Below are 115,343 nucleotides of genomic sequence, written 5' to 3' on the forward strand. Positions count from 1 at the left end.
GCTTTTAAAGACAGTACCTTTCCATTATATTCCGGTGAATTTTCGATAAAGATAAATTAATCGAATACCGAAATGCCATTTCAATCAGGGCTAGGTAGCCAGGGCACCTTACGAAATCTCAATGGGCTGAGCCTGGCAGGATTTCGTAAGTACTAGGTGGGGAAAAGAAGCGTATTAGAATTTCAGAAACTTCCGACTTACGAAGTTATTCATCCGCTCCTTCCCTTTCTAAACTTCGTAAGTCATCACATTATTCTGCGTTAACGATGGAAACGGCATCCTTTTTGGCTGGCACCCTGAGCGTAGTCGAAGGCCAGCCAAAAGATACAGTGTACAGCGTGTTAAAACGCCCAAATAATTATGCACTGATCACTAGTCTTGATCCAAAAATTAATATTACGCCGATTTTATGCGGCCCCATAAGGAGACTTTAGACTAACGACTCACGACTGAGGACTTCTTTAATCTTCTCATAACTGATCTGCTCATCAGGTTCGATTAGAATGCCCTTTACTCCTGCCCCATTTGCAGCTTCAACATCTCTTGGCTTATCGCCGATCATAATAGATTGTGCCGGGTCGATATTGTACATATCAATTGCATCCAAAATCATTCCCGAAGCAGGTTTTCTACACTTGCATTCGCCGCCAACAGTTGGATGATGCGGGCAATAATAAAAACCTGCAATATCGGCTCCTTGAGCAACAAAAGCATTGCGGAGCATTTGATGCATAATGGCCAGCTCTTGTTCGGTATAACGTTTTAAAGCAATACCGCCCTGATTGGTAATTACAATTAAAAGATAACCTTCATCGAATAGTTTTTTTAATACTGGAATTTGGTAATCCAGGATTTTAAAATCTTCAACACGGCAGATGTAATCATATATTTCGTGATTGAGTACACCATCACGATCAAGAAAAATAGCTTTATTCATTATTGAGATATGAGTATTGTGATTTGAGACGGTATCATAAATATAGAATTGTCATCCTGAGCCTGTCGAAGGACCTGTTTAAATGCCTCTCAGCGTTTCGACAAGCTCAACGTGACAAAATTCGAATGGAATTAATTATAACAAATGGTACACCCTCTTTATAATTCGCCAAAATAACTGAAAATTAAGGAGAAAAGAAAGCCCAATCTAATTAAAGACCGGGCTTAATCATAAAATTTATTTGGTTTTGGTTATTTCAGATTCAATCCTGCTTTATGGCCTTTTATAGCAAAATACAGAATGTATAAGTAACAAGGTAGTACAGTTAAAAGATAGGCCAACTGAAAGTTAACATGTAATTTTTCATTTAAGAAAGCATATAATAATGGCATTAAAGCACCACCTGCAATACCCATAATCATAATTGCAGAACCGATTTTGGTAAATTTACCCAAGTGGCTAATGCCCAGTGGGAAAATTGCCGGCCACATTAATGAATTGGCTAAACCCAATAGGGCTACAAAAATTACGGCAAACCAGCTGGAAATAGCAAAAGATAAAATGGTAAATATGATGCCTAAAATAGCACAAATTCTAAGGGCCTTTTGCTGAGAGATATATTTTGGAATGGTAACGATACCAATAATATAACCGATTAACATACTGAAAAGCGTAATAGAGGTTAACTTTCCGCTAATCTCTGCGCTAATGCCTAACTCGCGGCCGTAAATACCGATAATATCGCCAGCCATAACCTCTGCGCCAACATATACAAAAATACAAAGTGCACCCAGGAACAAGTGTGGGAACTGAAAAATACTTGTATGTTTTACCACTTCTCCTTTGCTTTCGTCGATCACATCTTCTTCTACTTCAACTTCTGGAAGGTTGGTGAATTTAATAAAAACGGCAAAAAGGCAGAAAACGATTGCTAAAACAATGTAGGGCATATTTACACGTCCTAAAACATCATTTAATAACTGCTCGTGCACAGCGCCGGTAGCAGCTTTGATCTGTTTCTCCACTTCTGAAGCATTTTTCAAAAACAGACTGCCCATAATCAAAGGCACAATCATTCCGGCAAACTTATTACAGATACCCGCAATACTGATCCGTTTTGCAGCACTTTCTATTGGGCCGATAATGGTTAAGTAGGGGTTTGATGCGGTTTGCAACAAAGCCAATGCCGCACCCTGAACAAAAATCCCGGTTAAAAACAAACCAAACGTTCTGGTTTGGGCCGCAGGTATAAATATCAAAGAACCCAGGCCTAAAATAACCAAGCCTAAAACAATGCCATTTTTAAAGCCAACTTTTTTAAGTATCCACGATGATGGCAGCGCTAAAAAGAAGTAAGCCATGTACGATGCAAAGGTTACGAAGAATGCCTGTAAGTTTGATAATCCGAAAGATAATTTAAAGAAAGGAATTAATGTTCCGTTTGCCCAGGTTACAAAGCCAAAAATAAAGAATAGGGCACAAATGATAATAAGCGGTTTTGGCCCTTGCGTTTGACCTGATTTAGTTGTTTGTTGCATAAAGTTTTGGTTCGGTTTAATTTGTTTGGGCCAAACTAAACAATAATATTTAATAAAATAAGGATCAAACGTTTGCGTAATTTTAACTTTAACAGAAAAGGGCTTTAGTTAGTGCTCACGCACCTAAAACCAGTATGCTCTAAGCCTGTATCAAAAGAAGTTTTCATTCTCGATGTTACCCGGTAACCTTTACAATAAGAGGCGTTGCACATAAAAGAACCACCCCTTACCACTCTTTTAGGTATAGTCGGCTCCATCGGGTCGTAGCTATCTGAAGGGCCTTTAGGATTGGTGCTCAACCCTGAAAGCTTGCTATAATAATCAGGCCGGTACCAATCGCTGCACCACTCCCATACGTTGCCCGCCATATCATAAAGTCCATAACCATTCGGCTTAAATTTTTTCACTGCAGCTAGACCATTAAAACCATCCCAATTGGTGTTTTTAACAGGAAAGCTCCCCTGCCAGGTATTGGCTTTTACTTTACCTTTTTCTATATCTTCATTCCCCCATGGGTATTTTTCATTTTTCAAAGCACCTCTTGCGGCATACTCCCACTCTGCCTCTGTTGGTAAACGTTTACCCGACCATTTACAATAGGCCATGGCATCATCCCAGGATACATGTACAACCGGAAAATTTTCTTTTCCTTTAATATTGCTGTTAGGACCATGAGGATGTTTCCAATTGGCGTCTTTAACCCAACGCCACCATTGCGAGGCATCATTTAAAGAGGTAACACTTCTAGGCTGATAGAAGACCAAAGACGCTGCAACAAAAACACTGTCGGGCGGTTTTGGCGTACCTGCCGGAAGCTGTTTTTTCATTTCTTCCCAATCTGGTTTACGCTCGGCCGTAGTAAGATACCCGGTAGCATCAACAAACTTTTTAAAACTGGCATTGGTTACTTCGGTAGCATCAATCCAGAAGGAAGAGACTTTAACCTGATGTTGCGGGTATTCATCATCTCTACCCTCTTTATCAGAAGCGCCCATGGCAAATTCGCCAGCTGGAATTAAAACCATGCCTTCATGACTTACTTTATTATTGGAAGCGAAACTTGAAGAATCTTTTACCGCTCCAAAACGGCTTGGCATATTTTTTTCGCATGAGGCTAAAGAATCTTGCTTGTGTTTAGCCTTTTCTTCTTCTTTAGCGTGTTTAGATTGACAGGAAAATATAAAGAGAAGCGGCAAAAAAAACAAAGCAGAAAGAAATCTATGCATGATTGATATTAAATTAGGAGCGCTAAAAATATCAATTAAGTTTAAAAAAGAGAAGCTAAATAATTAATTCGCCTATAAATCAATACACTAACGCATTTGGCAATTTTTTATTTGCAAGAAATGCTTCATAACCCTATATTTGCACCACTTTAAAGGAAACGGATAACGTTTTAAGCAAAGTAGATTCCGTAGCTCAGCTGGTAGAGCATTACACTTTTAATGTAGTGGTCCTGGGTTCGAATCCCAGCGGGATCACAGAAAATAGTATCAAAACTACGTAAAAGCTTGCAAATCACATGATTGCAAGCTTTTTTGTTTTAGTGGAAAATCTAAAATACTCACCGATTCTCATATTAAAAGTGTGTAATTCGGTGAGTAATTTAGGTACTAAAAGAACTCACCGAATTATATATAACCACTTGTTTAACAAGTCGTTAGAGCATCGAACATCTTGACGTTTTCAGACTGCAGGGCTAATTTTGTTAACCTTAATTCAGTTTATATGAAAACTAATTTTAGCTTGCTTTTTTATCTTAAAAAGCAGAAAAACTATCGTGGCGGCCATGTGCCAGTTTATTTAAGAATAACTGTTGCTGGAAAAAGGGCAGAAATGACCAGCGGGCTTGAATGCGATCCTGTAAAGTGGAATACTGAATCTGGTAGACAGGATGGGAAAAAAGAAGATGTAAGAAGCTTTAATGCTTACCTGGATAATCTCCAGGCAATGATCAACCAGGTTTACAGGGATCTTTTTGATGCAGGTGAAATTATCACCTCCGAAAGAATTAAGTGCAAATTTCTTGGGCGGGAAGTCCGGAAGCATACCTTGATGGAAGGGGTCAAAATACACAACGAGAAGATGGAAGCCCTAGTTGGACGTGAATACGCCATTGGTACTTTGAAGCGCTTTCAGGTCCTGGAAAGGCATCTTGTCGCTTTCATGAATGAAAAATACAAGATAACAGATATCAACATCAAAAATATTAACCATGCGTTTATAAGAGATTTTGATTTTTTCTTGAGGTCAGTAAACGGTTGTGCCAACAATACCACAGTTAGGTATCTGAAAAGTCTTGGTAAAATCCTACGCATTTCTTTGAGCTTAAAATGGATAGACAGCGATCCAATGTTTGGATACAAACTAAAGAGTAAAAACGTGGAGCGTTCATTTCTTACAGAGGATGAATTAACTAAAATTTCAGAAAAGCAGTTCTTAACCGAGCGGTTAAGTCAGGTACGTGATGTCTTTATCTTCTGCTGTTTCACAGGACTTGCTTATTCTGACATAGAAAAGCTGAGCTTATCTAATATTAAAGCAGGTTTAGATGGCAAAAAATGGGTTTATATAAACAGAACCAAGACGGGAACGCGTTCTGCTGTTCCCCTACTGACTCCTGCAATCGCAGTATTGGAAAAATATATCGATCATCCCTATTGCATCACCAAAGACAGAGCATTGCCAGTCTCGAGCAACCAGAAGATGAATGAGTATCTAAAAGAAATTGCTACTGTGTGCCAAATTGATAAACCCTTAAGCTCACATATTGCAAGGCATACATTCGCTACTACTGTTACCCTTCTTAATGGGGTGCCAATGGAAAGCGTATCGAAGATGCTTGGACATACCAATATCAGGACTACCCAGATATATGCAAAGGTCTTGGATATAAAGGTAAGTGCAGATATGGCGATTCTAAATGATAAATATTAATAAGATAGATAAACAACTGACAAATATTTAAAAATATTAGGCATTAATTCCTGTTTTAGTTAGATTTGTAGGATGTTAAAGGAATTGAACAAAAGAGTAATCGTTGTGCACTGGAAAAGATTTGCCAGTACGGATATTGATGTGTTTTCAAGTCTGAAAGGATTTTGCGACAGCTACCCAACCTATAACTATCATACATTGAACAACTATCTTTCGAAAAAGAAGATTCCGTTCGAAAACGATGAAATCAAGATTGAAAGACAGCCACTGATACAAAAGATCAGGAGACCAGACCTTCCAAAGGTACTGTTCTGGGATTTCGATTTCGAAAAATTGGATTGGAACAGGAGTTACAAAACCGTTATTGAACGGGTGCTTGATAAAGGCAATACAATGGATTGGGAGGAGATGATCAGGTTTTATGGTAGAGAAAACGTAATAAGAGCCCTCAAAGAAGACATCACCTATCTTTCTGATATGACCATGGAGGCCGTTTGCAAATATTTTCAGTTGAGCAAAGAAAAACTCAGATGTTACACAAAGAAACAGTTACACCAGGGACACTGGATCTAATCCAGACACTGATGCAAGACCATCAGCTTAACTCCTTTTACCTTGTTGGAGGTACCGCACTATCTTTAAGGATCGGACACAGGGAATCCATAGATATCGACCTGTTCAGCTCTTCGGACTTTGATGGTGATGGACTCGCCGTACACTTAAGGAACAGCTATGGCGCAGATGTAAAACGCCACAAGGGCAACTATGTAAGTGGTAGTATTGGCGAAGTTGATTTTGATTTTATTTCGCATAAATACCCGTCTATCAAACCAGTAGAAACAATCGAAGGCATAAGGATGATGTCCAATCAGGATATATCGGCCATGAAGATCAATGCAATTGTGAATAGCGGACAACGGATCAAGGATTTTATCGATATGCATTACCTGTTAATGGAAATGCCTTTGGATGAAATATTGGATTACTACTGCCAGAAATACCCAAATGTCGATCCCAACACCGCTAAGTCATCCCTAATGTACTATAACGATATCGACTTTAATGTTCCCGTAAAACTGATGGACACAAAGCTAAAATGGCAGGATGTTCAGAAAAGTATTTCAAAGGCGGCAAGTGAATATACCCGTTTATTAGAAAGCAGGGAATTGTACAGTAAGCTTCAGGAAACAAAAAACAGCCTAAAAAATGACCGTGATAGAGGGATGAGTCGCTAGGTTTTCAAAAATAATTGGGATTGGTTATCACAATTCGTGATAACCAATCTTAGTTTAAGGTACCAAATTGGCACCTTAAAATTTGGGTAATCTAATCTCACATAATCTTCTTTTCAACTGACATACTTATCCAGTAAATTCCCATTTGTCCCCTGTGATCCATTGTGCCTTTTGGCAACTGATTTTTAGGACAGCTTAAAATTGATGTATCTACCCCTTTTACAAATGCCGTTAAAGTTTCAAGTTTATTTTCTGAAAATTGAAGTATCGTATAGTCCCAACTGGAATAAAAAGACAACATCCACTTAAATTCTGCATCGATCTTTCTGTCGATTAAATATTGATCTAAAATGGAATACGATGCAAAAACGGTTGTATTGTCAAGATCTTCAATTCCTGTATAACAACTGGGCTCCACCTGAGCATACCAATTTAAAAATATCAGCCGCTTTAAGATTTCAAGCTTTGCTGCTTCGTCATCAATGCGAAGATAAAGTTCAAGATAAGATTTATGGATATTCCGATATTGGTCAAATATTCCTTCCGCGGAAAGTTTTTCGGTTACAAAGTCCATCGTTCCATTTTGAGACTCGGCATAATCCCAAATTTCTACTTCTCTGTCAGATAAAATGTCGATTTCTGTTTTCATAATTTACTCCAACCCGTGCTTTTTAGATAAACAGGGCTGTGCATAATCGGTTAAGCATTTTGGTTAAACATATCTATTATCCTGCAGCCACCCAATTGCTTTTTTAGTTACAAATTCTTTTATATTATCTTTTGTTGCTTCTGGTACATAATGTTGATAGGCTTCACCATAGTCTAAATCGCACCATGCCCAATAAAGAAGATAAAAATCAAAGATTGGTTTTTCATAGTCAAAAGCTAGTCCTGTTGAATATAAAGCTTTTAGATTGCTCTTAACATCTATCGCTTTAGCCATTTTTTCAATGAAAGTTCTACAGTATCCAACAATTGCTTCGTGTTTTTCTGGCAACACAATAACAAGCTCATTAAATGAAGAGAGTAGATGTTTTTCTGCTTCAAAAAAGTTAGCTGGTTTGGAAATACCTGCTAAAATCATTAAAGAAGGTGTTTCGTAACCAAGCGACAACATTTCGACAGCCCAATCGATAGACTGATCGATATCGAAATCTTTAAGATATCGATATGCAAGCATCTTGCTAGTCAAATCACTTGTACGCATTCGTAGTTGACTTATAGTTGAGCATTCTGTCTCAATGAATTATAAAGTCGTTCTACAATCCAATCAAGTTCTGCTTGTTCACATGCATATTCGCTAATCTGTCCGTAAACTGCATATGGCGAAATATTAAACCCATCTTCTATATCGTTATAAAAAATTACTGTATTTCCGAAAACAGCAACAACCCAAAATCCTCCGCCCTCGGCTCCATATTCTTTTTCCTGCCATTTTTGGGGTGCAATTTTAATCAGATTCCAAAAGTTCAATGGTTCACCTTCGAGTTTTGATTCTCCCCTTGAGATCCATTCTTCTAATTCAGCTAATGAAATTGGTATCCACATGATTGTTTTACCTAGTCTGCTTAGCTTTATTTATGCTGATCTTACTTATAATCTTCTTTTCTGTTTCAGCCTGTATCACATTGACGATTAAATTAGGATCGATATTTAAAATATAAGCCAAGCGCAAGATTTCAGAAACTGTAAACTTCTCTGGATCGGCCAGTTTTACAGAATACCTTTCTGAATTGATACCTAAAAGTTTGATGATCTTAGTTGGGTATAATTCCGAAATATCATACATTTTTTTGATCTTGTTGGTTTCAAACATTGCGCCTATTGACGAAAGATCTTTTTCGGGATTATTATTGTTGCTCTTCCAATTAGCCATATTACTACGTTTATAACTAAAGTCGTCAATAGATTACTATTCATTTATAAAAAAGAACCATTAGTAAATTTAAAAATACTAATAGTTTGTTTTTGTCTTGACTTTTGACTATGTTTGGGTATGAAAAAATAAAGAATTATTTTTAGCGATTACTTCACAAAATATTGAAGCATTCGCACTTCGAGTCTCGTCTTAGAAACCTGAGAAATTTCAAATGGATACGAGAGGTAAGTGTAGTGCTCACGTCATAGGCGTGAGCCTGCTTTTCCGTATCCAAGGCTTCTCAGGGCCACTAAGACGGGAAGTGGGTTTCACGCCTTATTTTGTGCCGCCCACTTCCAAGACTCATTTAGACAGAAATTAAATGAGATCAATATGGAACCATCAAAATTATCACCAGAAGCTGAACACGCTGTCCATTTCAGGGAGTTTATCCATCGGCTTGCCCAGAAGTTCGAACCACTCCAGATCTTCAGCTTTTCGCAGAACAGCTACACTCATTATTCCCAAGGCTGCTTTAATGACCATCAAGGCTATTTCAAATGTGACCATTGCCTATTGGTAGTTACCGAAACTGCAACCCGAATAGATTATGAAATGCAGGATTTCGCCAATAGTTATTATCAGCATGGAACGATTACTGTGATCTGCCATGGCAGGCAATCGGTTATGGACGCAGTACAGCAAAATAGCCGCTTTTTTATCAGCGTGCTTACCTATGGAAAACTGCTCTATAGTAAGAATGGACTGTTAGACAGTGATCCAATATCTGCGTTTATCCCCACAAAGGGCGCAATCAAGGCAATAAGACATTATGAACATCGTATACCGCTGGCTGACGGATTTCTGATGTGTGCATCCGAATGTCTGGAAAAGGAACAGTTTGGGATTGGTGCCTTTATGCTCCATCAGGCCGTAGAACAGACTTGTATCTGTCTGGTGAGGGTTAATATCGCCTACCGTTCGGAGTTCCATAACCTTTACCGTCTGCTCCGTTTGTGCACTTGCTTTTCTGAAAAGCCTTTTCAGCTTTTCCTGTCCACTCCCGAAGATGAGCGCTTATTTGATGTAATGGCAAAAAGTTATTCTGGTTCGCGTTATAAAGATGATTTTACGGTTTTCCGGCAGGATGCGGAGCGTCTTTATCAACGGGTCGCATCTTTTCTTTTGTTGGCAAAAGAGATGTGCAACGAGAAAATAGAACTGCTTGCCAAATCGGCATCAGATTATGCAGCCTTAAAAAACGCTGATCATGTACAGATCGAAAAAATATTACAAACCAATATTTGAAATTATGAAAAAGCAAACAAAAAAAACATCTGATAACAGGATCGTTTATCTTGACAATGATGAAATCACAGATCCGATAAAAGTGGTAAACGATTTTTTCAGTCACTCTTGGTTGCCCAATCATTTGAAGATGCTGAAACGCTGGCGAAACGATGCAGCGCTTGAATCTGAAGAATCAAAAAAATGTAGCCCAGACTACCTTGTCTATAATTACGAACTGACCATAAGGCTAATAGAGGCCGCCTGGCTCTTAAAGAGCCACAAGCTTGCCAGACTTGACTTCGATGACAAACAGCAAAGTGATATCGCAAAATGGTACATCAAAACGGAAAGGAAGAAGCTACGGGACTATCCTGAAAATCTGAGCATTCGGGAAATCGTAAAACCTTTATCTGTACTAAAGAAAATGTTCAGGATCTATAAACTGGACGGGTATAAAAAAATCCTGAACACATGGCTTCACGAAGCGCTTAGCAGCTCATTCATGGAAGAAAGCCTTTCCAAATCTGAAGTAATCACGGTTTACGAACAATTGGTCAAACTGTTCGAGGCTACCTGGCTGATCAGTGAGCGCATAAAAGATGGCAACTAAAACTTTATTTTCCGCCCCGACTGAACGAACTGCCTAACGGAAAAGACGGGTCAACCGCCAAACCTTTTCCGTAGACACCAGAGCAAAAACAGCGGGGTTGTGTGGGCTGGCCGTTTTTGCAGGCCGCAAATGCGCGGGGGGGGGGATCTGAGACTACCGCCCAAGGCCCTGGTTTTGTTGCATCTGTCGCTTCCGTTTTTTTCGTGCTGCAAGTTCTACTGGATTTACCTCAGGTTCTATCGACTGCACTGGTTCCAGCATTGCCTCGATAAACCCACTGATCGACTGACCTGTTACCTTGACCATATCCGCAACCGAGTTAAAAAGGCCATCTGCTACATCCCGTGCCAGTTCATTAACGTGCTTTAAATTATGGTGCTGATTTGTTGACATTTCAAGAATATCCATCTGTTCCCTCTGTACGGTGCTACCGTTCTTATGGACATTGGCATGCGCAAAAGTCTCCTTTAGCCCTCTGTCAAAACCAAAGAGCCTATCAAAGGTTGTCTCTCCCGATTGCTTGAATGCCACACGGTTGAACTGCCCCAGTTTTTTGGAATGTGCCTGGTTCTTGCCCTTTGAATTGTTCATCGGGCTTAGCTTGATTTTGTTGCTGGCATCCTTTCGGCTTACGATAATCTGAATGTGCATCTGGTTGCCCTCTTTTTTCTCACCACGTTTCCTTTCACCACTCAATACTTCTTTGTCCTTATGGCCGTAGTAGCGATGGTTCTCGATCTTGCCGAACCACATCAGGTCTTTGGCGGAACTGATTCCTTCACGCTTGAAGTTTCTTGCATATTCGTCCATTACCTTTTCGGCATATTTCTTCAGCTGTTTCTTCATCTCCTTTTTACCATAGCCTTCTTCGAGGTATTTTAGTTCTTTTTGGCTGGGGCTGATGTTGACCAGAAAGAACTTTGCATCGGCCTTGCAGAGCTTGGCGATATTGCTATCTATTAAATGCCGCACCTCATAGGATTCGATCCTGTTGCCAGTATGATTAAACCAAAATTCCGGCTCAAGTTTATCTTTGATCCTGTTCTCCTTTTCAAGATAATGCACCAACTCCCTGCTGCTGCTCTTGTTGTTTGCGGTTGCGCTGTCGGTAATATTGATGTACATATCAGAGCAGTTCTATTTGTTTACGCGTCCGTTCGGCTAGTTCTTCTTTTTCCTTACCTGATGTCATCATGCCCATTCGTTCACGTTCCCTGATGTAGCTGTTCATTATCAGCATGAAATTCTTCTTCAACGTTTCCTTTGTGATTATTTTCATCTCGATGTTGGTGGCTACTTCGTGCAAAGTGCCCAGTCTTTTGGTCTGTGCAGACTGGTTTGACAGCATCTCCTCATTATGCTTCAGTATCTGACCATTGAAGCGGTCAATTATCTTCTTCATCGCTTCGATCATCCTAGCCGAATCACGTTTGATGGGAATGAGCAGCTCGGCCTCCTGTGTCTTGATGAAGCCGATGTATTCCTTTTGTCCTTTAAGGATGGTGTTCTTCAACAGTTCATCGTTCATGTCGGTAGGATCTTTTTTGCTCCGATAGAAATACTCCACCATCTGGGAGAACACCAAACGCTTTGACCTGCCGAGCTTGAGGGCGATCTTCTCGAATTTCACATCATCCTGCACTGAATATTTTACCGTTCTCAATGTTTCCTGCATATCCATATATCTTTATAACCTTTATATCGCACCCTTAAGGAGGTTCCAATTTTGACTTCTATGGCACTTTAACATTGGACGAGAACCCCTGGAGGGTTCTCGAAACCCCCACTGCGCAGCGTGGTGCAAGCAAAGTAGGGCTCTGCCCAACTTCCGCTTGCTCCTTTTCCCGAAGAAGGAAAAGGACTTTTCTGCAATGTGCCTACCCGTCATGGTTCGCTATTATTTTCCAACAAAGTAACACGGCTGGCAAGGTTCGGATGGTACGACGGTTCGTATTCGATAAGGCCGTTTGCGATCAGCTCGCCCATGCATTTGTGGTAGGTTGCATAGGAACGGATGGCCGAATGTTTCATCAGTTCCCGCCTTGAAACCCGAAACGGATTTTGGCGCGATGCCTTGTCGTGGTACATGAGTATGGCCGAATAAAGGCTGAGGTGTGATTGACGGAAATGCCTGTTCCCGCTGGCAAGCTTCAGAAAGCTCGCCAGTTGTTCTGCCGTTCCCATTACGAATTTCTGATTTCGCCCAACAACTGTTCGATGTCCGCATGTGCATAGTAGAATATGCCACCGATCTTTTCATAGGGAAGTATTCCCTTTATGCGAAGGTTCTGCAAGGTGCCAGATGAAATCTTCAATAGCTTCCTTACCTCCGAACTTCGGAGGAATTGCTTGTTGGTTACCGTTTCATTTGTTTTGATGGTCTGTTTGATCTCCTCAATAAGTTCGGACTTGAACCTGTGGAGCTCTTCTCTTGTTAAGATCTCGATCTGCATAATGCCTCCGTTTTTAAGTTTACGGAAGCAAATTTGTAGCGGGAAATGGTTGAAACAATGACCATCCGATTGGTCTGGTCATATACAGTGGATGAATTGCCTGCTATTTTTTGGTAGGTTCTATTGGTATAACTTTGAAAAGGCGATGCTCTGGTTGTATCGAAGTACCTTTAATAGTTACATCTCCTTTTTTGTCGACAAAGTAGTTTCGAGCGGTTTCGATGGGAATGTCCTTACCGCCGTGCGAGAAATATTTGGCAATCATCTTAGCATACGGGATTTTGTGGTCGCTTTTTATAAGTTTCCTGCCCGAAGAAAGTTGCAGTTCTCGTAGTTGTTGGATGATATCGATGAATGTTGGCAGATGGCCGTCATCGATCAGGATTTTCAAAGACACTTCATACTCGTTCAGTTCTGCGAGTTTTGTATTTAGTTTTTCAATCTCCTGTTTCTGATTCTGGATGAGGTCGTCTTTTTCGGCGATAACGATATGTGATGGTCTGGCATTCCACTCATCTATGCTCGTTAGGTATTTCTGGAACTGTTGGAGCTTTTCGAGGTTATGTCTGTGCATGCCGTGGTTATTTGAAAAAGGATCTTGCATTTCGAAATGTTTAATCCTTGATTGAACGATCTGCCATACATGACGGAAAAAATCTTCTTTACTTGCTAAGTTATTTTCCTGGGCATAATTCAGGTGATAACTGAAGTAATTTGAAAAGTCCTTTTCATCCATTTTATAGATTCTCAACAGGAAGTGGTTGTCATCATGACTGTACCATAAACCCATAAAAGTTCCTAAATCATATGGGTGAGACGAAAATGAAAAGGGTTTACGGGGCTTAAAATAATTTGCGTTCATATCTAATAAAAATAAAGCTAAATTTAGTAATCACTGGCGTCAAAGATGATCAATTAATCAATGAACCAATAAGGGGTATTTAGGGAAATTTGGTACAAAAGATATAAACATGAGGTAGAATAAGGTTTTTTTGTTCAAAATTAACGTCGCTATCCATAAAGGTATCACAAAAGCAGTTTTATAATTTATCTGTGTGTTTTTTAAGGGCCAGACGGCATACGCTAGAAAAATGGGACAGAGTTTGTGTAAAGTTCACTCAAATTTTTTCCAAATATCCAATGCCTCAATTTCGTTGACCTTAGGAATAAGATTGATACAATATTGATATTTCCATCCATCATTTAGATACATCAGCTGATGGATCAGATCATCATTCTTCGATTGTTCAGCTGTCCTAGCCGCTTTTCTGTTTTGAACAAAGGACAGTAGGCGCATTTCGAATTCAGGATAATTACCATCGCTCAGCGCAATCCCTTGCAGCATCAGCGCTGAGATTGACTTGAGATCGGATATAGAATCAAATTCGATTCCGGAATCGAATGCATATTCAAAGATCTGCAAAGCAATATCAAGATTAGCCAAAGAGGTAATCCGGTAGAGCGGGTTATGTGCAGCAGAGTAGTCAGGCGAAACTCCATATTTTTTTATAAAATCAAAATAATAAGCAATCCCCTCGCGGAGTTGCAGGCCGATCATCATTTTGGCAATTTCAAGCTTTCGGCCCTCGTTGGTCTCGCTACCAAAAATTCCCTGAAGATAGTCTACGATTGCAGCAGGTTGCTCGCGGATGAAAACATGGACCAGCACATCATGATAATAGACATCAAGTTTGGACAACAATTCAGTCAACGGCGATAGCTCGCCTCCAAAGGCAAGATAAAGTCTCAATACTTCAGGCCATTTATAGGTTGCATTACTTTCCAAATACGAAAGCAGAAGATCGACCGAGCCTCGCATATCGTGTTCCGAAAGAAATGAAAGATGGCTTTCCAGCACGTCTCCGTTTATACCGCCCGTTTCTAGGTTTAGCAGTACCCTTTCCTGGACATCTGCAAACTCGCATTTTGACTGGACAAACGAAAAAATATCGACCTCATGGTCATCCCAGTGCCTGATCGACAGTAGATTAAGGTAAAAATCATCACCAAGATCGTCAAAACCAAATTTCCGCGCAAAAAAAGAAACCACGATCTGAGGGTTGTTGAGTGCAACATCATCATAGTCGGCCACTACCGCTTTAAAATCAAGGAAGGGCAGCAATGCCCTGCACCATTCCCTGACCATGGCAATATGGTCGGGCCCCAATTCTACCTCTTTTCTGTTCACCGCGTGGTAGATCCTCGACATCTTGCGCCTTTCCCATGCTCCGGTCTCCTTTATTAGTACCTGGGAGAGCTGATTGTCCCTTGTGCCCCGCCGGTCCTCGAAAAGCCCAAATAGCCAATAGCCATACCTTGTATATTCATCTCCCAAAGTGTGGATATCCTCAAACTTTAGTGATTTTTTTCCCGCCTTGCGAAACATCCTGCGGATCTCGGACAGGTAAAATTTCAGATCGAACAATACCTTTAGTTTCAATCTGCCTTCCCTTTGGTTGATTTCGGTGAAATCCCTAGTCACCGGCATCTGCAGCAACAAGGTCTTGTTGACCTGCAAGTTAAAGTAGCTTAACAAGTGTGGATCGCTTTGTCCTAGCTGATATTGGAAATAGTCTGCCCTTGCTATATCGATCTTTCCTTCTCGAAAAAGCTGGGCAACATAGCTCAAGACCTGTTCCGAGGCAAGGTGGATAAGGGGAAGCAATGTCTTAAAATCGTTCAGGGGAAATTTCTTGAGGATGAGCTTTGCTATCCTTAAGTTCTGTCCAGTCCGTAAATAATAGTCTGTCCAATTATTTTGCTTCCCATTTTCTTCGCCCTTTAGTGCACGTTCCATAAACACCTTGTCTACCATTTTAGTGATTTCCTTGTCTGGTAGTAGACGCTGGGCAAGTTCCAGCACGACTGCTATTGCGTCGCGAAAATAGATGGAATGCCTGAATGCACTATAGTGCCTCAGGATTTCTCCCAGCATCCATAGAGCAGATTCTTTGGTCTCAAAAAGTCGGAGGATCGACATGGCCTGGTAGTATTCATCGCTCAACCGAAGCGCCCCACCTGACTGGCCTATCGAACGCCAGTCTTCTTGGGCCAGAAATGAAATCTGCGCGGTGAGGTATACACGATAATTCTCCTGCAATTTCTGAGTGATTATCCCATGAAAGAATGCCACCCTCGGATAGGACTCCGCATCGTTGCGAAATTCCCCGATCAGCTTATCGAACTCGCTGTAATCTAGCTTGTAATTGTCGATCAAAATCTTTGCCACCAGGAACCTCAAATAGTAATTTTCGACTTCAAGATGCAACTTTAGTACTTCCTTAAGTTTAGCTTTGAGAAACGGAAACTTATGGAGCTCAAAAGAGCTGAGTACCTCGATGGCATTCAACAGCACAACTTCGTTCTGTTCATGTTCAATCTCGCTGATTAGAAACTCTAAGCTCATCTTTGACTGGCAAAACCTGCCGATCTCACCAAGTTGGAACCTGGAACGGTTGAAGCGCTTTAAGGTCTTCTTGTGTTCGATATAAATCTGCCTGAAAATATCGAACTTGAACTTATCATTCAGCTTGTCCGGCTCAAATTTCATGAACAGGCCCGGATCGCATTTCATTACCAGGTCGATGACCTGTTGTTTCTTCTGCGATGCGTCATCAAAAAAAACGATCAGAAAGGAAATCGTATGTACCCATGTGGTCTTGATAATCGGCACTCCTTCTCCAAATGTGATCAGCTCCCTGATCACATTGAAATCATTTCTCGCCAGTACCGATGCGCACAGATATTCCTGTATATTATGATGGAAAAAGGTCCAGTGCCCTTCATCTTCATCGTTTCCGTTTAGCAAACTGCCTGCCTGCAAGATCAGCTCCCTTTGTGGGTTATCGGGAAAGACCGCTAACAGCTCGTTTTTATAAAAGTAATTCTTTCCCTGACATTCAAGGACAAATGCCAGCTTTTCCAGTCCCTTTAACATGCTGATTTCTGAAGCCTCAGGGTTTTTCAACAATAGTTTTCCAACATCCTTTGCAATTGCTTTTTTTATCGTTTCCTGGAACAGGTCGCCTTTACTCTTGAAGATTTCGCCTGTTGCTTTGAACTTCCTAGCAAATTCGACAAGGTAATAAGGAGTGGAAAGCAGTTCGGAAAGCTGGGCCAGATTGACCTTTTTCCAGAACTTAATAATATTGAACCTGCCTAACCCCTTTAGGTAGGCATTGATATCGTCACTGGTCAATGGAAGCATTTTCACGGTCGTAAAGCCCGAAAGTGTCGAATCCCCATTTTCGCTCAGCGATGAATAGGAATTGTTTCTCGAGGAAACTACGATTCTCACATCGGGATATCCCTCGACAAACTTGTTCACCGCAATTACGCTTTTTGCATAATGTTCTGGGATGATCTCATCAAAGCCGTCCAAAAAAAGCACAATGTTTTCTTGTGGTCGCCTCTCAAAGTCGGCAATATAAGCCTCCAGCGGTTCTCCCGCAAAAGTATCCAGCTTCACCAGAAACACATGGAATTCGTTCACTGCCAGAGATAGCTTCGCGGCAGCATGACGTAGTTCATGAGATTTGCCCGAGAGCCCCCAGCCCAGTAAGGCTATGTACCGCTCTTTTTCCATCAGGTCTAAGAGACCAGTCTTTTTTTCGGAGAACTGCGCCATCAGTTCATCCCCGGACTTAAAAAGGTTCCTTGGAATGAAGTAACCTTCCACATCTGCAATCGGCTTGGGCCTAGCCACTGGCTGGATGATTTCGCCCTGGTTAGCCCTAGCCAAAGACACGAGCATATTGTTCATTTCTCCAAGCTGAGCTTCGATTGGACCAAGCAGCTGTTTATCGACAACCATCTGGTAACTGAAGAATATATTTTTTGTAACTGACTGGTAATCTTCGTTCGCGATTCGTGAGATATCGTGGTCGGTAATCATGTCCACTTCGAGCATCAATAGCCGTTTCTGCAGCTCCTGTTCCTGATCTACAAATGAAAGATGCCGCAAATTTGCATATTTATCGACTACAGCCTGGAAATAGTGCTGGAGTTTTGGATGGCCATTAATGGAAGATTGGAAGTCGTCAATTAAAGACTGGCACTTGTCGGCAAATCCGGCGGAACTGGCTATATAATAGTTAAATCCCTGAAAAATCTTTATTTCATCCGGATACACTATGCTGTAAAGAACAAATTTGATGACCTCCTTCAAAAAATCCCCTTGCGCAAGTTTGGTCAGCACTTTGCTGTGTTTGCACTGGATTACCCCTGTTAGTAGGTTTCCCTTATAAAGTACGCAGTCCCTGGCCTTGTCACCAGTCGCATTCATCAGCCGGATTTTGTCATAGATACCCTTGAAAGAACCAAATTTGATTTCTTCGTGGTACAGCCAGTAGGTAAGCCATTCAAAATGCTCGTCGCTAATCTTCTCCAGGGGAAGCAGCAGACTGTTATCCAGCGGTACCTTCGAGCTGATATCTGGTCGTATATCTGGAGTTGTGACATTAAGTTTGTTCATGCGAGCTTAGGTTGAATGCTAAATATACAAAAAGATGCCAACGGAAATATCAAGCCATTTTTTACTTGCTGGTTTTCGATAAGGCAAAGCTATTCACTATCTTTACCCAACGCCAACCAAATTCCATAAATAAATGAACCAGGGACAGATCCTCAGAAAAAAGTTGTTCGACAAATATTCGGCAAACCTTCACCTTTTACATGATGAGCGGCTGCTGCCTAATCTGCACCTGCCCAACGACAAACCTTTATCTGCCCGGTCTGCCTGATCATTTGGTAAAGCCTTCATGTTGTTACAGGCGATTTTCTTTAATATCCTTTAAGATAGCTTGGGTGGCGCTAAAACCGTATTTTAGTAGTCTATACATACGATATATGGAAAATGATACCCTGGATTATTTTTTGACAGCGATCAAATTGGAAAGAAAAGACCTAACTGAACCTGTCCTTGGCTTTTTGGAGCACGCCAAGGACCTGGGTTATTTTGATGATCCGGATCTATTGATATACAACAGGGATACAGCTAGTGTGCTGACCAGGATTGCCAAAGGTGGTGCCCCACATCAGGTTCTTGCTGATATGTCGGGTGCGTTCATCCATGAGACCACGATTGGACTCTGTCTTTATTTCGAATGGTTCACTGAGACGGGTGACCCAACGGTGCCGCTTTTGGTGGAGGGGAAACCTGATGGGGAGAAGATCCTGTCCATCTGGAATTCAAAACACTTGGGGAAATTTCTACCATTTTCTGTATTTGAGGCAATGAATGCTGATTTTATGGACAATCATTTCAATGATGGATACCGAAGTTACCTATTCAATCTCCATAATTATGCGGGCATTGAAGAAGTATCCATCGAACGCTTTTTTGGACGTGGGTTCCAGCAAATGAGATTGGTGCTTGCCGAATTCATCAAAGGTGCCCAGCCCAATGATTTCTCTGGTTTTGGAAAGAGGTTCCTTGATAGCTATGGCAAGGGTAATATATATGCTTCGCAGTTTCAATCCATTGGAGATATTGACCAGCTGTTGGGTAGGGATCCAGAGCTGTTCTTTGGTTTTGCAGTGGAATTCCTAGATTGCCTAGCTGACCTTAGAAGGTGTACGGCCGGGATGGCTGGCATATCTTTGGAGCTGGTGAGCCACAATCAGGATGCCAAATTGATTGGAGATCCGGCCGTGGGGCTCAATGGTTTTGACATACTCAGGGACCTGGTGAAAAACGTGCTTGAGGATGTAACTGTTGTGGTGAATAAGGCCAAGCGGCAGAATTTGCAATTATTTGCCGATGGACAAACGGTTGCCGCTGCAAAGAGCGGCGGCTTCCTGTCGATCATCTCACGCCAGCAGTCCTTTTTTTCTGGCCTGGTGGACATATCCTCGGTGGTCTTCACGGTGGAGGATGGATCAGAACTGGAAACTGTGGTCGCCGAGCGTAACCAGCTGATGGATGACCTTGCCTCCTTGCACCGGATGTGCTTTCTTCTTTCCAACAGAAACCTTTTTGCAGCAGAAGAGCAGGGATTGTTGGTCGATAAGCTCGCAACGATCCTGACCTCGGCCTCCAGCAACTATTATTCGGACATCTTTGAGCTTTACTTTGCCGTGCTGCTGAAGAGGTCGGGTGTTGATCTGTTGCTACTGGCCTCACAGCGGAACAAGGGCAACGATGTCAGTACTTGCGATTACAAGCTAGGTGCCGATGTTGGTGCGGACTGCAAATGCCTGAACACGCACAATGCGAACTTGAGCAATATAGCCGAACACTGCAAGAAGGTGGCCAGTCAGGTGATCAGTACGATCGGCTATCGGGGAGTCGAGTTTGGAGGGGCGGTAATTGCCTGCCGGGACCAAAATTTTGAGTTCCTGAAGGCCTTCAGGGACTTTAAGGGCGTGGACAAGAACGATATGTTGGAACGGACCCTTTTGATCCAGGCGTTGATGGAAATCTACGCTGAGTTCATAAAGCATGGTGGCCCAGACCAAGAGAAGGTCAAGTTCATCGCGTTCTATTACCTGCCCCCCCTTGGCATCGATGTGGACGAGGCGACAGGACTCAAGGCCAATTCCACTACCACGCGCAAGGAGATCTTTGTGGTGATGACCACCAAATACGCCAGTGATGAGCAGTTAGAGCAGATCTCGAAGATCTTCCGACCGGTGTGCAATTTCATCTTCAAGTTCAATAATTCGCTGTAGGGGTTATTTTTTTTCAGTGCCTTGGAAAATGTGCCAACAGTTTTTCGATGAGTTCTGGGCTCGTTTTCAATCCAGCCCTTTTGAAGTCTCCTGGGGTAATCCTGCAGATCTCTTTTTGAAATACCCTCAGTTTCCTTATCGCGTCCGGTTCGTCCCTGATCAGCTCAAGGTAGAGCTGATAGGCTGTTCTATATAACGGCTTTCTGTTCAGGCCCCTTTCCACGATTTCCATGTTTCCGGTATCCCGCCCGGTGATGAGCTTGGAGAAGTGCACGGCCATGCCCTCTTCCAGGTAACTGATCTCTTCGTGGTCTTCCAGCAATACGGGCGAGAGCAGGTGGACCACTTCGTGGGAGAGCTGGAAGATACCCTCGTCCATGCATATTTTTACCACTGGCGTCAAGTAGACCAGAAATTCCTTCTCCTTGAATAATGCCGACATTTCTGGGGGTTCGGTCTTTGGATCTGTTCCTTCAAAGACCAAACCAATAAATTCATAGTCAGTGCGTTCGCCAAATTGTTCCTCGGCCTCATTCAGGTACTTTTCCTTGAGATTCAGGTAATAGGCTTCGTCGTATTTTTCTTGGTTTTCCATTTGAGTGCTGGTTTGCGTTTCTGTTCCTTTTTTAGTGCTTTTAGAAATCCTCCAGCTCGATGCCCTTGAGGTTGTGCTCGGCGATGCCGAAGGTGGTGTGGTGATAGGACTGGCCGACGCCCTTGATCAGCGCGATGCGCTGGATGTCCTGGTTGACCAAACTGGAGATGGAGGCCTGGTGCTCCAGGCGATCCGAGTTGGTGATCATACCCCGGAGCTCAAGTGGCAGTACCTGCGTGGAGCGGAAGCTTTGCGATAGCCATGGGCAATGTCCTTCTTCTTTGTCGAAGGTGCGCACGGGGAAAACGATATTATAGAATGAGCCTTCGTGCCCTGTGGTGTTCAGGTCAATGTGGGTCGAGGAATACTTGATGCCGTTGACGTTCTCCTTGTTGACCCATTGCAGCAGCAGTTGCGGGATGACGTACTCGGGCTTGAAGGGGTCGTCTGGGTTTTGAACCTTGAATGAGCAGGCGGCCACCAGTGGCCAGACCATGACGCGATAGAGCGGTTCCCAGCCGTGGGAGGTATTGTCGATGAAGTGCTGGTTGCGGGCATAGATGTCGGTGGTCAGGTCCAGCATGCGCATGGTGTTCTTGTTGACAAGCCTGCAGGCCTGGATCTCTGACTGTGGGGGTCGCTTGAGCTCTTCCCAGGCGACGTAGATGGAATTGGCCACATAGAGCGATGGCAGTCCGGGTATGCTGAAGCGCTGGGTATTGACCCTGCTACGAAGCTGGAACGGGATATGGAAGAGTTCGTGCTTGCTGAGTGCATAGTTTCTATTGCAGGTACGGATGCGATAAAGGTCGGTATTTGCAGGGAGCTCCAGTTCCTTGTTCAGAAAGCTTGAAACATTGACTTCCCTAAGTGCCCTGGCCAGTTCGGCAAAGGCGCGGCTGGGATCCCCTGCGTAATAAATGTTCAAGGTACTGATGATGCCCTGGATCAGTGTTGCCATCCGCTTCTTGAAGACCTTCGCGGTGAGCTCGATTCCATTAACAGGTCCGCTGAGGTCGGTTGATTCTGCGATGACATTGCCAAAATCGGTTAACCTTTGCCTGAGGTTGTCGCGGAAAGAGCCAGTATAGGATAACGGGAGGTTCGTCAGTGGGCTTCTGATGATGTCGAGAAAGTTCATTTTCTTTGATGGGTTAATTTTCAAGACCTGTTTTGGCCCGTTGGACTAAAGATAGTGTTCCTGCCCGACTTCGGCAATTTGTTGGTTATGATCATTTCGGTCAAGTTTTCAACAACAATGGTGAGCAGTACTTTGGTTAAAAGGCTTTTAGTAGATTTACGTTGCAAACTACTTTGCATTTTATGAGGCTATACCTAGACAGCAATATCTACCGGCAGATCAGGCCCGGATCCCGGCACCTGAACATCGAGCTTTTGAACGCGGTGGAATCGCTCCGTGCCGTGCTGCTATTTGTGTTCTCCGATGCGCACCTGGATGACCTGTCCAGTTCCGAGGCATCCTTTCGGGAGGTGGACCTCATGCACATGGGGGAATACGTGGGCAACAACTATTTCAGCTTTGACGTGGTCAAAAAGCAGGACCACTTCTATTTGGCTACCCCACTTGAGGCTTATGGTTCCAAGGACTATGAGGCCTCACGGGCGATCATGGAGGATCCCAACAGGTTCCTGTCGGAGGCGCTGGAGATGGAGGAACTCAAACCCCTGAAACCACTCTTTGATTCGCTGCTGGACTTGCCGTTCTTTGATACGTTCAAGGACGTTCCGGTCATTGCCAGTGGTGCTGGCACCGGTTCGGGCGGTATGGCCAATCCCTTTTTGGAGATTGGAAGCATCCGGGATGCGCTGGCGGGAACCGGACAGGTTGGCGGTTTTATCAACAGCAAGGATGAGTTTTCCAGGTACCAGTCGCTGCTACGCTCCTACGTGGACCGTGCAGACTATGGTTTTGAGGCCTGGTCATTCGATTTTGACCAGCGGATGAAAGACACCTATTTTGGCAAGACCTTTTCCGAGATGGTGGACATCGTGAGCACGGGGACTGGGCCTGCGGACCATTACCAGCGGTTCATCAATACCTATACCCAGCTAGAGTTCCTTGGTGTAACCGAGGAAAGATCGGGCAAGAAGAGAAAGAAGAACAGTTACATGGACATCCACCGGGACGCGGCACACGCCTATTTTGCCAGTCGCACGGACTATTTCGTTTCCGACGACAGGGGCGTGCAGCAGAAGGCGTTCATCACCTATAGGCTGCTGGGGATCAAGACCGAGGTGCTATCGGTGAGGGACTTCATTGCACGCTCGCCCTTACTGCTGGGGAATGAGGAGGACCTGAATTCGCTTTCCAAGGGGATCGAGTTTTCCTTGGAGCACGGTTTTGTGCTGCACCATTCGCTTTTGAAACAGCAGCAAGTGATCAAGCTTCCCTACCCAGCGCTGAACTATTTCAACCGCCTACAGGTCTCTACTTCTGATGTCGGTGAGCGGTCGCTAATCCTTTTCCGTTCGGTCAGGGAACAGCCCGGGGTGATGTATGCGGAATTTGACCTGTTGGTCGGCAAGTGCACCAGGCTGTTCGGGGTGCCCGTGGACAGGAAACAGCGGCTGGAGATTTCGCAGTTCGAGTCCAAGAGTGATGAGGATACCCAGCGGATATGGCAATGGGGACGTTCGATGGCCAGTCTCAACTTTGGCGATACCACCGACCACCGCAAGGTGATCTACCTAGAGATACTGTTCCCTTCAAAAAAGTAAACGATTAGGAAATGAACAACATATTTGACCCTGTACTGCACCTGGATTCCCGCAACCGGGAGATCTTCGAGCTTGAGAAATCCAAATTCCTTCTGGACTTCAAGCGTTCGGCTAATTGGGAGTGTTCGGTCTATTCCGTCAAGAATACGGCAACAATCTTTATCCCGGCAGGTGATTTCTGCATCGATAGCCTTACCCATGAGCTGCTGCACCTTTTCATAGAGGCACACGAGGTTTACATCCGTGGCAGTTTGAAGCTGATCATGAGGCAGGATCCCATGCTCGACAGAGTCTTCGATGAAGCGCTCAGCGAGCATGATGATTTTATGACCAGGAAATGTTGTCTCCTGCAGTTATTCCAACACGGAAGATGAAATAAACTAGTTCGCCAACTATTCCTGTTTCTTGCCTTTCTTGAATTTTTCAAAAAGCTCTTTTAGCTCATTATTGCGCTTGTCTATTAAATCTTTTATTTCCTGATCGGGATTAAAGACCCTATCGATGTACTTGAAAAAATCATCAAACCCATTGCTCTCTTTAGAATAGTGCAATACAATCATGCATGTTGGACTATAATTTTTGGCAATTACAGACATCACAAAGTCAACATCTTTATTGAATGACTTTAATAGTTTCTTTAAGGTCTCCTTATCATACTCCTTAACAAATTCCTGAAAAATCATTTTGTTATAAGTTTCTAACTCAATGCCCGCAGTAGTTTTTACTACTAAAAAGGGTTCTTCGGAAGAAATATCCTCTATCTCATTAGCAGATTTTATAGTTTCGATAGCCACATCTTCTTTTATCCTAAACAGTTTGGCAGTAGTAACAATTATAGGAATATCGTAGAAAATGGTATTTCCAAAGCTTTCTCTGAGTACATCGTCAATCTGATGATGCATACCGTTTATGATTCGACCAGCCATCGCATAAGATAACTGGTGAATAGCCTGTGTTATCGTCTTTGGGTTCTGACCATCAGAAGTTAGTTCGATGCCTTTGGAACATAAAGGAGCAAACTTAAGTGGGAATTCAGGTGTATAAGATGGTACCGTATTAAAGTGTGCATTCTTATGCATGAAAGAGGTGAAATTGATTTCGTCTACTCTGCCATATTCTTCTGGCAAGAATACCCATTTTGTTGTTTCATGACGATACTTACATTCAATCATTAAGTTGACAAAATGAGGTGGCACTATGTATGAGCTATCCAAATCATACGAGAATTCGGTCAAGTTGTTTTCTTCATTTGATCTGAAATATGTGTATTCAAAATTATTAACACATTTTTTAGTATCCAGATATTTTTTGATCTCGAACTCTAGTGGAATACCACTTTTCAGTAAATGCTCTTTCCAATTTGATTTATTTGCCATTTTGTTAAATTAAAAAAAGTCTTACTAAATTGACAAGGCCTTTACTTGCTAAAAATCAGTAGACATATGATTTTATTTTTTCCAGTTGTCTATATATTCGAGCAATGGTTTTTGACCACTCAACGTAGATAAACTAAGAAGCTTTATGTGCTTAGTTGGCAAGGATCCAATTCTCAAAAGAGTGTTAAGTTCCTCGGTTTTAGTTCCGAATTCAATATATTTCTCAGGATCTTCGATTTTAAAGATTGTTTTTAAAAGATCTATATCTGTAATCAGATGCTTAATTATTTCTTTTTGATCTTTATTAAATCTATTATGTAAATACATGTAAGATTCTAAAGGGACTACCCTGTTAGATAAAAATGTTATTTTCTTATCCATTAAACTTTCTAATCCATTTACATTAGTTTTAAATGCTTCAGTAATAGTTGGGGTTATGATAATTACCTCTTTTATACTTTTAAGGTTGTTAATGAAGTGCTTCTGTTCCTGAATACTTTTAAACTCAAAATATTTATCTTTTAAATTGACAAGATTCTGATTGGCTTTTAACAGCGATTCGGCATCATTTAAAACTGTAGTATAGTATTTGAAGCCCTTTGAAAATTGCTTTCCACTAATAGAAGTATCAACTAAGATTACGAGTTTATCTGGTATTTTTGAACCGGAATACATAAGTCGAACATTTTTTTCAAAATCGGGATCTCTATCAGGATATCCACACTTTGCCAAGAGCCTAAATAGTCCATTTTTATCTCTGTCGGGATGTTTGATGGCGAATATCAAGTGCTCATCATTGCGAACAAGATCAAGCTGTTCTTTGAAATATTTTATATCACTATCTTCAATTGGACAGTGAACCGACAATAAGGTCAGAATAGCTCTACGAACCTGATCCAAGCTGATTTTACCATCAAGATATTTCTCAAATTCACTACCTTTTATGCTCGTCTCATTTATCAGTGTCAACCACGAAACTATCCTATCCTTAATGTTTACAGAAGTACCATAATGGTTTTTTAAAGTTTTCTCTAAATCTTGATATGTAAATTCTTCATAAATCTTTTCTATCGACTGATAGAAACCATCCTTTGGAAATACATTTCTGTATTCTGAACTTTCCTTAACAGCGGTCTTAAAAATGTCTTGTCTATATTTAATTCTTTCAAAAGATTTTGATAATTGGTGATCAGATAAATAAATCAACACAGCCTCACTCTTCTTGCCTTCTTCTTCAATTTCGCAACTGCAAACGAACACATCTCTGTTTTGGGTCAGGTTCTTTAATTCTAAAATTGTTTTGGAATAGAATCGATTCGTCTCATTGTCGTATAAAAGCAAAATTCGACCATCTATGTCTTCATCATTCAATTTTGCTTTTGTCTCATTTTGAGAAGTTTTAACATTGAATCCTGTAGTATAAGAAAATGTACCTGATACAAAGTCTCCGACGCTTAGCTTATACTTCTCTGAAATCAATGTAGAAAATGGCGATACATAATCATCAAATAATTGAACTAGGCTGAAATCATTGATCGCTGGTTCACTTTGAAAATTGACAAACGACTGTCTTATTGTGCCAAAATATTGATCCAAATTAGATTTTTCAAGCAACGTTCTATCATTGACAGCAAAAATCAGATCAATTGCTGGTTTACTGTTACCCTCGAAACTAGCGAAATGGACGGTGAGATATTCAATTATTCCAGCAGAAAGAGAATTGCTTTCTTCTAATATTCGATTGACTGTTGCAGACCAGACGTATTGAAAATCATAAATTGTTTCAATTGGATGATCTTGCAGAAGATCCGAGAAATGCTTTATGAATTTAATTCGATCTTCATTGCTCTGTATGATAATTTCAGATAAAGGATAGAAGCGTTCGCCCATTTCTTCCAAGCTAAAATTGAAAGGATTGGTTTCATCATCTATCATCATCAATGCTTCATTATCCTGTTTGATTATGTAATCTATATCTTCCCAAAAACTATTAATATCGTTTTCCTTAGATACACCATATGCTGATATTCTTTGTGTAAATGACGAGTAGAATGGGATCAATGGCCACTGAGATACTTTATAGGGAACTCTGTAATAAACCGGAAGCCTTGTTTTGAAGGTTGATGTAAATAGTTCAGCATCATCAATATGTAGTCTAACGGCTTTAATGAAGCTGGTAAAGTCTACAAACTTTTTGTAAACTGCTGCTGTATCGGTTCCCTTTGTTAGCTCTACTTCAACGCTATGAGGGTCATTTGCTACAGGTAGATAATTAAATACTTCTAGGTCAACTGATTTTGCCACGTCCTTTATGAAAATTGTTTCATTGCTCTCCAAGACTATCAAACCATTTAAAGCCAAGTTTTTCAAACATATATGATCTGCTATCGGATATAGCCTAACATCAGGATCTTTAAGCCATTTCCCAAAAAGAGAATCGTCAATAAAATCTTCGCCAGGTTTAGTAAATACCTCTGCAGTTCTATCACCTGCAAAAAGTAATACCAATAATATACTTCTAAAATTTCCGATAAAGTCGTACTCACTGTTAAATGTTGCTAGTTGTGCTCCCAGTTTATTAGATAATAATATCAGGTAGCTGCTTTTTGAAAAATCCTCGATCTTATGCTCAATGACTCGGTTGAGCCACTCAAATTTAACATCAAGTTCGTGTGATTGCTTTTCTCCACATACAAGTAATAACTCCCAGCATTTGATCAGCTGATTTTCGTCATCGGAATTATCAAATAAGGTAAAGAAACAAAGACAATTGTAATAGCATATCATCATCTTCGGTTCCATAAGCAAGTCCGTCAATTCCTGGTCTTCCTTCCATTCAGAAAACCTCGTGAATGTATATTTTGCAAGTTTTTGAGCTACATCTGCATCTAAGGGATTATCATGGATTATTCTGAAGAGTTCCAGTATGAACGCTTGCTTATCCATATCCTCCAACTTGGAAATAATAAAGTCGTAGGTACTTGTATGATAGGTAATGTCAGGTGTCTCCATTATAGAGTTGATTGTTGATTTTGAGCATCCATTTAGAAATTCTTTTTTAATTGGCAGATTAAATTGAAGAGATAGTGCAACCACTAAGCTCTTCTGAGCGTCTGTTAAATCTTGCCTTTCTACAATGGAGCCAAGCAACGTCGCAATCTTATCCATATTATCGGCGGCCAAATCGCCGTGGATAAGAATTGTATTCAGAAAATGTCCTAGAGAAAGCCCCGATATCTTTTCTTGTAGGTCGGCTAAAGACCAGAATTCTAACGGGAAATTTTTAATCAGATCGGTGTAAAATAACATAAATAATGTTCCACGACCTGAATCTGCGAACGGCAGGATACGGTTAAGCTTTGATTTTACGTGATTAAGCCTAGGATCATTTGTGAATTGATAGTAAAAAAACCTAAGATTATCCTTAAGTCCAAACTTTACGTCCGAGGTAATCTGATCCAGTTTAGCCAAAGCCTCCTGAACCTCAGTTTCCGATATTATAGCTTTATTTTTATTTGCTTTATTTATCAGGTATTTGGCATCATCCTTAAATTTTTTAAACTTGCCCTTTTCACCGTATTTTTTGACATTCTCAATTTCTGTTTTTTGGTAATTTAGCTCTAAACCATTTATGCCAACCCACCTTTCGATAGCTTTTAGGACGTTTTGAGCTTTCTGAAAATCTTCCACAAAAATGAATATGTCATCTACAAAACGATAGTAATACTCTCTGCTGACATCTTTTATTATCTCTTGTTCGATCAATTTATCCAAACCTAACAAGTATAATTCAGCAAGGTATCTGGCATAAGCAGGTCCTTGGGGCAAACCTCTATTTTCATCTCCAGTGGTATCCCTAGATAGCTCGACCAGATATTTAACCAAATTCTTAAATTTGCTTTTATCTTCCTCGGCTAAACCACTCAAGCGATCAGCGATAGATTTTGGAGCCTCCTCATATAGCTTAATTGCAAGTCTCTGCAAATCAATTCTATCATAAAACCCTTTGATGTCTACTTTTACAAGATAATACTCTTGATATTCCTCATTGAATATTTTATGCTCGATACGGTTAGAGAACTTAGCCCAATTAGAAAACCAATTTTTAAATATGTTACCGTCGGTAAAACTTGGGGTCAATTGATAACCATATGAATTTGGAGAGATTTCAGTGTAGAAAAGAGTGTTCACAATGAACATAAAATATGTAGAGACAAAACCATCTACGTGATCCAGATTATACAAGGATCTTAATTTGTTTCCTTCATTTCTTGTAAACTGATAGCTTTCACCAAAACGGTTTGATTTGCCTGACAGCACATGATCTATCCTGTCATAAATAGCCTGAAATTCTATGCTTTCAAGTTTCTTTAATTGAAAATATAGTGGAATTTCATCATTTATAAGGGCATACTTCGCTAGCGCACTTTTTATCTTTTGAAATAGGTTTTCAGAGATGTTAGAGATTTTAAAAAACTCATTTAAGCTGACATTGATATTTGCAATCAACTCTACGGGAGAAGTAATTTTTTCGTGAGAACAATTATTACAATTACCAAAATAGCTACAAGTTACAGGGTAGTAATCCTTTGCTAATTTTAAATTTTGTATGGTTAGATCCCTTCTGAAATTTTTTACTCTGGAAAAAATCTCCATTAACAGATTTATTCCAAATTCTGGATCATCAGCTGTTGTTAATCGACCGAGCAGACCTACTAGAATCCTTCTATCCTGTGTATTGATGCCAGCTTCATAATTTGTCAAAATTTTATCGATATGTTGACATTTCCGCAATGCGGATATCGCATTATCGTAAGTTACATTTAATTGGGCGATTTCAAGATAACGGTATCTAATGTATGAAGGAGATAAATTCGACTTGTTAGCTAAATCAAATTCATCCAAAAAAGGCTGGATTTTCTCTATACTGACACACTGATAATCTTCCAGAATAGAAAGTTGTTCCTTAAAAAAACTATCATCTGGGGTTACGTTATGGTTTTCAAGATCAAACTCGAATACTGTTCTGTCCTTTAAGAAAAAAGATTGGTAACCTGAAGCTTTGTTCTGAGATAACGGTAGTTTAACACCAAGACCAATGCCCTTAGATTGTTTATTGACAAAGCCTGTTTTAGGAAAACGATCGGCAGTAATATTATAAGGCAGTAATATTTTTGAAAGTATATAGCTAATGAGCTTGAATCCAATAAGTTTTGTTTGTAGTTGGTCAAAGATTACCCAAATATGAAAACCGCGTCTCCCAGAAAATTCAACTAGGTAAGGTATTTTCAACTTCTCCAAAAGCTCACAAACATCATCACAAGCCTTTTTTACCACTTGTAAATTCTTTGGATTTACATTATTTGCATCAATATCCTTTTTGCTAATATCTAAGTCAATACAAATCCATTTGATGTAGGCATATTGCATTGCATGAAGTTCCTGATAAGCTAACAAACTCCCCTGGTTGAGTAACATCTTATCGATTGTTACAGGGGATATCTTAGATCTAATTAGTCGATAGCTAGAATCTTCTAATTGTACCCCATATTTACTCTTGTCTGCAAAAAAAAGATCGAAAAGCTTATGTGATAGTTCTTTATAGATATTTTGATCGCGCATAAATAAAATTATATTGTGGCTTAGCTATTTTATGGGTAATAGCCAAATATATAAAAAAAAACAAGTTGAAATTAGGGGCAACAAACTACAATATTTTTGGTCTACTTAAAATTAAAGATTCCTAACTCAACTAAAAATAGTAAGTTTTATCAAGTTTAAGTAGTAATCTTTTTTTTTAATTTTTTCAAAAAAAATACTATATTTATACCATAGCAATTGCAACTAAAAAATACAGACAAAAAGGTGAGTGATTCGGTGAGTCACTTTTCAAAAACCTTTCAGATAGCCTTTAAACGCTGAAAACTGAACGAAGTTCACATCCCAGCGGGATCACGAAAAACCTCACAGAAATGTGAGGTTTTTTTGTTTTATGTCTGCTGGGATTCGACAGAAGCGCCGGCATGGGTCTCGATTTGTAAAAGGCTCAGGACCGAGTTCGGGATTTTGCGGGGCTGAGCCAATCCCAGCGGGATCAAGAAACCTCACAGAAAATGTGTGGCTTTTTTGTTTACGTTAACACACGAAGTGTAAACACACCGCTTTGATGCTGAAATATGTTCTATATTTTTTTTCGGGGAAGAGCCGACCAGCTAAGTATTATGCCGACCAAACCTAATATTATTGCCAAAATTGCACCGGCCTTTCCACTTCCTGACCCGAACACAGCACCTGCCGTTGTAACGAAATGCACTATACTAAGCGTAACTGTAACCAAGCCCAGCGTCAAGGCAGTTTTTGCTCCTGATATTGAAGAACGTTTTTTTGCACGAGCGGCAAAGACGATACTCAATATACCCAAAAGCAATTCTGCCAACCCGATAGCCCGTGCAGGAGTGATGCCTTGTACATAACCATCTTCGTTAAAAAGGCTTGACTTTTTTGTTTTAGCGGTTTCTGTTTTATTTGTGGTCTCAGATGTTTGCGAAAATGTTTTTACAGGCGCAAATAAACAACAAACTATGATTAAACTTACAGATAAAATAAATGAAATGATTTTTCTCATATTACAATGAATTTATATTTTCGATTACAAAATTATTTTTCTCGTCAAAGATAAAATTGTAAAAAAACGACATACTGCTATTAGAACTCCACCGTACCTCTACCAGCCGCCGCCAGCATTTCCTTCTTAAAGTATTCTTTTGGGCTGATACCTGAAAATTTTTGAAAATCGTGAATGAAGTGTGATTGGTCATAATAGCCGCACGCTATACCTATCTCAGTTAAAGACTTGTGTTGAAAATGTTTGTTGAGAACAGAATTAAACCTCATAATCCGCAAAAATGATTTTGGGCTGAAGCCGGACAATTCTTTGAACCGCCTTTCAAATTGCCGCAGTGATAAGAAATTGGTATCGGCTAAAGCCTGTACTGAACTCGTATGATAAGACCCTACAATGGTTGCGATAGCGGAAGAAATTGAGGAGTGTTCGATTCTCGCATTTTTCAGTCGTGCTTCCAGAAAGTCTGACATAAGTTTCACTCTCTGGGTATTATTTGAGGCCAACATCATTTCTTCTTCAAGCATCTCGCCATCTTTTCCCAATACAGAATCTATGGTTGCATAATGATTGGAAAGCTCGCTTGCCGGCAAGCGAAATAATTGAGGAAATGTGTGAGGATATAAGTGAACGCCAAAAATCCCAAAGTATTTATTATTCAAAGTCACTCGGCTAAAGGTTTCTGTCTGTCCAAAGATGCCGGAAGTAAATGGGGCATCTTTCCTCTGCGCAATACCATAATTGAAATGTCCCTTATAACAAAATATAAATTCCGGGCAAGGATAGGCAAAAGCATGATGAACGTATGGAAGATTGCCCTCTACGAACCAGTAGAACCGAACATAGTCGGTAAGATGTTGGGGCGGTTGTATGATACCATAGTTCATTTGTATATTTTTAATAAATTTCTTGTGTCGAAGTATTATAAAATTACAAAATATTTTAAATCACCGAATAGCATATAATCAATTATCGTACAAGCTGTTATAAACTGTACATTTTGTATTTATTAAATGTGATGATGATCTATCTAAACAGTACCTGGTTCATGATCAGTATTCCAATAAGTCCGATAACTGATACCAGCGTTTCCATCAGCGACCAGGACAAAAATGTTTGTTTTATAGATAATCCTAAATACTCTTTGAATAGCCAAAAAGAGGAGTCATTTACCTGAGAACAAAATAGGCTCCCTGATCCAACCGCGAGCACCATTAAATTTGGATCGGCACCATTAGGCCCAACAAGCGGATAAACGATACCAGCAGCGGTGAGGCCAGCTATGGTAGCCGAACCCAGGCAAAGCCTTAGCACAGCCGTTATTAACCAGGCCAATAATAAAGGTGGCAGGGTTAACCCTTGCAAAATTGCGGCAAGGCTGTTGCTTACCCCTGTTTCTACAAATACTTGTTTCAAAATACCTGCGCTACCGATTATTAAAAGGATCATCGCTATATCTTTTGTTGCATCAACAAAAATCACCATAATGTCAATCAGCTTTTTACCTGACCTGATTCCAAGTGTAAATGTTGCAATACAAATGGTTAATATCATGGCAATAGTTGGATCACCGATAAAGCTGGCGAGATTTACGATAGCCATATTATCGCTACATATCCTGGTTATCAACGTGGTACCCAAAATTATAAGTACAGGTAACAATGCAGAAACCACACTATTTGCTATACCCGGCAATTCATTATCGGGCAGTTCATCGGCCTGCAAGGTAACTGTTGGGCCAGATTGCATATTTATCAATACTTTTGCGAAAAGAGGCCCTGCAATAATTATAGCAGGTATGGCCACGATTAAACCATAAATAAAGGTCTTAACCAAATCTGCATTAAATTGAGTAACCAAAGCCATGGGCGATGGATGAGGTGGCAAAAAACCATGCATCACGGATAGTGATGCAAGCATAGGCAATCCTACATATACCAGAGGCAACTTATAGTTGTACGCTACCGAAAAAATAATTGGAATAAGCAATACAAACCCAACATTATAAAATAATGGAATGCCCACGATAAAGCCTGTTAAAGACATGGCCCAGGTTACGTATTTAGCGCCGAATGTCTTTTTTAATACTGTGGCTATTTTTTGAGCGGCACCACTGGAAGCGACGAGTTTTCCGAGCATGGCGCCCAAAACGATGATAATTGCTAGTGATCCTAATGTATCTCCTAATCCTTTATTAATAGTTTGCGGAATACTGGTGGCGGGCATACCTAACAATACAGCTGCCATTACAGATACGATCAAAAATGCAAGAAAGGTATTAACCTTCGCCCAGGCAATTAATAATACAAGTAGGGCTATGCAGCCAAAAAGAATCAGTACATCCATGTTCCTACTTTAATGAGAGTCTCTGGTTACTGTTGAACCTGAACCGCCTACTAAAAAGTCCAAATCAGCACCTTTATCTGCCTGTTGAACATGTTTGACATATAAGTTTACATAGCCACGTGTTGCAGAAAGAGGTGGCTGTATCCAGTTGCTTCGCCTCAGGGCTAACGCTTCATCACTCACTTCAAGGTGGATACGTTTATTGGCTACATCCAGCTCAATGATGTCTCCGTTTTCTACAAGCGCTAAATTTCCACCAATAGCAGACTCTGGCGATACGTGCAGTATAACTGTACCATATGCCGTACCACTCATCCTGCCATCCGATATCCTTACCATATCTGTTACACCCTTGTCAAGTAGCTTTTTCGGTAAAGTCATGTTGCCCACCTCAGGCATACCCGGATAGCCGACCGGACCAACCGTTTTCAAAACCATTACACAAGTTTCATCGATATCCAAATCAGGGTCATCTACTCTCGCATGGTAATCCTCAATGTCTTCAAACACTACTGCCCTACCTCGGTGCTGCATCAAACTGGGCGTAGCTGCAGATGGCTTTATAACCGCTCCGTTAACTGCAAGATTACCTTTTAGTACAGTAATTCCGGCTTCTTGAATGATCGGCTGCTCAAATTCATAAATAACTTCCTTATTGTAATTTATTCCTGTAACAGCAATGTTCTCGGCATGCGTTTTCCCGCTTACCGTAATGGTATCCATTTTTAAAACAGATTGCATTTGTTTTAAAACAGCAGGTACACCACCAGCATAGTAAAAATCCTCCATCAAAAATTTGCCTGAAGGCATAAGATTTACAAGAAGCGGCATTTTACTGCCAATATCATCAAAATCGTCTAAGTTTAGCGCTACACCCATACGCCCTGCGATAGCGGTGAGGTGAATAATAAAGTTTGAGGAACCTCCCACTGCCGCATTTACCTTAATTGCATTTTCAAAAGCATCGCGTGTTAGTATTTTAGAAATTTTCAAGTCTTCTTTAACCATTTCAACTATTCTCCTTCCCGATAGCTGAGCAAGTCTTTTGCGCCGAGAATCAACGGCGGGTATAGCCGCACCGCCGGAAAGGCTCATGCCTAAGGCTTCTACCATGCAAGCCATAGTGGAAGCCGTTCCCATTGTCATACAGTGGCCCGGACTACGAGACATGCAACTTTCTACTTCTGCATATTCATCATAAGTAATTTCGCCTTTCTTTAATTCCTCTGTCAGCTTCCATACGCTTGTTCCTGAGCCTATGTCATGTCCGTGATATTTTCCGTTTAACATTGGCCCGCCAGGAACCACAATCGTTGGTAAATCTACACTCGCGGCTCCCATTAACGTAGAAGGCGTAGTTTTATCGCAGCCCGTAAGTAGTACTACACCATCAATAGGGTTGCCTCTTATTGATTCCTCTGCATCCATACTGGCGAGATTACGGAACAACATAGCGGTGGGTTTCATGAGCGTTTCTCCCAATGACATGATGGGAAATTCAAGCGGAAAGCCGCCAGCCTCCAATACCCCGCGACGAACACTTTCGGCAATATCGCGCAGGTGGGCATTGCAGGGTGTAAGTTCAGACCACGTATTACAAATCCCTATTACCGGTCTGCCGTCAAACATGTCTTCGGGCATGCCCTGGTTTTTCATCCAACTGCGGTAGATGAGGCCCATTTTATCTTTTTTCCCAAACCAGGTCGAACTTCTATATGATTTCATATCTAGAATATACTATGTTAATTATTAATCCTTATTTAGATTGCCGTTTACCAGTCGCCAAATATTTAACGGGTTTGCGTTTTTTAATTCATCTGGCAATAGTTTATCCGGCATATTCTGGTAACACACCGGCCGCGTAAACCTGTCAATTGCAGCTGTGCCTACCGATGTTGTTTTTTGGTCTGTTGTTGCGGGAAATGGCCCTCCATGAACCATAGCGCTACAAACTTCAACACCTGTAGGAAACCCATTAATGAGTAACCTGCCTACTTTTTGTTCTAAAATATCGAGTAAATCTTTATACTCAACCAAGTCGCTATCGGTTCCGTGTACTGTAGCAGTTAAATGCCCGCTAAGATTCTTTGCTATTTCAATAATATCCTTTTTAGAGTTTGCTTCTACTACCACGCTGGTTGGCCCAAAAAGCTCTTCAGACAAATCAGGATGAATTTTTAATAAATCACTTGTTATTTTGAATAAAATCGGGGCTGCAACATTTAAATTTGTCGTGTAATTGCCTTTTGCAAGTGTTTTGACTCCAGACATTCCGCTACGTTTTTCAACGCCGGCAAGGTATGATTTATAGATATCGCCAGTAAGCATTACGCCTCCCGAAGTTTGTCCAAATTCTTCTTCAAGCTTCTGGATAAAATCAGGTGCGGCATCAGCACTTTCATAAATAAGCATGCCTGGATTAGTGCAGAACTGGCCTACGCCTAGCGTTACTGAGCCAGAAAACCCATTAGCTAACGACTGGGATTTTTCTAATAAAGCCTGCGGAAGAATAAACACCGGGTTGGTGCTCCCCATTTCAGCATAAACCGGAATAGGTGTTTCCCGGCGCACAGCCATATCATATATGGCCTTACCTGCACCAAATGAACCTGTAAATGCAACAGCCTTTATGCCTGGGTGCTTAACTAACTGAGCACCTAAAACAGGACCGTCTCCAAAAAGAAGCGAAAAAACACCGTCAGGCATTTCAGTTGAAATAGCGGCTTTATTGATGGCATTACCTATTAGCGAGCTGGTTACAAGATGTGTAGGATGTGCCTTTACTATTGTACAGCAACCCGCTGCCAGTGCAGATGCGGTGTCGCCCCCAGCTACAGAAAACGCAAGGGGAAAATTACTCGCTCCAAAAACGACTACTGGTCCCAGTGGTATGTGCATGGAGCGGATATCCGGTTTAGGGAGCGGTACGCGGTCTGGGTTCGCTGTCTCAATTCGGGCATCCAACCAGGATCCTTCTTTTAATAATTCAGCAAATAACTTCAACTGGCCCACAGTCCGTCCTCTTTCACCTTCTATACGGCCTTTCGGTAGTCCGGATTCTGCGCAGCAAACCGTTATCAATTCGTCTCCAAGGTCAATGATCTCTTTGGCAATCGCTTCTAAAAATGCGGCTTTTTTTACACCGGATATTTTGCGGTAAACCTGAAATGCAGCTGTTGCCTTTTCAACAGCCCTGTCAACTTCAGTTATTGTAGCTACAGAAAAAGCCGCTATTTTTTCGCCGGTTAACCTGTTTATTGAACTAATCATGTCACTTGCTTCGGCAGAGGTTTCGAAACCTATAATTTGTTTGCCAATGTTTATCATGCTACGATATTTACAAGTGAACCAATCTCTGAAATGGTTATTTTTACAATGTCTCCGCTGTGTAAAGTGATATCATCGGTAGGGATTATTCCTGTACCTGTCATTAAATAGGTTCCATAAGGGAAATCTAACTCCCGAAACAAGTAAGCCACTAATTCCGTGTGCTTACGTTTCATTTGGTTAATAGATATTTTCTCCTTAAAAAGGACCTCAGAATCTCTTGATATTTCGATGCTGATATTGGTATCAGGATCTATTGGTCCGTCTGTAACTAAAAGGCAAGGACCTAAAGCGGTAGCTCCATTGTATGATTTTGCCTGCGGGAGATAAAGCGGGTTTTCGCCCTCAATGTCCCTCGAAGATACATCATTGCCTATTGTATAACCTTCTATAGTGCCTGCTGAGCAGATAAATAAGGTCAATTCCGGTTCAGGTACGTTCCATTTAGAATCTGCCCGGATGCGTATGTTTCCTCCAGAACCCACTGTACGGTAAGATGGCGACTTAAAAAAAAGTTCTGGCCGATCTGCATCATATACCCTGGCATAAAAATCCCCGCCTTTTGCTTCTTTTGATTCCTCTATTCTGGCTTCCCTACTACGAAAATAAGTTACGCCAGATGCCCATACTTCCTGGCTACCTATAGGCGTTAAAATGGCTGAATTGGTGAGCTCTTGTAAATCTTCGTTAGGTTTAAGGTGTTGCAACTCACTACTGACCAATTTAAAGAGGTTGCTCCTGTTTACAAACATATCCCAGTTTTTCTCTTCGCTTAAAAAATATTGGTTATTGTGGTGTATAATAATCCCGCTAGAGGTGTTATAAATTCTCATAATAATTTGGTTTAGTTTTTTGGATCGAAAATTAGGTTTGAACCTTATTTAAGTATCCAGGCGGTAAAATCGAAAGGCAAATAAGTCCTTTTAGATCACATTTACAGCATAATGTTAATATAATACAATAAAATGCTGCAATACTAAAATTACCGGTTTGCATTGCCTAATTTGATCATTGTTAACTGACATTTTTTTGATAGCAGGCTTGCCTCAAGCAAATCACTTGGCAATATCTTAACTAAATGCCCCATTAAAAGCAACTCAAAACTTGGTGCTTACCTCAGTTCGATTAATATTTATTTACACTGGCTAATTTTAAACCCTTGAAAAACCGCGATCGTCATGCTCATCCGATAGCTATCGAATTTGTTTTACAAGCAGAAATTGTTTTTTCGATTGTCTTGTAGTTACTACCTGGTCAGCATCTTATTGCTAACTGGATCCTGACCTGTAGCGAAGCTGAAAGCTACGCAGTAAAATAAATTACCATTGACAGAATCCTATCAGTACGGCCGTCATTCTCGCGCAGGCGGGAATCTTAAACCACTTGCATTACGATTCCTCATAGCCTATAATTCGCTAAAAAATTTGTCATGAATGTTGATTTTAACAATTAATTAAGCCTAACAATGACAGACTCCAATAAAAAAATCGTCATTGCGAGGAACGAAGCAATCTTAATGCGCACGCTAGTAGCGATCGTTGTAAGATTGCTTCGTCGGCTGAAAAAGCCTCCTCGCAATGACGATTCCTCACAGTCTACAGCTCGTTAAAAATTCTCCTGTCCATTCATGTTCATTTTAACAATTAATTATCCCTCAGGATAACGGCTATGAACGAAAAATGTCTGTAGTAGACCTTTAAAGGAATATTAATAATCGAACAGAGGTTACTAGGCAAATTTTTTCTCTTCGGTTTTAAGATAATTGTATCTGTAGTCCATTGGATTTTTTTTGGTAAGCGTTTTAAATTGATGATAGAAGTGAGAAATATTGTTGTAGCCACAGGCATAACCTACTTCAGTCATATTAAATTCCTCTTCTACTAACAATCTGCAAGCATTTCCAATTCGCACTTCCATTAAAAACTGGATATATGTTTTTTTTGTTTTGGATTTAAAGTACCTGCAAAAAGAGTGCTTTCCCATGTTAATTAATGCAGCCACATCTTCTAGCGCTACTTTTTGGTGGTAGTTATTAAAAGTGTATTCGAATATCGTGTTAATGCGGTTTTGATCGATGCTATTCACTTCCGGGTTAAAGCCGTTGGATGATATAATTTCATATTCTTTCGAAGCAGCTATTATTTCTAAAGCGGATAATAAATTGATCAACTTACGGGCAGGCGATTCGTTGAGCATTTCCTCCGCTATTTTGCCAACCTTTCGTCTGGTTACGCCTTTTAAACGCAAACCCAGCTTACTTGTGTTCAGCAGTTTAACAATCGGACTAATTTCAGGAAGATTCAAAAATGCATCACCCCAGATGTTGTTCTGAAAAAGAATCACGATTGTTTCTCCAACTTTTTCGGTATCGCTTTCCAGATATTTTTGTTCACACCGGAAAGTATGTGGCAGGTTTGATCCAAATAAAAATACGTCACCATTTTTAAAAGGACCAACGTGGTCGCCTATCAGGCAGGTACCGTAGGTTCTTTTAACTACTAATAATTCGCACTCGGGATGATAGTGCCATGCACTTAATATCGCATGCCCTATATCCTTATGGATATTAAAGGAATGCTCCGGGTTTGGAGTAGCCTTTTTTAAAGTAGCCTTCATGTTTATAATTGGTTAACTATAGCATGAAATTATAAATTATGTACGATATAATGCATACCTATTACCTATTAATGCTAGTTATATTAACAACGCCTGGTTTTATTATTTGCGGATCAGATTGGTTTTATGTTGAAAAAAATCTGTAAGTAATTGATAAACAGACATATTTTGAATGTTTTATCAGACAGCAACTCATACCACAAAGAAATATCTATGTTAATATGTTACAATTTTTTGCTGTAATACTGAAATTGCTTTTCATTAAAGTTGTCTTTATTTGCTTGTGTAACATAACTGTTTCGAAACCAAATATAAAAGGAAGGTGATGCTGCTATTCTTCGCAACTACTTTCTTCAAATAAACTATTTAGCCTTAGGTTATTAGAACAGGGATTGATTAACCAGCAAACCAATATAATCATATGAGATAGATTTACTTAACATTCAACCACCATACATAGTCGCTAAACGCTGCGTATGTTCCGAACTGACAGCACCGCCCCTTCTGCGGTTTATTACAAAAAAACAATTCTAACCAAACAACAATTATGAAAAAAAAATTACTTCCACCGGTATTTATTTGTACTGTGTTAACGGTATTCATGCTTTTCGAGTCCGCACGCGCATCAGTTGGTGGGCTAACAACTGTAATTTCTAGCAAATCTTTGACAACCAAAAAGTTAAAATTAGCGCCAATAGGAATTACAGGTAAAGTTACCGATGAACAGGGTGTTGGTTTACCCGGCGTTAGCGTTGCTGAAAAGGGAACGCGAAATGCTACTATAACCAATTCATCTGGCAGTTATACGATAAATGTTGCAAATACCAATGCGGTGTTGGTGTTCACATCCATTGGCTATAAGCCCGTAGAAATAACAGTAAATACAAAAACCGTTGTTAATGTTTCTATGCTGACGGTTACAAATGCTCTGAATGAGGTTATCGTAACTGCCCTCGGTATAAAAAGGGAGGCCAAAAGCCTAGGCTACTCGGCTCAAAAAGCCGACGTAGAGGCATTACAAACTAACCGCACGACTAATCTTGCCAATGCGCTTGAGGGCCAAATCTCCGGATTGGACGTTTCTCCACCCGCCGCAGGGCCAGGTGGGAGTACAAAGATCCGTTTGCGCGGACAATCTTCTTTCACCGCAGACAATTCGCCGCTGATCGTCATAAATGGCCTGCCAATGTCGCAGGGCGCAAGCAGTAGTAATGGTTATACACAAAATGTCGACCAGGGAGATAATTTGCAAGGGATCAACCAGGACGACATTGAATCGATGACTGTTCTAAAAGGATCTACCGCTGCAGCCTTGTATGGCTCGCGTGCCGTTAACGGTGCAATCATTATTACAACAAAGTCGGGATCCAAAAATAGTGGATTAGGTATTGAGTTCAACTCTAATTTTACGATAAACCAAGCGTTGGATTATACAGATTTTCAATATGAGTACGGGCAAGGTGAAAATAATATTCGTCCCTCATCACAAGGAACTGCGCAAAGTTCTGGGGCCTGGAGTTTTGGTGTGCCATTTGATAATGTACCAACGTATCAATTCGACGGCGTTCAACGTCCTTATGCGCCTGTTAAAGACCGGATAAGTACGTTCTTTAGACTTGCTCCATCGTGGAGTAATACCGTTGCACTTTCGGGCGGTAATGACAAAGGAAGTTTTCGGGTGTCGCTTTCTAATCAAGATGCTCAGGGCATAATACCAAACAACGATTATCATAAAAAGATTTTTAACGTTGGTATTAACTATAAACTTACCGATAAATTATCTGCACAATTTTACGTTAACTATGATCACCAATTTAATAACAATCCGCCACTTATAGGCGTACAGGGAAATGCAATTCCTACATCAATTTACAGGTTGGCTAACTCCATTTCTTTTGATGTACTTGAGGCAGGCGCAACGGATGCCAACGGAAATGAAACACCTACTTCGAGGTTTGCTACCGTTACCAACCCCTACTGGATATTAGCGCACCAATTTCAAAGACAAACAAAAGATCATTTGTTAGGTACTGCTGTCGTACGTTATCAGTTTTTCGATTGGCTATATTTTCAGGGCAGGGCAAATATGGACCTTTTGCAATCTACCTATGAATCGAACACGCCGACTGGTACACTGGCAGTATCTGCAGCACCAGCAGGGATGTATAACGGTAGCTTTGGGATAAGTACAGCAAATACACGCCAAAATAATTTTGACTTCTTGCTGGGCGGTGGGCATAAGTGGAAAGATTTTTCATTTAATGCAACGGTAGGTGGTAATAACTTTCCCTTAATTACTTCTACATTTAGTGAAGCGGTAACAAACTTTTACATCAGAGGTTTATATACGATTGGAAACGGTGTTACTGCAAATTCGAGTTACAACCAGACTAAACAAACGGTAAATTCATTGTATGGTACTGCAGAATTGTCCTACAAAAATTTATTGTACCTCAGTCTTACCGGCCGTACAGACTGGTACTCGGTACTGGCCAGAGATATAGATCATTATTTCTATCCTTCAATTAGCGGAAGTTTCGTTTTTTCGGAATTACTTCCACAAGCAAAATGGTTAAATTTTGGAAAGATCAGAGTTGCTGTTGCAGAAACGGGAAGCGCCCAGGGGGTTGCCCCCTATAATGCATTAACATTTGCGCTTGCTCAAAATTCATTCAACGGGCTTCCCTTAGGAAGTATAAACGGGACAGCTTCACCAAACACCCAGATTAAGCCTTTTGGCGTAAATGAAAAAGAAATAGGTATCGAGTTACACATGTTCAACAACAGAGTAAACCTGGACATAGCTGCTTACGATAAGAAAACGACTAATCAAGCTGTTCCAATAAGTCTGTCTGCAGCAAGCGGATACAGCACCACGCTGGTTAACTTAGGCGGTTTAAACAATAAAGGATTAGAATTTAACCTGGAATTAATACCTATCCAAAACAAGAACTTTACCTGGAAAACGACTTTTAATTCAGCTTTCAACTCTTCAAAAGTATTGTCGTTAGCTAATAATCAATCGCAACTTGTAGTGGGCAGTCCTGAGTTTTTTGGGTCTATTGTTCACGTGGTAGGTTTACCCCTTAACCAAATTGTAGGTTCAACTTACAAGCGGGATGCTTCCGGAAATATTGTATTATCGGGAGGCAAACCCGTAGCAAGTGATAAACCGGTAAATTTTGGTAGTGGCCTTCCTAAAGCAACTGGGGGTTGGCTAAATACGTTCAATTACAAAGGCTTCACCTTTATTGCCCATATTGATTATAAAGCAGGTGGTAAAGTGCTCTCTAGTACAAGTTTAAACTTATTAAGAGAAGGTTTATCAAAAGAGTCTTTACCTGGCCGTGTGGGTGGCGTAATTTTCCCTGGCGTAAACGCTACTGACGGGTTACCAAACACCACCGCTGTAAATGCAGAAGATTTTTACGCAAATTATCGTTCAACGAATATCTTGGATCCATTTATTTACAGCTCGAGCTTTGTTAAATTAAGAAGCCTTTCGTTGGGATACGACTTGTCTAAATTTATCAATAAAAAATATGTGAAAGGCTTAGTGCTATCTGCCGTATGTCGTAATGTATTGATCATCAAAAAATATACGCCCAACATTGATCCCGAAGCAATAGCCTCAAGCGGAGATAACCTAACCGGTTATGAGCAGGCATCACTGCCAACAACACGTACTTACGGATTTAACTTAAATGTAAAATTCTAACTCTATATACAATATGAAAAGTTTAATCAGAATTATAGCCATCGCAATCTGGATTCCAGTAATTTCCAGTTGCAATAAAGGGTTTGATAAATTGAATATTAATCCAAATAATCCAACAGAACTCGATGCGGCATTCTTGTTTACGAGTGCACAATTTGGAACACATGGAGCGACGATGGAAACCGAGCCAACCATTGTGCAGCAATTTGTAAATCCTTTTTCGGGAATCACCTCGGCATTTAATTTTAATCAACTGAATCAAACCTATACTTCGCAAAATTGGAATGCTGAATATACAGGAACAAATAGTGGCGCAACAAGCTCTTCAGGCCCTGTTCAATTACTGGTCCAGATCTTAAGCCAACTCAAAGGCAATGCAGCAAGAACAAATTTATATAACGAAGCCAGAATCTGGAAAGCCTACCAATTTATGATGCTCGTAGACAGTTACGGAAACGTACCCTATAGTGAAGCCGGGCAAGCCTATTTATCAAATGTGCTTACCCCTAAATACGATAATCAGGCAGCGATTTACACCGACCTGATTAAAGAAGTTACTGAAGCAACGGCAGCTTTAGATCCGGCAAAGGATATCGTAAAGGCTGATGTGTTTTACGGTGGCAATATCGCCCAGTGGAAAAGATTGGGTTATTCCTTATTACTTCGATTGGGCATGAGGTATAGTAAAATAGACCCTACAAAAGCGCAAGCTATTGTGCAAGCTGCAGTAGCGGGTGGTGTAATGACATCAAATGCCGACAACTGTTATCTGAAATACAATACAACTTACGTTAATCCCGTGAGCCAGACGATTACTGCGATAGCGAATACTTATTATTTAGCGGCTCCCTTTGTAAATCAATTAAAAAATAGTGGCGATCCGCGATTGAAGTTTATATCCGGCAAATACGCAAACCCTTTAGCGGCACCTACAAGCGTACCAGATACCATATCTGCAAATCAGTTCGGACTTCCTGTGGGCTATAGCAGTGCTACTTTATCAACTGCTCCGGGATTTAGAGGCGCTAACGGCTCGGGTTTTAATTATTCGCAGGTTAATTATAGTATTTTCGGTAGTTTAACCGCTCCGCAATTTTTTATCACTCACGCTCAAACGCAATTGTTGCTGGCAGAAGCCGCTTTTAGAGGCTGGATAACCGGTGGCAGTACACCTGATGTTTATTATGCTAATGGCATACGTGCGGCAATGGACCAATGGACAACCTATAACCCGGCAGCCATTATTCCTTTAGCTACGCAAAATGCATTTATTAATAATCCCGTTAATGCTTATACAACGGCAAATGCACTCAACCTGATTAATACGCAATATTGGGTGGCTTCCTGGGGCAATGGTACCGAGGCATTTGCTAACTTCAGGAGGAGCGGTTTTCCAGCCTTATCGCCCAATACCATCGCAGGACAAAATATAACCGGTGGTTTTGTTCGCCGCTTTGTTTATCCAACGCTTGAGCTTTCTGCAAATGCAACGAATTACCAGGCAGCGGTTGCAGACAATGGTGGGCCAGATAATATGGACACACGCGTTTTTTGGGATAAATAGAAAAAATGCCGGCGACAGATATGGGTAACATTCTTATTAATTTTACCCATATCATAGATGCTCCACTAATTATTTTGTAATTTACTTTCAGTATAAATCTAACCTAAATTAAATGTTAAACCGTAGAAATTTCCTCAACTACGCTGCAACTGCAGTAGGAACCACTGCCCTGCTTTCTGCTTTAGACAATCCTGCCTATGCCCTTTTCAGTAAGACTATTGGCGCAAACGACCAAATCAATATTGGTGTAATAGGAATCAAAGGCATGGGATGGTCCGACCTCAAAGCGGCCCTCAAAGTACCGGGCGTAAACCTGATCGCCCTGTGCGACAGTGATGCCAATGTGCTTGATGAAAGGATGGCCGAATTAAAGTCGATGAATGTTGACGCCGCAAAAGTTAAAAGATATAAAGATTACCGTGCACTGCTCGATAATAAAGACGTCGACGCCGTAATTATCGGGACACCCGATCACTGGCATGCCCTGATGATGATCCATGCAGTACAGGCAGGTAAAGATGTATATGTCGAAAAGCCGGTCGGCAACTCTATTGTCGAATGCAGTACCATGGTTAAAGCGCAGGAAAAATACAATAAGGTTGTGCAGGCAGGTCAATGGCAGCGCAGTCAGCAACATTTTAAAGATGTTGTCGATTTCGTAAAGAGTGGCCAGTTAGGAAATATCAGAACGGTAAAAGTATGGTGTTATCAGGGCTGGATGAAACCTGCACCCATAGTGCCTGATACCCTACCCCCTGCAGGCGTTGATTATGCCATGTGGCTTGGGCCGGCTAATAAAAGAGCATTCAATGCCAGCAGATATCACTTCAATTTCCGCTGGTTCTGGGATTATGCCGGTGGGTTAATGACCGACTGGGGCGTGCATTTATTGGATTATGGTCTGCTGGGTATGAATTCACCAGTACCAAAAACCATATCTGCATTAGGTGGCCGCTTCGCCTATCCCGATCTGTATGAAGAAACGCCTGATACGCTGACTACCTTATATGAGTTTGACAAGTTCAATATGGTATGGGATTCTGCCATGGGTATCGATAACGGCTCTTATAACCGCAACCATGGCATTGCCTATATCGGTAACAACGGCACGCTGATCCTCAACAGGCAAGGCTGGGAAGTCATAGAAGAAAAGGTAAGCGGCAATAAAGTGAGCAAGCCCTTTGTTAAATCTTCAGATAATGGACTGGACAATCATATGGTCAATTTCTTTAGCGTGGTTAGATCCAGAAAAAAAGAAGAACTGAACTGCTCCATACAGGATGCTGCGCATGTAGCAACCGTTGCCCAAATGGGAAATCTTGCCTTCAGAAGTGGACAAAAATTATCATGGGACAATGCTAAACACCAGTTTACAGATCAGCAGATCAACGATAAATACCTGCTGGCCCAGTATCACAACGGCTACAGCTTACCCAAAGTTTAACGTTATAGTTTAAACAGATTAGCATGTATACATTCCTTCGGGGATCAAGATGGGAAAGACTAAACAATCAAGTTCTCTCCCATTTTTGTTTCTAGTCTTTACGACTGCACCTCAAACTGCAAGCCGCTCAAATACTTGTACAAACCCTGTTCACTGCTGATGAGTTCCTGATGGGTACCCGATTCAATAATCTGTCCCTTTTCCATTACAAGAATCCTGTCTGCTTCACGAATGGTGGATAAACGGTGCGCGATAATGATAGAGGTACGGCCGCTCATTAATTCTTCCAGGGCCTCTTGTACCAAACGTTCCGATTCAGAGTCGAGTGAAGAAGTGGCTTCATCCAAAATTAATATAGAGGGGTTTTTTAACAGCGCCCGGGCAATGGCAATGCGCTGACGTTGTCCGCCTGATAGTTTTACCCCGCGCTCTCCAACTATTGTTTCGTAACTTTCCGGAAATGTGCTGATAAAATCATGTGCATTTGCCCGTTTAGCGGCCTGTATAATTTCTGCTTTTGTAGCCGTTAACTTGCCGTAAGCAATGTTTTCTAATATCGTTCCGCCAAATAACATTACATCCTGTGGCACAATGGCGATCTGGTTCCTGATATCCGTAAGCGAATAGGCGGAGGCTGGTTTGCCATCGAACAGGATTTCGCCACTTTGCGGATGGTAAAACTGCAATATCAATCCTGCTGTGGTTGATTTGCCCGAGCCACTCGGACCTACTATGGCTATTTTTTGTCCGGCTTTGGCCTCAAAAGAGACCTGGTTTAATACTGCTACTTCCGGCCGTGAAGGATAGGCAAAATTGACATGGTTAAAAGCGAGATTCCCTACTATTTTTTGGTTCGTCACCTGATCCTTTTCGTTGATGAAAACAGCTTCGCCCTGCTCTCCCAATATTTCCAGTACCCTTTCGCTGGCCCCAACAGCCTTTTGCAGGTTGGCAAAAAGTTCGGGAAAACTGCCCAGCGAACTGCCGAGGAACATCGCATATAATGAAAACTTTAAAAGTTCGCCAAAGGTTATTTCATGCTGACTGACCAGCACACAGCCATAGCCGATTACCGCCAGTACACCGCCAAAAACGCACAGCACTATAAAGGAAACAAACATGCCTCTAAATTTTGCGCCTTTGATGGCAATATCCGCTACCTCGCGGATGGTGTTCCGGTAACGCGTGGCCTCGAATGCCTCGTTTACGAATGCTTTTACATTGGCAATGCCCGATAAGGTTTCTTCAACTATACTGTTTGATTCTGCCATTTTATCCTGCGCCTGGCGCGAAATCTTTTTGATAAAACGGCCAAACAGCACCGCAAATACAATCATCACAGGTAAGACCAAAAGCAGGGCAAAAACCAGCTTTTTCGATATAATGGCCATAAAAACGACACCGCCAACAAACAGCACAAGCTGCCGCAACATCTCCGCAATGGTGGTGGTTAAAGTGTCCTGAACCTGTGAAAGGTCGGCCGAGATCCTGCTGTTCAGTTCGCCTACCCTACGGTTGGAGAAGAAATTCATCGGCAGGGTGATCAACTTGAAATAAGTATCACGCCTGATGTCGGCCAGGGAGTGCTCCGCTACATTAACAAACCATAATATTCTAAAATAAGACACTATCGCCTGCAAGGCCAATACTGCAAAAGCTAACATTAAAATACCCTGAATGGTGCCTGGCAGGTAACTGTTGGTGTGCTTGCCCTGTGCCGTATCAATTAAGGCGCCGATAAAAGATGGAAAGGCCAGCCCGACCAAACTGGACAAGAATAGAAAAAACAGCGCAGCAATAAATTTACCACGATAGGGTTTTAAATAAGTAAGTAAACGGGCAACATTACCCAAACTTTCTCTTGTTATTTTTGCTTTTGCTAATTCAACGCCCGGCGCATTTCCGCTGTTTAACTGTTTTCTTGCCATTATTTTTATGTTGATCCTTGGGATATATTTCCTTTTTTAATGCCTATTGTAACACCAAACAGGATTGTGATAGTGAAGACGGTTCAGCATCAAAAATACTTTAAATATCTTTAGCTATTGAAGCAGGTTAGTCTGCTTGTTTACGCTGGTGGGGGACAATGCTTAAGTTTGTGATCCGGTTTTTTCAACTTACATCAGGATATTGCGGCATTTCGTTTAAATTGGGGCATTTCATCTTGATGCGATTTTCTAACTCAACTGATTATCAAATTACTATTTATTTTGTCTTTTAACTAAGTAAAAATATTCAATAAGTGCTCAATTATTATTCTATATTTGCGCCCAAAATAAATATGTATATGAAATCAAAATTAACACTCTTAATTCTTCTTGTTGCAGTTTTTATCTCCTGCAAAAAAACCACCAATGTTGATGTTAAACTTTCTACCAGCGGAAAACTGACCTACAGGTTAACTGACGATGCGGGAAAGGGATTGGCAAATGTGAAAGTATCTTTATTCGACCGCACGGATACTTACTATTCGAACACTAACATCCTGTTAGAAACCCGTTTAACAGATCCGAACGGTTTGGCCGACTTCGGAGACCTTAATCCAAGCAATTACCTGCTTGTGGCCGATTCTGCAAAGGTTAATAATGTAGCTTATATGGTTCAGGAGTATGTTCAGGTGCTTACTGGTGCAGTTAAAGCGAAAGAAACAAAAGTGACAGATTATTCCGGAACATTTGCATTAACAGTGAGATCTTACAATAATAATCAACCTTTAAAAAATATAGGGGTGATTATAATTCCGTCGAATAAATTCAATTACTCGTCAACTACCGCTACCAATTTAAAAGTTGCCGATTTTGCGGGCGTGACCAACGATGCCGGTTTGATCACTTTCAAAATTCCTTCAAACAAGCAATACGCAGTATACCTTTATAATACGGTTACCAATGCCTCTTACAATTATAATAATAGCGTTTCGGTACAAAAAGATGCTACGGTTAACTATTTAATGAATATCTATCAACCATAGTCTGATCGTAACCGAACTTATTTTATTATAATAATATGAAATGTAAAATCATGGTCCTGTTAGGGCTGTTTATTTTAGCACTCTCCTGTAAAAAGATTACCAATGTTAAGTTAGTTGATGGCGTAAATTCAGGCAAATTAAGTTATAAACTTGTAGATGATGCAGGGAAAGGCCTGGCTGGGACTAAAGTTTTGTTATACGATGCGAAGGTCGTTTTAAACACGAGTTACCCAGGTGCCAATGCTTTGATAGCTACCATCAGGACGGATCAGGACGGCGTAGCTTATTTTCCTGAGCTATTGCCTAAAAACTACCTGGTTATTTGTGATACTGCCATTGTTAACAAAGCGAGATACCGTACTGATGAATTTGTTCAGGTTGTTGCGGATACAGAGAAAAAAAAGAGCATCAAAGTTTCTGCATTCTCCGGTACTTTAAACCTCACATTGATATCCACCAGCGATTACAGATCTCCGTTAAAAAATGTGGGCGTGGTGGCTTACCCCGTTAACGATATTAAAATTAATTCGGGTAATGTTGCAGATGTGATTAATTCCTCGTCCCTTAAAGGGGTGACGGATGCAAGCGGATTGGTATCCATAAAATTGCCTTCGAATATTCCTTTCGATTTTATTGTATATAACCTGACAAACCGCAATCTTGGTTATGGATATGGTAATTATAGTGTTGCAAAAGATACTAAAATTAACACGACGCTTTATTCTTATCCATTTTAACAATATGGTTCAGGTCAGAAATTATTTATAGGGAAAAACCAAGGGGCTGTTCGAAAATGATCGGGCAGCCCCCTTTTTTTTATTTCATTCCCGGAACATTTCAGTCAACCTGTACCTAATCCCTATCATGTCAGGTTAATTACTCTTAAACTTCTCTATAGCTTCGGGTGTAACTGGTGTAAAAAGGTTCGCCAGGTTACCATCGGGATCTCTTAATAATAAAGATTGATTGCCCCATGGCATGATGGTAGGTTCTTGTACGATGGCACCTTTTAAGGAAGCGACGAGGTGATCGAAGCGTTGCTGTACATCATCAACCCGAAATTTCAATAATCATACTGCGGTTCTGCGCAGGCTGTGCCACACCGTTACCGCCGAAAAACTGTAAAGTACGGGTGCTGCCAATAGCTAAAGTTGCGTTTTTGGTTTTCAGTTCGGCGAAATCGGGCGTGTACCTGGTGGCGGTTAAGCCTGTTACCCGTTCATAAAAATTGATAAGTGTATCTACCTGATCGATGATAATGCGTGTCGATATTAAATTCATTGTCAATTGTTTTAATGATGCAGCTAAGTTATTAGGGGCTTATGACAACAGTTTGTCAGGGCTGATGATCTTTTTCTTTTTCCTGTAAATATTCCTGAAGACGAACACCATATGAACGAAACGGATGTGGTAGAGGATACCTACAGCTTTATCGGTGAGCTAACCGCTGTCAGGCTCACGCCATTATCTTTAAGGTAGTGTAGCTGTGTTAATCCCGTTTCAAATGTATTTGTTGCTACCAGCTTAAGTGTTTGCTCAAGTCTCCCGCCTTTAAAAAGTCTGGTACCATTACCCAATAAAACCGGAACAACAGAAATTATAAACTCGTCTATTAAATTATGCTTTAATAATTCATTTATTACTTCGGCACCGCCGTCACAATAGATATTCTTTCCGTTTTCGAATTTTAGTCTTTTAGCCAGTTCGATCAAATCTCCTGTATAAAAAATGGTTCTACCTGTATTTGGTCTCTCCGTTCTTGTTATGACATAAACATCCCGTTGTCCATTGTCGTAATGACATGAACCGATATTTTTAAGCACATAATCGTAGGTTTTCCTCCCAACAATTAAAGTATCGATTGTCTCGGTAAATTTGCTATAGCCATAGTCTTCGCCTTCTTTTTCTACAAGTTTTAAGAAACTGAGGTCATCATTGGGTTTTGCAATGTATCCGTCTAAACTCATTGCAATGAAAAGTGATATTTTACGCATTTGTCTTAAATTTTAATATTTCTACAAAATTAGTTTTAGACAAACACTCGTACTTTGGAAAAATACGACAAAATTAAATTTGAGAGGGGGCCATGCCAGTGTTCTTTTTTATATCATTAGTGAGATGCGAATGATCATAATAGCCACATTCAACTGCAATATCCAATAAACTCCGATTTTCACATGAATTTCTAATTATTCTTAATGCATTTTGAAAACGAATAATATTACAATAATGCTTCGGTGATAACCCAATGTACTTCTTAAAGCTCCGTTCTAATTGTCTCACCGTTATGAAATGACGTTTTGATAGGTCATAGACGTTAATTTGTCCGCTTGCAGACTGTATATCATTGATGATCGCCTGTAATTGGTGGTTTTTTCTTTTTATTCTATCCGAAAAAAATTGGTTAAGGTAATCATTTGGATTACGAAGGATTTTATCAATTTTAAATGAATTAGATTTTTCAAACTCAACAGTGTCGTTGGTTAAAATATCCTGTGAGGTATTTTCATAGAAATTAGTGAAATTTGCAGGTTTGAAACACACGCCTAATAAATAGGTATCACTATCAATAAAACTGTCTTTGAACGAAGTCATTGCGCCAACCACATAGGTTTTTCCAAATTCCATAGAAAGTAAACCGTTGTCAGTTAAACAATTATTTCCCAAATTCATCACTACACCTGCACAACCATCAGGAAAGACCCGCTCCCATTGTCCGCCCAATTCATCTCCCTTCAATTCCCAATAAAAATCAATGAAAGGTTCTAATTCTTTATGAGGTTTAGTTTTTTTGTACTCCATTCTTATTATAACTTAATTAGCCTGGTAGTTACTATCCAACCAATATCTAATCATTGAAGTTCTTATAACAAAGATAAAAATTTAAAAATAAGCACCTCATCACTTCATAAAAACGGGAAATTAATAAAAAGATATACTTGATTACTGGTGCTTTTCCAATTTCATTATTATGCCTATGCACTTTGATCTGTTCTGCTGACAGCTCTACCGAATTTACGTAATTGAATCTGTCCTTAGTATTTTAATCAGCTCCTTTGCCAGGGCTGCTCCGACACAGCTATAGACCAACAATACCCGAAGATAACTTTCTCTTTACCTTTTATTGAGCTATTGTAAACCCGCCAATCTAAAGCGACCTAAATCTTTGCCCTACCTGATCTACAACAGGGCTATAACTCAACCAAAGCAAGTGCAAAGCCATGTGCAGGCAGGTACACAGCAGACCTGGCCGGAAGGTGGCCTAAACGTGGGGTGAATGTGGTGTGAAGGTGGATTTTGGGGTGTTTTTTTTTGGGGATTTTTAATCAGGTGGATTGATTTGGGTTATCATCCATTTTGGTTATCCTAATATACTAAAATTATGATTGTCTGAATGGAATGATCAAAATTAATAGACAAACAGGATCTTGTTTTTTTATAAAAGAGGAATGCTATTTTTTGCTTGCGCAAAACGCTTTGCGTAAAGTGCCGAAATCGCTCATGTAAGGCAAAATATAGTTTTACTTATTTTTTTATGCGCTTGAAATTATGCCCAGGCCCTTCTTAAAAAACGTAACCAGTTGCCATGCATCAGGTTCTCCACATCGGGATCGGTATAGCCCCTCTTCTTAAATAAAGCCGGTATTTTTTGTAAGTCTGCAATGGTTTCCAGATCATAAGGGCTTTGTTCTTTTCCAAAAGCACCATCCAAATCAGAACCGATTCCGACATGATCGGTATTTCCGGCCAGCTGGCAAATATGGTCAACATGGTCGATCATCACATCCAGGTTACAGTTCATTGCTTCTGGTTTGGAGATACCCCGCTGCCAACGGGGAACCATCATCCAAGCATCCAGCGCGCCACCAATTACGGCGCCTCTTTTGATCAGTTCTTTTATCTGCTCATCACTGTACTGGCGGTTATGGTTCACCAGGCTCCGGCAGTTGTTATGCGATGCCCAGATAGGACCACCGAAGCGGCTCAATGCATCCCAAAAACTGTCATCGCAAAGGTGTGTGGCATCGAGAATCACATTTAGCCGCTCCATTTCTTTCAATAATTCGCGACCAATTGCAGTCATTTTGCCTGTTGCATTGGTACCCTGTGCATAACGTCCGGGTCCGTAATGCGCCGGACCAACGGCCCTCAGGCCATTTTGCCAGGCTTTTTCTAAATGGCCAACCGTTACAAGAGAATCAGCCCCTTCCAAACTCAAAATATAACCCACAGGCTTTTTATCGTTAACACGTCCATCATTCCACAATTCGAGGTGTTGCTCGAGGCTTTCCAGATTGTTCACCTGGAACATTTCACCAGCATCTTCCATCGCTTTATACCAGGCCAGCTGACCCTGCGTTTGCGCCCAGGCTTGTTCAGGCGAATGCCAGCCCGGTAAGTGATTATCAGGAGCAACATAACGGGCAATCTGCGTTGCAACGACCAAACCGACATTACCCTTACGCAATTCGGGGAGTGAAACTGTTCCATGACTGCGATCGGGTTTATCTGTTAATCCGACTTCCCTTTCATTGATATCGGCAATATTTTTGGTCAAATCGCGATTCCACTCCAGGGCATTCATACTTAAATCTAAATGGGCATCTATGATAAACATGGCTATTATTAAATGGTGATTTTTCTTTTCCTGGAGATGATATCCCAGTATTTTAGTGATTGATCAGCGCCCAAACAGAGTGCTTTTTCGTGCAGGGCAACTGTGGGGCAAATGTGATAGGGCAAACCATAAAGCATGTCGCCCACTTTGTAATTGCCAGGATTTTCTGCTTTTAAAACCAAATGTTCTTCGCTCTGACTTTGAACTTCGAGCTGAGGCGCATTCAGGAAGAATACCCGGTTTTTCAAGTCCTTTTCGGCAGCAACGGCTTTATGCCCTAAATCTGTACAGATTAAATCTTCGGTAGGCTTAGATACGATGCGGCTGATCACGAGTGCTGCGGTATTAAATTGTTGTTCGGCAAAAGCATCCTGGTAGCTTTTGTCCCATAAAATAAAAGTGCCGGGGCTACAGTCAAAATCTGTATGCCTGGCAAATACCGGAAAAGTTGGTGTTCCACCAGCGATAACCGCTAAATCCTCAATTCCTAAAGCTGCTAAAGTCTCTTTTAAATGATGAAGCTGAGCAATAATAGGTTCTGCTTTTTGGTAGCGAACATCAATGGATGAATCATGAATGTGGCCATCATAAGCATGTAAGCCTTTTATACTGATGTGAGGAAGGTTAAGTAATCCCTTAATTAAACCGTGGGCAAGTTCAGGCAAAATTCCTGTCCTGTTCATGCCAACGTTTAAGTCTATAAAAATATCAGCAACTTTATTTTCCGAAACCGCTTTCTTGGAGATTGCCCTGGCTGTTTCAATATTATCAAGCAAACAGCTGAAACTGGTACCTGAGTATTTAGCTATAAGTTTAAAGAAACGATTAATGTTTTCGCCAACCGGCTGGTAGGCCAATAAAACATCCTTTGCTTTAGCTAAGCCAAGCATTTCAGCTTCGGCGATGGTTGCGCATTTGAATTTATGAATACCGGCATCGATTAGCATATTGGTAATTTCCAAACATTTATGCGTTTTAACATGCGGCCGAAGTCTGCCGACATCATTAATCATACCTTTCAGTATGCCAATGTTTTCTCTGATTCTTGATTCGTAAAAAACAAGAGCGGGTGTTTCCAGCGCGTCCTCATTTGGGATGATGTACCATTCTTGCTGCATAATTAAAAAAGTTCGAACAATGCTTCAATTTCTACAGGAATATTATCTGGCAAAGAGCCAAAACCAACAGCGCTTCTTACACCAATGCCATTTTCCTCACCCCAAACTTTTGCAAAAAGCTCACTGCAACCGTTAATAATATAAGGATGTTTTTCAAACTCTGGCGTACAATTTACCATGCCTAAAACCTTAATTACCCGTTTAACATTGTTTAAACTACCGATGTTTGTTTTTATGGTTGAAAGCATGGTTAAGCCCACCTGTAACGCCGCAATTTTGCCTTCTTCCTGAGATAAATCAGAACCGATCCGTCCAATGATTAATGATTTATCATCCTGAACCGGACCATGGCCGCTTAGGTAAAGGTAATTTCCATCAACTAAACAAGGTTTGTAAACGCCAAGTGGTGCGGGTGCGGGCGGTAAATTAAGTTTCAGTTGTTCGAAGCGTTCGTCGGGAGTTAAATTTTCCATATGCTGTATTTATTATTTTTTAAGCGATGATTATTTTAAGCAAAAGTACACCCAAAAGGCCTGCTATGCCAACAATAGATTCCATTAATGCCCAGGATTTGAAGGTATCTTTCAAAGTTAAACCGAAATATTCTTTAAACATCCAGAATCCGGCGTCGTTAACATGAGAAAACATTAAACTCCCGGCACCAACAGCTAAAACCATCAGATTCGGATTGGTATGCGTATGCTCCATTAAAGGGACAATAATACCGGCAGTGGTTAAACCTGCAACTGTTGCCGAACCCACACAAAACCGGATGATTGCGGCAATCATCCAGGCCAGAAACAATGGCTCTGCTTTAACATGCTGCAAATAAGCTGCGATTTGATTACTTACACCGCTCTCTGTTAAAACCTGCTTTAAAGCGCCGGAGCCTGCAATTATCAAAAGAATTAAAGCGATATCTTTAATGGCATCACCATAAATACGCATGATCTCCGCGATTGTTTTTCCCTGGGCTATACCAAGTAACCATGTGGCAACAATTAATACAATAAGCATCACAACGGATGGATTTCCGGCAAATAAAATATAGGGCAGGATAACAGCGTCTGGCCTCAAAAGCATGGGAACGAAGGAAGCAACTGCAAGTAACAATACAGGAAGTAAAGCCGTAAAAAAGCTTTTAAATCTGCCCGGGAGTTGTTCTTCAGTTAATTCTTTTGGGCTGAAAGAAGCCAGGGGATTTGCAGGAATAGCTTTGAGCGTACGGGCGAAAATGGGGCCACCCAGTATGATTGCAGGAATTGCAACAGCTAAACCATAAAATAATGTCAAACCCATATCTGCCTTGAATTGAATCACTAATGCTGCCGGAGAAGGATGTGGCGGCAAGAATCCATGTGTTACGGATAACGCGGCCAACATGGGTAAACCGATATATAACGCAGGCAATTTATAACGGTAAACCACGGAGAATATTAAGGGAACCATCAGCACGAAACCTATCCCATAATACAAGGGAATACCAATTAAAAAGCCGGTTAAAACCATAGCCCATTGAATATATTTTTCGCCGAAAATGCTCATGCTCACTTGAGCGATCTTTTGCGCTGCCCCGCTTTCGGCCACCAGTTTACCAAGCATTGCCCCTGCCGTAATGATAATGGCTAAGGAGCCTAAAACATCGCCCATGCCTTTTTCGATACTCGATGGGATTTTTGAAGGTGGTAAGCCTAAAGCCAGGCCTGCAAGAAAAGATACCGCTAAAAAGGCTAAAAAAGCATTGATCTTAAATACGGAAATCAGTACAATTAATAATGCAATGCAAATAAAAACAATTAGTATAGTCATTTAATTTACGATAATTTCATCAGCCATTAACCAGGCTTTTGTGCCTGCACCATAAAAACCGTCAGGGATAATCCCAATATTGGCGGCCTTAATCCCGTTCGTTTGATTACTCAAAATTATTTGCTGTTATGTTTATCAGAAGGCATAAACCAAAATACAATGATCAACTTGCATCGCATCTCACCGTTTCCATTTCAGCAAGTTCGAAGGTAAGGTTCACCGAACGTCCATCAAGCGGTCTGGTACAATGCTTAACCATTGCAGGAATGGTAAATAGCTGTCCAGGTTTCAGCTCAACCGTGCGGTCCTCAAGATCAATTAATAAAGTTCCTTCAATACCCATAAAGGTTTCATCACTATTTGGATGGTAGTGCCAGTAAAAGGGTTCCGTCATTACCCCAACCCTCACAACATGGTCATTAAAGAGGGAAAGCGGAATATTTTTGTAGCTGCTTACGCCGGCGGTTTCATGCTCAATATCAATCACCGTAAGCTGAGGTATGGTTCTGGTCATTTTTAAAATTACATATTTTCTGATTTAAACCCTATTAATAGGTGATTACATCTTTAGTACCGGAGTCATCACTGACTGAAAGATAGATGGACACCCCGTGCGCATAATGCATATCATACCCGCTGTTCCGATCTGTACAATTTATTCCATAAAACGTCGATTAGCTTTGTGAAATTCCTTAATTTTAAATATAACCAAATCCTTATGGAACAGAACCAATTGATCAGAATGGATAATATGGGCATTGTTGTGGCATCGCTTGACAATGCAATCTCTTTTTTTACCGAAATCGGACTGAAACTTGAAGGGCGGGCGACAATCGAGGGAGAATGGGCAGGTAAGGTTACCGGGTTGGGCAACCAGCACGTGGAAGTCGCCATGATGGTTACCCCCGATGGGCATAGCCGCCTTGAAATTTCACAGTTTCTTGCTCCGGTTACCATTTCAGATCACCGTGAAGCACCGGTTAATTCTCTTGGCTACCTGCGTGTAATGTTCACGGTTTCGGATATCGACGAGTTGTTGCCTAGACTGCAAAAGCATGGCGCCACATTGGTTGGTGAAGTTGTTCAATATGAAGACACCTATAAACTTTGCTACATCAGGGGGTCAGAAGGTCTTCTAATCGGGCTTGCGCAGGAGCTTCAAAGAAGATGAGCGCATGGATAAGCTGAGTTGGATATTCAATGATAATTGTACTATCTGCGAATTCTTCGAAAAATTTATGCATTGGCGTAATACCCTTTGTTTGCCCACTACAAGAATAAATACATATTGATAATGCAAAAAATGTCGCTAATATTTTCATTATGACTTTCAATAATAATTACTTTTAATCGTGGGGTAATATTTATCAATGATTTCTTCAATTTTGATAGCCGCTTTTCTGCTTTTGTTACCGGGACAAAGTTTTTCGTAATATCCAGGACTCCAAAAAATTAAGGTTTTAATTTCCTTTTTAGTAATTAAATGGATAATCGCGGGACTGCCTCCGTCATTAACAAAATTATCGACAATACCTTTACAGCCACGTCCAAAAACGCTATCATCAACGATTTGCCAAGGCTTATGTTTAGAAATTTCATTCCATATTTTCTTTGCCGTATCTGGTTTTAGGTTAATGAGATTAAAAAATATATTAATATCGGCAGGGCGATTTTTAAAATTTGAGCGCTCTGTACCTATCATATTCCATAAAATTACAGGAAACATTTTTTTTAATTTGTATAGTGGATAATAAGCAGTGTCTAAAGGATCATAATTAAAAGTATTCACAAAACTTCCAGTTTTACTAATAAGCTTGTAGCTTGACGGTTTTCCGTCTGGAACATTTGCATATTCAATTATGATAGTACTGTCTGCAAATTGCTGAAAAAATTTATGCATGGGTGTTTGACCTAGTGAATAACGCATAAGTTCATCCTGACCGAAACAATAATGCCACGAAAGCGAGAATAAAAGAGCAAAAGCAAGGAGTTTTTTCATGTTCCGCTCAGTTTATTTTTAGTCATAGCTAACTTTTAAAGGAATATATTTATCAAACAAACGTTCTATGCCAGTTATCCCCTGCCGGTTCTTATTGCCCGGACATTGCTTTTCATAATAATAAGGTGCATAATAAATTAATGTCTTAATCTCTTTTTTTGTAATGAGATGCATAATACTATAACTTGCATCCATAATCACAGCGCTACACTCTGGATAGCTTTTATCGTCAAGCAATTGCCATGGCTTAAATTTTGAAATGTTTAGCCACATTTTTTTTGCAGTATCTGGATTTACTTTATAGAAATTGAAAAATATGTTAACATTTGCTGGTACGGTATTAAAACTAGTTTTATGCATAGAAAGCACCATACCTAAAACTTTTGGCATACTTTTATGAAATTTTATGAAATTTTTACTTGTCGTATCTAATGGAAAATAAGTAAATGTATTAATGGTATCATTTGATTTACTGACAATTTTATAAGATGGAGGATCAGACGATTGGCTTGGATATTCTATTATAATTGTACTATCTGCAAATTGCTGAAAGATTTTATGCATGGGGGTAATACCCTTTGCCTGCCCACTAAAAGAATAAATACATATTGATAATGCAAAAGAGGTCGCTAATATTTTCATCATAAAATTTAATAATACTTTCCTTTAAACTTTGGAAAGTATTTGTCAATTGTTTCATCTATCTTAATAAACGCTTGCCTGTATTTATTCCCAGGGCAAAGTTTTTCGAAATATGCTGGGGTCATAAAAAACAGTGTTTTTATTTCTTGTCTTGTAATAAGATGAATAATAGCAGGCCTGGCTTCTGAGATGACAGGATCTTCTACATTTTTACAGCCATATCCGAAAGTTCTATCATCAACTAATTGCCAGGGTTTTGTTTTTGTAATATCGGCCCACATTTTTTTTGTTGTATCAGAATTTATAGGTGCGATATTAAAAAAGATGTTAATATCTGCTGGTATATCTTGAAACAGCGTTTTTTTGGCAGATAACATGTTCCATAATATAACTGGAGAATGTTTTCTGATTGAGCTGATGTTTCTCCACGTTGTATCAATAGCTTCATAACAAAATGAATTGACCATGTTATCTGTCTTAGTTAATATCCTATAAATTGGTGGTCTGCCCTCTATTCTATATTCCCTGATGATGGTACTATCTGCGTATTGCTGAAAAAATTTATGCATGGGAGTTACGCTCCCTTCAGGATTTAGCTGGCAATAACTATTAATACTGATCATATTTAGAAGGATATAGATTATACATTTCATAAACTCTATTATTTAAGGTGTTCCACAATTAACATTCGAATCTGATAATACATTACGAATGGCTAAAATGTGAATCCGCTATATTTTTAAATAACTATTTATATTGAACTTTAATAGCGTAAAATAAGCTTAATTCTTAAATGGTATTTTCTCGTAAAACAATCGTTCAATTGATATAATTGCTATCCTGTTTGTATTACCCGGACATTGTTCTTCGTAATATTTGGGGTCATAAAAAATTAGTGTCTTAATTTCTTTTTTGGTTATCACGTGCATAATTGAATATAACCCATCTGTGGCTACTGCATAATTCTTACCAGGTGGACAGGATGGATAAGATTTGTCATCAACTAGCTGCCAAGGCTTAAACTTTGTAATATTATCCCACATCTTTTTTGATGTATCAGAAGATAATGGCACTATATTAAAGAATATATTGATGCTGGCAGGTTCATTTCGAAAATTGTTCTTTTTCAATTGTAGAAAAGCCCTTAATGTATCAGGTATGTGAACAAGTTTTCTATTATAAAGTTTCAACAATCCACTATCTATCGCGTTGTAGGAAAAACAGTTTAAAATGCCAGATTTTTTACTGATAATTTTATAAGATGGTGGTTCGAAAGATTGAGTTGGATATTCAATGACTATTGTGCTATCTGCATATTCCTGAAAAAAATTATGCATTGGTGTAATTCCTTTCGATTGAGCAATACATAAATTCGTTAAAAAAAACAGACCGAAAAAAATCAATAAATTTTTCATAAATTATTCTATTATTAATTAATACAATTGACTTGCGAATCTGATATTATCACTGGTCGTAAATTCTTATAAGCATTATCAGCTGTTTCAGTGTGACCAAAATAATCTACAGTTAAATTTTTAACATTATTTTTGTAATACTCAGTATCATCTAGTCCTTCCCATGCTAACCCATTGAAATGATTATCATTATAATTACTAAAATTACTGTCATACTTCCTTGCAAATTCTTTCAATCCTGAAACCAAAACCGCGATGTTTTGGGCAATATATTGGTGATGAATGGTGATTATAGATGTTCCGGCTAACTTGCTTTCAAATATATTCATAAGCTCTTGCAAAGCCATATCCTCTGGCTTTTTTGCCCAGAGATTATTAATTTCAGCTGAGCCAAATACAGCATATGCCCTTTGCATTAAATTGGCATGAAAAGCCTCATGTAATAAAGTTTTGGCAATTTGAATTGGAGGTGCTGTATTTACAAATTTTCTATTTAATAAGATACTAAAATTTTGTTTGTTTGCGGGGTCATAGGTAGTTCTTCCTTTAAGCGTATCGCTAGTGCTTAAATCCTTTACCTTAAATGTCAAATTAAATCCAGCTCCTGTAAACGCTTTAAGCAACGAATCAAATTTTACATTATTATTTAAGAGTTTCAACAAAGCACATTTTGCATTTACACTATTCAAAATACTGGTGTCGGTGACTATGATTTTATTCACATTATTATTATTCGTTCCTGAACTCCCTCCCCAAGGATTGCCTTGCCAAGGATCTGTTTGGTGACCTGTTCCGCAAATGGTTTGGCTACCGATATAATTACTATAAACACTTTCGCAATATGTGAAATTCGAACCTACATCGACACAGTTATATCCCATTATTTGGTATATGGGAATATCTTTACAATCATCAGGATATGCGATACTTACATTTTGGTTTTTAGAGGGCGATAATGATTGTTGTTTATCAATCTCATACCGCATTTAACCAAATCGCTTACTTGCAATATACTCACCTTTCAGATTATGGTATAGAATTATACCTTCGAAATTGTTTTCCTGTTTGAGATAGGTATTATTTTCAGGTCTGGCATCTGAATGGATTAAATAATCATTTCCAAAAATAATTGTCATAAAACAAGCCTCAGTGTACCCCGTGGTTTTAGAAACCAATAGCCTTGTAATACTTTTATGTTTTTCTACCTTATCGTTTTTTTTGTTAAGGGCTTCGGTATTAAATATAAAGACGCCATCAGCTACCATAGGTACCTCAACTATTGTGCGGTTAACATCTTTATAGCTTTTGGCGTTTATCCAATCAAGCACTAAATTTTGGTTTGACGAAGTATGGACTGTGGTGCCAGATTGAATATTTTTGGTAAATATGGCAGCAGTTATTGGCAAGCCGTCTGTTTGAACATTAAACCAATTTTGGGTTTCGGCTATTACTTTGTCTTCAGCCTCTAAGGTGCTTTGATCCTTTTTGCAGGAGTACATAAAAATTGAGATTGAAAATAATACACTTAGAGCCAGTAAATATGGCTTTAATAAGGAATAAGATTGATTCATTGTTAATTTAGATCTAGATAGTTAATAATTGTGAGAGATTAGCCCATGAATCTACAACCTAATTACAACAATACCAAATTAAAATAACAAAACATGTAATTAATTGTGAAACAAAAATGTAAATTGATGTTTACATTCACCGGGTTGGTGGCGGTAATTATTTGCCTTTTAAACTTGCGATAATATCTTGGAAATAAGTGTTTACAAAGCACTCAATATATATCCCTAATCATGACAATATTTCCCTTAATCAGCAACAGATTATGATTTATCACTAGTTTTCATTTTTTAAATGAGTTTGCCAAAATAACTATTTCTCAGAAAAGATATAATCGATAGGCAAACTATCTGCTACATTTCTCCATCCCCAATAGCCAGAAAAATAAACCGATTGTGGATCGACCAAAACACCATTTGAAGAGAACGCACATTTATCAACAAGTAACTTAATTTGTGATAGCTGCGAATTCGTAAATTGAAGATTTTTTTTTATTTCTGGACTAAGCGTACTTACATATCCTGGTTCTTCATCGCGCTTTGTATAAACCACATACATAATGTCTTTACTCGTTATAGATTTGAGCTCATTTTCAGACTTATGCAGCAATGTATCTACCAAGACCGTTTTGGTGATTAGCGTTGGTAGATACATGGGTTTACTTTTTAATTTTAACCAATAGCTCAATGAATCATTTTCATTAACATTAATTAAACCTGTTTTTTTTTGTTGCTTTAACAGTAATCTGGTTATATTGGCTTTCAATACACTATCAGATGGCCTTTTGGAGTTGGTTTGATTTACAAGTTTCAAAATCAAAAAACCTTCGCTATCTATATTCTTCTTATACAATGCGCTGAAGAAATGCATGGGTGAGCCTTGGTAAGCACTGCGCCTATTTTGAGCCCAACGTTGCTGAGCCTTATCCGATCCTTTTAAATCTTCAAAATAAACCGAACCTTTATAAGATACTTTACCGGCACCCTCTTCATATTCAAAAGATTCTAATAGATAATTGAGTTTATAGCCCAGTGCATCATTTTCGATAATTAAAAAATCAGAAGCATAAACCTTTAAATTGTTATCATTTTGATTTCGAACAAAATCCAGAACAGCAGGATTTTTTATCTTACAAAACTTCGCATTGGGAGAAGTTCCAATAAACAAACTTATGAAACGCTCTAAATCTTTGTTTCTATATGGATTGGCCTTAATAGTCACATCTGCCAGCGCGATGCTTTTCTCTTGTAATTTAACATTAACAATTAAATCTACATCTTTCACAAAAACCTTCTTGGTTAATGTTTTATAGCCTATCGACTTAATTATGAGATCATACTCACCAGCATTTAGTCTTAACAAAAATTGCCCGTTATTATCGGTTACAGTTGCATTTTTACTTCCACTTACATATATGGAGGCTCCTGGCAAGGGGCTACCATTCAGTTCGCTTACCTGTCCGCTTAGGTTAAAAGTTTGTTGAGCATAAGAACATAAGTTTGCAACTGTTAATACGATAAGCACAAATACAGGTTTAAATAATTTCGATGGCATCTGAAAGTTATGTTTTGAAAATATTAATATATTGAAAAAAACGTATTTTAGAGTTTTAGAAAAAACCTATGAAATCTAAAATTACGCATTCTCTTATTATATCTGCTTTTATCATTTTACTTTTTGCTTTCAAAAATGGGAATGATCCTTTATTAAGTCTTTTAAGTAAGTTAGAAACGTTTACTTCAGCATATTCGCAGGAAAAAATCTACATTCAATCAGATAAGCCCTACTATACCGCTGGCGACAATATTTGGCTAAAAGCATATGTACTTAATACAAAAACATTAGCACCCACAAAAATTAGTAAAATTCTATACGTTGAATTAATCGACGAAAATGATGTGATTAAAAACCAGATTAAGCTATCAATGGATGATGGTGTTTCATGGGGGGATTTTAAGCTCCCTGATACGCTGGTAGAAGGAAATTATCGCTTAAGGGCATATACTACATATATGCGAAATTTTTCTCCAGATTTCTTCTTTGACAAAACGATAAAGATTGGCAATAGTTGGTCGAACAAAGTTTTTATAAATACCGCATTCAAGTTTATTGGAGGCAATAACATCGATGCAACCATCCATTTCAAAGATAAAAACGATCTTCCCTACCGCAACAAAAATATCAGTTATGATGTTTTTGTTGATAATAAATCTATCCTGAAAACACGGACAAAAACGGACTCAGCTGGTAACGCTACGTTAAATTTTTCATCACCAACCGGAAAGGATAAAACAGGAAAAATTGTTACTACAATTAACTTAAACGGACAAGAAAAAATAAACAAAACGATCCCAATAGTTTCATTTTCAAACAATTCTGATGTTCAGTTTTTTCCAGAGGGAGGCATACTTGTACAAGGTCAACCGCAAAGATTAGCGATAAAAGTATGTGAATCGAATGGTCGTGGTATTGATATTACTGGTAAAATTCTAGATGAAAAAGGCTTAACGATAAGTGATTTCAAAACAGATATTTTAGGTATGGGGAGTTTTAACACAGATTTAAAGGCTGGTACGAGATATACCGCAAAAATTAAGTTTGCAGATGGCTCTGAAAAAGATGTTGCTTTACCAGTTGTAGCCACTTCGGGACTTACCTTAACGGTTAATAATACGGCGGAGCGCAAAGTTGCTGTAAGGCTGACAGCGAGCTCCGATTTAATTAATGGAGATGAGGTCAGAATTGTTGGTCAACAGGCAGGTAATTTACGTTTTGCCTTCAATGCAAAACTGAATAGTCAAACCATTATCAAAAGTATTCCAAAAGAAAAATTCACAACTGGTATTGCACAAGTCACTGTTTTTTCAGCAGATAACAAGCCATTAGCAGAACGTTTAATTTTTGTAAACAGCGAATCAAGCTTATTGAAACTAAAGGTAAATAAGGAAAAACTTTCAAAGGCTATTGGCGGAAAATCAGAAATCAGCTTGGTAGAAGACAAAACCAACAGTAACTTAACTGGAAGTTTTTCGGTATCAGTTACCAATCTGAATATTGTTAAGCCAGATTTAGATAACGAAAGTAATATCTTAACATCATTATTACTTACAGGAGATTTATCAGGCTATATCGAAAATCCAAATCATTACTTTTTAAACAATGATGAGCAAACAAAAAAAGCGCTTGATAACTTGATGATGACTCAGGGTTGGCGCCGTTTTAATTGGGAAAACATTCTAAAAGACGAGAAACTGCCATTAACTTTCCTAGCAGAAACATCATCCTCTGTTTCGGGGACAGTGGTTAGGGGCAAAAAACCAGTACAAGGCGCTGCTGTTATATTAATGTCAAAAAACGGTGGCGACATCGTTAGGGATACAATTACTGGTGAAGATGGAAAATTTCGGTTCGATAACTTAAACTTTGTGGATAGCACACAGTTTTTGGTTCAGGCGAGCCCATTAAAGAAAGGTGGTTTTTTAGAATTAAAAATTGATACATCCGATAACCAAATGGTAACGAAAAATAAAAATACTGCGGATATCGATATCAATGTAAATTCAAGCTTAATGAAATATATTAAAGCAAGCGATAATTATTTTAATGAAATGAATCGCCTCGGTCTACTGGAAAAATCAATTAAACTTAAGGATGTAAATATCAGCGCGGAAAGAATAAGTAAGGCTGTTCAATTTTCGAGCAATTATAATGGACCTGGAAACGCTGATCAGGTTCTTACGGCTGATGATTTACCGCCGTATTATTCAACATTAAGCCAAGCATTGGGGAATATGTTGCGGGGTGTGCGGATAATACGCGGGCGGGCGTATCGTAACCCAGGTATGCCTGATTTACGAAAAGATGATGGTACAGGATCTTTAGGGATATACTATAATGGAACCAGACTGGCTGATGGAAACTTAGATGTTATCAACCCTATGGATGTACAATCTATCGAAGTATTACTAAGTATTTCAAAGATGGCCATTTACGGTTCGTTAAGAGATCCGGGAATAATCATCATCACCGCAAAAAGAGGTTTGGGTTATTCGGCAAAAAAAGTAAAAGATTTAAGTTTTGATCATTTCACTATAAAGCCAAAAGGCTTATACCCCTCGAGAGTGTTTTATTCTCCAAAATATCAAATACGGGCAAATGAAATAGGTAGCGACTCAAGAAGTACCATTTATTGGAATCCAAACGTACAACCCGATGATGAAGGAGTTGCCAGAATCAAGTTTGATAATGCCGCTTGTAAGGGAGATTACCGGGTTGTTATTGAAGGTTTCAATAATACAGGGCAGCTGGCTAGAGAAAGCTTTACTTACCATATTGAAAACAATCTCTGATGGTCAAAAGTTAGAAACCCGTTATCAATAGCTAAGTCATTCTTTTAAAAATATAACTTATATCGGTATAGATTTTGCAAATTAATTTAAAAGTCTTTAACTGATTATCACTTTGTAAGGGTAGATGAATAAACTCGTACTGATGGTTAAACGAGACTAAGCATTATCTTAGCCAAATTGACCAAGAGAAAATTATCTTATTGAGATCAATTTTATCGGGCCAAATGAAAATTGTATTTTTCCAAAAAAACGGCAGATAAATTAAGCACAGCTTAATGCACCAAACATCCTATAAGCAACATATGAACAAAGCATTTCTAATTCTTCTTTTAACTTTTTTTACAGCAGTAGTTTTTGGGCAAAAAAACAGGCCAAATGAAAGCGATAAAAGTAAAGCCTTTGTTTTGGGGCGAATAGACGAAATCCAATCAAAAGAACTGGCTGAGAAAAGAATCCTGAACATTTACCTTCCTGAAGGCTATCAACAAAACGATACCACAAAATATCCGGTAATCTATTTGCTTGACGGTTCTGCCGATGAAGATTTTATCCATATTGTAGGTGTGGTGCAGTTTAATAGTTTCGAATGGGTAAATCAGGTGCCTAAATCAATTGTGGTGGGCATTGCCACTGTAGATCGGAAACGCGATTTTACTTTCCCCACCGCTATCGAGGGTGACAAGAAAAGGTATCCTACAACAGGTCATTCGGATAAATTTATTTCGTTCATTGAAAAAGAGCTTCAACCCTATATTCAGGCAAAATATAAAACGGATGCGAACAAAACCCTTATTGGTCAATCTTTAGGCGGTTTGCTGGCTACAGAAATCCTGATTAAAAAACCTACACTTTTTAATAAATACATTATTATTAGTCCGAGTTTATGGTGGGACAATGCTTCGTTGTTGAATCAGGATTCCGAAATAAGAAAAAATACTTTTGTGCGACAAACTGATGTTTACATTGCTGTTGGTAAAGAAGGCCTAACGCCAACTGAAATACCCAGGGTGATGGAAGTGGATGCAAATTTATTGACCGAAAAAATAAAAGGTTTCAAAAACAAAAATGTAAAAGTATATTTTGATTTTTTACCACAGGAGAACCATGCAACGATTATGCATCAGGCGGTTTCCAATTCTTTTAAATTCCTATACCCGGTAGTGAAAAAAGAATAGGGTTTAAAAAATATCCAACACTGGTGGATACAAAAACCGATATGCAAAATTAGGCTACTAAAACGTTATAATGAAGGTTTTTGATTAAAAAAGCAATAAAATTTTTTAATTCAAATAAATAAACGTTAATTAGACATTTATTTATTGTTATGAGCACAGCAAACTATGTAATTGGAGTGGATTACGGGACAGATTCTGTCCGGTCAGTTCTAGTCGATACCGCAAACGGAAAGGAAATAGCATCGTCTGTTTTTCTTTATCCAAGATGGCAGAAAGGTTTATATTGTAAACCGGCTGTTAATCAGTTCCGCCAGCATCCGTTAGATTATATTGAAGGTTTAACACACACTATAAAAGATTGTTTAACAAAAGCAGGTGGTGCCGATATTGCACACCTGGTAAAGGGAATTTCGGTTGATACAACCGGATCAAGTCCGGTGGCTGTTGATGCAACGGGTACTCCCCTTGCCCTGACCAAAGGTTTTGAAGAAAATCCAAATGCCATGTTTGTGCTTTGGAAAGACCATACATCAGTTAAAGAAGCCGCAGAAATTAATGAACACGCTACTACATTTAGTACCAATTACCTTAAATATGTAGGTGGCATTTATTCATCAGAATGGTTCTGGTCTAAATTATTGCACATATTAAGGGTCGATTCGACTATTAAAAAAGGTGCTGCATCGTGGGTAGAACATTGCGACTGGGTTCCGTTTTTGCTTTGTGGTGGAAACGACATTACAACAATGAAACGTAGCCGTTGTGCCGCCGGGCATAAAGCACTTTGGGCAGAAGAGTTTAACGGCTTACCTCCTGAAGATTTCTTTAGCACTCTTGATCCGCTTTTAGCAGGCTTTAGAGATAAATTATTCACCGATACCTATACTTCTGATATTTCTGCAGGAACATTGAGCGAAGAATGGGCAACCAAACTGGGCTTAAGTACAGATGTAGTTGTGGGTGTTGGTGCATTTGATGCACACATGGGTGCGGTTGGCGGACAGATTGAACCTTACTACCTGAGTAAAGTAATGGGTACGAGTACCTGCGATATTTTGGTTGCACCCAATCAGGATTTACATGGAAAATTGATCAACGGTATCTGTGGACAGGTTAATGGCTCGGTAATTCCGGGTATGGCAGGTTTAGAAGCCGGCCAATCTGCTTTCGGTGATGTTTATGCCTGGTTCAAGAATTTAATCAGCTGGCCATTAAATCATTTACTTACTGAATCTGATGTAATTGATGAAGCTACAGCTACTGCATTAAAGGCAGAGCTCGAAGGAAAAATAATCGCTAAGTTAAGCAACGAGGCTGCAGCTTTACCAGAGGGGGATTATGCAGAACTGGCTATCGATTGGTTGAACGGCCGTAGAACGCCAGATGCAAATCAGGAACTTAAAGGTGCCATAACCGGTTTAGGTTTAGGAACAGATGCACCACGGTTTTTCCGTGCCTTAGCTGCAGCAACCTGTTTTGGTGCGAAAGCCATTGTAGATCGTTTTAAAGAACAGGGTGTTCCTGTAAAAGGAATTATCGGTATTGGTGGTGTAGCAAAAAAATCGGCCTATATTATGCAAATGATGGCTGATGTATTGGAAATGCCCATTAGAATCCATCGTTTTGAGCATACCTGTGCATTAGGTGCGGCAATGTTCGCTGCTGTAGCGGCTGATATTTATCCAAATATCGAAGCAGCAATGGCGGCCATGGGAACAGGCTTTGAGAAAGAATACAAGCCAAATATTAAAAAACAAAAACTTTACCGCCAGCATTACCAACAATATTTGGGACTAGGCAGGTACCTGGAGAAATACAATAAAAAAGATGTAAAACCTTACTTATCATGAGCAACTATCAAGATATAAAAGAGCAGGCTTACCAGGCCAACATGCAGTTGCCCAAATTGGGGCTGGTACTTTTTACCTTCGGCAATGTGAGTGCTGCAGATCGGTCGAAAGGTGTTTTTGCCATTAAACCAAGCGGCGTACCTTACGAAGATTTGTCGCCGGAGAAAATGGTGATTGTAGATTTTGACGGAAATACTGTTGAAGGAAGTTTACGTCCCTCATCAGATACTAAAACCCATGCGGTTTTATATAAACACTGGGCAGAGATTGGCGGGATTGTACATACACATTCTACTTACGGCACAGCCTGGGCGCAGGCGCAAAGGGCAATTCCAATTTTCGGAACTACCCACGCCGACCATTTAACAGTAGATATTCCTTGTGCACCACCAATGGCTGATGAAATGATCAAAGGGAATTACGAGTATGAAACGGGTTTCCAGATTATGAACCATTTTGAAAGTTTGGGTTTAAGTTATAAAGAGGTTGAAATGATTTTGGTAGGCAACCACGCTCCTTTTACCTGGGGAAAAACGGCCGAGAAAGCCGTTTATAACAGTGCGGTTTTAGAAACTGTGGCACAAATGGCTTTGTTAACCGAACAGATCAATCCGCAGGCCCCAAAGCTGAAAGATTCGTTGATAGAGAAACATTACGAGCGTAAACACGGTGATGGTGCTTATTATGGACAGAGTTGAGTTTAGAGTTGGGAGTTCGGAGTTTTGAGTTTGGTTGCATAAATTGAATTAAGGGGTTTGGAAAGCAATTGCAGTGGTGCTTGGGGAACGAAAGTCCCGCCATTCGCTATAGTTCCGATGAAGAATCGGGAGCTGCCGCTGCTGTCGGGTTTAACATTATAAGGTTTACCTAAGTGATCTAAACCTGATTGGAGTGAGCATCCCGATGTAAAATCGGGATAAAACGGAAAGCAGGACTACCCAACCGATGAAATACGGAACCTTGCTTTTCAAAAAAGAATATGGATAATGGTCTGTGAGGACACAGACAGAGGAGAATAGAATAAATTAAAAATAACATAAATAGTAATGATTGATTTAAAAAAATTAGAGGTTTGGTTTATTACAGGTACGCAACATTTGTATGGTGAAGAAACCTTAAAACAAGTAGCGGAGCACGCTCAACAAGTGGCCGATTCGTTAAACCAAAATGGAAGTATTTCTGTTTCGGTAGTGTACAAGCCGATTGTAAAAACTACAGAGGAGATTTTCGAAACCTTACAACAAGCCAATATTGATGAGAACTGTATCGGTGTAATTACCTGGATGCATACCTTCTCTCCTGCTAAAATGTGGATCAGGGGCTTAAATGTTTTGCAGAAACCATTATTGCACTTACACACACAGTTTAACCGCGACATTCCATGGAATACCATTGATATGGATTTCATGAACCTGAACCAAAGTGCTCATGGCGACCGCGAATTTGGTTTCATGGTGTCGCGCATGCGTAAAGACCGTAAAGTAGTTGTTGGGCATTGGCAGGATGAAGAAGTAGCTAAACAGATTGATACCTGGTGCAGGGCTGCTGCCGGATGGCACGATTGGCAAGGTGCCAAATTCGCTCGTTTCGGCGATAATATGCGTTATGTGGCCGTTACAGATGGCGATAAGGTAGAAGCTGAAATGAAATTTGGTTTTGCGGTAAATACCTATGGTATAGGCGATTTAGTAGCGGTAATTAATGGGATAAGTGAAGAGTCTATTCAAGCGTTATTGAAAGAATACGAAGCAACTTACGAGATGAGTGCTGATTTAAAAGTGGGCGGTGCAAGGCATTCATCTGTTTACGAAGCGGCCAAAATTGAACTGGGTTTAAGAAAATTCCTGGAAAACGGAGGTTTTAAAGGGTTCTCTGATACTTTTGAAGATTTACACGGTATGATCCAGTTACCAGGAATTGCAGCACAACGTTTGATGGCCGATGGTTATGGCTTTGCTGGTGAAGGTGATTGGAAAACGGCTGCTTTGGTACGTGCCTGTAAAGTAATGGGTGCTGGTTTAGCTGGTGGAAATGCATTTATGGAAGATTATACGTATCATTTCGATCCGGCAAACTCGATGGTTTTAGGCTCACACATGCTCGAGGTTGATGCTTCATTGGCAAGTGGTAAAGCGAGTTTAGAGGTTCACCCACTAGGTATTGGCGGCAAAGCAGATCCTGCGCGTTTGGTTTTTAACGTTGCTGGTGGCGATGCTTTAAATGCATCTTTAATTGATATGGGCAACCGTTTCCGTTTACTGGTGAACGAAGTAAAAGCTGTTGAAGCTGAACATGATTTACCAAACTTACCGGTAGCCCGTGTATTGTGGAAACCACTACCTGATATGAAAACGGGTTGTGCAGCATGGATTTATGCTGGTGGTGCACACCATACCGCTTATAGTCAGAATTTAACTACCGAGCATTTATTGGATTTTGCGAATATTGCCGGCTTAGAATATGTAAATATTGGTGCGGATACCAAAATCAATCAATTCAGGAATGAATTGCATTGGAATGAGGTTTTTTATAAATAATTTCAATAAAGTACTGTACAGTAAAAAGCCGGTAATCTTATGGTTATCGGCTTTTTTATGCGATTATCATTCTGAAACAAGTACCATTGAAAGGTTCCAATAAAAAAAATCGTCATCTCGACCGAAGCAACGCGAAGTGGAGAGATCTATTAGGTAAAGTAAATCGAAAAATAGATTTAGCTTCGCTGAGCCTTCGGGTTCTCGGCTGCGTTGCATTTTGCTCAAAATGAAAGGTTGCGACAAAAAGGGTTGTCAGTCTGAGGGATAATTTATTGTATAAAAATCAATACGTATATAGTTGATTATTTTTTTACCCTACAGCTCAGGCTTCCCTCGGCTCACCGCCGCCGATGGGCTCTTTCTTTTTGGTGTCAAAAAGACCAGCAGAGCTAGCTTGAATGCAGTTGAAAATATAAAGGCCCATGAAAAAACAAAAAACACCGGCTGAAAATTTATTCATTTGTATTATAGTTTTCAGCTGCATTCATGAGGGCTTCGCCGTTTTCTTTGGAAGCTAGTAGGTTGGCTTGGGCAGTGCAGCCCGAAAAATTTGTTAGGCCGGATTTAAGTAGAACGGGGATACGGTGCTACGGCCTAGCTGGGCAGAAATATGCGTTTAGCATAAACCATTTATATTTAAATGATTACAAATAACTCCAATGACAGAAAGAACGACGAAGCAATCTTTTATACCAACTATTCTTGCTAAAAAGATTGCTTCGTCGGCTGAAAAAGCCTTCTCGCAATGACGATAATTGAGTAGATTTAGTTCAGGATCTTTTTAGGAACGTTAAAAGCAGGATCTTTCAAAATGCATATTACGTGTAATAGATGCTGAAATAAATTCAGCATGACGCCCCCAGTAAAAGTATGGCTAAAGTTTAATTTCCTACACTAACCATCGCTTTAATCACCCCATTCTTGGGATCTAACCAGCTTTCAAACTCATCTTTTACTTCCTCAAATTTAACTTGATGCGTAATATAGTTGGTAGGATTAACCAAGCCAGCTTTCATTGATTTGATTACATGTTCAAAATCTTCAATGGTGGCATTTCTACTGCTCATTAATGTCGATTCGCGCTTGTGAAACTCAGGATGGTTAAAAATTAAATCTCCTTTTTGCAAGCCGATTAAAACGAACCTTGCTCCATGTGCCATATAGTTTATAGCATTGTTAATGGCCTTTTGATTACCTGTAGCATCAATTACAACCGTTGGCATATCGCCATTGGTTATATCGCTCAATTGTTGCACAACATCAGGCGAAAGCGCATTAACCACATGTGCTACCTTTAATTTATCTTTACAGAAAGCCAAACGGTCTTCGTTAATATCTAAGGCGATTACGTTGGCCCCGGCAATTCTGGCGAATTCCATTGTGCCCAAACCAATTGGCCCGGCACCAATAACAAGAACAAATTCGCCAGGTTGAACATCTGCCCTGCGGACCCCATGTGCACCTATGGCTAAAGGTTCAACTAAGGCAAGTTCATCATAACTCAAGCCCTCGCCATGTAAAAGTGTTCTCGATGGAACCTGTAAATATTCGCGCATACCACCATCAACATGTACACCACAAACCTGCATTTTAACACAGCAGTTTGGTTTGTTCATTCGGCAGGCAATGCATTCGCCACAATTAAAATATGGGATAAAAGTAACAGCCTCTCCTATTTTGAAACTATTGGCTCCATCGGCTTCAACCAATTCGCCAGATAACTCGTGACCTAAAACTCTGGGGTAGTTAAAGAAAGGTTGTGTGCCTTCAAAGGCATGTAAATCGGTCCCACAGATACCGATTCTTTTAATTTTTATAATGGCATGGTCTTTTTTAAGCTCAGGTTTTTCTGTTTCTGAATATTCGAAAGTTCCAGGTGTAGTACAGGTAAGGGTTTTCATTTTAAATTTAATGATTGAATTTTGAGTGATAGAATGAGTGAATGTTGAATTAAGGAATGATAGAATGTTTTAGTGATTTGCTAATATTCTGTCATTCACTCCATCTATCATTCAATTATTAGTAATTATGCGTTCGCCAAAGCTCTGTCTAAATGAACATAACCGCCATCAACATGGATAATCTGTCCGGTGGTATGACTTGATTTGTTAGACATTAAAAAGGCTGTCATGTTTGCAATTTCTTCTGCAGTTGTCATTCTATTTTCCAATGGAATTTTTGAAGTGATTTCTTTTAGTTTTTCTTCTGCATTATCCAAAGTCTCTATCCAGGTTTCGTAAGCAGGTGTCCAGCATTCAGCAACCACTACTGCATTTACGCGGATGCCATATTTTAATAATTCAACAGCCCACTCGCGGGTTAATGCATTTCTACCACCATTTGCGGCAGCATAAGCTGAGGTATTTCCTTGTCCGGTTTCTGCTGTTTTTGAAGTGATGTTTACGATAGCACCTTTACTTTTAATTAATTCCGGCAAGGCATGGTGTGCCATCAAATAATAATGCACTACGTTTTTATGTAATGAAGCCATAAAGTCTTTATAATTTCCACTTTCTAAACCTACTCCATCGTTAACGCCCGCATTATTCACCAAACCATCAATCCTACCAAATTTAGCGACGATTTCTTTAACTACTTTTTCGCAATCATCTGGATTGGAAAGTTCTGCAACAAATTGTTCTGCTTGTTTGCCTTGTGCAACAATCTCATCAACTACTTTTTGGTTATCTGCTGCTTTTCTACCTACGATTACGGCAATTGCATTTTCCTTAGCAAATACTTCTGCAATGCTTCTACCAATGCCTTTTGCAGCACCGGTAATGATAATAACTTTTTCTTTTAATTGTAAATCCATTTTTTACTAATTTTATATTGATCGTCACCCTGAATTCATTTCAGGGTCTTTTTTACATAGATGCTGAAATAAATTCAGCATGACGAAGTGGCTAAACCTTAGCCTATTATTTAATCATATTAATTACATCTGCCCTTCTTGATTCAGGCCATACTTTTAAATCTATTAATTTTCCATTCTTCAACTGCCCTTCAACGGTGGTTTGGTAAGGCGCATAGAGCTTGAAATGTACATCCCACTCTTTAGGCCATGCAGGGTAAAGATAAATCTTTTTTCCGTCTACCTGCATCAGCATTTCCTGCAAACCGATCATACCGGAGCCGCCCCAATTATGGTCTGGCGTCCAGTCGAAACCAGGGCCCCAGAATGCCGGGAATCTCCTTCCTGAGTCTTTTAGCTTTGCGGTGGTTAATTTTGCAGCATCTTCAGTTAAACCTAATCTGGCTGCAAAAATATTATCCTGTTTCCAGCCGATATAACTGCGAAATTTTAAAACATCTGTATCGTATTTAAAGGTATTGATGGCGGTGTCTAAACCAGGTTTACCAATTCCATAAATGCCCCAGGGATAAACAGGATACAACTGCGGACTTTCGGTATTGTTAATGCGCTCCCAAAGTTTTGCCGGAGCAATTGTTGTGCGGCCGTAAAATGTTCTAAAACTGATAGGTGGAATGGTTTTTAGCATGGTTTCCCATTCCGACTTTTGCTTTTCAGCTAAATTGGGATGCTCCAGAAGTCGTTCTAAAACGGTTTTTAGTGCGGCAATGGTTGAGGTGGCGTTGTAGGCCATTTTGTAGGTTTCAGCGCCCGATCCAGGATACAGAACTAAATGCCCATCGGCATCTAAAACTTTTGCTCCGCGTTGTTTGGCTAAATAAGTATAGTGTTCTTTGAAAAAAGCAAGTGAACTTTCAATCAATGGAAGGTATTTTTCGATGTTATTGCCATTATACCTTTCTGTTTCCAAAATCATCATACAGAACTCTAAAACGGTATCCCACTGGTATTCTAACCAGGCATTGTATTCCATGCCCTTGTTAAAATCGGCAGGACGTTTCCAGCCATATTCTGCTTGGTTTGGTAATCCAAAATTTTCCAATTGCTCTGTAAAACTGGCGCCATTATGTCCCCAGGCAGACTGCGTTCTGATTTCAGCATTTTTTAACAAATTCAGATAGAAATCGAACTGAGGTTTCATCATTTCAAAATCGCCGCTTTTTAACATCGGCCAATAGACTAAACGTTGGTTTTGTGCGGTGTGGGTACCTCCTCCCCAATTCCTGAAATCGGGTGTATATTTCAGCGCCGTATCAGTAAGTTGTGGATCGAAGGTAAATAAACCACCATTAAATTTCGTAGGGTATTTGCCAAAGGCATTGCAACCCAACATATACCTGAATAACTGATAATTTTTAGCCGATTGATTGGCTGATTCATCTTTCGAATTGATGTAAATGAAACTCTTTTCAAAGTAATCATTCCACCATTTTATACTGGCTTTATGATTGTTATTGATTTTTAATGAAGTTAACTGTTTTTCCCAATCAGAAATTGACGAAGTTTTAACGGTATGTAAAGCAATGGTAATGTGGTTTGAACGCGAAGGTTTTTTACTTTTCAACGTCCAGGCTTTAAAAGGTGTGCTTAAATAGATACCTTCATTATTCCCTGCCGGAAACAGGTTATCTCCCTGCATGGTGCCGCCGAAAATCATGTTTTTTAACGGATTGAACAATTCGGCTTTTCTATCATCAAGACCTTGCTGTTTTACTGTAATATCGAATACGGTTTCGGCTTTATTTTGATGGTAAAATTGAACGGTATTGTTTTTAAAAGCAATTTCATCTTTAAAGGTTTTTACAATGCCCCGAGGCGCCCATTTATACGAATTTTGGTTGTTCTCTTTGCCTTTTGTGATGCGGTCTTCAAAGCGCCAGCTTTCGTAACTGGCTTCTGTTATGACGTTTTGGCTGGATTTAATGTCTAAATGGATAACAGGGTTAAAAACATCTACCCAAACATTGATTTTTGCATTTAATTTACCATCTGAGCCTGAGATCTGGGCGTAACCATCTTTTAAGATCAGTTCTTGTTTAAATGATTTCCCCTGAAAAGGGTTTGGTGATAATTTGAGTTTTACACGACCAAGTTTAAGCAAGGTATTATTCTCGTCGAAGGTACTGCTTTTGGATAGATAGAGGTAAACATTACCATTTTCTACCCAGAGGTTAAGGCCGATATCGCCGCCACCTACAGGCATGGATGCTGAAGAATTAAGGCTTTGAGTATTCCAAACTACGTTACTTGAGGCTTTTTCCTGTGAAAAAGCACTTGAGGTGAGGAAGCACAAAGACAGGGAGAATAATACAAAGAAGAGGTTGATTCTTTTTGACCAGCTAAGGCACCTGAGGACACTTAAGGCATGGTTCAAAAATTTTGACCATATAAGACATATCAGAACATTTAAGTTCCTAAATAAAATACTTTGTGTCTTCGTGGTAAAATTCATTTTATAATTATTAATTCTCCCAATCATCGGTGCGGAATGAAGAAACGGGTAAGCCATCGTTTCCGAATAAATCGCCGGTTACAAAATCTTTGAAGGCGTAGCGAACAGCCACTGGTATTTTAACCTGCACTGCTGAAACAGTGATGCTACTTCCCGTTATAGTGGCTTTGGCAGGGTAAAATATATGGTCTGCTCCTGCTACTTCAAATAAGGCCAAATCTTTGCCAAATGAAGTTAAGCCGTTTGTTACATTTTGGAACTTGATCACCGCTTTATTTTTATCGATGTTCAAAGATTCATAGTTCGGGCTTAATGCACCAAAACCTTTTATACCATAAGTTTGAGACAGTGCCAGATAAGCCAAACGGGTTCCGCCCTGTTTTTTGTTTGCGGGATGGATGGATTTTTCCTCGCCGATATCCATTAAAACAGCCATTCCCGAATTTGGAATTTTAGTTAGGGATTTACGTTGTGCATCCCGTAAAAAGGCCGAGTTAAATTTTCCACCAACATGATAAGGCGGCAATTGGGCATAGTTGTAGGGTGCGATTTGTGCATAGTAGAAAGGAAAATCGCCATTATCCCAATTTTTTCTCCAGGAAAAAACCATCGCAGGGAATAAGCCTTCGTAACGGTCTGGACGTTCATAATTTGATTCTCCCTGATACCAGATGGCACCTTTTATGCCATAACCGATTACAGGATAGAGCATGCCATTGTATAAAGTTGTGGGCGTTCTGCTTACTTCTTTTATGCTGTCGGTTTTTGAGGGGATTTTAACCTCGGGGAATGCTTTTAAATCCTCGGGCGACATCCAGGCTTCGATTGTAGAACCGCCATAACTATCGTTGATAATCCCGATGGGAACATTTAACATCTCGCTTAATAAGGAGCCAAAGTAATAAGCGGTTGCGCTAAAATTGGCAACGGTTTCTGGGGCAGCTAATTTCCATTGCGAAGCTTTGCTGTCTTCTTGTCGTTCGGTGATGGAAGAACGCGGAACAGTGTAAAGCCTGATGTTTTTATTGGTAGATTTTAGAATGGCCTCATTCGAACCAATTATCGGCTGGCTTTTAAATCCTTTCATAGGCATTTCCATGTTTGATTGGCCACCACAAAACCAAACTTCACCAATTAAAATATCAGTCAGGATAAGTTTTTCACCATCATTTAATTCAATATTATATGGGCCTCCGGCCGATGGAGTCGCAATTTTTATTTTCCATTTACCGGCCTGATCAGTAATGACGGTATAGTGCTGTTTGTTCCAGGAAGTATTGATTTTTACCTTGGTAGCAGCTTTTGCCCAGCCCCATATGGCAACATTGCTTTGTTGTTGTAACACCATATGATCGGTAAAAATTGACGCAGGCTTTACTGTGGCTGATGCGATGAGGCAACAAGTGAGGTTTAGGAATATGAAGAGTTTTAGTTTCATTTTTATTTAGTCAATATTTTTTAATCGGTCGTCACCCTGAATTTATTTCAGGGTCTTAATTGCGATGCGGCCTAGCGTTAAAGATGCTGAAACAAGTTCAGCATGACGCTTCCTACAACTCTAGTTGACGTACCATCACCGCATTAAATTGCTTCGTGTCTCGTAATGACGGTTTAATTTTATCTACTCATCGGCAGCCATACCGACATTTCTGAATGCCCTCTGTTTCCCCAGGCAAAGTATGGCACCAGTTTAATTTCTGTTGTTGTATTTTTATCTTCAATGGGCCTGTACAGTACATTTTTCCAGTTGTTTGTCGCTACCATTTTTGCATTTCCTACCAAACTCATCATAGCAGCACCATCGATATTAATGGGTTTGACCTCAAATTTCGTTGAAGTCGGAATAAAAGCATTAAAAATACTTTTACCAGGTAGATCTGTAGATTCGAGGCAGTAAACAATTGGTCCGCGTTTTACCGCTACCTGATTCCTGTTTTCTTCAACCAAGGGATTGGCTTCAATTAAAGTGGCATCCATAGGGAGATTTAATTCTATTACATCACCTTTTTTCCAAACACGGTTAATTTCTGCATAAGTTCCGGAAACGGCTTTAACATTTTCGGTTTTTCCATTGATTGTGATCTGCGCATCATGTGTCCACGACGGGATTCTCAAAAATAATGAATAAGCTTTATTCCCTATTTCTTTAATGCTGATTTTGATCTTCCCATCCCAGGGATAATTGGTTTCTTGCGACAAAGAAATTTTCTGACCAGTGGTTAATGTAGTATTTAGGTTATTGCCACCATATAAATTGAACCACAATCCTTTATCTGAAGTACTGTAGGCATAATCGCTTACTTCTGCAATCATTCTGACTACGTTTGGTGGGCAGCAATTGGATAACGCGATATAAGGCACCCTATCTTTCGACCAGCGTTGTTTAAAAGGTAAATCGTTTGATTGCGCCAAAGGATTGGTGTACAAAAAGTTTTTTCCGTCCAAACTAATTCCAGATAAAACGCTGTTATGTAAAGCGAGTTCCATTACATCAGCATATTTGGCATCACCTGTAATCTGCAACATGCGCCAGTTCCAAAGTACGTTGCCAATGTTGGCGCAGGTTTCGTTATGTGCGGTAAAATTGGGCAATTGAAAATCGCGACCAAATGCCTGGTGAATTTTCTGCACATCGGCCGGATTATAGGATGTGCCATCGGGCGAAGTCCCATCGTAAAGCGAGCCACAGCCACCCGTGATGTACATTTTGTGCTGATTGACATCATCCCACATTAAATTCAATGTTTTTAAAAGAGAATCCTTACCTGTTTCGGCATATAAATCTGCTACACCCGCATAAAGGTAGTTGGCACGTACGGCATGGCCCATGGCTTTGGTTTGTTGTAGAAAAGGGATCCGATCCTGGTTATCATCTGTGCCATCGTCAATTTTACCTTTTATGGCAATTAAATGCTGTGCCAGTTCTAAATACCGGGGATCTTTTGTGGTGCGGTACATTTCTATCACGCCCATATAATGCGACGGACAAATGGCGTTTCGTGCCAATGTCGGTGAAGCAGATTTATAGAAATTATACAGATAATCTGTGGCCTTTTTAGCAATGTTAAGCAAAGTAGTTTTTCCGGTTGCCCGGTAATGAATGCAACCAGCAGTCATTAAATGGCCTATATTGTACGATTCAAAGCTCAACCGATCCTGAAATTGATTTTTAGAGCCTGTTTTGCGTTGCTCAATCATTGCTTTGGTATAGATGTAGCCATCGTCGCGTTGTGATTTACCGATTACCACAATGGCCTTGTCCATCATTTCGTTCAGTTTTGGGTTTTTAGTTGAAGCATATAAAACAGCTACAGCCTCCAAAGTTTTGTAATAATCGCCATCATGGAAAGATGGACCAGCATGTGAGCCCGTATCTAAACCTGCTGCAATTTTGAAATTTTCAAAAGCGTGACTGATCTTGGGATCGTTATAAATGGCCCACATGTTGGGTACCATGGTTTCGGTAGCCACCTTAAAGCGGTCGGCCCAAAATCCTTTTGTCCAGGTTACATCCGTCATATTGATGCCGTGCAATTTCGCATAAGGCGAATTTGATGTATTAACCAAAGCTTTGTCTTGTGCTTTAGCACTTAACGTTAGAAAAAGCGTTACATAAACAATTACCTGAAGTCGTAAAGTCTGTAGGACAAAATTTTTGGTTATATGGGGTAGCTTTTTCATTATTTTTTTGTTATTAATCTAATTTATTGCCAAAAGTCTTTAGATTCTGAAGCGTAGGTAATGGCCTGATCATTATTTTCTTTGTATTTTTCTTTAAGATTTTTTCGGAACCCAATAACATTGTAGTTTCCGTTCTCACTCCTGTTAAAAGATTAAATACAGTCTCGGTTGTCGAATTTTTCCCATCATAAACTACGCTAGAGACTTTAATCAATTGAAAAATTCCTTTTTTGTAGACGAATTTATACTCAAAGCGAACATCATTTTTTTCAGTATTCATTAATAGAAATCCGTTTTCAATAAAAAAATAAGGGATTTGATTTTTAGTATGTACACCGTTTACATATTGGGGTTCAATTACATCAGTTGAAGAGAAAACCAATTTAAATTTCTTATTTGGCTGTAAAAAAAATATTTGTAACCTTAAAGGAACCGCTGTATCGATCGTATCCATCATAATTACGGTTTTGTCGATCAAACCATCTTTATTTAAATCGCCCTTTTCTAACCTGATCTGGACATTAAAATTATCCTTCACCTTCTTTTTTTGAGCGTAAACAATAGTTTGGGTAAATGCCAGAATTAATACAATTATTTTTTTCATATATTTTGAAATATTAAACGCTCATTTACTCTTCCACTTGTATCACTACCGGACCTAATAATCCCGCAGGATTTAAAGCTTTACCTTCCAATCGGAAAGGTGCAGTTGTTTTGGTAATTCTTTTATTTTCTGGCAATTTGCTATCACCTATTAAACGGTTAGCCCAGGTATTTGTCACTCCGATGGTAATTTGGTTCTCGCCTTTTTTAATGGCTTTACTGATTTCTAAACGGTGCGGAGCAGTCCACAAAGTGCCGCAATTTATTCCATTGATTTTTACTTCGGCAATACTGGAGAATTCGCCTAAATCGAGCCAGATTTTACCTTTAAAATCTTCATTGAAGGTGAAATTTTTACTATACGTTGCAGTTCCTGAATAATATTTAACCAAACTATCTGTGTGCCGTGTCCAATCGGTTAAATCGTTAAAAATGATAGGTTTTGATGGGCCGGCATAAGCCGTATCGAATTTTGCCTGCCAGGTTTTAGAAATATCCTGGATGGTTCTAAAATTTGACCAGTTGTTACCTTTATTGAAGTTTTTTTCTTTTGTACTCTTTCTGAATAATATAAATACTGATTGATTTGGTTCTAATTTCAGATTGAAAACTGTTCTGCCATTAAAAGCAGACCATCGTTTAATATTGGTTGTTTCGTTATTTACTGCATTGTAAACTAAAGGGACTTTATCTTTTACACGAAATGAAAACCTAAATTTTCGCTCTTTAGCTTCCTGATTTGAGATAAAATAGATATCTTTTTCATCTGTTTTCCTATGGGTATAAGCAACATTTTTAGCATACATGAATGGCTTATTTATTGGTCCGTCTTCTAAAGCGAAAAAATCGGTTTCAATTCTGATTTGGTGAAAATTTTCACCATAATACGGTGCTTTAACTACCACTCCAAGCCCTATTTTCTTAATAAAGTTAGGGGTAACATTTTTATCCCAAATCTCGTTAACCATCCTATCAAATTCAATTTTTCTCACTTGTTTTAAACCGTTTTGATAGAGCGGTTTATCTGCAACAGTTACCTTTGCACCAGCCTTAATCAATTCTAAAAGTTTTTTAATCGTTTGGTAGCTGATGTATTGATAATTTGGATTCATCTTTAATTTTCCGGTGAAAACCAAAATTTTATAGGTTGCCCCACTTTCGAAAACAACATTGCCATCTTTAACAGTTGCTGTACTCAATACATCGGGATTAAAGCTATCATAAGCATATCCACGTAAAGGATTTACCCAATTTTCGGGATCGGCCATATTTGCTGAATGGGTTACACCGGCTGGCATTTGCCTTAAAGGTTCACCAACATTTGCGAGGCGTTTCTTTTCAGCCTCCACAACATCAGCACCAAAAATACCGGGCAAGGTTTCTACCAGCCTATCTGGTAAAACAGAACGGCGTGGTAATTCTTCACCAGTAAAAACGGCGATATCTACAACAGGTTTGCCTTGCTGTAACAAGTTTTGGGTTCTTTCTGCATAATCTATCCATGCTTTACCAGCTTTCCACCAGGTTTGATCGCGTTGGAAATATAGGCCAACACCATCTAAGGTCATTCCAGGTTTCCGATCTGTCCAGGGGTTGTGTGTAAAAACGTGATACACCAGTTTATTGATCCCTAAAGCATAATTACGATCCTGTAAGGTTTTCATATTCGCTGGACTTTCGTTCCAGTCCATTCTGACTGTTGTAAAAGCCTCGGCCTGAATGATGTTTTTACCATAAATATGTGCGCCAGAAATGGCATCCAACATATCATTTGGTTTGTCATGCGTCGGGCTGTTTAACCAAAATTCGCCCATGGGCACATCAACCGTTTTGTAATGCATCAATCCGTCACTCATCATCGTTGGTGCAATACTTTCGGCCGTAAAAGTTACGCCCTGATCCTTTGCCAGTTTCGCAAGCGGTTTATAAAACTGATCTACAACCAATTCCGAAATCGTTTTTCTAACATCGTAAAGGAAATTTTCGGACACAGATACATTCTCTACAGGTAATCCGGTCATGATGGGTAAATAAGGCGTTAAATCGTAACCTCTCCGCTTTAAAAATTCTGCTTTAAATACTGGCGACCAATTCTGGCTGCCACATTCCCAACTATCTACATGGAAAACGCTTAGAACTTTTTTGGCTATTTCTGGTCCGCCATGTTTTAAGGCTTCACCATACCAATTCTTGAACTGTAATTTTACGGCTTCCGGATTAAATTTGTCGCATTCTAAGCCCTTTCCACCGCCACCTGTTGCATTGGTATGCCCTGTAGAAGTATGGCCAATCCTTAAGATTGTCCAATTGCCTTTCGGCGCTTTCCAGTTTAAGGTTCCATCTGGATTTAATTTATCCGTTAGGTTAATGATCTTATTCAAGGGCACACACAGATTTTTGGCAATTTTTGCTTCAGTACTTCTCTTACTGATCCGCCAAACTGAACCATTTTTGCCTTCGAACTGATTGAGCTGTGCTTCGGAAGATAATTCGAGATTTACGAGCTTTAATGACGGCTTCCATTTGGCTGCATCTAAATCTTCTGAACCTGGTTCAGATCCCTTTTTATCATAAATAAACCTGAAAAACTTAGCGGTGGTAGGTACAATGGAATGGGTAACATCTTCATCTGTGTCTTGCCAGCCATGACGGGGCACTCCCAACCTACCTATTGATCGGAAATTTTTCCTATCATCACTTACCTCAATAGCCAAACGTTGTGCCTGATAGTTATTTCCGCTGATTTTAATGCTTATCGTTCGGCAAGTAAAGGGCTTCACGAATTCGTACTGAATATAACATGGTTCATTTGAACCAAAGTTTTTCTTATTCCCTGGCTGAACGAGACCAGTGGCATCAGCACCATTGCTGGCTGTAATTTTTGGGGCAACCGTTCTTGTTGAAATGCTTTCACCAATTGGTGAGGGGTAAGCGTAAACGGCAATATCTTTATAATAATTTTCTTTTGATTCTGGTTGAGGTAAATTGATCTTAGTAACTGTATTACTGATATTTATTTTTGACCAAACTACTTTCTGCATCGAAAATTCAGGTGTTATCCATGGGCCACCTGCTAGCGCGAAACCATCGCTCACATGCATGCCTATTTTCAGATCCAACCGTTTCGCCTCACTCATGGCAAACTCAACCATTTGCCACCATTCGGGTGTTAGTTGAACGGCAGGCGGTGAATAAACTGGTACTTTATCAGGTCCTTGAATGCTCATTAAATAAGCACCCGCGATGCCGTTTGATTTCATGGCTTCCAGATCGGCCGTGATGCCGGCTTTTGAAACCGCACCTTTAACCCAATACCAAAATACCCAAGGTTTTGCACTTTCGTTCTGTTGCGCAAAAAGGCTTGCTGAAAAGCCAAAGCAAAACAACAGAATGAATATAAAAATCTTGCTAAACCTAAATTTCATTTTTTTATTTTCTTATAAATACCAAAGGTGGCTTTCAACCCGCCAAACAATCTTTATTCAAGAATAGATTATCACGTCGTTCCTCCCCGCATCCGATAGCTATCGGATGACGTTAAATTTTATTTGTGTGCTATTTTATAGCCTCGCAAGCCGAAATAAAGAATCACCAGGAAACATACCAGCGGAATACTGTAGCCGATCTGTACATTATCGTTGTTGGCATCTATTACTGCGCCCATGGTTAACGGTACCAAAGATCCACCAATGATAGACATGATTAGCCAAGAGGAACCAGGTTTTGTATCATCGCCAATTCCCTCAATACCCAATGCAAATATGGTCGGAAACATGATGGACATGAAAAAACCTAAACCACCTAATGCATAAACCACAATTGGGCCCTTTATTGTTATTGCAATTAAACATAAAACAATAGCTACACAAGCATAAACGGACAATAATTTTGGAGCTTTTACATAAGCTAACAAAGCGGTTCCTGCAAACCGACCTACAGTGAAAAGAATTCCATAAATAAATAGATAAATGCCTGCTGTTCTTTCATCGAAGCCTGCTCCTTGTTGCGCAGCGCGGATAAACGAGCTGGTAACACAAACTTGAGCGCCTACATAGAAAAACTGAGCTACAACTGCCCACCTTAAATGTTTGTGTTTTAAGGCACCCAGAAAGCTGCCTTTAGCTTCTCCATCAATGCTTTTGGTTTTTATCTCGGGGAACTTAATAAAGCAAAAAGCAATTGCAATAAAAACTAAAACTATACCTAAAATAATGTAAGGTGTTTTTACAGATGATGCTTCGGCTAAACGGATAGCCTCTGTCATATTCGTTAACTGATCTTTGGTATATGTTTTTCCTGAAAGGATATAATGTGTACCCACATAACCAGCTACGGCTGCTGCCAGGCCATTAAAAGATGCAGCTAAATTTAAGCGGCTCGCAGCCTTGGCTGGATCACCCAATACTGCTGCATAAGGATTTGCCGACGTTTCTAAAGTAGCTAAACCACAGCCAATAATAAATAATGCAATTAAAAACGTAACATAAGAAAGGTTGTTAGCCGCAGGTACAAATAAAAACGCCCCGAATGCAAAAACCAATAAGCCTACAATCATTGTGGTTTTATATCCCCACTTTTTAAGGATGATTCCAGCAGGTATTGCCATCAAAAAATAGGCTAAAAAGATCGATGTATCAATTAACATCGATTCGAGGTTGCTCAGGTTAAAAGCTTTTCGCAAATGTGGAATAAGGCTCGAATCGAGGTTGTGTGCCATTCCCCAAAGGAAAAACAAACTGATAACAAAGATAAATGGCAATAAATACTTCTTTCCTGACGACGGATCGCCCTCAGTTACAATTTCTGGCTGTGTGTTGTGGTTCATTATATTTGTTTTTTTTTGTTTGAATTGGCAAAAAGGATTGCCGCGTCGTTCCTCCTCGCAATGACGATTTTATCTTACTTTTTCTTCACCACCAAAAGATGGTCGCAGACTAGAACAACATCTCCATGCTGGTTAACGATTTCTACATGCTCGGTTACGGTGCCATATTCTGGCCGTTTGCTCTCCCCTTTTTCAGAAATGGTTATTTCGGAGTGAATGGTGTCGCCAATAAAAACAGGTTTTACGAACCGCAATTTATCATATCCCTTACTCATGGCTTCAGGATTGATTTCTGAAGCTGTTAAACCGATGCCAATGCTAAAAATCATGGTTCCGTGAGCGATTCGTTGTTTGAACGGTTGTGTTGCACACCATTCGGCATCCATATGGTGGGGAAAGAAATCGCCGGTATGACCAGCATGAACTACGAAATCGGTTTCGGTTATCGTGCGACCTAGTGTTACACGTTTATCCTGTAAATGATAATCTTCAAAAAATGTTGATTTGAAATACATAGTTTTTAATTTATAGCGATACAATCGCTTATCTCTTGCATCCTCGTTACAAACGAGGACGATATTATAATTTTAATTGTTAGCCATTCAACTAACCTTTATTATACCTTAAATTTTACATTGGCATTTCCATCCAATAAAGCCTAAGTAGTACACCTACGTTCTACTTAAATCCGGCCTAATAAATTTTTCGGATTGCAGTTCCTAGCCTAAGCAGAAACTTTAAAAGAAAAATTTTAAGCCGGGAGTTTTGTTTTTTCAAGGACCTTTATGTTTTCAACTGCATTCAAGCTAGCTCTGCTGGTCTTTTGCGATCAAAAGAAAAGAGCCCGTCTGGCCAAGACATAGTGCATCAGATTGCTTCGGTTCGCTTATTCCCTGCCTCACAATAACGATTTAATTATTCTTTAATCTTTACCCCACCAATATCACTCGATTGGTAGGCACTTTCTACCACGGCCATGGTTTGAATCACATCCTCGACACTGGTGTGTAAAACATCGCTTGAACCTTCATTATATCGCATTAAATTGGCCATTGTGCCAATAAATGCCTCTGGAAACCAAGATCCCTCTAACTTAACTGTTTGCCATTCTGGTAATTTTCCGTCTTCTACAATACAGTATTCAAAAACATCAGGTACGCCATGCGGATAATCCATCAATAAGCCAATTTTAGCTACAATGGCGCCTTTTGTTCCCTCCCATTTAATATAACTTTCCTGATGATTTGGACCGAAATCGTGGTCGTGGTTGGTGTTGATTACCGCATGCATCATATCTCCATAATCGAATAAGATCGTAGAACGAGATGATGACAAGCTTTTCGCCGGATGTTTTAAGGTTTTTGCTAAAATACTCTCAGGATTACCCAAAAATGAACGGATTAAATCGACATAATGAATGCTGTGGTATTGAATTTCTAAACGTGGATGAATAATCACATGCGGAAAAATCTCCCAAGGCGTTTTAATCGTTACGCGGACTTCCATATCATATAATTCGCCGATTAAACCATTATCGATGATGTATTTTGCTGCACTTACAAATGGCGCAAAACGTAATTGAAAGTTTATAGCCGCTTTTAAATTTTTGGTTCTGCAGAGTTCGAGGATTTCTTTTGCCTGTGTAAAATCATCGCCCATGGGTTTTTGAATTAACACCGCACTTCCATAGGGCAACTGCTTTAATGTTTCGATGTATTGCTCAGGCATGATCGTTAAATCGTAAACTGCATTTGCTGGAGCAAGTTTAACCGCCTCATCAACAGAATTATAAACGTTTGGAATTCCAAAAGCATCAGCCAATTTCTGTGCCCGCTCTTTTGTACGGTTTACAATGCCATGTACTTCAAAACCAGCAATTTTATACGCTGGCAGATGCGCATCTGCCACTATCCCGCCTGCACCAATAATAATGATGGGCTGTTTGGTGTGTGGTAGTTCGGGTTTATATTTGATATCAATACTCATTTGTCAATTTCTTTAATCTGGTTCTGTGCAAGCTGGATGAGCGCTTCAGTTGCGGCATCGGTATTGATGGCCTGTAAAACCATTTGATCGATAATGGCAGCAATAGCAGCCCAATTTTGTTTCTGTGGCAACATATTGGCCACCTCGTGTAATTGTTCTAATTTATGGTAATAAGGAATAACCTGGTTGATCTCTTCATCTTTCCAAGTCGAGATCCTGCACCCGATCCCTCCTGCTAAAGTGAGCTGTTTATCCTGTTCTGCAGCCAGTGCAAAGCGGAGAAAATCGTAGGCAATTTCTTTATTTTTACTGCCCTTTGCAATGGTGTAGAGCCAGTATACGTTTAACGAAGCTGATTTTTTACCTGGGTCGCATGGCAATCGTTCCACATCAATTTTTCCTTTTACCTTAGAGTTTGCACCTACTTCGCACATGGCTGCAAAACCGAACCAGTTGATCATCATGGCAGCTTCACCCTGTGAAAAGGCTATTCCAGCGGCTACGGATTCGAATGCTGCAGATTTTGGATGAACGGCGCTATTATCGTTAACGATTTTACGGTAAAAGTTTAAACCATCAATGGCTGCCTGGGTATTGATCTGGATAAAACCATTTTTATCAACCAGTGTACCGCCCCTCGTCCATAATTGCAAAGCAAAATCGAAAACAGTATTGTGGCCATCCGGATAGCAGGCGAAAATACTGCCATATAAATTTTGTTCAGGACGGTTGAAAAAGCGGGCAATCTGATGAAAATCTTCCCAGGTTTTAGGTATTGCTAAGGTTTTGCCGAATTGAGCAAAATATCGGGCCTTTTCAGTTTCACTTTCGAATAAATCTCTTCTATAAATAAAACATTCTGGTCCATCATGAAATGGTAAGCCCACCACTTCCCAGCCGAAGCGCTGCAGTCCTAAAAGTGATTTGCTCCATCCCCTCGGGAAATCGTCGGGTTTGTTTTTGTTGATGTATGGATTTAAAACTTCGAAATCATTGGCTGAATAGCCTTCCAAAACCCAATCAGTACTGATGTGCGCAATGTCAAAATCGCCTTTTGCCAAACCTTTTTGGGTGATTGTACTGTGGTAAAGTTCGTGCAGGTCCATTACCACCATTTCCAACTTTAGTGTACAGCCCGAACGGATACAATATTGTTCCCAGAATTTCTGCATCGCAGCTTCAAATGGCGCAAATTTACGAACGGCTATCCTGAAAGTTTCTATTTGGTTATGCATTTGCAATGGTATGCTGTGTTATAAATTCTTTGATAATTTTTTCATTATCCTGTCCTAATTTTGGCGAACCTATTGGTGAAGTCAATAATTCTCCATCAATACGGATCGGGCATCTGGTGGTTTCATATTTGTAACCATCAATCATTTCCACTTCCTGAACCATCTTCAACACCTTAAAACCCTCATGGGCCATTAAAGCATTCCAATTTAATACATCGGCACACCAAATATCAGCAGGTTCTAAAATGGAAAGCCATTTTTCGGTAGTCGCCGATAAAAGATGATCGGCCAAAATGGCCTTAATCTCATCACGTTTATCGAATGCTTCGCTTACTTCCAAGTATTCTTCCAATTTCTCGCAGCCAAGTAAATTTCCCAACTGTGGAATTGAACCCATCGCCAGGGCTAAATATCCGTTTTCTGTTTGATAAATCCCATAAGGAGCGCCTAAATATGCATTTGCATTGTTCTTTTTAGAACGTTGGGGCAAAGATCCGCCATCATTCATAAAAGTGGTAATGGTTTCAAACTGGAAATCGTAAGCGGATTCCATCATGCTGATCTGTACAATACCACCTTCGTTTTTTAGCGCTTTTCTGTATAAACAGGCCAGGATTCCCTGCGCCAGGTGCGCGCCTGCCAACATATCAATAATCGATAAACCCATTGCTACAGGGCCACTATCAGCATTTCCGGTTAAAGTGGTTAAGCCGGTAACCGATTGCAAAAGTAAATCCTGACCGGGTTTGTTTTTCCATTCCGTGTTGTTGCCATAGCCTGAAATTTCACCATAAACTAGGGTTGGATTTAAAGCGCTAACGGATTGATAATCGAAACCCAAACGCTCCATTACCCCTGGTCGGAAATTATGGATCATTACATCTGCTTTTTTAAGCAGTTCGCGTACCATTTCACAATCTTGTTCGCGTTTTAAATCAACTTCAAAACTTTCTTTATTCCTGTTAATGGCATGAAAAACAGATGATTCGCCGTTCATAATCAGATTTGAGGTATAGAGCGTGCGGCAAATGTCGCCTACACCCAAACGCTCAATTTTTATTACACGCGCACCCATATCGGCCAGGCGCAAACTTGCTGATGGCCCCGATAGGAACTGGCTGAAATCGATAACTAAATAATCTTCAAGCGGTAGCATATTTTTATTTTTTAAAATCGTCACTTCACTAAATGCAATCGTCATCTCGACCGCAGTGTTCCAAAGGAACTCCTTCGGAGGAGAGATCTATTAGCCATACTGCTCTATATAGATTTCTCTCCCGAAACTTCGGGACTGCGCTCCAGTCGAAATGACGACCTTGTGTTTAATTTTATCGGTCGTCATTCCCAACTCGATTGGGAATATCCTAATGCAATACGCTTTAAGATTCCCGCCTGCGCGGGAATGACGGCCAATTTTAATTTATTTTTTCCTGCCCTGTTGTAACGTGACAATTACGTTAATTCAAACTCTCTATTAATCTCAGCCGTATCAAAACCCAATTTTGGTGCTGCTTTGCTGGCAAATAACTTTTCATTATCCAATCTAATCGGGCTTACTGTTGTCTTTATTTTTTTGCCTTCATCTAAATCCAATTCCTGTTCAATCTGTAGGCTTTTATAGGTATTTAATGTTGTAGCGGTTTGATAATTTAATACTTCTGCGCACCAAATACCATGGCCTTCCAAAAGATCAACCCAATGTTTTGTATCTTCTTTTTTAAACGTTTCGGCCAGGCGGACAATTAATTTATCGCGGTTTTCGAATGCTGAACCTGCCTCAACGTATAAGTCAGTAATATCACAATTGATGATCATACAGATATTTGGCAGGTTGCCCATGGCCATGGCAATATAACCATCATTGGTTTCGTACATGCCATAAGGAGCGCTTAAATAAGCGTGTGCACTGCCTTTTGCTCCGCTTCTATCGGGTAATTTACCACCATCGTTTAAGTAGGTGGTTAATACTTCAAACTGTACATCTAAAATGGATTCGAGCAAACTCACCTCTACCAAAACACTTTTATTGGTTTTTGCCCTTTTGATCAAAGCGGCCATAATACCTTGTGCCAAATGGTTTCCGCACATAATATCCGAAACGGAAAGTCCGAAAGGAACTGGTCCGTCTACATCAACACCCGATAAAAATGTTAATCCAGAAACGGATTGTACCAATAAGTCCTGGCCTGGCTTGTTTTTCCACGGGCCTTCACTTCCGTAACCTGTAACTACACCATAGACAATTTTAGGATTAATGGATTGAACATTTTCGTAATCCAGACCAATTTTCTCCATCACACCAGGACGGAAATTATGTGTCATTACATCGGCCTTGCTGATTAATTTTTTAAGTCTTTCTAAATCTTCCGGATTCTTTAAATCGGCGGTATAACTTTCTTTATTCCGGTTGATGGTGTGAAAAAGCAGGCTATCTTCATCAACGAAAAGATTTTTGATGGATAAAGACCTGCAAGCATCGCCTGTTTTTGGTCGTTCGATTTTAATCACACGGGCACCTAAATCGGCCAGTTTCAAGCCAGCTGATGGTCCTGCCAAAAATTGACAAAACTCTAAAACCAAAAGTCCTTCAAGCGGTCTGTTCATGATAACACTAAACTTTTAGATTGCTGATATAATTTGTTCATGGCTGATAAAACCTTGATTTCATCTCCACCATTTATTAAATAATCGCGTATCACATCACCTGCATGGTCTTGAAAATACATCGAACCATGGTAACGTGGACGGAGAAAAGCTCTTTGCAAGGCCGGTAAAGTGTTCAGAAAATAATGCTGGCTCTGACGGTTGACTTCTTCATTTTTCCATGCGGCCAAATGCCCTGGCTGACCACCACTCTCAAAAAACAAGGTAGACTGACAAGCCGGTGAACCTACGAATTCTACATATTTGGCAGCAATCTCCAATGCTTCGCATTTAGCAGAAATGGCTAAGCCTGTTCCACCCAATGTGCTTCTCAGATTGGTTTTACCATCTAAAGAAATCATATCGTGGAAATGCAAGATTTTGCGCGCATAACCGTTACGCGAATAGTTCGAGTAGCCATAAGCAAACGGGCAATACGCAATTTCGTCGGTTAAAGTCATTGCTTCATAAACCTGGATCGGGTTTTTATTGAAGTTTGCTTTATCTATTTTCGAGGCCAGTTCCCGATACATTTGCAAAGCCCTGCTACCAATTTCCTTAGAGACCACCTCTTCGTTTCCTTGACAAGGATCTTCACCTAAAGAGCAGCAAAGGGTATAAAAATTCATTAATACATCAATCGGAATACCAGCAAAGGCAACTAAACCTTTATCGGCAAGTGCCAATAGATCTTCAAAAGATTTAGGCAATTGCAAATCCTTTTGAGCTAATAAATCTGGTCTTGAAGCTGCTACAGGAGTTGCCGCATCTATCGGTAAAGCCCATAAGTGTTTATTATAAAAATAACTCTCGTAAGATTGACCTACCGAATTTTCTTCCTGATCTTTCAAATATTCTTTAGAAAGATAAAGATCCAAAGGCACTATTGATTTTGTTTTTGCGGCAAAACCTGCCCAGGGATGATCGATAACCAACAGATCAAATCGTTCTGCCAACTCTTGGATTGAAAAATCGGCAAATTGCTGCAAGCTTCTTTTCTCCCAGGTGATGTTTACATTTGGGTACAATTCAGAAAATCGCTGTGCCGTAGCCACCATTGGCAAAAGCCCACGGCTATGGTTCCAGGTTATTCCTTTTAAATTAATTATCTTATCCACTTTATTTCTTCTTTTTAGCTAATGGTTGGTGTCTCCACCGGCCATATTTTTATTTTACTTATTTCGGTTGGTGAGACACCAACCGATAGGTTTTAAAGTTGTGGTTCGTGGTGACACGAACCACAGCGAAAGCGCTATGGTTCCAGGTTATTCCTTTTAAATTTATCGTCTTCTCCACTATATTTCTTCTTTTTAGCTAATGGTTGGTGTCTTCACCGACCATGTTCTTATTTTACTTATTTCTGTGATTCTATTTTCCTGTTTTTATAATTATCGATGATGATGTTAAACCAGCTGATGAAGCTGTTAATTTTATGGTTCCGGTTTTTTCTGTTGATTGAAGAATGGCCAAACATAAACCATGGAAAGCTTTACGGTAACTGGCTTTAAAAGGCTCTAAACTTGCCTGAAACCCATTATCAACACCTGCAATAAAACCAACACCTTCAACCTGAAAATCAACCAGATTATCTGCATTTGGCACTACATTACCAGTAGCGTCTAAAACGCGAACGGTTACAAAAGATAAATCTTTACCATCAGCTTTAATATTTTTTCTATCTGCGATTAATTCAATTTTCGCCGGGTCCCCTGCGGTTTTCACTTCACGTACTAAAACGTCTTTGCCACTTTTACGGGATACTGCTTTTAAAGTTCCAGGTTCAAAAGACACATTCCAAAGCACATGTAAATCATCGCCCTGTTTTGATTTTTTTCCTAACGATTTTCCGTTCAGGTACAATTCTACCTCATCGGCATTGTTGTAATAGGCCCAAACTTCTACCGATTTTCCTTGTTTCCAGTTCCAATGAGGCAGAAGGTGTAACACAGGTTTGTTTGTCCACTCGCTTTGGTACATGTAATATGAATCTTTCGGGAAACCTGCTAAATCAACAATTCCAAAGTATGAGCTTCTTGCTGGCCACGGATAAGGTAAAGGCTCACCCAGGTAATCAAAACCCGTCCAAACAAATAAACCTGAAACATGATCGTATTTTTTTGCTGCTGCCCAGGTTTCTTCGTGTGTAGAACCCCAATAAGCTGAAACATTATCGTAAGCCGATGCCGACCATTCGTTATTTCCCGCTGTAAATTTCGTTTTTCCATCTTTTGGCCAACGACGGATGGTATCGGCTGTATCGTAAAAACCCCTGGTTTCTAAAGCCGAAGTGGTTTCTGTAGCCAAAAACTTCACTCCAGGATAATTTTTAGGGAAATCTTTATACAGTTTGTGGTTGTAGTTTAATCCATAAACATCTAATGCATCGGCCTGATAGATGAAGTTCTTTTCAGCTTTTGTTTCCGTTAATGCCGAAATTACAGATCGGGTTTTATCCAGATTTTTAACGATTGAGACTAACTCTTTTGTAATCGCAATGCCTGTACTATCAAACTGCTCGCGGATTTCGTTGCCGATGCTCCAAAGGATAATCGACGGGTGATTACGATCGCGTTTAATCATATCTTCCAGATCTCTTTTATGCCAGGCTGGAAAATCGAGGTGGTAATCGTTTTTGGTTTTCTTTTTCACCCACATATCGAAAGCCTCATCCATAACCAGGAAGCCCATTTTATCGCATAAATCTAGAAACTCAGGTGCAGGTGGATTATGCGCTGTACGGATGGCATTCACCCCCATTGCTTTCATTATTTCCAGCTGACGTTCCATTGCCCTCACATTCACGGCAGCACCCAGGGCACCTAAATCGTGGTGCAAACAAACGCCTAAAATTTTCATTGGTTTACCGTTTAAAGAAAAACCTTTAGCTGCATCGAAATTGAATTCACGCACCCCAAAAGGTGTTGTATATTGGTCAATGATCTTTCCATCGGCTTGCGCAATTTCTACCACCAACTTGTACATCGTAGGGTGGTCAACAGACCACAGTTTAGGATTAGTTATTCCAAGGCCGCTAATCTTCATTGTTATAGCAGTTTCACTTGTATGGAGTGGCCATTCCTTTTTTTGCAATGGGATATTTTTATCATCCAAAATGGTCGTTAGGATTTTATAAGTACCTTTTGTGTTGAATTTATTTTCAATCTCGATCTCCGCATTTACTGACGCAATACTTTCACCAGGTTTTAATTTTCTGCTTTCGTTGCTTTGACCTTTATCGCCGCTGATTAGGAAGGTTTTCACAAAAGTGCCATTGCGTTTGATTGAAACTTTTGCTGCAGATGTAAGCCATACATTTCTGTAAATCCCTGAACCTGAATACCAGCGCGAATCAGGCTGTGCTGAATTATCAACTTTAACTGTAATGATATTTTTTCCAGCTTTTAAGAATCTGCTGATCTCGTAAGAAAAAGAGCTGTAGCCGTAAGGCCTTTTGCCAAAATACTGTCCGTTGACCCAAACTTCACTATTTTTATACACGCCATCGAATTCGATAGTGATTAATCTATCCTTAAAATTGGCAGGAGCTGTAAATTCTTTTCTGTACCAGCCAATGCCTGTGGGTAAACCGCCACCTTCAGGTTTTGCAGGGTTTTTCTCGTCGAATTTCCCCTCAATGCTCCAATCGTGCGGTAAATTGAGTTTTCTCCATTTAAGATCGTTATATGCTGGGGATTTTGCATTTGGTTCGTCCCCTAAAAAGAATTTCCAATCTTTGTTAAAGCTGGTTCTGATGCGGGGTTCGGGAACGGCATAGGCCCGGGGGGGCGTCATTGCGAGGCACGAAGCAATCTTACTACTGTGGGTTAGCTTTTCTTTCGCATTAGGATTGCTTCGTGCCTCGCAATGACGTGATGCATACAGACCCAATACTAAAAAAAATGCAATATTAAAATTAGCTAGCCTCTTCATCTTAATTTTTCGTTTCGCTTACAAAATTCACTTTACTCTTACCCAAATCTTTCGATGTGGCCACAGCAATGCCACGCTGATCCAGTTTATTAACTGCACAATAAAAATGGTATACTGTGCCTTTATATTTCAGTACAAAAGATTTATGTGCGTATAATTCATCATATTTTTCTGACGACTCAATCAGGTTACCACCGGTCCAATCGCTCCAGTTTACCAAGTCATTTGAGGCAGCAAAGCGATTAAATGAACCCTTTCTATCTTGCCAGAAAGCACCGAAGTAAAACATTACCCAGGTTCCATTAATGTTTTGAATTACAGCATCTCCTGTAATGCCTACAGGGTGATGAACAACAGGGTTTTTATTGAACCGTTGCCAATGAACCATGTCATCAGAAACCGCCATACCGATGCGTTCGTACCAGCGTGTTTTTTTATTGTTCGCCAAAGAATCACCTACAGCATTGTAATACATTACAAAACGATGTCCTGTCAACTTCTGTTTATCTTCAATTACTGTGCTTTTGAATAATTTGTTCCGGTTTTCCCACCAACGTACATCTGCATCACCCGAAGTCAAAACAGGCTTGTTTAACCGATTCCATTCTTGAACCATTGATGGGCCTTTTGTGGTATAAGCCATCCCGATAGATAAGGGTTCCACTTCATATCCTTTTTCTTTACCTCCGAAATACGACATCCAATATTTACCATCGAATTTATCAACACCATACTTTCCACCCCATTTGGTATCCAATAAAGCGTTGTAACCTGCTTTTTGGTTGTCGTCCCAATGGCCAGCATCTCCAAACGACATCAGTTTACCCTGATTTTCCCAGTGCAATAAATCTTTACTTTTTGCCAGCCAGGTTTCGTAACCACGACCGCTAAAAATAAGATAGGTCATGTACCAAAACTTTCCCTTACGGAAAACTGTTGGGCAATCCATTTTGTGTTGATTGTCTTCAGGAATCATTACCAATCCATATTTATAAGGCGTTTTTACTTCCTGATAAATCTTTTCCATGGTTTCGGCTGAAACAGGATTCGTGGTTTGAGCATTCAATGTTAATGCACTTACAAAAAGGAAAAATGCGAGGATTATCTTTTTCATTTGTACTTTAAATTAAACTTATAATAACCTGATCCTAGAGCAACCTTAGCTTTCCCTGCTTCTATTCCTGCGTCCGTAAACGTCGAATTGTATTCTTCGGAGATTTTATATTTCGGCAAAACCGGAAAGTAAATAGTTGCTTTTGTATTTACGGGGATATTCACCTCCAGTGTAAAAGATCGGTCTGTTTTTTCCCATTTGCAGGAAATTTTGCCGTAAGGCGAATTGTAACGCACATCAGCTGAGGTTAAATCGCCCACCACTTCCGGTTCGATTTTAATATGGTTAAAAGCAATTGAATTTTCTGCCTGACGGATGCCGCCAACACCACTATACAGCCATTCCATTAAGTGCCCGAGCATAAAATGATTGTTGGATACGGTTGGCAAAGCGGCCCAAGATTCGGTTAAAGCCGTTGCGCCTTTGGCCAGCTGCATGCCGTAGCCTGGAACATCCGAACGGCTGTTCATATCAAAAATCACATCCGATTTCCCGGCATCTTCTAAGACACGTAACACATAACGATAACCTATATCGCCTGCTGTTAAACTGTTTTTGCGATCTCTGATATCTTTAACCAAATTCTCGATTACTGCATTTTTATGCTTTTCTTCAACCAATTCCATATAAACCGCCATTGCATTTGCAGTTTGAGAGCCTGTTGCATACTGTCTGCTTTTTGCATCAAAGAATTGATGGTTGAATGCATTTTTTACTTCAAGGGCAAGCTTTGCATAGGCCATTGCATCAGCTTTTTTGCCCAGCAGCGTGGCCGTTTTTTCTAAGATTTTTAAATCATAATAATAAATGGCTGTACCCGTAACGCCCATTGGCGTTAACTGAGAAACGCCAGGAGGTTTTGGCCCCAAATCATACCAATCGCCTAAACCCTGAGCTAAAATGTAATGATTTGCTTTGGTGCCCAAATAATCGATGTAACACTGCATCATCGGGTAATAATCAACCATAGCCTGTTTATCGCCATACCACTGATATAAATACCATGGCATTAAAATGCCGCTGCTGCCCCATTCTGGCGAATCGCGGAACATATCGCCACCCCATTCAAATTTTACATACTCAGGTGCAATTTCAGGAATCAAGCCGCTGGCAAGCTGCGAGTTTTTCATGTCCTGCAAAGCTTTTTTAAATAATGGTGCAGCATTGTAATTATACCGTACAGAACTGCCCATTAAATGCAGTTCTTCTAACCAGCCCAGTTTTTCACGATGCGGACAATCGGTAAAAACACTAACCATGTTGCTTTTAATCGCCCAATCGATCAGGCTGAAAGTTTTATTGAACAGCTTGTTCGAGGATGAAAACTTACCTACCTGCTCAGCAGCATTTCGGATATGCAAAGCTTTTAAATCTTCTAATACCGATTTGTTAGATGGATTTTCTTTACCGCTTGGAACAGCTCCTTTAACCTGCAGGTAGCGAAAGCCTGTATAAAAGAATTTAGGACGCCAGGTTTCCAAACCATTTCCTTTTAAAATGTAGGTAAAATGAGATGGTCCGCCAATGTTTTTTTGTGTTACCGTACCATCGGCTTTTAATAGTTCAGCTGGGGTAATGCGGACAGTATCTCCTTTTTTACCTCGGACTTTCAATTCGATAATTGCAGAAGCGTTCTGGCCCATATCATAAACCCATTCGCCATTGGTAACCGGGTTAATATTTTGAGGTGAAAAATTTTCGAAAATCCTTACAGGTTCTTCTTTTTGGGCATTTAGTTTCGGACCATCAGCTAATAACGACGATTTCCATCTGCTATCGTTAAAACCTGCTAAATTCCAGCCTTTTTGCTCAAGGTTGGCATTGTAATCTTCACCGCCATAAATGCTTGAAAAAGTTATGGGTGATGGCGCGGTTTTCCAACTTTGGTTACTGATGATATTCGCTGAAGTTCCATCCGTATATTCGATCAACAGCCTGCAGATCATTTTCGGATAACCATAAGCTACTTTTAATTTTCTATACCTTTCTTTAACTGGAGGAATATAATAAAAACCATTGCCCAGCATCACTCCTATTGCATTTTCACCTCTCTTAAGCTGTTTAGTTAAATCATAAGTCAGGTACAAGGCCTCTTTATTATACTTCGTCCAGCCGGGTGCTAAAAAGTCATCGCCAACTTTCGCTCCGTTTAAACTCATTTCAAAATGGCCTAAACCAGAAATAAAAGCTGTGGCTTTTTTAATTGTCTTCGTTACCGTAAAACCTTTGCGGAACATCGGCAAGATATTATTGCCAATGAATTTGTCTTTTTTACCATCCGTTGGCAGACTATTTACGTTAGAATCCGCCAGTTTTTCGTAGGCAATCCATTTTGCACCGTTCCAATCGGCTGTGTTGAGCAATCCCATTTGCCAAAAGGCCGAAGCGCTCCAGCCAGATTCATGCCCGAAATTATCCCAAACACGGACTTTCCAATAATAGGTTTTGCTTGATAATAACTTTTTACCTTTATATTTAATCTGTAATGATTGGCCTGAGTTTACTTTTTTAGTGTCCCAAACATCCCCAATATTTTTATTTAAATTGCCTAAACTGCTAGAAACTACGATTTGATAGCTTGTTTGCATGATATTGTGTTTAGCTGATTGCAGTTTCCAGCTCAAACCCGGCGAAAGAACATCGATGCCAATAGGATTATTCCGATACGCACAATCCAATTGAGCAACCTTAATATCTTGCGCAAAAAGCGGAATGCTTAACAGATAAAGCCAAGAAAATATTACAAGTTTGCTCATTCACTATTGCACACCGTTTCGGATGTTTTGGTTAGGTTTATAAATGGTCATCAGCGATAAATTTTTTCAGAAATAAATTCTCAATTCTATAGAATTAAGCCTTATAAATTTATTAACTTTAAAATGCGATCGCTAATTCAAATATAAATGTTTTTTTTAAATATGAAAACATATATTTGTATTTAAATTATACAAAATCTTCTCTTGGATAAATAAGAAAGCATTTTGTATGTTTGAAATTGTAAAAAATACGATACAGCCAAATTTAAACCCGCATGAACGAAAAAGAATCGAAGTACCAAGCCCCTGCTTTGGATAAAGGACTTGATATATTGGAGTATTTATCAGCACAATCTATCCCATTGTCTCAAACTGAAATTGCTATTGGTATTGAGAAAACGCCAAACGAAATTTACAGAATGTTGATGAGTCTGGAAAGTCGTGGCTATATTTTACGTGATGAAGTTTCGGGCAAGTATAGGCTATCGTTAAAGCTTTTTTACCTCTCGCATAGGCACTCGCCTATTGATGAGCTGCGTAAAGCTGCCCAGTTTCCATTAGAGGAACTGGCAAATAGTATCCGTCAATCTTGCCATTTGAGTATTTTGTATATGAACCAGGTAATGGTGATTATTCATGCCAAAAGCCCTGGGCCGATTGCGCTTTCTATCGAAGAGGGAAATTTGTTTCCATTGCCGCTAACCGCATCGGGCAAGGTTTTATTGGCTTATATGCCCGAGGCTGAGCGTAGCACAACATTAAAAAACAATTCCATTTTTAAAAAATATGCTAAAGCCCAGCAGGAAGATTTTTTGACTTCATTGGAAGATATTCAGCGAACTGGCTCTTATTTCAAAAATAGTGATTCTGTTTCTGGTGTTACCGATCTTTCGGTACCAATTGGTATTAATGGCAATAATGGAATTATTGCCTGTTTAACCATTTCGATGTTAAATGCGATAAATGTAGATCAAGCGATTGAAAATGATGTGATCCTTGCCGAGGCCTACAAATGTGTTAAAAAAATAGAACAGCGGATTGGGGTTTAATTGTTGATTTTACTTGTCAAGTCGTCATCCTGAGCTTGTTTCAGGATCTATCTTTTTATTAAAGTACTGATCCTGATGTAGAAATTGAGCGTGTAAGAAACCGCAATTCATTTGGGCGTTCCCCAAGCTACGCAAGGGTCCGGGCTTTTCAGGGCTCCGCTCCGGTACCGATGAAAACCTGTGAAACAAGCAAGCATACCGTAATTAAATAAAAACAGATGCTTAATCGGTACTGAACCCTTACAATCCCTAACGCGAAGCTACCGTATTGAGATTTTCGTTTCAAACCCCGCAGGTTTAATTCGTTGTTTATGTTGTTCTCAAAGGTCTCATTGAAGGCTGCGCCATTTAAAAACCTGCGGGGTTTAGTAGGTTACCCCGAATACTTCACGCTATAATCCTTACCCTTTTCTATCGTAATTTCATACGAACCTTTCGATACTTCTTTAACTTCAGCACCTTTTACAACTGGTTTGGTTTTACTTTTTATCTTTAGTTTACCTACACCTGTTAGAGAAGAAACTTTGATTTCTTTTCTACTGCAAAACACTGAAATATCACCATTCGCTGTTGGGACTTTGCCCTCCATCCAGGCTAAGCCACCCAGATTAGGTTCAATAGTATAGGTTTCGTAACCTGGTGTTGTAGGTTGTACACCTAGATAATATTTTCCCAATAAATAAATCGGGCTGGCTCCCCAGGCGTGGCAAAGGCTTTTTCCAAACGGGCGACCGTACATAGCCAAGTGTTCGGTTCCCTTTTTATCTGGATTGTATTCCTCCCAAAAAGAAGTTGCACCCAATTTTAACATGCCACCCCAATAATTTTTCATTTCCTTTAATACATAAGGTTGTTCGCCCATGGCACATAATGCTTCAAGCTCATAAAAACGCATATAAGGTGTGGTAATTTTGGCAATCTGATCATTTAAAAGCACATTCTTTTTAACCGACAACTTTTGTTCCGGTGTAAAATAATTAAAGAAAATCCCGAACATGTTGGCATAACGGGTTACATTATCTGTTTGTTTATCGTCAATCCGGCTGTGAACCAAAGCGCTTTTTTGCTGATTCCAATAAAGTTCAAAAATCTTGTTTTTCAGCTCTTTAGCCTGTTTATCGTATTTGGCAAGACCTTCTGTGTCGTTGGCTAATTTGGCACATAAAGTCATGGTTTCTAAACTCCTGGCATATAACAACTGTTCGAAACTTACTTCACCATCTTTACTCAGTTTATCTGCCCAATCGATAAAAATCCAGTCACCAGGCATCCATTCTAACAGTCCGTTTTTATTCTTTCTTCCATCAATATAAGTCATTAGCGACTGCATCCGCGGGTAAATATCCTGTACGAACTTCTGGTCGCCGGTAAATTTATAGTAATCATAAATCCCCAAAAACCAATAAAAAGAGTAATCCATAATGGTATTGATGTGCGCCGTTACGGGATCTTTTCCACGCTGAGCCAATAAAGTCCGTTTTACAGTTGGTGCATCAAAAAATGAGTAATAGTTCATCAAATAACTTTGATAAGCATCGCCACTCCACACCCAGCGATCGCGTTTTATCCCATCGATAAAGAATTCACGGGTGTTTAAATGAAAGGTATATTTGGCTACATCATAAATTTTGTTGAGCTCCTCATCCGAAGATTTAAAACTTCCTCTTTCTGTTACAGGAGCATATTCGTACAACATGGATACAGAGTCGGCCGATACATTACCCTGTGATTGGTAGTTCACATATCTAAATGCTTTTGAAAGCGGCATAATCGAATCTTTTTTCTGAGAGCGGTCAATGTCGAGATAATCTAAGGTTTCACAGTTATCGGTTGATAAGGCCTCTTCTTTCGATTCTCCGTAATAAATACTCAATCTTCCCTTTCCCTTCAAGCCATGCACTTTTATAAAACCAAAAGTTTCTTTGCCGAAATCAGAAACTGCACCATTGTTTACTTTTTCTGTTTTAACAGCCGATTGCGCAACAACAGGCAATTTAAACTGTGATGGCAATTGAGTTGGATCAGTTAAATTCCATGAGCCTGCTGAAACAAAGGTAGTTCCCGATTTATCAGAGGTTTTCCCACTCGCATCGATCCATTCTTTATCCTCGAAAGTAGTCAACCAGGTTTCATCAGAAACTACCGTTTTACCCTGAACAAAAATCGCCGGAACATGCGCCTGGTTGTAAACCTTCAAACTCAATTTGTGTTTCCCTGCTGGAATCTGAATGCTTTTTGGAAAACCCGCAATGGCCTGACCATCGATTTTAACGTTGTAAGTACCTTCTACAAACAACTTAACCTCTTCGGATTGAGCAAGATTAAATTCTTTGTGAAAATCGACCAAAACATAATGACTATCCATTTTCCAGAAGACAGGGAAAAAGGAGCCTCTTTCGGTTCTGCGGTTCTGCATTACATTGCTCATGTAGATATCGAAATCGCCGGGGTACCAGATCCAAGAGGCTTTTTGGGCAAAAGCCGGAGCGATTAAGCCGCATAAAATTGCGATGAGGAATATTCTTTTTAAGTTTTTCATGTTATCTAGTTTATTTGTCGTCATTTCGACCGTAGTGGAGAAATCTTTGAACATTGATTAAATTTGTTTCAAAGATTTCTCTATTCCGCTGCGCTCCAATCGAAATGACGACATATTTAGTTAAATTTTAATGCCCATTAAAGAAAATGTAAAGTGCAACCATTACGATGGCTAATGCAATCCACGAAATCCAAACTGTTCTTGCTGGCTTTTCTATATTGGCCTGGTGTTCTTCATTAACCTTGTAAATACTTGGTGACCTATCCAGTAAGGAAATCAAAATCGCGATGATCATTAATCCTGCGAAAATGAAAAATGATAACATCAGGTAATGTGGCCAGAAAGTGTATTTATCCGATGGTAAAATCCATAAATAAGTCACCCCAACACCCAAGCTTAAAATTGAGCCGATTGAAAGCGTAAAATTCACGGCTTTCCTTGTGGTTCTTTTCCAGAAAATGGTAAGTAAAAATACTACCGATAGCGGTGGCGCAATAAAGCCCAAAACCGATTGAAAAACATCGAATAAATTCAATCCTTTAATGTTATCGATGGCCAAAACCACTACAACAGCAAAAATACATCCTGCAACAACTGCCCATCGACCAATGCGGATGATCTGTTTATTACTCGCCTGTGGGTTGATTTTCTTTACATAAATATCCATGGTAAAAACGGTACTTAATGAATTTAAAGACGAGCCAATTGTACCTACTAAAACGGCAATCAGCACAACGATTACCAGGCCATTCATACCAGGTGGAAATAAATTGGTTACCATCGTCATATAAGCTTCGTTCGGATCTTTTAAACCAGGAAAAAGTACATAACAAAGGATTCCTGTTCCAATAAATAATGGCAGGGAAAGGATCTTTAACCAACCAATAAAACTTACGCCCAATTGTCCTTGTTTTAAGTTCTTAGCACCCAGAACAGATTGAACCATCGATTGATCGGTACAGAAAAAGGCCACAGCTGCAACCGGATAACCCAATAAAATGGCATACCATGGATATTTTGGATCGCTGGCGGGTTGGATTAAATTCCAGAAATGATGTGGTGTTTTTTGATATAAAGCAGAAAGTCCACCAACTTTATTCAGTCCCAGAAGCGTGAGCGATAATGAAACGGCGATCAATAAAATCATTTGGAAAACATTTACTTTGGCAATGGCTTTTAAACCGCCAAAAAAGGTAAACAGTCCTGCAAAAGCCACCAACACGGTAACCGATTGCCACATCGGTATGCCTAAAATCTGGCGAACCAAAAAGCCGCCTGCAAATAATCCGAGCGATAACCATGAGATTAAAATCTTAACCAGCGCATACCAGGCGAGGATGTTTTGAGTGGAATCGCCATAACGGTTGCCCATAAACTCGGGCATGGTACTCACTTTGGCGGCAAGGTATTTTGGAGCGAAAACGATGGCCAGTAAGAATAAAAAGATAAAGGCGTACCAATCGAAATTAACGGCTACGATACCAGTGCTATAGCCAATACTTGCAAAGGCCAATAACATCGACGGACCTACATTGGTGCCCCACATGTTAAAGCCAATGCTGCTCCAGTTTAATGATTTATTGGCTAGAAATAAGGTCTCATCATTGTTCTTCTTTTTAGAAAAACTGGCCCGATAACCAATGATGATCAGGATAATGAGGTATGCGATGACAATGATGTAATCTAAATTGGTTAAACGTTCTACAATGTTTCCCATTAGGTTTATTTTGGTTAGTTATTTAGTGTTGCCACGGAATTCACGGAGCATTTATTTTTCGTCATTGCGAGGCACNNTCGTGCCTCGCAATGACGATCTTTCTTTTACAATCCTATCGATTCCCTTGTAATGTGATTAGCTTTCAAAATATCATCAACTTTTACTGGCAAACCTGTTTCTAAAGATTGATCCATTGCTTGTAATAGTGCCACAGTCCCGATGCCTTCTTTTAAATCAGGGTATGCGGTAAAATTATTATTGATGCTATCTGCAAAATATTCTAAATAATTCTGGTATTCTCCGGCGTGATGGCTTTGCCCTTCGAAACGGAAATAGTGCTTTAAAGTTGAATCGCCCCAGGTGATAATCTTTTCTTCGCCGGTTTTGGTTGTAACAGAATATCGTAGTTCATGGTAGTCGGCCTGACTAGCGCCTTCCGTTCCTCGCAGGATACAGCTCATGCCACTATCGCGACTTGCAGGCTGTGTTGGGCCGGTATAAGCACCGCTAACCCGCGCAATTCTGCCATCTTTTGCTTTAAAAATAAAGTGCATGGTATCCTGGTTTTTCAGTCCGGCTTTTAAACCGTTGCTACTCAACATGCCATAACCCATAACTTCTTCAATATCTGGCATGTACCACCTGATAAAATCAACAGGGTGACTTAAACCGCCATACAACCATTTAAATGATTGTTTTAACGACCAACCTTTTTCTAGAAACCAGCGATGATCGGCATGGTAATGACTTTCGATAGTGATCAGTTCTCCGATTAAACCTGCATCAAAATCTTTCTTCTGCCGCATGGCAGGCTCAAAAAAACGTGAGCTTTGCCCTACGAAAATCCTTTTTCTTGATTTCTTTGCTAACTCCAACAGCACATTGGCTTGACCTAAATCATCGATAAATGGCTTGGTACACACCACATGCTTTCCGTGTTCAAGCGCCAGTTTAATGTGCTCAAAATGCAGATGATCTGGTGTGTAAATCGCAATCATATCGATTTTGTCGCTGGTTAACATGTCCTCGTAATTGGTTGTCCAGTTTTGAAAATCAAATTCTAAAGCCCGTTCTTCGCAAAGCTTTTTATTGGCATCGCAAATCTGGATAAGCTTAAACTTTTTGCTTGCCAATGATGCAGAAATGGTACTTCTACCCTCTCCTAAACCTAAAATCCCTAATCTTAACATGATATTATTTTTATAAGCGTTTTTGTTGTTTATTACTTCCTCCATTGCATATAGTCTTAGCGCTCGTCATGCTGAATTTATTTCAGCATCTTTCATGCTATGCAAACTTGCTAATAAGGCCCTGAAACAAGTTCAGGGTGACGACCGTTTATGTCCGAATTCCTTTCTAAGCATTCTGCTTTTACTATCACTCTATCGGTTTAAAGAACACCCAAACCTCTTCTGGTTTTGTTCCTTCAATTCCTTCCTGGTATTTTTTCATTATTGCATTCCATTCGTCTACTTTTGGATTGTTCTCAGTGGTTTTTGGATTCAATTCATCTAAACTTTTTCCTTTAGGAATACTAATGATCAGCATTAACTGTCTATCGTTTTTAAAGATGGCTAACCGCTGAAACTCGGCCTTACAAAATCCTTTCGATATCTCCGGCCATTTTTCAAACTGTGTTTTATGGTAAGCCAGATATTCTTTCTGGAGTTTTTCATCCTTCACCAGATTGGCTGATAAAATGATGTTATCCCATTCTGCTACTGGTTTATCGCCACAATTCTTTTCTCTGTTGAAGTCGTAAAACAGATTGTCGTACAATTTAATTTCTGTCGCATTTAAGCGTTTTAAAGTTTGCTGCAAACTCTCCACTTTTAAACTTGAAGTATAAATTACCAATCGATTTTCCCATTTATAAATTGAACCTGGCAAGAGGTTATTTTCTTTTGCAAAAGTTTTTAAGGCACTGTTACTCGGTAGGTTACCTGTCTTATAAACCAATTCGAATACAACAGATTGATCTACGGCCTGATTGGTACCCCTTTTCGAATAATTGGCTTTTTCTTTTAATAAATATTGAAAAGGTTTTTCTAAACCTGCGCTTTGTTTGATATGATCGGAAACTTTTGGTCCATTGCATTCCCATAAATTGTCTGGTCCGTTGGCATTTTGAAGATACTTTTCAGTTGGCGTCCAGTTGTTTTTGATGGTAAAATACGAAGAACCTTCATCTGTATAAAGGTAAAACCAATGATCAGGCAGGTGCGAATATGGCGCTTTGTAAATGCTATCGACCACATTGTCGGTGATGAATGATCCGGGCTGAGCAGATAGTGTATAAATCCCAGCCACATCATACATATGTTTTCCGTAGTGATGGATTTTATTGCCGCTGATGGTATTGTTTTCCATCGCGTTTTTCGTTTTTGTCCATCCCCAGCCCATGCTGATGCCGGAATAAGACACATTATTGATTTCGTTATGTAGAATTTTAATCCCCCTAACATAACCTGCGCCGATACCAACAGCGCCCCAATCTTCGTTGGTTACATCGGTAATCAGGTTGTTCTCAATTTTATTGTTCGTCGAAATTTCTCTTTGATCTGTGGGATTGTAAGGCAAATGTACTTCGGTCGCTTCATCAGAGAAAGTTCCGATTAGAATGGCTGAACCACCAATATCCTTAAATAAGTTGCCATTGATTGCATTATCTACAGTTCCTTTTTTATAATCCAGACCTGTTGATGCCAAGTGCTCGAACCGACAAGATTCGAAAGCAGTGTGATTAGCATAACTCGCTTCGACTGCAGCAACCGGACGGCCAACCCAGGCCTGATTTTCTAGCGTAGGTTTGTCTGGTGTCCCTGCTTTTTCGAGCTTATAGGCATCGAGCATGTACATGCCTGCCTGATGAGGAACATGACCTTGTTTTGACGGCCTTAACCATGTAGAATGCTCAAATGAAATACCCTTGAAACTCACGTAGGAAACAGGTTGATCAATCGTTCCTTCGATTTTAACCAGGTTTTCTAAAGCCGGAGCAATCACTTCAGCATTTAGCATATTTTCTGATGCTTTGGGCCAATAATAAAGCTTGTGGTGCTGTAAATCTTCAAACCATTCTCCAGGTTCGTTCAAGAATTGAATGGCATTTGTAAGGTAAAAAGCAGAATTCCCTGTTTTGTCTGAAATCCATGGTGCTGGCCATGGATGCTCGGATTGGATTCTGCTTTCGGGCTGCATAAAAGAAATTTCTGCAGCATTACCTATAATTTTAACAGACTTTACACGAAGATTTGCAATGGCCCACCATTGGTGGATCAGCATTTCCATTCCTTTGATATTGGCTAAACTGATGTTTTTTTGAATTGGAATTTTACAGGTTTGCTTTTCGCTATCCCATGATAAAATCCTCCCCATTTCTTCACCATTGTAGTTTTTTGCACGAACGGACTTATTGCCATTTACCCATAGCTGTCTGAACTGTAGGTCGCCCCCATCTAAATTTGGAATATCAGCTACCCAAACCTTCCCAACAGATTCTTTTGGCAGACCAGCAATGGTGTGATTTAACTTTTTCCAGTTTTTTATTTGAATGCCTCCACTCAAAATAACTTTTTCGTTAGGTGCTGAAATAATTGTTGTCGGACTATCTTTTGTGCCAGAGTCTTCAGGGCGAAGAACTACGGGTTCGTGCAATTGATAAAAACCTTTGCCGATTATAATCCGGATTCCATCCTTAGTAGAAGCATCATTTAATCGCCTTAATTCTCTTGCTTTCCTCACCGCAGAATGAAGTGTTGCAAAGGGCTTTTCTTGTGTTCCTATATTAGTATCAGCACCATTTATGGAGACATAGATATCCACTGCGTCGGCTTTAAAGTGAAACAACGACAAGAGAATTATCAGAATGAAAAATAGTTTAAATTGTTTGGTTCGTGAGGACACGGAACAAAGCATCAAGTGTTTTTTTCTATGTGTGCTTTGCATCTTTTTAGTTATCACTATTTCCATAATTCTCCTAATGAGATTGCTTCGTGCCTCGCAATGACGGGTTATCGATTTGAAAAACTGACTTGAGGTAGCTGGTATTGGCACTGAAATTATATTTTACATTTGTCGGCTGTTTGGCATCCCGGCTTCTTTCTACAACCAACCAACCACTCCAACCCATATCATCAAGGGTTGCTTTTACCTTGTTTAAATTGATTTTCGGATCGTTCTGTAACCAAACACCATCTTCATTTGTGGCATGGATTTGAACGATGTTCTTTTTGCCTAAAATTCTCAGCTCTTGGTGTAAATCTCTTCCATTCTTAATGGCATTAGAGAAATTGAAATAACTTTTAACATGCTTGCAATCAATATCTTTTAATAACTGTAATTCGCCTTTTGCATCTAAAGCACTTTCAATTCCAATTGTAATTCCCGCTTTGGCGGCCATTTTTCCGGCAACTTTTAATCTTTCTATGATTGGCATGCGCAGTTCGGGGTTTTTAACCAAATCGCCTTGAATACCCAATGGAAGAAAGACCACTTTAATATTCATGGCTTTAGCAGTATCTAAACAATCCTGGATCATTTTCTGATAGGTTGGTCGCTTGGCAAATGATTGCGCATAAAATCCGGTCATCGCCAACGAACAGATTTCGAGGTTCAGCTCTTTTGCTTTATCCAGATACTCCTGCCTGATTGTCGGATCGGCTAATTTGTTATCAAATGTTTCCCTATTGCCCAAACCACCCATGTCAATTTCCAATCCGTCAGCACCGATTTCTTCTGCGAGTGGCAAAGCGCTGATTTTCTGACGTTTTAAAATCATTAAATCAATCACTGCAACTTTATAATTGTTCTTTTTCGCTGCTGCCAAAAGCAATTGATTGGGGATCATTAAAGCGCCTGTTAGCAGTGCTACATTACCAATAAAAGACCTTCTGTTTTGATGCTCCATATCCACTATTTGCTTGTGCTTAACGGGAATAATTTTTCCAGATTTTCAAATCCCATCACCGCATTTTTAGGTAGTTTTTCGCCTTTATCGCCAAAAACATAAAGGGCATTTTCCTTTTCCATGGTTACTTTACTTTCATTGTATTTACCGGCTTTATCTTTAACTGCAGTACCATTTAGTTTGAAGTTTTTGATCAGGAAATCGTAGAGTGCAATGCGCTTGTTAATGCCAAAATCATGTTTTTCATCCGGAAGATGAACATTCTCGACCTTATCTTTCACACCATAATAACTGTACATTTTTTGTAGATAAGGAAAATCATGTTCGGGTGTGTGTGCCGTCCAGTCGCTACCATCTGACACCAATAACTGGGGACGAGGTGCTGCCATTGCAGCCAGTTCTACGTTATCGGTTCCGCCACCACATTGATGGATTGGCATTCCGCTTTCGCAAGGGCAGCCACCATAAAAGTAAGATGACATCGCTACAACGGGCGCACTTAGTTTAATCCTGTCATCCATGGCGGTCATTAGAATAGAATGACTTCCTGCACCCGAACCTCCACTGATGCCAATTCTGGCTGTATCAGTTTCTTTTAGCGCACTGAAGTAATCTAAAATCCTGATTCCCCCCAAAGCCTGAATGGTTTGCGCCAAGCTTTTGCGATGATCTTCGTATTTAAACTGGAGCATCGATTCGCCCCAAGCAAATAAATCGTAGCTAAAAGCCATAGCGCCCATTCTGGCAATCATTGCACAGCGGATCTGGCAATCAGGTCTAAAACGTTGTTTTTCCCAGTGTCCGTCAGGACTTAAAACCAATGGGATTTTTCCTTTAAAATTTAACGGTTTATATAGCGAGCCATTAATCCAAACCCCAGGTAAAATTTCTAATGCAATGTTTTCTACAGAATACCCGTCAAAAATTCTTTTCGCCGTGATAATCGGTTTTGAATTTGGTTTGGCAGGTAATGGCGATAATAATAAGGCTTGGTATAATTCGGGCTTTATTTGCGCCTTACGTTTTTCCCAACTGGCCTGGTCGTGGTATTTGGTCGCCAAGCTATCCAAATAGGCCCATCCATCCTGAACCTCCCAACGGTAATATTCATATTCTTTCAATTTGTAAACACCTGGCTTTTCTTTGTTTACTTTCATATCCAAAGGTGCAAGTACGTTTGCAAGAGTTTCATCAATGTTTGCACGGAAACGCCATTCTGCATAGTTCACCCATTTATCTTTTACCTGTAGTTCTGAATATTTGATCTGTACCTTGAAGCGTGTTTGGATCTCTTTCAAAACATCAACAAGCGGCTTTTTATAGAGGTTGTCGGTGTTTTGGGTTTGGCCGGATGTAATTAAAGAAATAACGGAGAAAAGTAGCATTAATGCTAAACTTATCTTTCTTCCAATCGATCGGTCGTCACCCTGAACTTGTTTCAGGGTCTTAATAGCAAGGCGGCCTAGCATGAAAGATGCTGAAATAAATTCAGCATGACGAGCGCAAAATCCATGACAAATAAATAGTTTATCAGCCGAAGCAATCTTTCTAGAAAGGGTAGAATGCTTCGTCGTGCCTCCTCGCAATGACGATCGCAACAACCTCGAAATGACGTTTCTAATTACATCTATCATCTTAACCCTCCTCATTTTTAGTTTCAGTAATTACCGGAGCCGTATAACCTTTCAGTTTCGGCCAGATGCCATTTTTGATTTTCTTTAATTTTAGCTTCGAAGGATCAACCACAACGTGTTTAATTTTCTCTCTTCTCCATGTATAAATGAAATGTAACATGCCATCAGCAGTTTGAATCACCGCAGGATAAGAATACTGGCTGATGGGCGAATCTTCCAGAATCAATGCGGCCGACCATTTTTTTCCGTCTTTTGAAACGGAAACATTTAATGGAGTACGTGGCCCTTTGGCTAAATCGCCCGGAGGCAAAACATGGTTGTAAACCAATACGTGGCGGCCATCTTTCATGGTTACGGCATCTGTACCGGAATTGTTATTGGGTAATGATGTTTTGGTTAATGCCGACCAGGTTTCGCCGTTATCTTCAGACCAGGATTCTACAATGGCTCGATTTGCTGTTCTGGCCAATAGCTGCAATTTTCCATTTCCATGCTGTAAAATGCTCGGTTGAATGGCTTTGATTTCATTTTCAGACAATGGTCCTACGGTTCTCCAGGTTTTACCATTATCCTTGGTTACCTCGAAGTGGATTTTCCAACCGTCGCCTTCTTTACTCGATGGTGCAAAGAGATTCCCGTTGCTTAATAAAACGGGTTTGTTTTTTACAGGGCCGATATAACCATCAGGCAATTTTGTAGCACCCGACCAGGTTTTACCGCCATCTTTTGAGGTTCTCATCATGCCCCACCATTCTGATGGTTTTGGCCCGATTTTATAAAACAACAGTAAATCTCCACCAGGAACCTGATATAAAACAGGATTCCAAGTGGGTAATCTTTTACCATCAGGTTGGATGCCATTTGCAACCGAAAACGGCGCTAACCATTTGCCATCTACAAAGCGACTAATGTAGATTTCTACATCAGGATTCCGTTCTTTTGTTCCTCCAAAAAACGAGGCCACTAAACCTGTTGGCGTTTCTGCTATTGTTGCGGAGTGGCATGATGGAAATGGTGCTTTATCGTAGATAAATTCTTGCTTTACGATTCCATTTTGCCATTTTTCTACCTGGGCATTGGCACAAATGGCGACAGTAAAAATTAGATTGATGGTGATGTATATTTTTCTTTTTAACATAATATTTAGGTTAATCATCCTGCTATTTCCGCCACGTCATTCCCAGCTTGACTGGGAATCTTAATAGACTCGCTATGCGTTTCTTTTGCTTTAAGATTAGCTTCGCTGAGCACTACGTGGTTCCCGCCTGCGCGGGAATGACGATGCGGCTAAGGAAGCTATTTATTGTTTTGTCTTAGCTTTTTCTTCTTTAATCTTTTTGGTATAAGCACTGTAAAGTGCTCTCCAGCTGCGACCATTGTTATTCAGCATCTGCTCTGATTTCGTTTTATAAATTTCGAAAATGGCTGAAATCTGCTTCATGTTTTTATAATCTACCGCCTGCTCTCTTGCTTGTTTCAAAAAAGCCAAAATTTTGGCTTCCTCATCGGCGGTTAAATCAAGAACAATTGCTTTGTAACCTTTCATCGTGAAATCAACCTTTCCGATGGTGTATTTGTCTAAAATGGTTTCTATTTGCTCTGGTGTTAAATTCTTTTTCAATCCATCCATAAGCAATTGATGAACCGTTGATGGCATAGCAGAATCAGCAATGATCTGTTTATCTAAATCACTTAGTTTATTGCCGGTAACAGGGTTTATTCCGTCAGGAACAGTTGATGATGGGTGGTCGTTATGCCAATCTCTAATGGTTGTTAAATGAACCGCAATTACATTTTCGACAGCAGATTTTTTTGTTCCGTCGGTTAAATTTAGTGCAGAAGTCCATTCTTTTGCCTTTGCCAGGATTTCTTCTGGCACAACAATATCTTTGGTTTGGCTGAATGCATTTACTGAGGTGATCAGTAAGGTGAGTAGCATAAATGGTTTAAAAAACTTTCTCATAATTGTGTTTTAATTATTGCTTCGGTTCGTGAAGACACAAACCGAGGCTTATATACAGTAATCCTTTCTCGCCATGGTTCGTGTCACCACGAACCATTATTTTATTTCCGCTCCACCACAAAAGCATAATCGCCAGAACCAAGTTCATAAACAGCGCTATTATGCTCCATTTTTACAAATTTTAAATCCTTTATTGACTTATTTTTTTCTGAAACTTCATTTTTATTATTTGCAGGAATATAAACCAACGCCGTTGTATTTGCTGGGATGGTAATGTTCCAGTTAAACTGGTTAGCCGTTTTGCTATAACTGCTTTTGATTAACCCATAAACCGAATTGTAAGTTGCATTTACCGAGTTTAAACCATTGATCATTTCAGGTTTCATGGTGATTTTTTTAAAAGCAGCCTCCTCTGATTTTATACCAGCCAGGTTTTCGTAATACCAGATCAGCAGATCGCCTAGCATCATCACGTGGTTCTGTGAATTCATTTTCGGATCAGCC

At 39.8% G+C, this 115,343-nt stretch carries 88 protein-coding genes and 1 tRNA gene (1 of these 89 running past the window's edge); 21 read left to right on the top strand and 68 right to left on the bottom strand.

Going from position 1 to position 115,343, the window contains the following annotated elements; translation table 11 throughout:
- Nucleotides 1-430: 430 nt before the first annotated feature.
- The 3 genes from J7E57_RS08110 to J7E57_RS08120 form a co-directional block, all read right to left on the bottom strand.
- Nucleotides 431-937, bottom strand: a complete 507-nt coding sequence (locus tag J7E57_RS08110) for a D-glycero-alpha-D-manno-heptose-1,7-bisphosphate 7-phosphatase (RefSeq protein ID WP_215126878.1) — start codon at nt 935-937, stop codon at nt 431-433.
- 251 nt (nt 938-1,188) lie between these two features.
- A complete protein-coding gene (locus J7E57_RS08115; protein ID WP_215126879.1) occupies nt 1,189-2,475 on the bottom strand; it encodes a sugar MFS transporter in 1,287 nt (428 codons plus the stop codon).
- Between the two features lie 104 nt (nt 2,476-2,579).
- Nucleotides 2,580-3,701, bottom strand: a complete 1,122-nt coding sequence (locus J7E57_RS08120) for a formylglycine-generating enzyme family protein (protein WP_215126881.1) — start codon at nt 3,699-3,701, stop codon at nt 2,580-2,582.
- Nucleotides 3,702-3,883: 182 nt separating this feature from the next.
- Between J7E57_RS08120 and J7E57_RS08125 the strand changes: the two genes are divergently transcribed.
- The 4 genes from J7E57_RS08125 to J7E57_RS08140 all read left to right on the top strand — a co-directional run bounded on the left by J7E57_RS08125 (nt 3,884) and on the right by J7E57_RS08140 (nt 6,647).
- A tRNA-Lys gene (locus J7E57_RS08125) sits at nt 3,884-3,956 on the top strand.
- A gap of 247 nt (nt 3,957-4,203) precedes the next feature.
- Nucleotides 4,204-5,412, top strand: a complete 1,209-nt coding sequence (locus J7E57_RS08130; protein WP_215126890.1) for a site-specific integrase — start codon at nt 4,204-4,206, stop codon at nt 5,410-5,412.
- Nucleotides 5,413-5,484: 72 nt separating this feature from the next.
- Nucleotides 5,485-5,985, top strand: a complete 501-nt coding sequence (locus tag J7E57_RS08135; protein ID WP_215126892.1) for a DUF6922 domain-containing protein — start codon at nt 5,485-5,487, stop codon at nt 5,983-5,985.
- Nucleotides 5,943-6,647 carry a nucleotidyl transferase AbiEii/AbiGii toxin family protein gene (locus J7E57_RS08140; RefSeq protein ID WP_215126894.1) on the top strand — a complete coding sequence of 235 codons (705 nt, stop codon included), beginning with the start codon at nt 5,943-5,945 and terminating at the stop codon, nt 6,645-6,647. Before J7E57_RS08135 ends, J7E57_RS08140 begins: the two co-directional genes overlap by 43 nt.
- 97 nt (nt 6,648-6,744) lie before the next feature.
- Here J7E57_RS08140 and J7E57_RS08145 read toward each other — a convergent pair whose 3' ends face one another.
- The 4 genes from J7E57_RS08145 to J7E57_RS08160 all read right to left on the bottom strand — a co-directional run bounded on the left by J7E57_RS08145 (nt 6,745) and on the right by J7E57_RS08160 (nt 8,523).
- Nucleotides 6,745-7,296, bottom strand: coding sequence for a hypothetical protein (locus J7E57_RS08145; RefSeq protein WP_215126896.1), 552 nt, complete (start codon nt 7,294-7,296; stop codon nt 6,745-6,747).
- Between the two features lie 63 nt (nt 7,297-7,359).
- Nucleotides 7,360-7,854: a hypothetical protein gene (locus J7E57_RS08150; RefSeq protein ID WP_215126898.1), complete on the bottom strand. Its 495-nt coding sequence runs from the start codon at nt 7,852-7,854 to the stop codon at nt 7,360-7,362.
- An 11-nt stretch (nt 7,855-7,865) separates the two neighbouring features.
- Nucleotides 7,866-8,195, bottom strand: a complete 330-nt coding sequence (locus J7E57_RS08155; RefSeq protein ID WP_215126900.1) for a hypothetical protein — start codon at nt 8,193-8,195, stop codon at nt 7,866-7,868.
- A 7-nt stretch (nt 8,196-8,202) separates the two neighbouring features.
- Nucleotides 8,203-8,523 (bottom strand): hypothetical protein, encoded by a 321-nt coding sequence (locus tag J7E57_RS08160; protein ID WP_215126902.1) that lies wholly within the window; start codon nt 8,521-8,523, stop codon nt 8,203-8,205.
- 375 nt (nt 8,524-8,898) lie between these two features.
- Here J7E57_RS08160 and J7E57_RS08165 point away from each other — a divergent pair, with 375 nt between their 5' ends.
- Entirely contained in the window at nt 8,899-9,813 is a 915-nt protein-coding gene (locus tag J7E57_RS08165; protein WP_215126904.1) for a HEPN domain-containing protein, read from the top strand.
- A gap of 4 nt (nt 9,814-9,817) precedes the next feature.
- On the top strand, nt 9,818-10,405 hold the full coding sequence (locus J7E57_RS08170; RefSeq protein WP_215126906.1) for a hypothetical protein: 588 nt from the start codon (nt 9,818-9,820) through the stop codon (nt 10,403-10,405).
- Between the two features lie 153 nt (nt 10,406-10,558).
- Here the strand turns inward: J7E57_RS08170 and J7E57_RS08175 are convergent, their stop codons facing one another.
- The 6 genes from J7E57_RS08175 to J7E57_RS08200 form a co-directional block, all read right to left on the bottom strand.
- A complete protein-coding gene (locus J7E57_RS08175) occupies nt 10,559-11,530 on the bottom strand; it encodes a DUF5712 family protein (protein ID WP_215126907.1) in 972 nt (323 codons plus the stop codon).
- Between the two features lies 1 nt (nt 11,531).
- A complete protein-coding gene (locus J7E57_RS08180) occupies nt 11,532-12,086 on the bottom strand; it encodes a BfmA/BtgA family mobilization protein (protein ID WP_215126909.1) in 555 nt (184 codons plus the stop codon).
- 203 nt (nt 12,087-12,289) lie between these two features.
- On the bottom strand, nt 12,290-12,589 hold the full coding sequence (locus J7E57_RS08185; RefSeq protein WP_215126911.1) for a hypothetical protein: 300 nt from the start codon (nt 12,587-12,589) through the stop codon (nt 12,290-12,292).
- Nucleotides 12,589-12,858, bottom strand: a complete 270-nt coding sequence (locus J7E57_RS08190; protein ID WP_215126913.1) for a helix-turn-helix domain-containing protein — start codon at nt 12,856-12,858, stop codon at nt 12,589-12,591. The genes J7E57_RS08185 and J7E57_RS08190 overlap by 1 nt, the downstream gene beginning before the upstream one ends.
- Before the next feature lie 103 nt (nt 12,859-12,961).
- The gene (locus tag J7E57_RS08195; RefSeq protein ID WP_215126915.1) at nt 12,962-13,720 is read right to left on the bottom strand and encodes a hypothetical protein; all 759 of its coding nucleotides are present in this window, start codon (nt 13,718-13,720) and stop codon (nt 12,962-12,964) included.
- A gap of 252 nt (nt 13,721-13,972) precedes the next feature.
- A complete protein-coding gene (locus tag J7E57_RS08200) occupies nt 13,973-18,331 on the bottom strand; it encodes an NACHT domain-containing protein (protein ID WP_215126917.1) in 4,359 nt (1,452 codons plus the stop codon).
- 374 nt (nt 18,332-18,705) lie between these two features.
- Here J7E57_RS08200 and J7E57_RS08205 point away from each other — a divergent pair, with 374 nt between their 5' ends.
- Nucleotides 18,706-20,529 carry a hypothetical protein gene (locus tag J7E57_RS08205; protein ID WP_215126919.1) on the top strand — a complete coding sequence of 608 codons (1,824 nt, stop codon included), beginning with the start codon at nt 18,706-18,708 and terminating at the stop codon, nt 20,527-20,529.
- 13 nt (nt 20,530-20,542) lie between these two features.
- Here the strand turns inward: J7E57_RS08205 and J7E57_RS08210 are convergent, their stop codons facing one another.
- Nucleotides 20,543-21,124, bottom strand: a complete 582-nt coding sequence (locus tag J7E57_RS08210) for a hypothetical protein (RefSeq protein WP_215126921.1) — start codon at nt 21,122-21,124, stop codon at nt 20,543-20,545.
- 40 nt (nt 21,125-21,164) lie between these two features.
- A complete protein-coding gene (locus J7E57_RS08215; protein ID WP_215126923.1) occupies nt 21,165-22,289 on the bottom strand; it encodes an RES domain-containing protein in 1,125 nt (374 codons plus the stop codon).
- A 158-nt stretch (nt 22,290-22,447) separates the two neighbouring features.
- On the opposite strand from J7E57_RS08215, the gene J7E57_RS08220 reads away from it, so the two are divergent.
- Nucleotides 22,448-23,863 (top strand): hypothetical protein, encoded by a 1,416-nt coding sequence (locus J7E57_RS08220; protein WP_215126925.1) that lies wholly within the window; start codon nt 22,448-22,450, stop codon nt 23,861-23,863.
- A gap of 11 nt (nt 23,864-23,874) precedes the next feature.
- The gene (locus J7E57_RS08225) at nt 23,875-24,237 is read left to right on the top strand and encodes a hypothetical protein (RefSeq protein ID WP_215126927.1); all 363 of its coding nucleotides are present in this window, start codon (nt 23,875-23,877) and stop codon (nt 24,235-24,237) included.
- Nucleotides 24,238-24,255: 18 nt separating this feature from the next.
- Here J7E57_RS08225 and J7E57_RS08230 read toward each other — a convergent pair whose 3' ends face one another.
- From J7E57_RS08230 to J7E57_RS08270, 9 genes are all read right to left on the bottom strand, one after another.
- The gene (locus J7E57_RS08230; protein ID WP_215126929.1) at nt 24,256-25,239 is read right to left on the bottom strand and encodes a hypothetical protein; all 984 of its coding nucleotides are present in this window, start codon (nt 25,237-25,239) and stop codon (nt 24,256-24,258) included.
- Nucleotides 25,240-25,311: 72 nt separating this feature from the next.
- Nucleotides 25,312-30,861, bottom strand: coding sequence for a reverse transcriptase domain-containing protein (locus tag J7E57_RS08235; protein ID WP_215126931.1), 5,550 nt, complete (start codon nt 30,859-30,861; stop codon nt 25,312-25,314).
- Between the two features lie 559 nt (nt 30,862-31,420).
- Nucleotides 31,421-31,864, bottom strand: a complete 444-nt coding sequence (locus tag J7E57_RS08240) for a DUF6223 family protein (protein ID WP_215126933.1) — start codon at nt 31,862-31,864, stop codon at nt 31,421-31,423.
- Between the two features lie 80 nt (nt 31,865-31,944).
- Entirely contained in the window at nt 31,945-32,748 is an 804-nt protein-coding gene (locus J7E57_RS08245; protein ID WP_215126935.1) for a helix-turn-helix domain-containing protein, read from the bottom strand.
- A 139-nt stretch (nt 32,749-32,887) separates the two neighbouring features.
- Complete coding sequence (locus tag J7E57_RS08250) at nt 32,888-34,207, bottom strand: gluconate:H+ symporter (RefSeq protein WP_215126937.1); 1,320 nt, start codon at nt 34,205-34,207, stop codon at nt 32,888-32,890.
- A 9-nt stretch (nt 34,208-34,216) separates the two neighbouring features.
- A complete protein-coding gene (locus tag J7E57_RS08255) occupies nt 34,217-35,932 on the bottom strand; it encodes an IlvD/Edd family dehydratase (protein ID WP_215126939.1) in 1,716 nt (571 codons plus the stop codon).
- A gap of 24 nt (nt 35,933-35,956) precedes the next feature.
- The gene (locus J7E57_RS08260) at nt 35,957-37,534 is read right to left on the bottom strand and encodes an aldehyde dehydrogenase (NADP(+)) (RefSeq protein WP_215126941.1); all 1,578 of its coding nucleotides are present in this window, start codon (nt 37,532-37,534) and stop codon (nt 35,957-35,959) included.
- Nucleotides 37,531-38,367: a fumarylacetoacetate hydrolase family protein gene (locus tag J7E57_RS08265; RefSeq protein WP_251029851.1), complete on the bottom strand. Its 837-nt coding sequence runs from the start codon at nt 38,365-38,367 to the stop codon at nt 37,531-37,533. Before J7E57_RS08265 ends, J7E57_RS08260 begins: the two co-directional genes overlap by 4 nt.
- A gap of 895 nt (nt 38,368-39,262) precedes the next feature.
- Nucleotides 39,263-40,150, bottom strand: a complete 888-nt coding sequence (locus tag J7E57_RS08270) for an AraC family transcriptional regulator (protein WP_215126943.1) — start codon at nt 40,148-40,150, stop codon at nt 39,263-39,265.
- A gap of 547 nt (nt 40,151-40,697) precedes the next feature.
- On the opposite strand from J7E57_RS08270, the gene J7E57_RS08275 reads away from it, so the two are divergent.
- The 3 genes from J7E57_RS08275 to J7E57_RS08285 all read left to right on the top strand — a co-directional run bounded on the left by J7E57_RS08275 (nt 40,698) and on the right by J7E57_RS08285 (nt 46,876).
- Entirely contained in the window at nt 40,698-43,868 is a 3,171-nt protein-coding gene (locus J7E57_RS08275) for a SusC/RagA family TonB-linked outer membrane protein (RefSeq protein WP_215126945.1), read from the top strand.
- 13 nt (nt 43,869-43,881) lie between these two features.
- Nucleotides 43,882-45,432, top strand: a complete 1,551-nt coding sequence (locus J7E57_RS08280) for a SusD/RagB family nutrient-binding outer membrane lipoprotein (RefSeq protein ID WP_215126947.1) — start codon at nt 43,882-43,884, stop codon at nt 45,430-45,432.
- Between the two features lie 112 nt (nt 45,433-45,544).
- Nucleotides 45,545-46,876, top strand: a complete 1,332-nt coding sequence (locus J7E57_RS08285) for a Gfo/Idh/MocA family protein (protein WP_215126949.1) — start codon at nt 45,545-45,547, stop codon at nt 46,874-46,876.
- Between the two features lie 98 nt (nt 46,877-46,974).
- On the opposite strand, the gene J7E57_RS08290 is transcribed toward J7E57_RS08285, so the two are convergent.
- Nucleotides 46,975-48,804, bottom strand: a complete 1,830-nt coding sequence (locus tag J7E57_RS08290) for an ABC transporter ATP-binding protein (RefSeq protein WP_215126951.1) — start codon at nt 48,802-48,804, stop codon at nt 46,975-46,977.
- A 359-nt stretch (nt 48,805-49,163) separates the two neighbouring features.
- Here J7E57_RS08290 and J7E57_RS08295 point away from each other — a divergent pair, with 359 nt between their 5' ends.
- Both J7E57_RS08295 and J7E57_RS08300 read left to right on the top strand, forming a co-directional pair.
- Nucleotides 49,164-49,847, top strand: a complete 684-nt coding sequence (locus J7E57_RS08295) for a hypothetical protein (RefSeq protein WP_215126953.1) — start codon at nt 49,164-49,166, stop codon at nt 49,845-49,847.
- A gap of 35 nt (nt 49,848-49,882) precedes the next feature.
- Entirely contained in the window at nt 49,883-50,584 is a 702-nt protein-coding gene (locus J7E57_RS08300; RefSeq protein ID WP_215126955.1) for a hypothetical protein, read from the top strand.
- 135 nt (nt 50,585-50,719) lie between these two features.
- Here J7E57_RS08300 and J7E57_RS27115 read toward each other — a convergent pair whose 3' ends face one another.
- From J7E57_RS27115 to J7E57_RS08340, 9 genes are all read right to left on the bottom strand, one after another.
- Entirely contained in the window at nt 50,720-50,914 is a 195-nt protein-coding gene (locus J7E57_RS27115) for a VOC family protein (protein ID WP_251029852.1), read from the bottom strand.
- On the bottom strand, nt 50,898-51,128 hold the full coding sequence (locus J7E57_RS27120) for a hypothetical protein (RefSeq protein WP_251029853.1): 231 nt from the start codon (nt 51,126-51,128) through the stop codon (nt 50,898-50,900). The genes J7E57_RS27115 and J7E57_RS27120 overlap by 17 nt, the downstream gene beginning before the upstream one ends.
- 140 nt (nt 51,129-51,268) lie before the next feature.
- Nucleotides 51,269-51,841: a dihydrofolate reductase family protein gene (locus J7E57_RS08310; RefSeq protein WP_215126957.1), complete on the bottom strand. Its 573-nt coding sequence runs from the start codon at nt 51,839-51,841 to the stop codon at nt 51,269-51,271.
- Nucleotides 51,842-51,914: 73 nt separating this feature from the next.
- The gene (locus J7E57_RS08315) at nt 51,915-52,649 is read right to left on the bottom strand and encodes a helix-turn-helix transcriptional regulator (RefSeq protein WP_215126959.1); all 735 of its coding nucleotides are present in this window, start codon (nt 52,647-52,649) and stop codon (nt 51,915-51,917) included.
- 745 nt (nt 52,650-53,394) lie between these two features.
- Nucleotides 53,395-54,465, bottom strand: coding sequence for a dipeptidase (locus J7E57_RS08320; RefSeq protein WP_215126961.1), 1,071 nt, complete (start codon nt 54,463-54,465; stop codon nt 53,395-53,397).
- 8 nt (nt 54,466-54,473) lie between these two features.
- On the bottom strand, nt 54,474-55,583 hold the full coding sequence (locus J7E57_RS08325) for a D-TA family PLP-dependent enzyme (RefSeq protein WP_215126962.1): 1,110 nt from the start codon (nt 55,581-55,583) through the stop codon (nt 54,474-54,476).
- Nucleotides 55,584-55,585: 2 nt separating this feature from the next.
- Complete coding sequence (locus J7E57_RS08330) at nt 55,586-56,056, bottom strand: RidA family protein (protein WP_215126964.1); 471 nt, start codon at nt 56,054-56,056, stop codon at nt 55,586-55,588.
- A 19-nt stretch (nt 56,057-56,075) separates the two neighbouring features.
- Nucleotides 56,076-57,392 (bottom strand): gluconate:H+ symporter, encoded by a 1,317-nt coding sequence (locus J7E57_RS08335; RefSeq protein WP_215126966.1) that lies wholly within the window; start codon nt 57,390-57,392, stop codon nt 56,076-56,078.
- A gap of 163 nt (nt 57,393-57,555) precedes the next feature.
- Nucleotides 57,556-57,906: a cupin domain-containing protein gene (locus J7E57_RS08340; RefSeq protein ID WP_215126968.1), complete on the bottom strand. Its 351-nt coding sequence runs from the start codon at nt 57,904-57,906 to the stop codon at nt 57,556-57,558.
- A 204-nt stretch (nt 57,907-58,110) separates the two neighbouring features.
- Between J7E57_RS08340 and J7E57_RS08345 the strand changes: the two genes are divergently transcribed.
- Nucleotides 58,111-58,563: a VOC family protein gene (locus tag J7E57_RS08345; protein WP_215126970.1), complete on the top strand. Its 453-nt coding sequence runs from the start codon at nt 58,111-58,113 to the stop codon at nt 58,561-58,563.
- A 159-nt stretch (nt 58,564-58,722) separates the two neighbouring features.
- Here the strand turns inward: J7E57_RS08345 and J7E57_RS08350 are convergent, their stop codons facing one another.
- The 7 genes from J7E57_RS08350 to J7E57_RS08380 all read right to left on the bottom strand — a co-directional run bounded on the left by J7E57_RS08350 (nt 58,723) and on the right by J7E57_RS08380 (nt 64,571).
- The gene (locus J7E57_RS08350; protein WP_215126972.1) at nt 58,723-59,391 is read right to left on the bottom strand and encodes a hypothetical protein; all 669 of its coding nucleotides are present in this window, start codon (nt 59,389-59,391) and stop codon (nt 58,723-58,725) included.
- An 18-nt stretch (nt 59,392-59,409) separates the two neighbouring features.
- Entirely contained in the window at nt 59,410-60,036 is a 627-nt protein-coding gene (locus J7E57_RS08355) for a hypothetical protein (protein WP_215126974.1), read from the bottom strand.
- A 5-nt stretch (nt 60,037-60,041) separates the two neighbouring features.
- Complete coding sequence (locus J7E57_RS08360) at nt 60,042-60,656, bottom strand: hypothetical protein (protein ID WP_215126976.1); 615 nt, start codon at nt 60,654-60,656, stop codon at nt 60,042-60,044.
- A gap of 159 nt (nt 60,657-60,815) precedes the next feature.
- Complete coding sequence (locus J7E57_RS08365) at nt 60,816-61,448, bottom strand: hypothetical protein (protein WP_215126978.1); 633 nt, start codon at nt 61,446-61,448, stop codon at nt 60,816-60,818.
- Nucleotides 61,449-61,462: 14 nt separating this feature from the next.
- Nucleotides 61,463-62,434 carry a hypothetical protein gene (locus J7E57_RS08370; RefSeq protein WP_215126980.1) on the bottom strand — a complete coding sequence of 324 codons (972 nt, stop codon included), beginning with the start codon at nt 62,432-62,434 and terminating at the stop codon, nt 61,463-61,465.
- Entirely contained in the window at nt 62,435-63,019 is a 585-nt protein-coding gene (locus J7E57_RS08375) for a hypothetical protein (protein WP_215126984.1), read from the bottom strand.
- Nucleotides 63,020-63,329: 310 nt separating this feature from the next.
- Nucleotides 63,330-64,571 (bottom strand): carboxypeptidase-like regulatory domain-containing protein, encoded by a 1,242-nt coding sequence (locus J7E57_RS08380; RefSeq protein WP_215126986.1) that lies wholly within the window; start codon nt 64,569-64,571, stop codon nt 63,330-63,332.
- 68 nt (nt 64,572-64,639) lie between these two features.
- Between J7E57_RS08380 and J7E57_RS08385 the strand changes: the two genes are divergently transcribed.
- The 5 genes from J7E57_RS08385 (at nt 64,640) to araA (ending at nt 72,928) form a co-directional block, all read left to right on the top strand.
- On the top strand, nt 64,640-67,366 hold the full coding sequence (locus tag J7E57_RS08385; RefSeq protein ID WP_251029854.1) for a TonB-dependent receptor: 2,727 nt from the start codon (nt 64,640-64,642) through the stop codon (nt 67,364-67,366).
- Nucleotides 67,367-67,668: 302 nt separating this feature from the next.
- Nucleotides 67,669-68,541: an alpha/beta hydrolase gene (locus J7E57_RS08390; RefSeq protein ID WP_215126988.1), complete on the top strand. Its 873-nt coding sequence runs from the start codon at nt 67,669-67,671 to the stop codon at nt 68,539-68,541.
- Between the two features lie 149 nt (nt 68,542-68,690).
- A complete protein-coding gene (locus tag J7E57_RS08395) occupies nt 68,691-70,391 on the top strand; it encodes a ribulokinase (protein ID WP_215126990.1) in 1,701 nt (566 codons plus the stop codon).
- Nucleotides 70,388-71,089 (top strand): L-ribulose-5-phosphate 4-epimerase, encoded by a 702-nt coding sequence (locus J7E57_RS08400; RefSeq protein WP_215126992.1) that lies wholly within the window; start codon nt 70,388-70,390, stop codon nt 71,087-71,089. The genes J7E57_RS08395 and J7E57_RS08400 overlap by 4 nt, the downstream gene beginning before the upstream one ends.
- A 348-nt stretch (nt 71,090-71,437) precedes the next feature.
- Entirely contained in the window at nt 71,438-72,928 is a 1,491-nt protein-coding gene (gene araA / locus J7E57_RS08405) for an L-arabinose isomerase (RefSeq protein ID WP_215126994.1), read from the top strand.
- A gap of 322 nt (nt 72,929-73,250) precedes the next feature.
- Here the strand turns inward: araA and J7E57_RS08410 are convergent, their stop codons facing one another.
- The 18 genes from J7E57_RS08410 to J7E57_RS08495 form a co-directional block, all read right to left on the bottom strand.
- Nucleotides 73,251-73,388 carry a hypothetical protein gene (locus tag J7E57_RS08410; protein ID WP_215126996.1) on the bottom strand — a complete coding sequence of 46 codons (138 nt, stop codon included), beginning with the start codon at nt 73,386-73,388 and terminating at the stop codon, nt 73,251-73,253.
- Nucleotides 73,389-73,809: 421 nt separating this feature from the next.
- Nucleotides 73,810-74,829 (bottom strand): zinc-binding alcohol dehydrogenase family protein, encoded by a 1,020-nt coding sequence (locus tag J7E57_RS08415; protein ID WP_215126998.1) that lies wholly within the window; start codon nt 74,827-74,829, stop codon nt 73,810-73,812.
- Nucleotides 74,830-74,954: 125 nt separating this feature from the next.
- Nucleotides 74,955-75,743: an SDR family oxidoreductase gene (locus J7E57_RS08420; RefSeq protein ID WP_057934435.1), complete on the bottom strand. Its 789-nt coding sequence runs from the start codon at nt 75,741-75,743 to the stop codon at nt 74,955-74,957.
- A 106-nt stretch (nt 75,744-75,849) separates the two neighbouring features.
- The gene (locus J7E57_RS08425) at nt 75,850-78,177 is read right to left on the bottom strand and encodes a DUF5703 domain-containing protein (RefSeq protein WP_215127000.1); all 2,328 of its coding nucleotides are present in this window, start codon (nt 78,175-78,177) and stop codon (nt 75,850-75,852) included.
- Nucleotides 78,178-78,265: 88 nt separating this feature from the next.
- Nucleotides 78,266-79,693, bottom strand: a complete 1,428-nt coding sequence (locus J7E57_RS08430; protein WP_215127002.1) for a sialate O-acetylesterase — start codon at nt 79,691-79,693, stop codon at nt 78,266-78,268.
- A 179-nt stretch (nt 79,694-79,872) separates the two neighbouring features.
- Nucleotides 79,873-81,936, bottom strand: a complete 2,064-nt coding sequence (locus J7E57_RS08435) for a glycoside hydrolase family 127 protein (RefSeq protein ID WP_251029856.1) — start codon at nt 81,934-81,936, stop codon at nt 79,873-79,875.
- A 13-nt stretch (nt 81,937-81,949) separates the two neighbouring features.
- Nucleotides 81,950-82,540, bottom strand: a complete 591-nt coding sequence (locus tag J7E57_RS08440; RefSeq protein WP_215127004.1) for a hypothetical protein — start codon at nt 82,538-82,540, stop codon at nt 81,950-81,952.
- Nucleotides 82,541-82,565: 25 nt separating this feature from the next.
- A complete protein-coding gene (locus tag J7E57_RS08445; protein WP_215127006.1) occupies nt 82,566-85,964 on the bottom strand; it encodes a glycosyl hydrolase in 3,399 nt (1,132 codons plus the stop codon).
- Nucleotides 85,965-86,083: 119 nt separating this feature from the next.
- The gene (fucP, locus tag J7E57_RS08450) at nt 86,084-87,364 is read right to left on the bottom strand and encodes an L-fucose:H+ symporter permease (protein WP_215127008.1); all 1,281 of its coding nucleotides are present in this window, start codon (nt 87,362-87,364) and stop codon (nt 86,084-86,086) included.
- Between the two features lie 74 nt (nt 87,365-87,438).
- Nucleotides 87,439-87,879 carry a MaoC/PaaZ C-terminal domain-containing protein gene (locus J7E57_RS08455; RefSeq protein ID WP_215127010.1) on the bottom strand — a complete coding sequence of 147 codons (441 nt, stop codon included), beginning with the start codon at nt 87,877-87,879 and terminating at the stop codon, nt 87,439-87,441.
- Between the two features lie 400 nt (nt 87,880-88,279).
- Nucleotides 88,280-89,350 (bottom strand): Gfo/Idh/MocA family protein, encoded by a 1,071-nt coding sequence (locus J7E57_RS08460; protein ID WP_215127012.1) that lies wholly within the window; start codon nt 89,348-89,350, stop codon nt 88,280-88,282.
- Nucleotides 89,347-90,585 carry an extracellular solute-binding protein gene (locus J7E57_RS08465; RefSeq protein WP_215127014.1) on the bottom strand — a complete coding sequence of 413 codons (1,239 nt, stop codon included), beginning with the start codon at nt 90,583-90,585 and terminating at the stop codon, nt 89,347-89,349. The genes J7E57_RS08460 and J7E57_RS08465 overlap by 4 nt, the downstream gene beginning before the upstream one ends.
- Nucleotides 90,578-91,741, bottom strand: coding sequence for a CaiB/BaiF CoA transferase family protein (locus J7E57_RS08470; RefSeq protein ID WP_215127016.1), 1,164 nt, complete (start codon nt 91,739-91,741; stop codon nt 90,578-90,580). Before J7E57_RS08470 ends, J7E57_RS08465 begins: the two co-directional genes overlap by 8 nt.
- Before the next feature lie 296 nt (nt 91,742-92,037).
- Nucleotides 92,038-93,189 carry a CaiB/BaiF CoA transferase family protein gene (locus tag J7E57_RS08475; RefSeq protein WP_215127018.1) on the bottom strand — a complete coding sequence of 384 codons (1,152 nt, stop codon included), beginning with the start codon at nt 93,187-93,189 and terminating at the stop codon, nt 92,038-92,040.
- Entirely contained in the window at nt 93,186-94,346 is a 1,161-nt protein-coding gene (locus J7E57_RS08480; protein ID WP_215127020.1) for an ABC transporter substrate-binding protein, read from the bottom strand. Before J7E57_RS08480 ends, J7E57_RS08475 begins: the two co-directional genes overlap by 4 nt.
- A gap of 250 nt (nt 94,347-94,596) precedes the next feature.
- Complete coding sequence (locus J7E57_RS08485) at nt 94,597-97,158, bottom strand: glycoside hydrolase family 2 TIM barrel-domain containing protein (RefSeq protein ID WP_251029857.1); 2,562 nt, start codon at nt 97,156-97,158, stop codon at nt 94,597-94,599.
- 1 nt (nt 97,159) lies between these two features.
- Complete coding sequence (locus J7E57_RS08490) at nt 97,160-98,272, bottom strand: glycosylase (protein ID WP_215127022.1); 1,113 nt, start codon at nt 98,270-98,272, stop codon at nt 97,160-97,162.
- Complete coding sequence (locus J7E57_RS08495; protein WP_215127024.1) at nt 98,269-101,028, bottom strand: family 78 glycoside hydrolase catalytic domain; 2,760 nt, start codon at nt 101,026-101,028, stop codon at nt 98,269-98,271. Before J7E57_RS08495 ends, J7E57_RS08490 begins: the two co-directional genes overlap by 4 nt.
- A gap of 275 nt (nt 101,029-101,303) precedes the next feature.
- On the opposite strand from J7E57_RS08495, the gene J7E57_RS08500 reads away from it, so the two are divergent.
- Nucleotides 101,304-102,077, top strand: a complete 774-nt coding sequence (locus J7E57_RS08500; protein WP_215127026.1) for an IclR family transcriptional regulator — start codon at nt 101,304-101,306, stop codon at nt 102,075-102,077.
- A gap of 373 nt (nt 102,078-102,450) precedes the next feature.
- Here the strand turns inward: J7E57_RS08500 and J7E57_RS08505 are convergent, their stop codons facing one another.
- From J7E57_RS08505 to J7E57_RS08545, 9 genes are all read right to left on the bottom strand, one after another.
- A complete protein-coding gene (locus tag J7E57_RS08505; RefSeq protein ID WP_215127028.1) occupies nt 102,451-104,616 on the bottom strand; it encodes an amylo-alpha-1,6-glucosidase in 2,166 nt (721 codons plus the stop codon).
- A gap of 127 nt (nt 104,617-104,743) precedes the next feature.
- Nucleotides 104,744-106,333: a sodium:solute symporter family transporter gene (locus J7E57_RS08510; RefSeq protein ID WP_215127030.1), complete on the bottom strand. Its 1,590-nt coding sequence runs from the start codon at nt 106,331-106,333 to the stop codon at nt 104,744-104,746.
- A gap of 104 nt (nt 106,334-106,437) precedes the next feature.
- A complete protein-coding gene (locus J7E57_RS08515) occupies nt 106,438-107,523 on the bottom strand; it encodes a Gfo/Idh/MocA family protein (protein ID WP_215128092.1) in 1,086 nt (361 codons plus the stop codon).
- Nucleotides 107,524-107,710: 187 nt separating this feature from the next.
- Complete coding sequence (locus J7E57_RS08520; RefSeq protein WP_317196534.1) at nt 107,711-110,158, bottom strand: L-rhamnose mutarotase; 2,448 nt, start codon at nt 110,156-110,158, stop codon at nt 107,711-107,713.
- Nucleotides 110,159-110,312: 154 nt separating this feature from the next.
- Nucleotides 110,313-111,242 carry a sugar phosphate isomerase/epimerase family protein gene (locus tag J7E57_RS08525; RefSeq protein ID WP_215127032.1) on the bottom strand — a complete coding sequence of 310 codons (930 nt, stop codon included), beginning with the start codon at nt 111,240-111,242 and terminating at the stop codon, nt 110,313-110,315.
- A 5-nt stretch (nt 111,243-111,247) separates the two neighbouring features.
- Nucleotides 111,248-112,627 (bottom strand): acetylxylan esterase, encoded by a 1,380-nt coding sequence (locus tag J7E57_RS08530; RefSeq protein ID WP_215127034.1) that lies wholly within the window; start codon nt 112,625-112,627, stop codon nt 111,248-111,250.
- A gap of 250 nt (nt 112,628-112,877) precedes the next feature.
- Nucleotides 112,878-114,014: a sialidase family protein gene (locus J7E57_RS08535; RefSeq protein WP_215127036.1), complete on the bottom strand. Its 1,137-nt coding sequence runs from the start codon at nt 114,012-114,014 to the stop codon at nt 112,878-112,880.
- Nucleotides 114,015-114,176: 162 nt separating this feature from the next.
- Nucleotides 114,177-114,839, bottom strand: coding sequence for a DUF3826 domain-containing protein (locus J7E57_RS08540; RefSeq protein WP_251029858.1), 663 nt, complete (start codon nt 114,837-114,839; stop codon nt 114,177-114,179).
- 101 nt (nt 114,840-114,940) lie between these two features.
- Nucleotides 114,941-115,343, bottom strand: the 3' portion of a protein-coding gene (locus tag J7E57_RS08545) for an alpha-L-rhamnosidase (RefSeq protein ID WP_251029859.1). 2,336 nt of this gene lie beyond the right edge of the window; 403 of the gene's 2,739 nt are visible here — the last part of the coding sequence; its start codon lies beyond the right edge, outside the window; the stop codon is at nt 114,941-114,943.

The sequence above is a fragment of the Pedobacter sp. ISL-64 genome (assembly GCF_018613605.1).
Classification (GTDB): Bacteria; Bacteroidota; Bacteroidia; order Sphingobacteriales; family Sphingobacteriaceae; genus Pedobacter.

Excerpts from the sequence above, each read along its gene's own strand:
- J7E57_RS08110 (WP_215126878.1), bottom strand. The coding sequence starts at position 937 with ATGAATAAAGCTATTTTTCTTGATCGTGATGGTGTACTCAATCACGAA.
- J7E57_RS08115 (WP_215126879.1), bottom strand. The coding sequence starts at position 2,475 with ATGCAACAAACAACTAAATCAGGTCAAACGCAAGGGCCAAAACCGCTT.
- J7E57_RS08120 (WP_215126881.1), bottom strand. The coding sequence starts at position 3,701 with ATGCATAGATTTCTTTCTGCTTTGTTTTTTTTGCCGCTTCTCTTTATA.
- J7E57_RS08130 (WP_215126890.1), top strand. The coding sequence starts at position 4,204 with ATGAAAACTAATTTTAGCTTGCTTTTTTATCTTAAAAAGCAGAAAAAC.
- J7E57_RS08135 (WP_215126892.1), top strand. The coding sequence starts at position 5,485 with ATGTTAAAGGAATTGAACAAAAGAGTAATCGTTGTGCACTGGAAAAGA.
- J7E57_RS08140 (WP_215126894.1), top strand. The coding sequence starts at position 5,943 with ATGTTACACAAAGAAACAGTTACACCAGGGACACTGGATCTAATCCAG.
- J7E57_RS08145 (WP_215126896.1), bottom strand. The coding sequence starts at position 7,296 with ATGAAAACAGAAATCGACATTTTATCTGACAGAGAAGTAGAAATTTGG.
- J7E57_RS08150 (WP_215126898.1), bottom strand. The coding sequence starts at position 7,854 with ATGCGTACAAGTGATTTGACTAGCAAGATGCTTGCATATCGATATCTT.
- J7E57_RS08155 (WP_215126900.1), bottom strand. The coding sequence starts at position 8,195 with ATGTGGATACCAATTTCATTAGCTGAATTAGAAGAATGGATCTCAAGG.
- J7E57_RS08160 (WP_215126902.1), bottom strand. The coding sequence starts at position 8,523 with ATGGCTAATTGGAAGAGCAACAATAATAATCCCGAAAAAGATCTTTCG.
- J7E57_RS08165 (WP_215126904.1), top strand. The coding sequence starts at position 8,899 with ATGGAACCATCAAAATTATCACCAGAAGCTGAACACGCTGTCCATTTC.
- J7E57_RS08170 (WP_215126906.1), top strand. The coding sequence starts at position 9,818 with ATGAAAAAGCAAACAAAAAAAACATCTGATAACAGGATCGTTTATCTT.
- J7E57_RS08175 (WP_215126907.1), bottom strand. The coding sequence starts at position 11,530 with ATGTACATCAATATTACCGACAGCGCAACCGCAAACAACAAGAGCAGC.
- J7E57_RS08180 (WP_215126909.1), bottom strand. The coding sequence starts at position 12,086 with ATGGATATGCAGGAAACATTGAGAACGGTAAAATATTCAGTGCAGGAT.
- J7E57_RS08185 (WP_215126911.1), bottom strand. The coding sequence starts at position 12,589 with ATGGGAACGGCAGAACAACTGGCGAGCTTTCTGAAGCTTGCCAGCGGG.
- J7E57_RS08190 (WP_215126913.1), bottom strand. The coding sequence starts at position 12,858 with ATGCAGATCGAGATCTTAACAAGAGAAGAGCTCCACAGGTTCAAGTCC.
- J7E57_RS08195 (WP_215126915.1), bottom strand. The coding sequence starts at position 13,720 with ATGAACGCAAATTATTTTAAGCCCCGTAAACCCTTTTCATTTTCGTCT.
- J7E57_RS08200 (WP_215126917.1), bottom strand. The coding sequence starts at position 18,331 with ATGAACAAACTTAATGTCACAACTCCAGATATACGACCAGATATCAGC.
- J7E57_RS08205 (WP_215126919.1), top strand. The coding sequence starts at position 18,706 with ATGGAAAATGATACCCTGGATTATTTTTTGACAGCGATCAAATTGGAA.
- J7E57_RS08210 (WP_215126921.1), bottom strand. The coding sequence starts at position 21,124 with ATGGAAAACCAAGAAAAATACGACGAAGCCTATTACCTGAATCTCAAG.
- J7E57_RS08220 (WP_215126925.1), top strand. The coding sequence starts at position 22,448 with ATGAGGCTATACCTAGACAGCAATATCTACCGGCAGATCAGGCCCGGA.
- J7E57_RS08225 (WP_215126927.1), top strand. The coding sequence starts at position 23,875 with ATGAACAACATATTTGACCCTGTACTGCACCTGGATTCCCGCAACCGG.
- J7E57_RS08230 (WP_215126929.1), bottom strand. The coding sequence starts at position 25,239 with ATGGCAAATAAATCAAATTGGAAAGAGCATTTACTGAAAAGTGGTATT.
- J7E57_RS08235 (WP_215126931.1), bottom strand. The coding sequence starts at position 30,861 with ATGCGCGATCAAAATATCTATAAAGAACTATCACATAAGCTTTTCGAT.
- J7E57_RS08240 (WP_215126933.1), bottom strand. The coding sequence starts at position 31,864 with ATGAGAAAAATCATTTCATTTATTTTATCTGTAAGTTTAATCATAGTT.
- J7E57_RS08245 (WP_215126935.1), bottom strand. The coding sequence starts at position 32,748 with ATGAACTATGGTATCATACAACCGCCCCAACATCTTACCGACTATGTT.
- J7E57_RS08250 (WP_215126937.1), bottom strand. The coding sequence starts at position 34,207 with ATGGATGTACTGATTCTTTTTGGCTGCATAGCCCTACTTGTATTATTA.
- J7E57_RS08255 (WP_215126939.1), bottom strand. The coding sequence starts at position 35,932 with ATGAAATCATATAGAAGTTCGACCTGGTTTGGGAAAAAAGATAAAATG.
- J7E57_RS08260 (WP_215126941.1), bottom strand. The coding sequence starts at position 37,534 with ATGATAAACATTGGCAAACAAATTATAGGTTTCGAAACCTCTGCCGAA.
- J7E57_RS08265 (WP_251029851.1), bottom strand. The coding sequence starts at position 38,367 with ATGAGAATTTATAACACCTCTAGCGGGATTATTATACACCACAATAAC.
- J7E57_RS08270 (WP_215126943.1), bottom strand. The coding sequence starts at position 40,150 with ATGAAGGCTACTTTAAAAAAGGCTACTCCAAACCCGGAGCATTCCTTT.
- J7E57_RS08275 (WP_215126945.1), top strand. The coding sequence starts at position 40,698 with ATGAAAAAAAAATTACTTCCACCGGTATTTATTTGTACTGTGTTAACG.
- J7E57_RS08280 (WP_215126947.1), top strand. The coding sequence starts at position 43,882 with ATGAAAAGTTTAATCAGAATTATAGCCATCGCAATCTGGATTCCAGTA.
- J7E57_RS08285 (WP_215126949.1), top strand. The coding sequence starts at position 45,545 with ATGTTAAACCGTAGAAATTTCCTCAACTACGCTGCAACTGCAGTAGGA.
- J7E57_RS08290 (WP_215126951.1), bottom strand. The coding sequence starts at position 48,804 with ATGGCAAGAAAACAGTTAAACAGCGGAAATGCGCCGGGCGTTGAATTA.
- J7E57_RS08295 (WP_215126953.1), top strand. The coding sequence starts at position 49,164 with ATGAAATCAAAATTAACACTCTTAATTCTTCTTGTTGCAGTTTTTATC.
- J7E57_RS08300 (WP_215126955.1), top strand. The coding sequence starts at position 49,883 with ATGAAATGTAAAATCATGGTCCTGTTAGGGCTGTTTATTTTAGCACTC.
- J7E57_RS27120 (WP_251029853.1), bottom strand. The coding sequence starts at position 51,128 with ATGAATTTAATATCGACACGCATTATCATCGATCAGGTAGATACACTT.
- J7E57_RS08310 (WP_215126957.1), bottom strand. The coding sequence starts at position 51,841 with ATGCGTAAAATATCACTTTTCATTGCAATGAGTTTAGACGGATACATT.
- J7E57_RS08315 (WP_215126959.1), bottom strand. The coding sequence starts at position 52,649 with ATGGAGTACAAAAAAACTAAACCTCATAAAGAATTAGAACCTTTCATT.
- J7E57_RS08320 (WP_215126961.1), bottom strand. The coding sequence starts at position 54,465 with ATGTTTATCATAGATGCCCATTTAGATTTAAGTATGAATGCCCTGGAG.
- J7E57_RS08325 (WP_215126962.1), bottom strand. The coding sequence starts at position 55,583 with ATGCAGCAAGAATGGTACATCATCCCAAATGAGGACGCGCTGGAAACA.
- J7E57_RS08330 (WP_215126964.1), bottom strand. The coding sequence starts at position 56,056 with ATGGAAAATTTAACTCCCGACGAACGCTTCGAACAACTGAAACTTAAT.
- J7E57_RS08335 (WP_215126966.1), bottom strand. The coding sequence starts at position 57,392 with ATGACTATACTAATTGTTTTTATTTGCATTGCATTATTAATTGTACTG.
- J7E57_RS08340 (WP_215126968.1), bottom strand. The coding sequence starts at position 57,906 with ATGACCAGAACCATACCTCAGCTTACGGTGATTGATATTGAGCATGAA.
- J7E57_RS08345 (WP_215126970.1), top strand. The coding sequence starts at position 58,111 with ATGGAACAGAACCAATTGATCAGAATGGATAATATGGGCATTGTTGTG.
- J7E57_RS08350 (WP_215126972.1), bottom strand. The coding sequence starts at position 59,391 with ATGAAAAAACTCCTTGCTTTTGCTCTTTTATTCTCGCTTTCGTGGCAT.
- J7E57_RS08355 (WP_215126974.1), bottom strand. The coding sequence starts at position 60,036 with ATGATGAAAATATTAGCGACCTCTTTTGCATTATCAATATGTATTTAT.
- J7E57_RS08360 (WP_215126976.1), bottom strand. The coding sequence starts at position 60,656 with ATGATCAGTATTAATAGTTATTGCCAGCTAAATCCTGAAGGGAGCGTA.
- J7E57_RS08365 (WP_215126978.1), bottom strand. The coding sequence starts at position 61,448 with ATGAAAAATTTATTGATTTTTTTCGGTCTGTTTTTTTTAACGAATTTA.
- J7E57_RS08370 (WP_215126980.1), bottom strand. The coding sequence starts at position 62,434 with ATGCGGTATGAGATTGATAAACAACAATCATTATCGCCCTCTAAAAAC.
- J7E57_RS08375 (WP_215126984.1), bottom strand. The coding sequence starts at position 63,019 with ATGAATCAATCTTATTCCTTATTAAAGCCATATTTACTGGCTCTAAGT.
- J7E57_RS08380 (WP_215126986.1), bottom strand. The coding sequence starts at position 64,571 with ATGCCATCGAAATTATTTAAACCTGTATTTGTGCTTATCGTATTAACA.
- J7E57_RS08385 (WP_251029854.1), top strand. The coding sequence starts at position 64,640 with ATGAAATCTAAAATTACGCATTCTCTTATTATATCTGCTTTTATCATT.
- J7E57_RS08390 (WP_215126988.1), top strand. The coding sequence starts at position 67,669 with ATGAACAAAGCATTTCTAATTCTTCTTTTAACTTTTTTTACAGCAGTA.
- J7E57_RS08395 (WP_215126990.1), top strand. The coding sequence starts at position 68,691 with ATGAGCACAGCAAACTATGTAATTGGAGTGGATTACGGGACAGATTCT.
- J7E57_RS08400 (WP_215126992.1), top strand. The coding sequence starts at position 70,388 with ATGAGCAACTATCAAGATATAAAAGAGCAGGCTTACCAGGCCAACATG.
- araA (WP_215126994.1), top strand. The coding sequence starts at position 71,438 with ATGATTGATTTAAAAAAATTAGAGGTTTGGTTTATTACAGGTACGCAA.
- J7E57_RS08410 (WP_215126996.1), bottom strand. The coding sequence starts at position 73,388 with ATGAATAAATTTTCAGCCGGTGTTTTTTGTTTTTTCATGGGCCTTTAT.
- J7E57_RS08415 (WP_215126998.1), bottom strand. The coding sequence starts at position 74,829 with ATGAAAACCCTTACCTGTACTACACCTGGAACTTTCGAATATTCAGAA.
- J7E57_RS08420 (WP_057934435.1), bottom strand. The coding sequence starts at position 75,743 with ATGGATTTACAATTAAAAGAAAAAGTTATTATCATTACCGGTGCTGCA.
- J7E57_RS08430 (WP_215127002.1), bottom strand. The coding sequence starts at position 79,693 with ATGAAACTAAAACTCTTCATATTCCTAAACCTCACTTGTTGCCTCATC.
- J7E57_RS08435 (WP_251029856.1), bottom strand. The coding sequence starts at position 81,936 with ATGAAAAAGCTACCCCATATAACCAAAAATTTTGTCCTACAGACTTTA.
- J7E57_RS08440 (WP_215127004.1), bottom strand. The coding sequence starts at position 82,540 with ATGAAAAAAATAATTGTATTAATTCTGGCATTTACCCAAACTATTGTT.
- J7E57_RS08445 (WP_215127006.1), bottom strand. The coding sequence starts at position 85,964 with ATGAAATTTAGGTTTAGCAAGATTTTTATATTCATTCTGTTGTTTTGC.
- fucP (WP_215127008.1), bottom strand. The coding sequence starts at position 87,364 with ATGAACCACAACACACAGCCAGAAATTGTAACTGAGGGCGATCCGTCG.
- J7E57_RS08455 (WP_215127010.1), bottom strand. The coding sequence starts at position 87,879 with ATGTATTTCAAATCAACATTTTTTGAAGATTATCATTTACAGGATAAA.
- J7E57_RS08460 (WP_215127012.1), bottom strand. The coding sequence starts at position 89,350 with ATGAGTATTGATATCAAATATAAACCCGAACTACCACACACCAAACAG.
- J7E57_RS08465 (WP_215127014.1), bottom strand. The coding sequence starts at position 90,585 with ATGCATAACCAAATAGAAACTTTCAGGATAGCCGTTCGTAAATTTGCG.
- J7E57_RS08470 (WP_215127016.1), bottom strand. The coding sequence starts at position 91,741 with ATGCTACCGCTTGAAGATTATTTAGTTATCGATTTCAGCCAGTTCCTA.
- J7E57_RS08475 (WP_215127018.1), bottom strand. The coding sequence starts at position 93,189 with ATGAACAGACCGCTTGAAGGACTTTTGGTTTTAGAGTTTTGTCAATTT.
- J7E57_RS08485 (WP_251029857.1), bottom strand. The coding sequence starts at position 97,158 with ATGAAGAGGCTAGCTAATTTTAATATTGCATTTTTTTTAGTATTGGGT.
- J7E57_RS08490 (WP_215127022.1), bottom strand. The coding sequence starts at position 98,272 with ATGAAAAAGATAATCCTCGCATTTTTCCTTTTTGTAAGTGCATTAACA.
- J7E57_RS08495 (WP_215127024.1), bottom strand. The coding sequence starts at position 101,028 with ATGAGCAAACTTGTAATATTTTCTTGGCTTTATCTGTTAAGCATTCCG.
- J7E57_RS08500 (WP_215127026.1), top strand. The coding sequence starts at position 101,304 with ATGAACGAAAAAGAATCGAAGTACCAAGCCCCTGCTTTGGATAAAGGA.
- J7E57_RS08505 (WP_215127028.1), bottom strand. The coding sequence starts at position 104,616 with ATGAAAAACTTAAAAAGAATATTCCTCATCGCAATTTTATGCGGCTTA.
- J7E57_RS08510 (WP_215127030.1), bottom strand. The coding sequence starts at position 106,333 with ATGGGAAACATTGTAGAACGTTTAACCAATTTAGATTACATCATTGTC.
- J7E57_RS08515 (WP_215128092.1), bottom strand. The coding sequence starts at position 107,523 with ATGTTAAGATTAGGGATTTTAGGTTTAGGAGAGGGTAGAAGTACCATT.
- J7E57_RS08525 (WP_215127032.1), bottom strand. The coding sequence starts at position 111,242 with ATGGAGCATCAAAACAGAAGGTCTTTTATTGGTAATGTAGCACTGCTA.
- J7E57_RS08530 (WP_215127034.1), bottom strand. The coding sequence starts at position 112,627 with ATGCTACTTTTCTCCGTTATTTCTTTAATTACATCCGGCCAAACCCAA.
- J7E57_RS08535 (WP_215127036.1), bottom strand. The coding sequence starts at position 114,014 with ATGTTAAAAAGAAAAATATACATCACCATCAATCTAATTTTTACTGTC.
- J7E57_RS08540 (WP_251029858.1), bottom strand. The coding sequence starts at position 114,839 with ATGAGAAAGTTTTTTAAACCATTTATGCTACTCACCTTACTGATCACC.